The following is a 115,343-nucleotide window of genomic DNA, read 5'->3' as shown; positions in this document are numbered from 1 at the left end:
GATCGACGACGGCCCCGAACAGGCGGCCGCCCTCCTCGCGCCGATCCTCGGCCAGGAGCAGTCCGCGCTCGTCGGGAAACTGCGCCCCGGCAACGCGAACGTGCGCTACGCCAAGCTGGCCGGCCGCCAGACCCCGCAGGTCTGGAAGCAGATCAAGGACCTGAAGTCCGCGCTCGCCACCAAGGCCGAGTCGGACCCCGCCACGGCCAACGTCCTGGCCGGCGTCTTCTCCGTCCCGAGCAGCAAACGGGTGTACCCCAACGGCGAACTGGCCGCCGGGATACTGGGTTGGGTCAACGCCGAGGGCACGGGCGGCGGCGGCATCGAGCAGAAGCTGAACACCACCCTGGCCGGCCAGGACGGCAAGATCCGCTACGCCCAGTCCGGCGGCCGCCAGGTGCCCACCGCCGGCTCCACCGAGACACCGGCCGTGCCCGGCTCCGACGTCGAGCTGACGATCGACCGGGACATCCAGTGGGCCGCGCAGAACGCCATCACCGAGCAGGTGAAGGCCTCCCGGGCCGACCGCGGCTACGTCATCGTCCAGGACACCCGCACCGGCGAGATCCTCGCCCTGGCCAACTCGCCCGGCTTCGACCCCAACGACCTGTCGGACGCGAGCCCCGAGGCCCTCGGCAACGCGGCCCTCCAGGACGCCTTCGAGCCCGGCTCCACCGCCAAGGTCATGTCGATGGCCGCCGTGCTGGAGGAGAACGCCGCCACGCCGCTCACGCACGTCACCGTGCCCAACCGGCTGCACCGCGGCGACCGGCTGTTCCAGGACGACATCGACCACCCCACCTGGTACCTCACGCTCAACGGCGTGCTCGCCAAGTCCAGCAACATCGGCACGATCCTGGCCACCGGCCAGCTCGGCAAGACCCAGGCGCAGGCGAACCGGACCCTCTTCTCCTATCTGCGCAAGTTCGGCATCGGCGGCTACACCGGGCTCGGCTTCCCCGGCGAGACCAAGGGCATCCTCGCGGCCCCCGGCGACTGGTCGACCTCGCAGCAGTACACGATCCCCTTCGGCCAGGGCGTTTCCGTCAACGCACTCCAGGCGGCCTCCGTCTACTCGACGATCGCCAACGGCGGCGTACGCGTCGAACCGAGCCTGGTGCGCGGCACCAAGGGACCCGACGGCCGCTTCACCCCCGCCGAGGCACCCCGCAAGACGCGGGTGGTGAGCCAGAAGACCGCCAAGTCCCTCGCGCAGATGCTGGAGTCGGTGGTGGACGACGAGGAGGGGACCGGCACCAAGGCGCGCATCCCCGGCTACCGCGTCGCGGGCAAGACGGGTACCGCGAACCGCGTGGATCCGGCCACCGGCAAGTACCGCGGCTACACCTCCTCGTTCGCCGGATTCGCACCCGCCGACAACCCCCGGGTGACGGTCTACTGCGCGATCCAGAACGCCACCGAGGGCAGCTACTTCGGCGGCCAGATCTGCGGTCCGATCTTCAAGCAGGTCATGGAGTTCTCCCTGAAGACGCTCCAGATCCCGCCGACCGGGGGGAAGCCCGCGAACCTCCCCGTCTCCTTCGCCCCCTGACCCCGCCACCCCGCTCGCCCGTCCACCCGCCCGCCGCCCGTGTTCAGCGCCGAACCAGCCAGGGAACCAGCCCGTGACCATGATCACTCCCGACCCCGCGGACCAGGCGTCCCCCGCCGCCTCGCTTCGCCCCCGACCGGCCCCGCCCGGTACGCTCACCGCCGTGCCACACGCTGATCAGTCCCCAACCACCCAGAAGGGCGCTTCCGTGACGTACCCGGGACCGCCGCGACCGGTTCACACCGCCGCCACCCCCCTGGCGGAGCTGGCCGGACAGCTGGGTGCCGAGCAGCCGGAGAGCGCCGCCGAGGTCACGGGCATCACCCACGACTCACGCGCCGTCCGCCCCGGCGACCTGTACGCCGCCCTCCCCGGCGCCCGCATGCACGGCGCCGACTTCGCCACCCAGGCCGCGGGCCTCGGCGCGGTCGCCGTGCTGACCGACCCGACCGGCGCCGAGCGCGCCGCCGCCACCGGCCTGCCGGTCCTGGTCGTCGACGACCCGCGCGCACGGATGGGCGAACTGGCGGCCACCGTCTACGGCCACCCCGGCCGCGAGCTGCTCCAGATCGGCATCACCGGCACCTCCGGCAAGACCACCACCGCCTACCTCGTCGAGGGCGGCCTGAAGAAGGTCGGGGAGACCGGTCTCATCGGCACGGTGGAGATGCGCATCGGCGACGAGCGCATCAAGTCCGAGCGCACCACCCCGGAGGCCACCGACCTGCAGGCCCTGTTCGCCGTCATGCGCGAACGCGGCGTCGAGGCGGTCGCGATGGAGGTCTCCAGCCACGCCCTGGTCCTCGGCCGGGTCGACGGCTGCGTCTTCGACATCGCCGTGTTCAACAACCTCAGCCCGGAACACATGGAGTTCCACTCCGGCATGGAGGACTACTTCCAGGCCAAGGCGCAGCTGTTCACCCCGCTGCGCAGCAGGCTCGGGGTGATCAACCTCGACGACGCGTACGGCCGCCGGCTGGCCGGCGAGGCCACCGTCCCCGTCGTCACGTTCTCCGCCGAGGGACACCCCGACGCCGACTGGCGGGCCGTGGACGTCCAGGTCGGCCCGATGGACTCGACGTTCACCGTCCTCGGCCCGCGGGGCGAGCGGATCGCCGCCAGGTCGCCGATCCCCGGCCCCTTCAACGTGGCCAACAGCCTCGGCGCCGTCGTCGCCCTCGCCGCCGCCGGGCTCGACCCGCAGACCGCCGCCGACGGCGTGGCCGCCGTACCGGGCGTGCCGGGCCGGCTGGAGCGGGTGGACGCCGGACAGGACTACCTCGCGGTCGTCGACTACGCGCACAAGACGGACGCCGTGGAGTCGGTGCTCAAGGCGCTGCGCAAGGTCACCGAGGGCCGGCTGCACGTGGTGCTCGGCTGCGGCGGCGACCGCGACACCACCAAGCGGGCCCCGATGGGCGCCGCCGTGGCCCGGCTCGCCGACACCGCCCTGCTGACCTCGGACAACCCCCGCTCCGAGGACCCCCTCGCGATCCTCGCGACCATGCTCCAGGGCGCCGCCTCCGTGCCGGCCCACGAGCGCGGCGAGGTGCAGCTGTTCGAGGACCGGGCCGCCGCGATCGCCGCCGCCGTCGGCCGGGCGCGGCCCGGGGACACCGTGCTGGTCGCGGGCAAGGGCCACGAGCAGGGCCAGGACATCGCCGGTGTGGTCCGTCCCTTCGACGACCGCCAGGTGCTTCGCGAAGCTATCCAGAAGACCCAGGGATGAACTTGTGATCGCCCTCTCCCTCGCCGAGATCGCAGCAGTCGTCGGCGGGCAGACGTACGACATACCGGATCCGTCCGCGCAGGTCACCGGACCCGTCGTCCGGGACTCCCGCGAGGTGGAGCCCGGCAGCCTCTTCGTCGCCTTCGTCGGCGAACGGGCGGACGGCCACGACTACGCGCGGGCGGTCGTCGAGGCGGGCGCGGCGGCCGTACTGGCCTCGCGGCCCGTCGGCGTGCCCGCGATCGTCGTGGACGACGTCCAGGCGGCGCTCGGCGCCCTCGCCCGGCACGTGGTGCACCGGCTCGGCACCACCCTCGTCGCCCTCACCGGCTCGGCCGGCAAGACCAGCACCAAGGACCTCATCGCCCAGGTCCTGCGCCGCAAGGCGCCGACGGTGTTCACGCCCGGCTCGCTCAACAACGAGATCGGGCTGCCGCTGACCGCCCTGTCCGCGACCGAGGAGACCAGGTTCCTCGTCCTGGAGATGGGCGCCCGCGGCATCGGCCACATCCGCTACCTGGCCGGTCTGACACCGCCGAGGATCGGCCTCGTGCTCAACGTCGGCACCGCCCACATCGGTGAGTTCGGCGGCCGCGAGCAGATCGCCCTGGCGAAGGGCGAACTCGTCGAGAGCCTCCCGGCCGCGAGCGAGGGCGGCGTGGCGGTCCTCAACGCCGACGACCCCCTGGTCCGCGCCATGACCTCCCGTACGAAGGCGAAGGTGGTCCTTTTCGGAGAGTCCGACGAAGCGGACGTACGGGCCGAGAACGTGAGACTCACGGACACCGGACAGCCCGCCTTCAGGCTTCACACACCCTCCGGTGCAAGTGATGTGACCATGCGCCTGTACGGTGAGCACCACGTGTCGAACGCGCTCGCCGCGGCCGCCGTCGCCCATGAGCTGGGTATGTCCGCGGAAGAGATCGCCACCGCGCTCTCCGAGGCGGACTCCCTCTCCCGCTGGCGGATGGAGGTCACCGAGCGCCCGGACGGCGTGACGATCGTCAACGACGCCTACAACGCGAACCCCGAGTCCATGCGAGCCGCCCTGCGCGCGCTCGCCGCAATGGGCAGAGCCTCACAGGCGAAGGGGGGCCGTACGTGGGCGGTGCTCGGCAAGATGGCCGAGCTGGGGGACGAGGCGCTCGCCGAGCACGACGCGGTCGGACGGCTCGCCGTCCGGCTCAATGTCGGCAAGCTCGTCGCGGTCGGGGGCAGGGAAGCCTCCTGGCTGCAACTGGGCGCATACAACGAGGGTTCGTGGGGTGAGGAGTCGGTGCACGTGTCCGACGCACAGGCGGCTGTCGACCTGTTGCGCAGCGAGTTGCGCCCGGGGGACGTCGTACTCGTGAAGGCGTCCCGTTCGGTCGGACTGGAGAGTGTCGCGCAGGCGCTGCTCGAGACCGGTGCCGAGGGTGAGGTCGCCGCCCGATGATGAATCAGATCCTGTTCGCGGGCGTCATCGGCCTCTTCCTGACGCTGGTCGGCACCCCGCTGCTGATCAAGCTGCTCGCCCGCAAGGGGTACGGCCAGTACATCCGCGACGACGGCCCGCGCGAGCACGCCAGCAAGCGCGGTACGCCGACCATGGGCGGTATCGCCTTCATCCTGGCGACGGTCGCGGCGTACTTCCTGTCCAAGGTCATCACCGGCAAGCCGCCGACCTACTCCGGTCTGCTGGTGCTCGGCCTGATGTGCGGCATGGGTCTGGTCGGCTTCCTCGACGACTACATCAAGATCGTCAAGCGGCGTTCACTGGGCCTGCGGGCCAAGGCCAAGATGGCCGGCCAGCTGATCGTCGGCATCGCCTTCGCGGTGCTCTCGCTCCAGTTCTCCGACCAGCGCGGCAACACCCCGGCCTCCACGAAGCTGTCGTTCATCACGGACTTCGGCTGGACGATCGGCCCGGTGCTGTTCGTCGTCTGGGCGCTGTTCATGATCCTCGCCATGTCCAACGGCGTGAACCTGACGGACGGCCTGGACGGCCTCGCCACCGGCGCCTCCGTCCTGGTCTTCGGCGCCTACACCTTCATCGGCGTCTGGCAGTTCCAGGAGTCCTGCGCCAACGGCGAGACCCTGACCAACCCCAGTGCCTGCTACGAGGTGCGCGATCCGCTGGACCTCGCGGTCATCGCCTCCGCGCTGATGGGCGCCTGCCTCGGCTTCCTGTGGTGGAACACCTCGCCGGCCAAGATCTTCATGGGCGACACCGGTTCGCTGGCGCTCGGCGGCGTGCTCGCCGGCCTCGCGATCTGCTCCCGCACCGAACTGCTGATCGCCCTCCTGGGCGGCCTGTTCGTGCTGATCACCATGTCGGTGGTCATCCAGGTGGGCTCCTTCAAGCTCACCGGCAAGCGCGTCTTCCGGATGGCGCCGCTCCAGCACCACTTCGAACTCAAGGGCTGGTCCGAGGTCCTGGTGGTGGTCCGTTTCTGGATCATCCAGGGCATCTGCGTGATCGTCGGACTGGGCATCTTCTACGCGGGATGGGCAGCGGACAAGTGACCGACTGGCAGGGGAAGAACGTCACCGTCGCCGGACTCGGCGTCTCCGGCATCCCGGCGGCCAAGGTGCTGCACGGCCTCGGCGCGCACGTCACCGTCGTCAACGACGGCGACGACGCACGCGCGCGCGAGCAGGCCGCGGAGCTGCTGGAGCTGGGCGTCACCGTGCGCCTCGGCGACGGGGCGACCCTGCCCGAGGGCACCGAGCTGATCGTCACCGCGCCCGGCTGGAAGCCGGACAAGCCGCTGTTCACGGCGGCCGCCGCGGCCGGGGTGCCGGTGTGGGGCGACGTCGAACTCGCCTGGCGGCTCAGGGGACCCGACGCGGCCCCCTGGCTCTGCGTCACCGGCACCAACGGCAAGACCACCACCACCCAGATGCTGGCGTCGATCCTGACGGCGGCCGGTCTGCGCACGGCGGCCGTCGGCAACATCGGCGTCTCGCTGCTGGACGCGGTCCTCGGCGAGGAGCGCCACGACGTCCTCGCCGTGGAGCTCTCCAGCTACCAGCTGCACTGGGCGCCCTCCCTGCGCGCCCACTCGGCGACCGTGCTCAACCTGGCCCCGGACCACCTCGACTGGCACGGCTCCATGGAGGCGTACGCCAAGGACAAGGGCCGTGTGTACGAGGGCAATCGGGTCGCCTGCGTCTACAACGCGGCCGACAAGGCCACCGAGGACCTGGTGCGCGAGGCGGACGTCGAGGAGGGCTGCCGGGCCGTCGGCTTCACGCTGGGCACCCCCGGCCCGTCCCAACTCGGCGTCGTGGACGGCATCCTGGTCGACCGCGCCTTCGTCGAGAACCGGCGCGAGAACGCCCAGGAGCTGGCCGAGGTCTCCGACGTCCGCCCGCCGGCCCCGCACAACATCGCCAACGCCCTTGCCGCGGCGGCCCTCGCGCGCGCCTTCGGGGTGCCCGCCACGGCCGTCCGGGACGGGCTGCGGGCCTTCACGCCCGACGCCCACCGGATCGCCCACGTGGCGGACCTGGACGGCGTCGCGTACGTCGACGACTCCAAGGCCACCAACACCCATGCCGCGGAAGCCTCGTTGGCGGCGTACGAGTCGATCGTGTGGATCGCGGGCGGTCTCGCCAAGGGGGCGACCTTCGACGAACTGGTCGTGAGGTCGGCGAAGCGGCTGCGCGCCGTCGTGCTCATCGGCGCCGACCGCGCCCTGATCCGTGAAGCCCTCACGCGACACGCCCCGCAGGTACCGGTCGTCGAGCTCGACCGGACCGACACTGGGGCGATGCTCGCGGCTGTCCAGGAGGCCCGCGGACTCGCCGCCGAGGGCGACACGGTACTGCTCGCCCCCGCCTGTGCCTCCATGGACATGTTCGTCAACTACAACCAGCGCGGTGACGCGTTCGCGGAGGCCGTTCGCGAACTCGGCGCCTGACCCGGCCGCCTGCCGGGCGGACCTTGGGAGGGACGCGTGCGACCGTCGAGGCCGAAGTTCACCGGGGGCCGCGGTGCCCGGTAGCCGTACCGGGCGGCCGCCCGTCCGGCGGGCCGTCCGCGGACCCGCCGCCGGGCCGCCGCGCGACAATCCGGTGCTGCGGCTCCACACGCGTGCCCGCAAGGCCTGGGACCGGCCGCTGACCGCCTACTACCTGATCCTCGGCGGCAGCCTGCTGATCACCGTGCTGGGCCTGGTGATGGTCTACTCGGCCTCGCAGATCACCGCGTTGCAGATGTCGTTGCCGGGCTCGTTCTTCTTCCGCAAGCAGTTCCTCGCCGCCGCCATCGGCGGACTGCTGATGCTGGCCGCCTCCCGCATGCCGGTGAAACTGCACCGGGCCCTGGCCTATCCGATCCTGGCGGGCGCCGTCTTCCTGATGATCCTGGTGCAGGTGCCGGGGATAGGGATGGCGGTCAACGGCAACCAGAACTGGATCTCGCTCGGCGGCTCGTTCCAGATCCAGCCCAGCGAGTTCGGCAAGCTCGCGCTGGTGCTGTGGGGCGCCGACCTGCTCGCCCGCAAGCAGGACAGGACGCTGCTGAGCCAGTGGAAGCACCTGCTGGTGCCGCTCGTGCCGGCCGCGTTCATGCTGCTCGGACTGATCATGCTCGGCGGCGACATGGGGACGGCGATCATCCTCACGGCCATCCTGTTCGGCCTGTTGTGGCTGGCGGGCGCTCCCACCCGCCTCTTCGCGGGGGTGCTCTCGGTCGCCGCCCTGATCGGCGTGATCCTCATCAAGACCAGTCCGAACCGCATGGCCCGGCTGGCCTGCATCGGCGCCACCGAACCGAAGACCGGGGCGGCCGACTGCTGGCAGGCCGTGCACGGGATCTACGCGCTCGCCTCGGGCGGCATCTTCGGTTCCGGGCTCGGTGCGAGTGTGGAGAAATGGGGACAACTCCCCGAGGCGCACACCGACTTCATCTTCGCCGTCACCGGCGAGGAACTGGGTCTGGCGGGGACGCTGTCGGTGCTCGCCCTGTTCGCGGCTCTAGGCTATGCGGGTATCCGCGTGGCCGGACGCACGGAGGACCCCTTCGTCAGGTATGCCGCGGGAGGCGTGACCACCTGGATCACGGCCCAGGCCGTGATCAACATCGGTGCGGTGCTCGGCCTGCTGCCGATCGCCGGTGTCCCCCTCCCGCTGTTCTCCTACGGAGGATCCGCCCTGCTGCCGACCATGTTCGCCATCGGGCTGCTGATCGCCTTCGCACGCGACGAGCCCGCTGCGCGGGCGGCGCTTGCGATGCGGCCCCCCCGCTTTGGTAGAAAGCGGGGAGCCGGGGGTCCCACGGGGCCCCGGAGATGGAACACGATGCGACGGCGTGCCTCGGCGGCGCGTACGTCCGGAGAGCGGTGAATTTCGGTGCATGTCGTACTCGCTGGTGGGGGGACCGCCGGCCACATCGAGCCCGCGCTCGCCCTCGCGGACGCCCTGCGCAGGCAGGACCCCTCGGTGGGGATCACGGCCCTGGGCACGGAGCGCGGTCTGGAGACCACGCTCGTACCCCAGCGGGGTTACGAGCTGGCGCTGATCCCCGCGGTGCCGCTGCCGCGCAAGCCGACCCCGGAGCTGATCACCGTCCCGGGCCGGCTGCGCGGCACGATCAAGGCGGCCGAGCAGATCCTGGAGCGCACCAAGGCCGACGCGGTCGTGGGCTTCGGCGGATACGTGGCCCTGCCCGCCTACCTGGCCGCCAAGCGCCGGGGCGTGCCGATCGTCATCCACGAGGCCAACGCCCGGCCGGGCCTGGCCAACAAGATCGGCTCGCGGTACGCCGCCCGCGTCGCCGTCTCCACGCCCGACAGCAAGCTCCGCGACGCCCGCTACATCGGCATCCCGCTGCGCCGTTCCATCGCCACCCTGGACCGGGCCGCCGTGCGCCCCGAGGCGCGGCACGCCTTCGGGCTCGACCCGAACCTGCCGACGCTGCTCGTCTCCGGCGGTTCGCAGGGTGCCCGCCGCCTCAACGAGGTGGTCCAGCAGGTCGCCCCGTGGCTCCAGCAGGCCGGTATCCAGATCCTGCACGCGGTCGGTCCGAAGAACGAACTGCCGCAGGTCCAGCAGATGCCGGGAATGCCCCCGTACATCCCGGTAGCGTATGTGGACCGGATGGATCTCGCGTACGCCGCGGCCGACATGATGCTCTGCCGCGCGGGCGCCATGACCGTCGCCGAACTCTCCGCCGTCGGGCTCCCCGCCGCCTACGTCCCGCTGCCCATCGGCAACGGCGAACAGCGGCTGAACGCCCAGCCGGTGGTCAAGGCCGGCGGCGGCCTCCTGGTCGACGACGCGGAACTGACCCCGGAATGGATCCGGGAGAACGTCCTGCCGGTGCTGGCCGACCCGCACCGGCTGTACGAGATGTCCCGCGCCGCCGGTGAGTTCGGCCGCCGGGACGCCGACGACCTGCTCGTCGGCATGGTGTACGAGGCGATCGCCGCCGGCCGCGCACACCACTAGGGAACGCATCGGCGGGTGAGCCGAAGGGGCGCGCCGGTGCCGGGAGGTCGGGGACTCCCGGCGTCCGGCACCGGCGCGGTGCCCCGGAGACGAACCGGGCCAGGAAAGGGAGTGCGCGTGGCCGGATCCACCACCGCGGAGCGCGGTGCACGCCGACAGGAGTCGTCCGGCCCGCCCCTCGTCCGGCGGCTCGGCCCGCGCCGACTTCGTACGATCATCATCATCGCGCTCGCGGTCGTCCTCCTCGGCACCGGCGTCGGCTGGCTGCTGTACGGCTCCCAGTGGCTGCGCGTGGAGCGGGTCTCCGTCTCCGGGACGGAGGTCCTGACGCCGGCCGAGGTCCGCGAGGCCGCCGCCGTCCCCGTCGGATCGCCGCTGGTCTCCGTCGACACCGGCGCGATCGAGGCGCGGTTGGGGCAGAGGCTGCGCCGGATCGACTCGGTTGCCGTGACACGTTCCTGGCCCGACGGGATCGAGCTGAAGGTGACCGAGCGCACGCCTGTCCTGCTTGTCCGAAAAGGCCGGGAATTCATCGAAGTGGACGACGGCGGTGTCCGTTTCGCCACCGTTTCCCGGGCGCCGAAGGGGGTTCCGCTGCTGGAAGTGGAACCCTCCCGGTCGAGTTCGGCCGCCGCGAGTCTGCGCCGCTTCGGTGAGGACCGCCTCGTCCGCGAGGCGGTGCGGACCGCCGGCGCCCTGCCGCCCGCGGTCGCCCGGGCCACCCGCGTCGTCAAGGTCCGTTCCTACGACGACATCTCGCTGGAACTGAGCGGCGACCGGACCGTCGCGTGGGGCAGCGCCGAGAGCGGTACGGCGAAGGGCCGTACCATCCTCGCCCTGATGAAAGCGTCCCCGGACGCACGGCACTTCGACGTGAGTGTCCCCACGGCCCCTGCCTCAGAGGGTAGTTGACGCACATCGGCGCAGGCCAGACCCCTGGTTGGGCAGCGACATGGCTGATCACATAGGGTGAAAAGAAAAACGGGAGGTTCGGCGTGTTCGTTGAACGGGCGCCACTTGTCGACTTAGTGTCCTGTTCAGAAGACTTCAAGGAACAGGCACACTGGTAACCCTAAACTTCAGCGTTAGGGTTCGGGTCGGCGAAACGGACCGTCCCATTCGGCATCAGTCGCCGGACCGTGGAACGCAGAGCGTCTCGCGAACCAGCGACACGTAACTCGAGGCGAGAGGCCTTCGACGTGGCAGCACCGCAGAACTACCTCGCAGTCATCAAAGTCATCGGTGTCGGCGGCGGTGGTGTCAATGCCATCAACCGGATGATCGAGGTCGGTCTCAAGGGTGTCGAGTTCATCGCCATCAACACGGACGCCCAGGCGCTGTTGATGAGCGACGCCGACGTGAAACTCGACGTCGGCCGCGAACTCACCCGCGGACTCGGCGCCGGAGCCAACCCGGCCGTCGGCCGCAAGGCCGCCGAGGACCACCGTGAGGAGATCGAGGAGGTCCTCAAGGGGGCCGACATGGTCTTCGTGACGGCCGGTGAAGGCGGCGGCACCGGCACCGGCGGCGCACCCGTCGTGGCCAACATCGCGCGCTCCCTCGGCGCCCTCACCATCGGCGTGGTCACGCGCCCGTTCACCTTCGAGGGACGGCGCCGCGCGAACCAGGCCGAGGACGGCATCGCCGAACTCCGCGAAGAGGTCGACACCCTCATCGTCATCCCCAACGACCGGCTGCTGTCCATCTCGGACCGCCAGGTCTCCGTCCTCGACGCGTTCAAGTCGGCGGACCAGGTCCTGCTCTCCGGTGTCCAGGGCATCACCGACCTCATCACCACGCCGGGTCTGATCAACCTCGACTTCGCCGACGTCAAGTCGGTCATGTCCGAGGCGGGTTCGGCCCTCATGGGCATCGGCTCGGCCCGCGGCGACGACCGCGCGGTGGCCGCCGCCGAGATGGCGATCTCCTCGCCGCTGCTCGAGGCGTCCATCGACGGCGCCCGGGGCGTGCTGCTGTCCATCTCCGGCGGCTCCGACCTCGGCCTGTTCGAGATCAACGAGGCCGCCCAGCTGGTCAGCGAGGCCGCCCACCCCGAGGCCAACATCATCTTCGGCGCCGTCATCGACGACGCGCTCGGCGACGAGGTCCGGGTCACCGTGATCGCGGCCGGCTTCGACGGGGGCCAGCCCCCGGCCCGCCGGGACAACGTCCTCGGCTCGTCCTCGTCGTCGCCGTCCTCGTCCTCGGCGCCGCCCCGCCGCGAGGAGCCCGCTCCGGTACGGCAGCCCGAGAGCCGCCCGACCTTCGGCTCGCTCGGCAGCGTGACCCCGAAGGAGGAGCCGGAGCCGGCGCCCGAGCCGGTGGCCGACCTCCCGGTCGCCCCGCCGGTGCCGCCGTCGCGCAGCTACTCGGACAGCGCGGCCGAGGAACTGGACGTGCCGGACTTCCTGAAGTGATAGGACAGCGCGGACACGCGAGCGGCGCGCACTTCGCCTTCACCGACCGGTGGGGCGGGGTGAGCGCCGCTCCGTACGAGGAGCTCAACCTCGGCGGCGCGGTCGGCGACGACCCCGAGGCCGTACGGGCCAACCGGAAGTCGGCGGCCGAGTCGCTGGGTCTCGAGGCGGACCGGGTCGTGTGGATGAACCAGGTGCACGGCGCGGACGTCGCCGTGGTCGACGTCCCCTGGGGCGGGGGCCCGGTGCCCGAGGTCGACGCGCTCGTCACCCGGCAGCGGGGGCTCGCGCTGGCCGTCCTCACCGCCGACTGCACGCCCGTCCTGCTCGCCGACCCGGTCGCCGGTGTCGTGGCCGCGGCCCACGCCGGCCGGCCCGGGATGGTCGCGGGGATCGTCCCCGCCGCCGTACGGGCCATGGTCGGACTCGGTGCCGAGCCGTCCCGGATCGTCGCCCGCACCGGGCCCGCCGTCTGCGGCCGGTGCTACGAGGTGCCGGAGACGATGCGGGCCGAGGTGGCCGCCGTCGAACCGGCCGCGCACGCCGAGACCGCCTGGGGAACTCCCGCGGTCGACGTGACCGCCGGGGTGCACGCGCAGCTCGGCCGGCTCGGGGTGCACGACCGGGAGCGGTCGCCGGCGTGCACGCGCGAGTCGCAGGACCACTTCTCGTACCGCCGCGATCGCACCACGGGGCGACTCGCGGGATATGTCTGGCTGGACTGAGGGGCATGACGGACCGCAAGGAAGAACTCGCCGGGAACCTGGCGGAGGTGGAACAGCGCATCACGGCCGCGTGCGCGGCGGCCGGGCGCGCGCGGGACGAGGTGACCCTGATCGTGGTCACCAAGACCTACCCGGCCGCCGACGTGCGGACGCTGTCGGAACTCGGCGTGCGGCACGTGGCCGAGAACCGCGACCAGGACGCCGCGCCCAAGGCCGCCGCCTGCTCGGATCTGCCCCTTTCCTGGCACTTCGTGGGGCAGTTGCAGACCAACAAGGTCCGCTCCGTGGTCGGTTACGCGGACGTCGTGCAGTCCGTGGACCGGTCCCGGCTGGTCACCGCCCTGTCGAGGGAGGCCGAGCGCGTCGGACGCGAGGTCGGTTGCCTCGTCCAGGTGGCGCTCGACGCGGGGGAGTCCTCGGCGGGAGGGGCCGCGCGGGGGGAGCGCGGCGGTGTCGCGCCCGACGGGATCGCGGAGTTGGCCGACCTCGTGGCGGACGCTCCGGGGCTCCGGCTCGACGGGCTGATGACGGTCGCACCTCTGACCGGGGAGTACGCCGGACGTCAACGAGCGGCGTTCGACCGGTTGATGGATTTGTCGACCGACCTGCGCCGGACCCATCCTGCTGCGAACATGGTCTCGGCAGGGATGAGCGCGGACCTCGAACACGCCGTGGCGGCCGGAGCGACACATGTGCGCGTCGGCACTGCGGTACTCGGAGTCCGTCCCAGGCTCGGGTAACGTCGCCAGGAAGTCGGACCACAGCAGAAAATATGGTCATTACCGCCGAAAGGCGGCACAAGGGCCACGTGGATCGCGGGACTTGGCAGTCGTCAGCGGATCCACCACAGAGCGGAGGACTCAGAGTATGGCCGGCGCGATGCGCAAGATGGCGGTCTACCTCGGCCTCGTGGAGGACGATGGGTACGACGGCCGGGGTTTCGACCCCGACGACGACTTCGAACCCGAGCTCGACCCTGAGCCCGAGCGCGACCACCGGCGGCACGAGCCGTCACACCAGTCACATGGTGCACATCAGTCCCAAAGGGACGAAGAGGTACGCATCACCCAGCCGCCCGTGGTGCGCGAGCCGGTGGCCAGATCCGTTTCGCCCGGCGCGGAATCCGGGCGTCCGGCGCGGATCGCGCCCGTGGCATCCATCACACAAGAACGTCAGTCCCTGGAGAAGAACGCACCGGTGATCATGCCCAAGGTCGTGTCCGAACGAGAGCCGTACCGGATCACCACGCTTCACCCCCGGACCTACAACGAGGCCCGTACCATCGGGGAACACTTCCGTGAGGGCACCCCGGTGATCATGAATCTGACCGAGATGGACGACACGGACGCGAAGCGACTTGTCGACTTCGCGGCCGGTCTGGTGTTCGGTCTCCACGGCAGCATCGAGCGGGTGACGCAGAAGGTGTTCCTGTTGTCGCCTGCTAACGTCGATGTCACGGCGGAGGACAAGGCCCGCATCGCAGAGGGCGGGTTCTTCAACCAGAGCTGAGACGCACGACCGGAACAGCAGTGACGAGAGAGTACGCAAGCAGGGGAGAGGGAAGCACCGAACATGAGCGTGGTCCTGGATGTCGTCTACATCGCGCTGATGGTCTTCCTCATCGTGCTCATCTTCCGGCTGGTCATGGACTACGTGTTCCAGTTCGCCCGCTCATGGCAGCCCGGCAAGGCGATGGTGGTCGTTCTGGAGGCCACCTACACTGTCACCGATCCACCGCTCAAGCTTCTGCGACGGGTGATCCCGCCGTTGCGTCTCGGGGGTGTGGCACTCGACCTGTCCTTCTTCGTACTGATGATCATCGTCTACATCCTGATCTCGATCGTGAGCCAGGTGTGAGCGATGTGAACTACCGTCTTGCCGAATGCCGACGACTACGTTGAGGTGAAGAGATGCCGTTGACCCCCGAGGACGTGCGGAACAAGCAGTTCACGACCGTCCGCCTCCGAGAAGGCTATGACGAGGACGAGGTCGATGCCTTCCTCGACGAGGTCGAAGCCGAACTGACCCGCCTGCTGCGGGAGAACGAGGACCTGCGCGCCAAGCTGGCCGCTGCCACGCGTGCCGCTGCCCAGAACCAGCAGAACATGCGCAAGCCTCCGGAGCAGCAGGACCAGCAGCAGGGGATGCCCCCGCAGCAGGGAATGCCCCAGCAGGGGATGCCTCCGCAGCAGGGTATGCCCCAGCAGGGGATGCCGCAGGGCATGCGCGGCGGCGCTCCGGTGCCCGCCGGAATATCGGGCCCGCCGCAGCAGCAGATGGGTGGCCCCATGGGTGGTCCGCCCCAGCTGCCGAGCGGTGCCCCGCAGCTGCCCGCCGGCCCCGGCGGCGGTCAGGGTGGTCCCCAGGGTCCCGGCCAGATGGGCCAGGGACAGATGGGTCAGGGGCAGATGGGCCAGGGACAGATGGGTCCCGGTCCGATGGGTCAGGGGCAGATGGGTCCCGGTCCGATGGGTCAGGGCCCCATGGGTCAGGGCCCGATGGGCCAGGGTCCGATGGGTCAGGGCCCCATGGGCGGCCACCCCATGCAGCAGCAGATGGGCGGCCCCATGGGCGGCCCCGGTCAGGGCCCCGGTGGCGACAGCGCCGCCCGTGTCCTCTCGCTGGCCCAGCAGACCGCCGACCAGGCGATCGCCGAGGCCCGTTCCGAAGCCAACAAGATCGTCGGTGAGGCGCGTTCGCGTGCCGAGGGTCTCGAGCGCGACGCCCGTGCCAAGGCGGACGCCCTGGAGCGGGACGCGCAGGAGAAGCACCGCGTCGCCATGGGCTCCCTGGAGTCCGCCCGCGCCACGCTGGAGCGCAAGGTCGAGGACCTGCGTGGCTTCGAGCGCGAGTACCGCACGCGCCTGAAGTCGTACCTCGAGTCCCAGCTGCGTCAGCTGGAGACCCAGGCCGACGACTCCCTCGCCCCGCCGCGCACCCCGGCCGCGGCCTCCCTGCCGCCGTCCCCGGCGCCTTCGATGGCTCCGGCCGGCGCGAGCGCCCCGTCCTACGGCGGCGGCACTCCGGGCATGGGCGGACCGGGCCAGGCCGGCCCGTCCTACAGCGGCCAGCAGCAGATGTCCCCGGCGATGACCCAGCCGATGGCGCCGGTGCGTCCGCAGGGCCCCTCCCCGATGGGGCAGGCTCCCTCGCCGATGCGCGGCTTCCTCATCGACGAGGACGACAACTGACGGCCGTCACCACGCCTTAGGCGTCGGCGGCGTTCAAGGGCGGGGCCCCGGATTCCTTCCGGGGCCCCGCCCTTTTTACGCGTGTTGCGGGGACCGGCCCACCCGTGTCGTCCACCCGTGCCGGGGGGACCGGGCGGCGGCCTCCGGCGACGCCGGGCACGCGAAAGGGCCCGCTCTCCTCGAGGGAGACCGGGCCCTTTCCGGTGCCGTGGGCGTTACGCCTTGCGCAGGCGGAACGTCAGGGTCAGGGCCTCGTCCGTGAACGGGGCGCCGTAGCCGTCGTCCGCCTCGCCCCGGGCGAAGTCGGTGGCGAGGACCTCGTCGGCGATCAGGGCCGAGTGGCCGGTCAGCGCGTCGACGACTTCCGGGTCGGTCGCGGTCCAGCGGAGCGCGATGCGGTCGGCGACGTCGAGACCGCTGTTCTTGCGGGCCTCCTGGATCAGGCGGATCGCGTCCCGGGCCAGGCCGGCACGGCGCAGCTCCTCGGTGATCTCCAGGTCGAGGGCGACCGTCGCGCCCGAGTCGGACGCCACCGACCAGCCCTCGCGGGGCGTCTCCGTGATGATCACCTCGTCCGGGGCGAGGATGACCGTCTCGCCGTCGACCTCCACCGACGCCGTGCCCTCGCGCAGGGCGAGGGAGAGCGCGGCCGCGTCGGCGTTCGCCACGGCCTTGGCCACGTCCTGGACGCGCTTGCCGAACCGCTTGCCCAGGGCGCGGAAGTTGGCCTTGGCGGTGGTGTCGACGAGGCTGCCGCCGACCTCGGCGAGCGACGCGAGGGACTCGACGTTCAGTTCCTCCGTGATCTGCGCGTGCAGCTCGGGGGAGAGGGCGTCGAAGCCCGTGGCCGCGACGAGCGCCCGGCGCAGCGGCTGGCGGGTCTTCACACCCGACTCGGCGCGCGTGGCGCGGCCCAGCTCGACCAGGCGGCGCACCAGGGCCATCTGCCGCGACAGCTCCGGGTCGATCGCGGAGAGGTCCGCCTCCGGCCAGGACGCCAGGTGCACCGACTCGGGGGCGTCGGGGGCGACCGGCACGACCAGGTCCTGCCAGACCCGCTCGGTGATGAACGGGGTCAGCGGGGCCATCAGCTTCGTGACCGTCTCGACGACCTCGTGCAGGGTGCGCAGCGCGGCCTTGTCGCCCTGCCAGAAGCGGCGGCGGGAGCGGCGTACGTACCAGTTGGACAGGTCGTCGACGAACGCCGAGAGGAGCTTGCCGGCGCGCTGGGTGTCGTAGGCCTCCAGGGACCGGGTCACCTGGTCGGTGAGCGCGTGGAGTTCGGACAGCAGCCAGCGGTCGAGGACGGTGCGCTCGGCGGGGGCCGGGTCGGCCCCGGACGGGGCCCAGCCGGAGGTGCGGGCGTACAGGGCCTGGAAGGCGACCGTGTTCCAGTAGGTGAGGAGGGTCTTGCGCACCACCTCCTGGATGGTGCCGTGGCCGACGCGGCGGGCCGCCCAGGGGGAGCCGCCGGCCGCCATGAACCAGCGCACCGCGTCGGCGCCGTGCTGGTCCATGAGCGGGATCGGCTGGAGGATGTTGCCCAGGTGCTTGGACATCTTGCGGCCGTCCTCGGCGAGGATGTGGCCGAGGCAGACGACGTTCTCGTAGGAGGACTTGTCGAAGACCAGGGTGCCGACCGCCATCAGCGTGTAGAACCAGCCGCGGGTCTGGTCGATGGCCTCGCTGATGAACTGCGCGGGGTAGCGGGACTCGAAGAGTTCCTTGTTCTTGTAGGGGTAGCCCCACTGCGCGAACGGCATCGAGCCCGAGTCGTACCAGGCGTCGATGACCTCGGGCACGCGGGTGGCGAGCCGCCCGCAGCCCTCGTGCGGGCAGTCGAAGGTGACCGCGTCGATGTAGGGGCGGTGCGGGTCCAGTTCGGACTGGTCGGTGCCGGTCAGCTCGGTCAGCTGCGCGCGCGAGCCGACGCAGGTGAGGTGACCCTCCTCGCAGCGCCAGATCGGCAGCGGGGTGCCCCAGTAGCGGCTGCGGGAGAGCGCCCAGTCGATGTTGTTGTCCAGCCAGTCGCCGAAGCGGCCGTGCTTGACCGTGTCCGGGAACCAGTTGGTCTTCTCGTTCTCCGCCAGGAGACGGTCCTTGACGGCCGTGGTGCGGATGTACCAGGACGGCTGCGCGTAGTAGAGCAGCGCGGTGTGGCAGCGCCAGCAGTGCGGGTAGCTGTGCTCGTACGGCAGGTGCTTGAAGAGGAGACCGCGCTGCTGGAGGTCCTCGGTGAGCTGTTCGTCCGCCTTCTTGAAGAAGACGCCGCCGACCAGGGGGACGTCCTCCTCGAAGGTGCCGTCCGGGCGGACGGGGTTGACGACGGGCAGGCCGTAGGAGCGGCAGACCTTGAGGTCGTCCTCGCCGAAGGCGGGGGACTGGTGGACCAGACCCGTGCCGTCCTCGGTCGTGACGTACTCGGCGTTGACCACGTACTGCGCGGGCTCGGGGAACTCCACCAGCTCGAACGGGCGCTGGTAGGTCCAGCGCTCCATCTCGGCGCCGGTGAAGGTCTGTCCGGTGCTCTCCCAGCCCTCGCCGAGGGCCTTGGCGAGCAGCGGCTCGGCCACGACGAGCTTCTCCCGGCCGTCGGTGGCGACGACGTAGGTGACCTCGGGGTGCGCGGCGACCGCGGTGTTGGAGACCAGTGTCCAGGGGGTGGTCGTCCAGATCAGCAGCGCGGCCTCACCGGCGAGCGGACCGGAGGTGAGCGGGAAGCGGACGTAGACGGACGGGTCGACGATCGTCTCGTAGCCCTGCGCCAGCTCGTGGTCCGACAGGCCCGTCTCGTCGCGCGGGCACCAGGGGGCCACGCGGTAGTCCTGCACCAGCAGGCCCTTGTCGAAGATCTCCTTCAGCGACCACCACACGGACTCGATGTACTCGGGGTCCATGGTCCGGTAGGCGTCGTCCAGGTCGACCCAGTAGCCCATGCGGTGGGTCAGCTCGGTGAACGCGTCGGTGTGCCGGGTGACGGACGCGCGGCACTTGTCGTTGAACTCCGCGATGCCGTAAGCCTCGATGTCCTGCTTGCCGGTGAAGCCGAGCTCCTTCTCCACCGCCAGCTCCACCGGGAGGCCGTGGCAGTCCCAGCCGGCCTTGCGGCCCACGTGGTAGCCGCGCATGGTGCGGAAGCGGGGGAAGACGTCCTTGAAGACGCGGGCCTCGATGTGGTGGGCCCCCGGCATGCCGTTGGCGGTGGGCGGCCCCTCGTAGAACACCCATTCGGGGCGGCCCTCGGACTGCTCCAGGGACTTGGCGAAGATCTTCTGCTCGCGCCAGAAATCGAGCACGGCGTGCTCGAGGGCGGGCAGGTCGACCTGGGCGGGTACCTGGCGGTACTGCGGCTGCGTGTTCAACGAGCTTCCTCCGGCGGATGTGCTGCCTTCCGTCGGAGGGACGAGAGCCATGTCCACGCCGTGTGCGGCGCGCTCCCGCGGTACCACCCTCCTTGGCCCTCCGGTGCGCCGTACGCTCCGGTGAGCCCTCTCATTGGGGCGCGATGCCGGTTCTACCGGCCCGGGACGGCGGTGTGCGGTGCGCCCGCTGTCCGAGGCTTTCTTCCGGCGGCTCCGGGGTGATCTTCACGTCGCGCTCGCCCCCGGGCTTCCACCGTCCCCGGGTCGCTCTGGGCTGCGTACGCCGCTACTCGTCCCCATCCACGCTTCTCGCTCCGCCCAGTGTACGGCGCCGCGCGGACGGCGTCCGACCGGTTTTCCGGCCCCGCGGGCGGCGGGCCGGAGGCGGTCCTGGATGACCCGAACGGCGAGGTGCGCGGCTCCCGGCTGCCGGACCGCCGACCGGCCGGAATACCTGGCGGGGAGCTGGGCACAACGGTTGCAGGCTTGCCGTGCGACGTGCGCGGGGCGGGCGGATCGGACGACGGGCCCCGTTGCCGCGGGGCTCAAGTCGATTTATCGTCCCAGCACGATTCGCGTGCAAGATCACCAGATGTGTAAGGGGCCGCGGCCATGGTGGCGAAGAAGACCGCCGTACAGCAGTCGGCGTCCGGCAGCTCCACCGGTGCCTCCGGCGGTACGGCCGAGGACGTCGGTGCGAGGAAGAGCACGCGGGGCGGTGGCGCGGCGGGGGCCGCGAAGCCGGCGGGACGGGCCGTGACGCCGGCGACGGCGAGGACGGCGGCCGGGAAGAGGGCCGGCACCTCGCGGGCCCCCGGGACCTCGCGGACGGCCGCGGCGGCCGACGGGGCGGGCGTCCCGGAGGGGACGACCGTCGCGGGGAGCGCGGCCGCCGAGGAGGCGCCGGCCGGAAGGACAGCCGCCGGGAAGGAACCCGGGGGGAGGAAGGCCGCTTCGAAGAGGGCGGCCGCGGGCAGGAAGACCGCCGGGGCCCGGAAGGGCGAGGTCGGTGAGGCGGACGCCGGTACGGAGGGGGCCGGTGGCGGGGGCGGTGCGGCCGGTGCGGGAACCGCCCGCGGGAGCACCCCGGGAAAGAGCAGGGCCAAGAAGGTGGGCGCGGCCTCGGCCGCGGAGCAGACGGGAGCCACGACGGTGGTTGCGAAGAAGACGGAAACGGCCCCGGCGGCGCAGACCGCTGTTCCGAAGGCGCGGTTCGCCGCGGCGGAGCCCGGCGAACTGGCGGTGCGCCCCGGCGAGGACCCCTGGACCCCCGAGGAGGCCGCGGAGGCCCGCGCCGAACTGGACTCCGAGAAGGACCGCCTCCGTGCCGAGCTGGCCTCGTCCGAGGCGGCCCTGGTCGGACTGATGCGGGACTCGGGGGACGGCGCCGGCGACGACCAGGCGGACACCGGGACGAAGAACATCACGCGCGAGCACGAGCTGGCGCTGGCCGCCAACGCGCGCGAGATGCTCGTCCAGACCGAGCACGCCCTGGAGCGGCTGGACGCGGGCACCTACGGCCTGTGCGAGAACTGCGGCAATCCCATCGGCAAGGCCCGCATGCAGGCCTTCCCGCGGGCCACGCTGTGCGTGGAGTGCAAGCAGAAGCAGGAGCGGCGGTACTGATCACCCGGCCGCCGGCGGGCGTGCCGTACCCTCGTCCTCAGTCAGGTACCTAGGTCGAGGGACTCACGTGGCAGAGGCGGAGCGCATCATCGGTACGCCGGACACTCCGGAGGCGGCGGGAGCCGGGCCGGAGCCGTCCGGCGACGACGCCGGGCAGCCGGCGTCGGGCGGGTCCCCCGGTGTGGACGGGGCCGCGGCGCCCGCCGCCGGGCAGGGCCCCCGCGGCAGGCGCCGGGTCGCCGTGCTGTTCACGGTCGCCGCGTTCGCCTACGCCGTCGACCTGGTCAGCAAGATGATCGTGGTCGCGAAGCTGGAGCACCACCAGCCGATCGAGATCGTCGGGGACTGGCTGCGGTTCGAGGCGATCCGCAACGCGGGCGCCGCCTTCGGCTTCGGCGAGGCCTTCACCGTGATCTTCACGGTGATCGCGGCGGCGGTGATCGTGGTCATCGCCCGGCTCGCCCGCAAGCTCCACAGCCTGCCCTGGGCGATCGCGCTCGGCCTGCTGCTCGGCGGTGCGCTCGGCAACCTCACCGACCGGATCTTCCGGGCGCCGGGCGTCTTCGAGGGCGCGGTGGTCGACTTCATCGCGCCGAAGCACTTCGCCGTCTTCAACCTGGCCGACTCGGCGATCGTGTGCGGCGGCATCCTGATCGTCCTGCTGTCCTTCAAGGGCCTCGACCCGGACGGTACCGTCCACAAGGACTGAGCGCGGGTTCGGGGGTGCCGGGCCCGTCCGGCATACTCGACGGGTGAGCACGATTCCCGAGATCCGCACCCTGCCCGTGCCCGACGGCCTGGAGGGCGAGCGTGTCGACGCCGCCATCTCCCGCATGTTCGGCTTCTCCCGTACCAAGGCCGCCGAACTCGCGGCCACGGGGAAGGTCACGGTCGACGGATCGGTGGTCGGCAAGTCCGAGCGGGTGCACGGCGGGGCCTGGCTCGAGGTCGAGATGCCGCAGGCGCCCGCGCCGGTGCAGGTGGTCGCCGAGCCCGTCGAGGGCATGGAGATCGTCCACGACGACGACGACGTGGTCGTGATCGTCAAGCCGGTCGGGGTGGCCGCCCACCCGTCGCCCGGCTGGAGCGGCCCCACCGTCATCGGCGGGCTCGCCGCCGCCGGATACCGCATCTCCACCTCCGGTGCCGCCGAGCGCCAGGGCATCGTGCACCGCCTCGACGTGGGCACCTCCGGCCTGATGGTGGTGGCCAAGTCGGAGCGCGCGTACACCTCGCTGAAGCGCCAGTTCAAGGAGCGCACGGTCGACAAGCGCTACCACGCGCTCGTCCAGGGCCACCCGGACCCCACCAGCGGCACCATCGACGCGCCCATCGGCCGGCACCCCCAGCACGACTACAAGTGGGCGGTCACCGCCGAGGGCAAGCCCTCCGTCACGCACTACGACCTGATCGAGGCATTCCGCGCCGCCTCCCTGCTGGACGTCAAGCTGGAGACCGGCCGCACGCACCAGATCCGCGTCCACATGGCCGCCCACCGCCATCCATGCGTCGGTGACCTGACCTACGGCGCCGACCCGACGCTCGCCAAGCGGCTGAAGCTGACCCGGCAGTGGCTGCACGCGGTCCGGCTGGGCTTCGAGCACCCCGGGGACGGCCGGTGGGCCGAGTTCGCCTGCGTGTACCCGGACGACCTCCAGCAGGCCCTCGACCAGGTCCGCGAGGAGACCTACGGATGAGCGCCCCGCAGGCGTACGTGATCCGCCTCGCCGAGGACCTGGCCGACCGCGAGGCCTGTTTCGCGGTCCGCAAGGAGGTCTTCGTCGGCGAGCAGGGCGTCCCCGAGGACATCGAGTACGACGTCCACGACGCCGGCGCGGTGCACGTGCTGGCGGTCCGGGAGGACGGCGAACCGCTCGGGACCGGGCGGCTGCTGTACGGCGCGCAGGCCGCGGCGAAGACCGGCGGGGACCCGTCGGTCGGGTCGCTGGGGCGGCTCGCCGTCACCGGGCGGGCGCGCGGGCTCGGGGTGGGGGCCGCCCTGGTGCGCGCCATCGAGGACGTGGCACGCGCGCGGGGACTCACGGCCGTGGACCTGCACGCGCAGACCCACGCCCTCGGGTTCTACGAACGGCTGGGGTACCGGGCGTACGGTCCCGAGTTCGAGGATGCGGGGATCCCGCACCGGGCGATGCGGCGGGCGCTCCAGCGGTAGCCCGGGGCGGCGCGGGTGCCGAAAGGGCTGGTGACGGGGGCGGCGTGGCAGGCTTGAGACCTGCCGTGTGACGTCTCAGCCCCCGGAGCACCGACCGTGGATCAGTTGGCCCTGTTGTTCGTCCTGCTGCTCGGGGCCGTGGTGAGCGTCCCGCTGGGAGACCGGTGGGGCCTGCCGGCGCCGGTCCTGATGACCCTGCTCGGGATCGCGCTCGCGGTCGCCGACTTCGTGCCCGACGTGAACGTCCCGCCGGACCTGATCCTCCCGCTGCTGCTGCCGCCCCTGCTCTACGCGGCCGTACGGCGCACCTCCTGGCGGCAGTTCACCGCCAACAAGCGGCCGATCTTCCTGCTCGCCGTGGCGCTGGTGTTCGTCACGATGCTGTGCGTGGCCGCCGTCGCCCACGCGATCGTCCCCGGCCTGCCGATCGCCGCGGCCGTGGCCCTCGGGGCGCTCGTCGCACCGCCGGACCCGGTGGCCGCCACCGCGGTGGCGGGGCAGCTCGGGCTGCCCCGCCGGCTGGTGTCCATCCTGGAGGGCGAGGGGCTCTTCAACGACGTCACCGCCATCGTGCTCTACCACGTGGCCATCGCCGCCGCCGTCAGCGGGACCTTCTCGCCCTGGAAGGCCGGTCTCGACTTCGTGCTGTCCGCCGTCGTCGCGGTCGCGGTCGGGCTGGCGCTCGGCTGGGGGGCGAACCGGCTCATGGACCTGCTCGGGGACGCGACCCTGCAGATCGGTCTCACGCTGCTGGTGCCGTACGCCTCCTACGTGCTCGCGGAGGAGTTCCACGGGTCCGGGGTGCTCGCCGTGCTCACCACCGCGCTGTTCCTCGCCGAGTACGCCACCGATCCCGACGACGTGCTGACGCGTCTGGCCGGGCACACCTTCTGGGACATCGTCGACACCCTGGTGACCGGGGTGGCGTTCGGACTGGTCGGCCTGGAGCTGCACATGGCGATCCGGACGGCGTCCGGACGGTGGGGGGAGATGCTGGGGTGGGCCGCGGCGGTGGCGGCCGTCGTGATCCTCGTCCGGCTGCTGTGGCTGCTGCCGGCGACCTGGCTCACCCAGCGGATGCACGCCAGGCGGGACCACGACGAGGACATCCCGACGACCTGGCGGGAGACCGTCGTGATGTGGTGGTCGGGGATGCGCGGGGTCGCCTCGGTGGCGCTGGCGCTCGCGATCCCGCTGAAGACCGACGAGGGGGCCCCCTTCCCGGACCGGGACGAGATCGTGTTCATCGCCTTCGGCGTCATCATGGTGACGCTCGTCCTCCAGGGGCTGACCCTGCCGTGGCTGGTCAGGAGGCTCGGGGTGCAGGCCGACACCGGCCGGGAGAAGGAGTTCGAGAAGGAACTGGCCGTACGGGCGGCCAAGGCGGCGAAGCGCCGGCTGCGGGAGATCGAGGCCGAGGAGGACCTGCCGGAGGAACTCGCCGAGCAGATGGGCCGGCGCGCCCTCGACATCGGGCTGCGGATCAGCCCCGACCTCGGCGAGGACGAGCGGCGGGAGGCGCACGAGCACCGCGTGCGCCGGCTGAGCCGGGTGCGGCGCATCCAGGGCGAGATGCTGAGCGCGGCCCGGCACGAGGTGGTCGCGGCGCGCAGTGAGCCGGGGGCCGATCCCGAGATCGTGGACCGGGTGCTGCGCCACCTCGACGTACGCAGTCTGCGGTGACGCCCCGCCCGCGACCGTCGGGCGCGGGGACGCCGGCCGGGCGCACGGGGCGTCCCGGCCGGCGTCGGCGGTTCAGCGGTCCATCGGTTCAGTGGTTCGGCGGCTCGTGGTTCAGCGGTCGGCCCGCGGCGACTCGTGGGCCCGGCGCTGGGGCCCTATGGCGTGGGACACCCGCCCGTTGGAGCCGTTGGAGCCGGGAGAGCGCACGATCGCGTCGGCGGTGTTGACGCGGGGCAGCGCGTACGGGTGCTCCTCGGACAGCCAGCGGATCATCCGCTCGCGGACGGTCACGCGGACCGTCCAGATGTCGTCGGCGTCCTTGGCCGTCACCAGCGCCCTCACCTCGATGGTGTTGGGGGTGGTGTCCGTCACGGTCAGGTTGTGGGCGCGGCCGTCCCAGGCCGGGCACTCGCGCAGGATGTCGCGCAGCTTCTCCCGCATCGCGTCCAGCGGCGCCGAGTGGTCGAGGTGCCAGTAGACGATGCCGGTCATCTGCGGGGTGCCGCGCGACCAGTTCTCGAACGGCTTGGACGTGAAGTACGAGACGGGCATGGTGAGCCGGCGCTCGTCCCAGGTCCGCACGGTGAGGAAGGTCAGCGTGATCTCCTCGACCGTGCCCCATTCGCCGTCCACCACCACCGTGTCGCCCATCCGCACCATGTCGCCGAAGGCGATCTGGAAGCCGGCGAACATGTTGCTCAGCGTCGACTGGGCGGCGACACCGGCGACGATGCCGATGATGCCCGCGGAGGCCAGCAGCGAGGCGCCGGCCGCCCGGAACGCCGGGAACGTCAGCAGCATCGCCGCCACCGCGACCACCCCGACCACCGCGGAGACGACCCGCATGATCAGCGACACCTGGGTGCGCACCCGCCGCACCCGGGCCGCGTCGTGGTGCACGCGCGCGTAGCGGCTGTACGAGGTCTCGACGACCGCGGCGGCGATCCGGATCGCCAGCCACGCGGTCGACCCGATCAGCACCAGGGTGAGCGTCTGGCCGATGCCGACGCGGTGGCCCTCCAGCACCTCGGCCTTGTCGAACGATCCTCTCAGCAGGGCGGCGCACAGCACGAGCTGGTACGGGATGCGGCCACGGCGCAGCAGCCCCCACAGGGACGTCTCGGGATGCCGTCGGTCGGCCTTGGACAACAGTCGGTCGGTGGCCCAGCCGATGAACAACGTCAGCACGACCGAACCGCCGACCACGATCAGTGGGCGGAGCAGGTTCTCCATGCCTTCGAACGTAACCGTCCCGGCGGGGTCGTGAACATGCGGGTCCTGTGAAGAGACCCACGTGCGGTGCGACGGAGGCCGCCCCGCGGGGCGTTGTCGGTTCCGGCTGGCACCATGGCCCCATGAACATCATGCTCTTCCATTCGACCTATGGACCGCGCCCCGCGGTGCGCGCGGCGGCGGACCGGCTGCGCGCCGCCGGTCACGAGGTGTGGACCCCCGACCTCTTCGACGGGCGCACGTTCGACACGGTCGAGGAGGGCATGGCCCACAACGAGGGGATCGGCAAGGACGAGCTGCTGAGGAGAGCCGTCCTGGCCGCCGCGCCCTACTCGGAGCGGGGGCTGGTGTACGCCGGGTTCTCGCTGGGCGCGTCGGTCGCGCAGACCCTCGCCCTCGGTGACGACAGAGCGCGCGGTCTGCTGCTCCTGCACGGCACGTCCGACCTCGCGCCGAACGCCTCGGTGGACGGCCTGCCGGTGCAGCTGCACGTGGCCGAGCCGGACCCGTTCGAGACCGACGACTGGCTGAGCGCCTGGTACCTCCAGATGGGCAGGGCGGGCGCCGACGTGGAGATCCACCGGTACGCCGGGGCCGGTCACCTCTACACCGACCCCGACCTGCCCGACTACGACGCGGAGGCCGCCGAGGCCACCTGGCGGGTGGCGCTCGGCTTCCTCGAGAGCCTGTAGACGACGGCTACACGGGGTCGTACGTCCGCTCGACCCTCTGCGTGCCGGTGCGGGTGCGGTAGGAGCGGGACCAGGACGAGGTCGCGTCCGCCCTGGTGCGGCTGGACACCACGTAGTAGTCCATCTGCGCGCGGTCGGCGGTGATGTCCAGGACGCCGTAACCGTGCCGGTCGGTGTCCACCCAGTGGACGTGGCGGTTGGCGGCCCGGATGACCGGCGCGGCGACGGCGGAGACCGTGCCCTCGGGGACCTTCACCAGGTCGTCGAGGTTGTCGGAGGTCACCGAGGTGACCACGAACTCCGTGGCGGCCGAGGCGGACAGCGGGTAGGTCCCGGCGTCCACGGGCACGTCGTTGGCCCACGCCATGTGGATGTCGCCGGTGAGGAAGACGGTGTTGCGGATGGCGTTCGCGCGCAGGTGGGCGAGGAGCTCACGGCGGTCGTCCGTGTAGCCGTCCCACTGGTCGGTGTTGAGGGCGAAGCCCTCCTGCGGCAGGCCGAGCAGCTTGGCGAGCGGCTTGAGCAGGTCGGCGGAGAGGGAACCGACGGCGAACGGCGAGATCATCACCGAGTTGCCGACCAGCCGCCAGGTGGTGTCGGACGCCTTCAGGCCCGCCTTGAGCCAGTCGAGCTGGGCGCGGCCGGTGAGGGTGCGGTCCGGGTCGTCGACGCCGCCGTTGCCGACGGAGACCTGCTGGGAGCGGAAGGAGCGCAGGTCCAGCAGGGACAGGTCGGCGAGCTTGCCGAAGCGCAGCCGGCGGTAGGTGGTGCCCGCCAGCGCCGGGCGGACCGGCATCCACTCGAAGTAGGCCTGCTTGGCGGCCGCCTGACGGGCGGCCCAGTCGCCCTCGGCGCCCTCGGTGTGGTTCTCGGCGCCGCCCGACCAGGTGTCGTTGGCGATCTCGTGGTCGTCCCAGATCGCGATGACGGGCGCCTTGGTGTGCAGGGCCTGCAGATCGGGGTCGGTCTTGTACCTGCCGTGCCGGGTGCGGTAGTCGGCGAGGGTGAGGATCTCGTGCGTGGGCGCGTGCTGCCGTACGACGGTGTCGCGGGTGCCGTACTCGCCGGTGCCGTACTCGTAGATGTAGTCGCCGAGGTGGAGCCAGGCGTCGAGGTCGCCGCGGGCGGCGAGGTGGCGGTAGGAGGAGAAGTACCCGGCCTCCCAGTTGGCGCAGGACACCACGCCGAAGCGCAGGCCCGCCACGGACGCGTCCGCCGCCGGCGCGGTGCGGGTACGCGCCACCGGGGAGTCGGTCCCGCCGGCCGAGAAGCGGAACCAGTAGTCCGTGGCCGGGGCGAGGCCGCGGACGTCGGCCTTGACGGTGTGGTCGGAGGCGGCGGTCGCGGTGAGGGACCCCTTCGCCACGACGTTCGTCAGTGCCTTGTCCCGGGCGACGACCCACTCGACCTCGGTGTCCGGTCCGAGCCCGGAGCCGGGTACGGCCCCGGCGGTCGGCGTCACCCGGGTCCACAGCAGGACGCCGTCGGGCAGCGGGTCGCCGGAGGCGACACCGTGCAGGAAGGCGGGGGCCTCGTCGGCGGCCCGCGCGGGCAGCGCGGCGGCGAGCGGCCCCGCCAGCACGGCGGTGGCGGCGGCCGCCTTGACGACCGTCCGGCGGCGCGGGGTGTGCGTGTCGAGGCGGTCCGACGGGGCGTCGGCACTCTGTGTTGATCTGTATCGACTGGTCACGGGCGATCAGATTACTGACCAGTACGACGAAGAGCGGGCGAACTGGCGAAAGTTCGCCCGCTCTTCGGTTCCGCGACTCCCGGAGGGCCGTCAGGCCACGGCCGTTCAGGCCTTGAGGGCGGCTTCGAGCGCGGTGGTGAAGTCGGCGACCGTCATCGGGGCGTTCTGGCTGCCGGGCGCGGTCAGCGCCTTCCCGTCCATCCGCAGGGTCGGGGTGCCCGACACACCGCTCTCGTCGAACGTCTTGGACATCTCCAGCGCCCACCTGTCGTAGGTGCCGTCCTTCACGGCCTTCTGGAACGCGGCGTTGCCCTTGAGCGCGGAGACCGTGTCGGCCGCCTTGATCAGGTAGCTGTCGTCCTTGAACTTGTCGTCGGACTCCTCGGGGTGCCACTTCGCCGAGTACAGCGCCGTCTTGTACTCCAGGAACGCCTCCGGGCCGACGTCGAGCGCGGCGCCCAGGGCGCTCAGCGCGTTCTTGGAGCCCTCGCCGGTCAGGCTGTTGTCGAGGAAGGTGGCGCCGACGAACTGGAGCTTGAACTTGCCGGCGTCGTAGTCCGACTTCACGGTGGCGCCCACGGTCTGCTCGAACTGGGCGCAGACGGGGCAGCGCGGGTCCTCGTACATCACGAGGGTCTTCTTGGCGGTGCTCTTGCCCATCACGACGGTCGTGCCGTTCTCACCGGTGGTGTTGGCCGGCTTGACCAGCGGCTTGTCCTTGGCCTCCTCCCAGTACGTGGGCTTGTTGTTCTGGACGACCGCGTAACCTATGCCGCCGGCCACCGCCAGCACTCCGACGACCGAGCAGGCCACGACGACCTGCCGCTTGACCTTGGCCCGCTTGGCCTGGCGCTCGCGCTCGAGACGCAGTCGCTCGCGGGCCGCCGTCTTCGCCGCCGCACTGTTGCGCTTGCTCATGGTGGTGTTCTCCAGGTGGGACGCGCACGGGGGTGGTGCGCGGGATACGTGTGGGGACTGTCGTGCTCGGGGGCCGCGCGGGGCGACCGGGCCGGTGGACGGCCCGATGACCGGACCTGCCGGACAGGAACTGCCGGACCGGACCTGCCGGACCGGATCCGCCGGACCGGTACCGGTGGTCGGACCCGGTCCTTCGGTTCCGGTGGTCGGGCCGGGCGGTCGGGCCGAGTGCTCCGGTGTCGCTCAGGCGGCGGCCGGGCGCGGGGGGCCGCGGCGTCCGAGGGAGTGCACGAGGATCCGGTCGCGGCTGGTGGTGAGCGGACGGCGTGCGGGCCGCGGCAGGCGACGGGCGGCCGGGGCGCAGCGGACGGTCACGGCGGCCACGGCCAGCAGCAGCGGCCGGAACGTGGTCGCGGCCGCCGCGCGCAGCAACTGGCCGAGCGCGCGCTCGCCCCGCCGCAGCCAGGCCGCGGCGAGCAGGCCGACGCCGACGTGCGCGCCCAGCAGCAGCCAGGCCGTCGAGGGGTCGGCGTGCGCGAGGAGCCCGCCGACCTGCTCGGGGCCGGCACCGGTCACGCGGGCCAGCGGGGCGCCGACGCCGGTGCCGTCGCCGCACAGGACGTGGAGGCCGACGGAGCGCAGCGGTCCGGTGACCGGGCCGCCCGCCCGGCCGTAGCAGACGTGCTGGCCGGTGGTGAAGACGGTGTCGGCCGCCAGCTCCAGCGGGATCAGCAGGGCGGCGATCCGCCCGAAGCCGCGCTCCCGGCCCGCCAGCGCGTACGCGAGGAGGAACACGGCGACGGCGAGGACGGCCACCGTGTTCAGAGGGAGCGGGACCCGCGACAGCAGCACGTGCGACGCGGTGCTGAGCGTCACGACGAAGGCCGTGAACAGCGCCGCGCGTACGGCTCTGAGGCGGGTCCCGGATATGTCCATAGCGGAGGAGAGTGTGTCACGCGCGCCGGTAAGAGGCCCCTAAAGGGTCGCTGTGAGCGCCCTTTTCGTTATGGAGTTCGTCGTGGGGCCCGTCACAGTCCCGGGATCCGGCCGTTGCGGAACAGGTCGACGAAGATCTGGTGGTCCGCACGCGCGCGTGCGCCGTAGGAGTGCGCGAAGTCGACCAGGACCGGTGCGAAGCCCTCCTCGTCGCCGGCGATCGCCGCGTCGATGGCCCGCTCGGTGGAGAACGGCACCAGCGACTCGCCGGAGGTGTCGTCCGCCGCCGCGTGCATGGTGGCCGTGGCCCGGCCGAGGTCGGCGACGACGCCCGCGATCTCCTCCGGGTCGTCGATGTCGCCCCAGTCCAGGTCCACCGCGTACGGCGAGACCTCGGCGACCAGTTGGCCCGCGCCGTCCAGCTCGGTCCAGCCCAGCCACGGGTCGGCGTGCTGCTGGAGGGCGCGCTGGGAGATCACCGTGCGGTGACCCTCGTGCAGGAAGTAGTCGCGGATCGCGGGGTCGGGGATGTGCCGGGAGACGGCCGGCGTCTGGCCCTGCTTGATGTAGATCACCACATCGTTCTCCAGGGCGTCGCTGTGGCCCTCCAGGAGGATGTTGTACGAGGGCAGGCCCGCCGAGCCGATGCCGATGCCCCGGCGGCCCACGACGTCCTTCACGCGGTAGGAGTCCGGGCGGGCCAGGGAGGTCTCCGGCAGCGTCTCCAGATAGCCGTCGAAGGCGGCGAGGACCTTGTAGCGGGTGGCGGCGTCCAGCTCGATGGAACCGCCGCCCGGCGCGAAGCGGCGCTCGAAGTCGCGGATCTCGGTCATCGAGTCCAGCAGCCCGAACCGGGTCAGGGAACGGGCGACGCGCAGCGCGCCCAGCAGGGGGCCCTCGGCCGTGTCCAGGGTGAAGGGCGGCACCTCGTCCCGCTTGGCGCCCGTCGCCAGGGCGCGGATCCGCTCGCGGTAGGCGCCCGCGTACACCCGCACCAGCTCGGTGATCTGGTCGTCGCTGAACGCCTTCGCGTACCCGATCAGGGCGATCGAGGCGGAGAAGCGCTTCAGGTCCCAGGTGAAGGGGCCCACGTACGCCTCGTCGAAGTCGTTGACGTTGAAGATCAGACGGCCCTGGGAGTCCATGTAGGTGCCGAAGTTCTCCGCGTGCAGGTCGCCGTGGATCCACACGCGCGAGGTGCGCTCGTCCAGGTAGGGCCCGGTGAAGGTGCCGCCGGCGCCGAGCCCGCCGCTCGCCGCGTCCTGGTCGTGGTAGAAGAGGCACGCCGTGCCCCGGTAGAACGCGAACGCCGAGGCCGCCATCTTGCGGAACTTCACGCGGAACGCGGCGGGGTCCGCGGCCAGGAGTTCGCCGAAGGCGGTGTCGAGGACGGCGAGGATCTCCTCGCCGCGAGGCTCTTCGTCGAGCTGCGGAACCGACATCGCGGGGTGCCTCCTGGTGCTCATGCGTACGACAGCGTTTCTGTCGTCTCCAACGGGCGGACGCGTACGAAAGTGCCCACGCCCCCGCTGCGAAGGTACGCGGGGGACCCGCCCGCCCGTCACCCGGTCGCCGCCCTTCGCCGACGTGCTCCGCGCCGCGGTGTCCGCCTCGCCTGTCGGTGCCGAGGCATAGACTTCGATGCTGACCCCGGACCGTCCCCCCGGCCCGTCGTCGATCGTTCACCCGTCGCCCGACCGCCGTCCCGACACGGCGCGTCGCGCCGCAGCGCCCGTCCCCTGGAGGCCATGCCGTGTCGAAGCCGCCGTTCACGCACCTGCACGTCCACACCCAGTACTCGCTGCTGGACGGTGCCGCGCGGCTGAAGGACATGTTCAACGCGTGCAACGAGATGGGCATGACCCACATCGCCATGTCCGACCACGGCAACCTCCACGGGGCGTACGACTTCTTCCACACCGCGAAGAAGGCCGGGGTCACCCCGATCATCGGTATCGAGGCGTACGTCGCCCCCGAGTCGCGCCGCAACAAGCGCAAGATCCAGTGGGGCCAGCCGCACCAGAAGCGCGACGACGTCTCCGGCTCCGGCGGCTACACGCACAAGACCATCTGGGCGGCGAACGCGACCGGCCTGCACAACCTCTTCAAGCTCTCCTCGGACGCGTACGCCGAGGGCTGGCTCCAGAAGTGGCCGCGGATGGACAAGGAGACCATCTCCCAGTGGTCCGAGGGGCTCATCGCCTCCACCGGCTGCCCCTCCGGCGAGCTCCAGACCCGCCTGCGCCTCGGCCAGTACGACGAGGCCCTGAAGGCGGCCTCCGACTACCAGGACATCTTCGGCAAGGACCGCTACTTCCTGGAGCTGATGGACCACGGCATCGAGATCGAGCGCCGGGTCCGCGAGGGCCTGCTGGACATCGGCAAGAAGCTCGGCATCCCGCCGCTGGTCACCAACGACTCGCACTACACCTACGCGCACGAGGCGACCGCCCACGACGCCCTGCTGTGCATCCAGACCGGCAAGAACCTCTCCGACCCCGACCGCTTCCGCTTCGACGGCACCGGCTACTACCTGAAGTCCACCGACGAGATGTACGCCATCGACTCCTCGGACGCCTGGCAGGAGGGCTGCGCCAACACGCTCCTGGTGGCCGAGCAGATCGACACGAGCGGCATGTTCGAGGCGAAGAACCTCATGCCGAAGTTCGACATCCCCGAGGGCTACACGGAGGTCAGCTGGTTCAAGGAGGAGGTCCGCCGCGGCATGGAGCGCCGCTTCCCGGGCGGTGTCCCCGAGGACCGGCAGAAGCAGGTCGAGTACGAGATGGACGTCATCATCCAGATGGGGTTCCCGGGCTACTTCCTCGTCGTCGCCGACTTCATCATGTGGGCCAAGAACAACGGCATCGCGGTCGGCCCCGGCCGAGGCTCCGCGGCCGGCTCGATCGTCGCGTACGCCATGGGCATCACCGACCTCGACCCGATCCCGCACGGCCTGATCTTCGAGCGGTTCCTCAACCCCGAGCGCGTCTCCATGCCGGACGTCGACATCGACTTCGACGAGCGCCGGCGCGTCGAGGTGATCAGGTACGTGACCGAGAAGTACGGCGCCGACAAGGTCGCCATGATCGGCACCTACGGCAAGATCAAGGCCAAGAACGCCATCAAGGACTCCGCGCGCGTACTGGGCTACCCGTACGCGATGGGCGACCGCCTCACCAAGGCGATGCCGGCCGACGTCCTGGGCAAGGGCATCGACCTGAACGGCATCACCGACCCCTCGCACCCCCGCTACAGCGAGGCGGGCGAGATCCGCGCGATGTACGAGAACGAGCCGGACGTGAAGAAGGTCATCGACACCGCCAAGGGCGTCGAGGGCCTGGTCCGGCAGATGGGCGTGCACGCCGCCGGCGTGATCATGTCCAGCGAACCGATCGTCGACCACGCCCCGATCTGGGTGCGGCACACCGACGGCGTGACCATCACCCAGTGGGACTACCCCCAGTGCGAGTCGCTGGGCCTGCTGAAGATGGACTTCCTCGGCCTGCGCAACCTCACGATCATGGACGACGCCATCAAGATGGTGAAGGCCAACAAGGGCATCGACCTGGAGATGCTCGCCCTCCCGCTGGACGACCCCAAGACCTTCGAACTGCTCTGCCGCGGCGACACCCTCGGCGTCTTCCAGTTCGACGGCGGCCCGATGCGCTCGCTGCTCCGCCAGATGCAGCCCGACAACTTCGAGGACATCTCCGCCGTCTCGGCCCTGTACCGGCCCGGTCCGATGGGTATGAACTCGCACATCAACTACGCGGAGCGCAAGAACGGCCGCCAGGAGATCACGCCGATCCACAAGGAGCTGGCGGAGCCCCTCGAGGAGGTCCTGGCCGTCACCTACGGCCTGATCGTCTACCAGGAGCAGGTGCAGAAGGCCGCCCAGATCATCGCCGGGTACTCGCTCGGCGAGGCCGACATCCTCCGCCGCGTGATGGGCAAGAAGAAGCCCGACGAGCTGGCGAAGAACTTCACCATCTTCCAGGCCGGCGCGAAGAAGAACGGCTACAGCGACGAGGCGATCCAGGCCCTGTGGGACGTGCTGGTCCCCTTCGCCGGCTACGCCTTCAACAAGGCCCACTCGGCCGCGTACGGACTGGTCTCGTACTGGACGGCGTACCTGAAGGCCAACTACCCCGCCGAGTACATGGCCGCGCTGCTCACCTCGGTCAAGGACGACAAGGACAAGTCGGCCGTCTACCTCAACGAGTGCCGGCGCATGGGCATCAAGGTGCTCCCGCCCAACGTCAACGAGTCCGAGTCGAACTTCGCCGCCCAGGGCGACGACGTGATCCTCTTCGGCCTCTCCGCCGTGCGCAACGTCGGCACCAACGTCGTCGAGTCGATCATCAAGTCCCGCAAGGCCAAGGGGAAGTACTCCTCCTTCCCCGACTACCTCGACAAGGTCGAGGCGGTGGTCTGCAACAAGCGCACCACGGAATCGCTGATCAAGGCCGGCGCCTTCGACTCCATGGGCCACACCCGCAAGGGCCTCACCGCGCAGTACGAGCCGATGATCGACAACGTGGTCGCGGTCAAGCGCAAGGAGGCCGAGGGCCAGTTCGACCTCTTCGGCGGCATGGGCGAGGAACAGAACGACGAGCCCGGCTTCGGCCTCGACGTCGAGTTCACCACCGACGAGTGGGACAAGACGTACCTGCTCGCGCAGGAGCGCGAGATGCTCGGCCTCTACGTCTCCGACCACCCCCTCTTCGGACTGGAGCACGTGCTGTCCGACAAGGCGGACGCCGGCATCGCCCAGCTCACCGGGGGCGAGCACGCCGACGGCGCGGTCGTGACCATCGGCGGCATCATCTCGGGCCTCCAGCGCAAGATGACCAAGCAGGGCAACGCCTGGGCCATCGCCACCGTCGAGGACCTCGCCGGTTCCATCGAGTGCATGTTCTTCCCCGCGACCTACCAGCTGGTCTCGACCCAACTCGTCGAGGACGCCGTGGTGTTCGTCAAGGGCCGCCTCGACAAGCGGGAGGACGTCCCCCGCCTGGTCGCGATGGAACTCCAGGTGCCGGACCTGTCCAACGCGGGCACCAACGCGCCCGTGATCCTCACCATCCCGGCCGTGAAGGTCACCCCGCCGATGGTCAACCGCCTCGGCGAGATCCTCACCCACCACCGGGGCGACAGCGAGGTCCGCATCAGGCTCCAGGGCCCGACGAAGACGACCGTGCTCCGTCTGGACCGGCACCGGGTCAAGCCCGACCCGGCCCTGTTCGGCGACCTGAAGGTGCTGCTCGGCCCGGCCTGCCTGGCCGGCTGAACCGCGGAACACGCGCAAGGGGCGCACCCGGACCTCCGGGTGCGCCCCTTGCGCGTGTACGAGGGCTCGAGGAGCCGTCACACGGATGCTAGTTGTGGCCGAAGCGCTTGCCGCGTCCCTTGCCACGGGTCAGCTCGCCGGACGTCATCCGCGTCGGGTCCGACTCGTCCTGCGGCTCCAGAGTGGCCTGCGCCGACTGCTGGGCGCGCGCGGACTGCGGCTGCTTGCGGTCACGGTTCTTGTTCTTGGCCATGGAGATCTGCCTCCTGCGGGGGGTCTAGGGGCCAGGGCCGGAATCAGATTCACATAGGCTGACTTGCAGCGCATTTCGGATAATTACCGTGCGTTACAGGGGCCGTCGGCGGGCTCCGCCCCGAAACGCCACGCCGAAGATCGAGTTCCGGCCGTTAACCCCCGTGAGGTCGGGCAGACTCGAAGCAGGCCCGAAGCAAGCCTCCCGGAAAGAGGGTGAGTCGTGTGGACCGCTGCATCGTCCTGGTGGACGCCGGGTATCTGCTGGGGGCCGCCGCCAGTCTCCTCGCCGGAGAACCCTCGCGTTCCCGGATCACCGTCGATCACGCCGCCCTCGTCCAGGGACTGCGCGAACAGGCCGAGTCCGAGACCGAACGGCCCCTGCTGCGCATCTACTGGTTCGACGGCGCCCCCGACCGCGTCCCCCAGCCCGAGCACCGCAGACTGCGGGTGATGCCGCGGGTCACCGTCCGGCTGGGCGCCCTGACCCGCAGCGACGGCCGCTGGGCGCAGAAGGGCGTCGACGCCGCGATGCACGCCGAGCTGACCGAACTGGCCCGCAACCGGGCCTGCTCCGACGTCGTCCTCGTCACCGGCGACGGCGACCTGCTGCCCGGCATGATGGCCGCCAAGGAGCACGGCGTCGCCGTCCACCTGTGGGCCGTCCAGGCCGCCGACGGCGACTACAACCAGTCCGAGGACCTGGTCGCCGAGGCCGACGAGCGGCGCGTCCTGGACCGCACCTGGATCACCAAGGCCGTACGCGCCAAGGACGCCGGCGGGGTCTGCGCGCCGCCGCCCGTGCCGCGTCCCGAGATCGCCGCCATCCTCTCCGCGCCGCTCCCCGAGTCCACCCTGGCGCCCGCCTCCGAGCGGCCCGCGGAGCAGACCGAGCACCCCTCCGCCGACGGCGGCGCCCGCGACAGGATCCCCGCCCCCAAGGGCGTCCCCACCCCCAAGGACCTCGCGGCCCTGCGCACGCCCGGCGACCGGGCCGACCGGCCCCCGGCCACCGCGACCCTGCGCTGGTCCTCCGACAAGGGCTGGGTCGACCGGCCCTCCGCCGCCGAGCCCCCCGAGATCGCGTCGATGCCGACCCTCGCGCAGGTCACCACGGCCGAGCAGCGGTGGGCCGACCGCGAGGAGGACATCACCACCGTCGGCGGCGACCCCTTCGAGGTGGGGCAGGTCTTCGCCCGCCGCTGGACGGGGCGCCTCGGCGACCAGGGCCATCTGCAGAAGCTGTCCGGCATGTACCCGCGCATCCCGCACCGCGTCGACGGCGAACTGCTGCGCTACGCGGCCCGCTTCGGCCTCCTCGCGCACAAGGACGACCAGATCGACGAGCACGACCGTTACGCCATCCGGGCGGGGTTCTGGCGCGAGATCGACGTCCGGACGGCGGCCGAGCACGCGCCCGCGGCGGACTGAGAGCGGACGGGGGCGGACGGGGGCGGACCGAACCGGACACCGCGGACGCCCCCGACGCCGAGCGGAGGCCGCCGACCCCGTAGGCTCGTCCCTTGTGAGTACGCGCGCGGCATCGACCATTCGGCACCGGGACGAGGTCGTGTGTGCCGTGCGCGGACTGACCAAGACCTATCCGGCGGTCCGCGGCCGGCGCGGTGCTCCCGGCACCCCCGAGGTCCGCGCCACCGACGGCGTGCGGCTCGACGTGCGCCGGGGTGAGATCTTCGGCCTGCTCGGGCCCAACGGGGCCGGCAAGACCAGCGTCGTGCGCCAGGTCACCGGGCTGATGCGGCCGGACGGCGGCAGCGTGGAGATCCTCGGCCACGACATCGTGCGCCACCCCGAACGGGCCGCGCGCATCCTCGCCTACCTGGGCCAGGAGTCCACCGCGCTCGACGAACTCACCGTCTCCCTCGCCGCCGAGACCACCGGACGGCTGCGCGGACTCCCCGTGCACGAGGCCCGGCGGGAACGGGACGCCGTGCTCGAGGAGCTGGGCCTCACCCCGATCGCCGGCCGGCCGCTGCGCAAGCTCTCCGGCGGACAGCGACGGCTGGCCTGCTTCGCCACCGCGCTGGTGGGGGAGCGGCCGCTGCTGGTGCTGGACGAGCCCACCACCGGGATGGACCCCGTCGCCCGGCGCGCCGTGTGGTCCGCCGTGGACCGGCGGCGCGCCGAGCGCGGCACCACCGTCCTGCTCGTCACCCACAACGTCATCGAGGCCGAGACCGTCCTCGACCGGGTCGCCGTCCTCGACCGCGGCCGGGTCATCGCCTGCGACACGCCCGCCGGGCTCAAGGAACAGGTCGCCGACGAGGTGCGGGTCGAGCTGGTGTGGCGCGAGCGGGCGCCGCTGGACGTCCCCGAGGTCGCCGCGCTGCGCGAGCGGGTCGTGGAGTCCGGACGCCGCTGGACGCTGCGGCTCCGCCCCGAGGAGGCCCGCACGGTCGTCGCCACCGTCACCGGCGGGGCCGCCTTCGCCGCCCTGGACGACTTCACCCTCGCCACCCCGAGCCTGGAGGACGTCTACCTGGCGCTGGGCGGGGCCGCCCGGCAGGGGTTGGTGAGGGCGTGAGCAGGACCGTCCCCGCGTCCGTATCGAACGGGGCGACCACCGGACCCAAGAGGAGCACCGCGACGTGAGTGTCGTACCCGCAGAGGTTCTGCCGGGCAGCGCCCTGGCCGTGGACGGACAGCCGGCCCGGGAAGCGGCCGAGCTGGCGCCGCGCGCGCGACTGTGGCCGTCGCTCGTGGCCGTGTACCGGGCGCAGCTCTCCCGCGCGCGGGTGGCCCGCATCCCGCTGCTGTTCGTGGCGACCTTCCAGTCGGTCGGCATCCTGATCATGATGCGCGGGGTCGTGGAGGGCGGACGCGAGGCGGAGGCCGTGGTGGCCGGCTCGGCGGTCCTGGTCGTCGCCTTCGTCGCGCTGAACCTGCTGGCGCAGTACTTCGGTCAGCTGCGGTCCACCGGTGGCCTCGACCACTACGCCACGCTCCCGGTGCCGCCCGCGGCCGTCGTGCTGGGCGCCGCGGGCGCGTACGCCTCCTTCACCGTGCCGGGGACGCTGGTGACCGCGGTCTTCGGCGCCGTGCTCTTCGGACTGCCGCTGGCCCACCTGTGGGTCCTGGTGCTCGTCGTCCCGCTGTCCGGCGCCGCGCTGGCCGGGCTCGGCGCGGCCCTCGGCCTGCTCGCCCCGCGCCCCGAGCTGGCCACCGTCCTCGGCCAGCTGGGCATGTCGGCGGCGCTGCTGCTCGGCGTGCTTCCGCCCGACCGGATGCCGGAGGCGGTGCGTCTCGCCCGTGACCTGCTGCCGTCGACGTACGGTGTGGAGGCGCTCGCGCGGACCTTCCGGCCGCACCCCGACTGGGCGTTCGTGCTCGGGGACCTCGCGGTGTGCGCCGTCGTCGGTGTGGTGTCGCTGGCGGTCGCCACCTGGGCGTACCGCAGGGCCGCCGTCCGATGACGCATGGCACGGACGCGCCTGGCACGATGTCAGGGTGACCGCACCGCTGACTCCCCCTCCGCCGCCGCACGAACCGTCCCCGCGCGACGCCCGGCCGTCGCCCGGCGCGCACCCCGGCGCGCGACCCGGTGCGGACGCCCCCTGGGGCGCGGCGCCCCACGACGCCGGACACGGAGACGCCGTACACGGGGACTCCGGACACGGACAGGACGGGCCGGGGATGAAGAAGGAGCTGCGGGAAGCCGCCGTGATCACCGTCGTGGTCGCGCTCGCCGGAGTGGCGCTGGGTCTGCTGTGGCTGTGGCTGGCGCCCCGCGTCCCGCTGGTCGGGGAGGTCGTCGACGACAACTGGGTCGTCTACCTCAAGGACACCGAGGGCGAACAGGCCGTCGGGGTGGACGGGACGTTCGTCCTGCTCGCCGCGGCCTGTGGCGCCGTGAGCGCCGCCGCCGTGTTCGCCTGGCGCCGGCGCGGAGGCGTGCCGCTCGTCGTGGCGCTGGCCCTCGGCGGGCTGCTCGGTTCCCTGCTGGCGTGGCGGCTGGGCGTGTGGCTCGGTCCCGGGCAGGACGTGATCGCGCACGCGCGGGCGGCGGGTGCGGGAGTGACGTTCTCGGCCCCGCTGAAGCTGAGCGCCAAGGGCGCGCTGCTGGCCTGGCCCCTGGCCACCCTCCTGGTGCACCTCGGCCTCACGGCCCTGTTCGGCCCCCGCGACCCCGAGCCCCACGGGCAGGGGGCCCTCCCCAAGGACCCGTATGGGGCCCCGCTGGGGTAGGACGCACGCCGGGCCCCGTACGCGCGCGTACGGGGCCGTGACGTCCGTACGGGGCCCGAGCCGGCGCACGGGATCCGGCGGGCCCGAGCCGGGGCACGGCGTCGTCCGGCGGGCTCGCGCGGCGGTGCGTCGCCGGGGCGGGCCGGACGCGTGGGACGGGGCGTGGTGGGACCGCGGGGTCGGTACGGCATTGCGGCGGTCGTGCCGGGGGCCGGGACCGCGTCGAACCGGCCGCGGTGTCCGCCGTGCCCGTGCCGTTCCCGGCGCGGTGCCTGCCGCTCAGGAGCGGCCCACGGGGGCCAGGACCGCTTCCGTGAGCGCGGCCAGGTCGGCCGGGGCCAGTTCGACCTCCAGGCCCCGGCGGCCCGCCGAGACGCAGACGGTGGCGTGCGCCCGCGCCGAGTCGTCGAGCACCGTGGGGAGCTTCTTGCGCTGGCCCAGCGGGGAGATGCCCCCGCGGACGTACCCGGTGGTGCGTTCGGCGAGGGCCGGGTCCGCCATGGCGGCGCGTTTGCCGCCGACCGCCGCCGCGAGGGCCTTGAGGTCGAGCGAGCCGGCGACCGGGACCACGGCGACCGTCAGGGTGCCGTCCACGTCGGCGACCAGGGTCTTGAAGACCCGGTCGGGGGAGACGCCCATGGCCTCCGCGGCCTCCTCGCCGTAGGACGGGTGGGCCGGGTCGTGGTCGTAGGCGTGGACCGTGAACTCCACGCCCGCCGACGTCAGGGCGACGGTCGCGGGCGTGCCGCCGGACTGCTGCTGCTTCTTCGGCTTCTTCGCCATCAGGGCCTTCCCGTGGGTCAGTTCAGACTCGTCGGCCCGCGGGTCAGATCCGCCGCGGGCAACGAGGGCAGACTACGGAGGATGGCCGTCTCCGCGCGCAGGAGCCCCAGCTCGTCGCGCAGCCGGGAGGCGGTGTCCGGGGCCTGGAGCAGCCGCTGCTTGGCGGGCGTGTCGAGCATCATCGCGGCCGCGACCAGGTACGACACCACGGACGGATCGTCCGGCAGGTCCGCCCCGGTGGACAGCGAACGCTCCCGCGCCCCCGCCAGCCGCTTCTGGTACTGGCGGAAGGCCCGCAGCACGCCCTCCGCGAGCGCGCCCGCCTCGTCGCCCGGCTCCTCCGCCAGCTCCTCCAGCTCGGCCACCAGGTAGGGGCCCGAGGCGTCCACCGACACCAGGCGCACCCGGGTCGTCCCGGTGGCCAGCACCTCGAAGGTGCCGTCGGCGCGCTCCCGGACCGTCGCCGCGTCGGCGACGCACCCGACGGAGTGGAACGCCTTGACCGGGTCGTCGCCGAACCCGGCGGCGGGACCGCGTTCGGGCAGCGCCGTCGGGTCCGGCATGCCCGGGGCGGCCGGTGCCACCTCGTGGCCGTCGCGGACGGCGACGACGGCGAACCTGCGCGCCTCCTCCTCGGGAGTCTTCAGCAGGTCGCGCATCAGGGCGCGATAGCGCTCCTCGAACACGTTGAGCGGCAGCACCAGTCCGGGGAAGAGGACGGTGTTCAGCGGGAAGAGCGGCAGCCGGACGGTGGTCACGGCGCAGAAGCCTAGTGGCCCGTGGGGTACGCGTGTTCCCCGAGCCCGTTGCGCGGACGGTCGGAAGGCTCCTCGGGGGGTTGCGCGCACAGGCTCTCGCGCACCGCCAGGAAGTGTCCCAGCGGGTCGTCGGACAGCCGGCCCCACGGGAACGACGTGGCGTACGGGCCCACCAGACGCAGTTGGGCGAGGGCGTCCGCACGGCGGCCGAGCCGGACCAGGACGTACGTCAGGAGGTTGCGGATCTCGGCCGTCCACGGGTCCGGTCCCGGGAAACGGGCGGAGAGCGCGATCGCCCGGTCGGCGGCCGCGTCGAGGCGTTCGCGGGGCACCTCGGGCCCGCAGCCGTCGGTCAGGTACGCGAAGGCGGCCCGTACCGGCAGCGCCTGCACGAGCGAGCCGGCCGGGGCGTCCTGCGCGGCCCGGTCGGCGAAGTCGAAGCACTCGCGGTGGGAGCCGTGCCAGGACTCGGCCAGATAGCGTTTGGCGGCCACGTGACAGCCGTAGTGGTGCGGGGCGCGGCGGACGGCGGCCGCCCACAGCTCCTCGAAGTACTTGTGCCCGGCGTTCGATCCGCGCGCGTGGTCCAGGGCGATCCGCCACGGAACCGGGTCGCGGTGGTCGCCCTGCGCGGCGGCCGTGATCAGCGGGCTCACCTCGCGCAGCAGCTCGGCGCGGGCGGGCGAACCCCAGGCCCGCTCCACCGCGAGCTGGGCGGCCACCAGCAGGACGTCGGGGTCGTGCGGGGCGGCGGCCCGCCAGTCCTCGAACCACTCCGGGCGGGAGTGCGCGAAGGACGCGAGACGGGTGACGTACCGGTCGCGGTACTCCCACTCGGCCCGCTCCCTGGTGCCGGCCAGCAGCGCGGCGGCCGTCGCGTACGCGCCCCGCCCGGCCGCGACCAGCGCGGGGCCCAGGCGGTCGTCGGGCACGTCGAGGAGCACCTCGTCGTCGGCCGGGAGTCCGGCCGCGGGGTGGGGGGCGGCGGCGGTCCGCGCGCGCCGGGACGCGGACGTCCGGGAGGCGCGGATGAAGGGGGGCAGCAGAGCCATGGTTTTGCCATTGAAAAGCGTTCGGTCGGCTGCGCGCCAGGGGGCGGCGCGAACCTCCGGAAAGTTGTACGCCACCGGGTCAAGGCCGGGTAAAAGGTGGACGTTCCCCGCCCGGAGGACGGCTTCCGGGCACTCCGGCCGCACCGGTCCCCCCCGGTCCCTCCGACCGCCGGAACCGCACCGGTCCCTCAGACCTCTCAGGCCTCTCAAGTCCCTCCGGCCGCCGCGACGGCACCGACGGCACCGGCCGCACCGCCCACCGTCAGCCGCGCCGCAGCGCCCGGGTGACGCCCGCCGCGACTGTCGTGGCCAGCACCCAGCCCAGCAGGATCATCGCCGTCTGCACCCACTGCCAGCCGCCGTACAGCCGCCACTGGCCCGCCTGGCCCAGGTCGATCACGGGCAGCAGCAGGTCGAGGGCGAACAGCGCCGGGCTCCACGGCGGGTGCCCGTCGCGGCTGACCGGCGGATGGTCGGCGTGCGCGAACGCCAGGGAGCTCGCCGCCCACAGCACCGCCATCCACACGGCCGCCCGGCCCGGCCGGTAGCCGTAGGCCACCGTCCAGTCCTGGGCGTACCCCCAGAGCTTCGCGGCCGGCGGCAGCGTCTCGCGGCGCCTGCGCTGCTTGGCGAGCAGCACCTCGCGGGCGTCCTCGTCCTCCCCGCCGGCCCGCAGCACCGACGCCAGCCGCTCGTAGGGCTCCGGGTTGTACTCGGCGGTCGCCGCGGCCACCCAGCCCAGGCGCTCGTCCAGCGGGAACGGCCCCTGCGGCACCAGGTTCTCGTACGCGAAACCGCCCATGTGCAGGCTGCCGGGCCCCGGCCAAGCAGCCGCGCGGTCCACCAGGTTGACCACCCGCGCCCCCGACAGCACCACCTTGCCGCGCTGCGGCCTCTCCCCGAGGAAACGCAGCTCGGGCGTCTGCACCCGGCGCAGCGACAGCTCCTGGTCGTCGGCGAGGACGAACCGGGCCTGCTCCAGGTCGACCGCGTCCCCGAACCGCCCGTCGTCCAGGCGCATCCCGCCGCGGCACTCGAAGCGCTGGACGCGGGTCCCGCGCGCGGGGGTGGTGCCGCTCAGCGCGTGGCCGCCGAGGCCGGCCGGGGTCAGGTAGAGGGAACGCTCGACGGTGAGCTGGGGCGCGTTCAGCGCGAACCGGGTGTACGGATTGGTCAGCCGCGCCCCGCGCAGGCTCAGCGAGACCCCGATCTTGGCGCTGCGCAGCCGCAGCTCGCCGTGCGACTCCAGCATCTCGGCCTGGAGGTCCTGGCCGACGCTCAGGCCGTCGGCGGCGATCGAGCGGCCGGTGCGGTCGCGGTAGACGATCGCCATGTTGAGCATCAGGTCGGTGCCGATCTGCGCGTCGGTGAGCCGCACGCCGTTGTGGAAGCGGCAGCGGGGCAGGTGCAGATCCCCCTCCGTCTGGAGCCGGGCGGCCTCCAGCCGCGGCACCGAGCAGTCCACCATCCGCAGCGTCGTCACCCGCGCCTCGGGCAGCAGCACGTCCCGCTCGAAGCGGCAGCGCTTCATCTCGACGTACGGCTCCACGGTGCCGCCCGCCAGGTCGAGGGTGTCGCTGATCTGCACGCCGACCAGCTTGAGCGAGGACACCCGGCCGGTGAGGGCGGGCGGCCCGTCCAGCAGCAGCCAGGCCACGATCCGCGCCCGCACCGTGCGGGACTCGCCCCAGGGGTGCCCGCCGTGCGGGTCGTCGACGACGGCGTCGCCGCTGCTGAGGTCGTACACGCTGCCGTTGCGGAAGGCCTGCCACATGCCGGCCTCGGCAGCGGTCAGGTCGTCCGGCAGGTCCCCGGTCCGCACACCGGCCCCGTCCGTCACGCGGCTTCGGTCCCGTCCGTCACGATGCCTCGGTCCCTTCGCTCTCGCACACGTTTCGCACAACCGTTCATGCCCGGTGGGTGACGTCCCGAACGCTAACCGTGAGGGGGATCTTCCGTTTCCGGCCACGTTCTGTATCAGCCATTGATACGCGCGGACGGTCCCCGATCCCGGTCTGAGAGAATTGACCGCGTGATCTCCCGAATCGATCTGCGCGGCGACGCCCTCCCCGAGGGACCCGCCCTGCGCGACCTGCTGCCCCGAGCCGACTTCGACGTCTCGGCCGCCCTGGAGAAGGTGCGTCCGATCTGCGAGGCCGTGCACCATCGTGGCGACGCGGCACTGATCGACTTCGCCGAGAAGTTCGACGGCGTCCGGCTCGAGCAGGTCCGGGTCCCGGCCGAGGCGCTCACCCGCGCCCTCGCGGAGCTCGACCCCGCCGTGCGCGCGGCCTTGGAGGAGTCCGTCCGCCGCGCCCGCGCCGTCCACCGCGAGCAGCGCCGCACGGACCACACGACGCAGGTCGTGCCCGGCGGCTCGGTGACCGAGAAGTGGGTCCCCGTCGACCGCGTCGGGCTGTACGCGCCCGGCGGCCGGTCGGTCTACCCGTCCTCCGTGATCATGAACGTGGTCCCGGCCCAGGAGGCCGGCGTCGAGTCGATCGCCCTCGCCTCCCCGGCCCAGGCCGACTTCGGCGGGCTGCCGCACCCGACGATCCTCGCCGCCTGCGCGCTGCTCGGCGTCGACGAGGTCTACGCGGCCGGCGGCGCCACCGCCGTCGCGATGTTCGCCTACGGCACCGAGTCCTGCCCGCCCGCCAACATGGTCACCGGCCCCGGCAACATCTGGGTCGCCGCCGCCAAGCGCTACTTCACCGGCAGGATCGGCATCGACGCCGAGGCCGGCCCGACCGAGATCGCCGTCCTGGCCGACGCCACCGCCGACCCCGCCCACGTCGCCGCCGACCTGATCAGCCAGGCCGAGCACGACCCGCTGGCCGCCGCCGTCCTGGTCACCGACTCCGCCGAGCTGGCGGACGCGGTCGAGCGCGAGCTGGAGCCGCAGATCGCGGCCACCCGGCACGTCGACGACCGGATCGTCCCGGCCCTCAAGGGCCGGCAGTCCGCGATCGTCCTGGTCGACGGCATCGACGAGGGCCTGCGGGTGGTCGACGCCTACGGCGCCGAACACCTGGAGATCCAGACGGCCGACGCCGCCGCGGTCGCCGACCGGGTGCGCAACGCGGGCGCGATCTTCGTCGGACCCTGGGCGCCCGTGTCGCTCGGCGACTACGCGGCCGGGTCCAACCACGTCCTGCCCACCGGCGGCTGCGCCTGCCACTCCTCCGGCCTGTCCGTGCAGTCCTTCCTGCGCGGCATCCACATCGTCGACTACACCCGGGACGCGCTGGCCGACGTCGCGCACCACGTGGTCACGCTGGCGGAGGCGGAGGACCTGCCCGCGCACGGCGCGGCGATCAAGGCACGGTTCGACTGGAAGGTACCCGAGGGCAAGTGACCGGAATGGAAGACCTCCCCGTACGGGACGAGCTGCGCGGCAAGTCCCCCTACGGCGCGCCCCAGCTGGACGTGCCGGTACGGCTGAACACCAACGAGAACCCCTACCCGCTGCCCGAGGCGCTCGTCGAGCGGATCACCGAGCGCGTCCGCGCGGCCGCCCGCGACCTCAACCGCTACCCCGACCGGGACGCCGTCGAGCTGCGCACCCGGCTCGCCGCGTACCTGACGGACACCTGCGGGTACGAGGTCGGACCGGCGAACGTCTGGGCCGCCAACGGCTCCAACGAGGTCATCCAGCAGCTGCTCCAGACCTTCGGCGGACCGGGCCGCACCGCGATCGGTTTCGAGCCGTCGTACTCGATGCACGGCCTCATCGCGCGCGGCACCGGCACCGGCTGGATCTCCGGGCCGCGCAACGAGGACTTCACCATCGACCTCGAGGCCGCCGAGAAGGCCGTCGCGGAGAACCGGCCCGACGTCGTCTTCGTCACCACCCCCAACAACCCCACCGGCACCGCCGTCCCGGCCGCGACCGTCCGCGCGCTGTACGAGGCCGCGCAGGCCGCCAAGCCGTCCATGGTGATCGTGGACGAGGCCTACGTCGAGTTCAGCCACGGCGACTCGCTGCTGCCGCTGCTCGAAGGTCGGCCGAATCTCGTCGTCTCGCGGACGATGTCGAAGGCCTTCGGCGCGGCCGGCCTGCGCCTGGGCTACCTCGCCGCCCACCCGGCCGTCGTGGACGCCGTCCAGCTGGTCCGGCTGCCGTACCACCTGTCGGCCGTCACCCAGGCGACCGCCCTGGCCGCCCTGGAGCACACCGGCACGCTGCTGAAGTACGTCGAGCGGCTCAAGGCGGAGCGGGACCGGCTGGTGGCCGAACTGCTGGCGCTCGGCTACGAGGTGACCGCCTCCGACGCCAACTTCGTGCAGTTCGGCCGCTTCGAGGACGCGCACGCGATGTGGCGGAGGATCCTCGACCGGGGCGTCCTGGTCCGCGACAACGGCGTACCGGGATGGCTGCGGGTCACCGCCGGGACCCCCGAAGAGAACGACGCGTTCCTCGACGCGGTCCGTGAGATCAAGAAGGAGCAGGGATCATGAGCCGTGTCGGACGCGTGGAGCGCACGACCAAGGAGACGTCCGTCCTGGTCGAGATCGACCTCGACGGCACCGGCAAGGTCGATGTGGCGACCGGCGTCGGCTTCTACGACCACATGCTCGACCAGCTCGGCCGGCACGGTCTGTTCGACCTGACCGTGAAGACCGACGGCGACCTGCACATCGACTCCCACCACACCATCGAGGACACCGCCCTCGCGCTCGGCGCCGCCTTCCGGCAGGCGCTCGGCGACAAGGTGGGCATCTACCGCTTCGGCAACTGCACGGTCCCGCTGGACGAGTCCCTCGCCCAGGTGACCGTCGACCTGTCCGGCCGCCCGTACCTCGTGCACACCGAGCCCGAGAACATGGCGCCGATGATCGGCGAGTACGACACCACGATGACCCGGCACATCCTGGAGTCCTTCGTCGCCCAGGCCCAGGTCGCCCTGCACGTGCACGTGCCCTACGGACGCAACGCGCACCACATCGTGGAGTGCCAGTTCAAGGCGCTGGCCCGGGCCCTGCGCTACGCCTCCGAACGCGACCCGCGCGCGGCCGGCATCCTCCCCTCCACGAAGGGCGCGCTGTGACCGGCCTGTCGACCGTCCTGATCGTCGTCGGCCTCTTCCTGGCCGGCGGCATCTACTCCTTCGTCAAGCAGGACATGCCGAGGAGCCTGATCGTGCTGCTCTCCATCGGCGCCGCGATGTGTCTGGTCGCGGGAGTGATGAGGCTGGAGGTGTGGAATTGACCGCCGCATCCAAGAAGGTCGTCGTCTTCGACTACGGCTTCGGCAACGTCCGCTCCGCCGAGCGCGCCCTCGCACGCACCGGGGCCGACGTCGAGATCACGCGTGACTTCGACACGGCGATGAACGCCGACGGGCTGCTGGTGCCGGGCGTCGGCGCCTTCGCCGCCTGCATGAAGGGCCTGCGGGACGCCCGCGGGGACTGGATCATCGGCCGCCGGCTGTCCGGCGGCCGCCCGGTGATGGGCATCTGCGTCGGCATGCAGATCCTGTTCGCCCGCGGCATCGAGCACGGAGTGGAGACCGAGGGCCTCGACGAGTGGCCCGGCGCGGTCGAGCCGCTGCAGGCGGAGATCGTGCCCCACATGGGCTGGAACACCGTGGACGCCCCGGCCGGCTCCGAGCTGTTCGCCGGCCTGGACGCGGACGCGCGCTTCTACTTCGTGCACTCCTACGCCGTCCAGGACTGGTCCTTCGACGAGCACAACCCCACCATGCGGGCGCCCAGGGTGACCTGGTCGACGCACGGCAAGCCGTTCGTGGCAGCCGTGGAGAACGGCCCGCTGTGGGCCACCCAGTTCCACCCCGAGAAGTCCGGCGACGCCGGAGCCCAGCTCCTCACCAACTGGATCGGAACCCTGTGAGCAAGCTCGAACTCCTCCCCGCCGTCGACGTCCGCGACGGCCAGGCCGTCCGGCTCGTGCACGGCGAGTCGGGGACGGAAACTTCTTACGGTTCGCCCCTGGAGGCCGCCCTCGCCTGGCAGCGCTCGGGCGCCGAGTGGCTGCACCTGGTCGACCTGGACGCCGCGTTCGGCACCGGCGACAACCGCGCGCTGATCGCCGAGGTCGCGGGCGCCATGGACATCAAGGTGGAGCTGTCCGGCGGCATCCGCGACGACGACACCCTCGCCGCCGCCCTCGCCACCGGCTGCACCCGCGTCAACCTGGGCACGGCCGCCCTGGAGACCCCCGAGTGGGTCGCCGAGGTCATCGCCGAGCACGGCGACAAGATCGCCGTCGGTCTCGACGTCCGCGGCACCACGCTGCGCGGCCGCGGCTGGACCCGTGACGGCGGCGACCTCTACGAGACGCTGGCCCGCCTGGACAAGGAGGGCTGCGCGCGGTACGTCGTCACCGACATCGCCAAGGACGGCACCCTCCAGGGACCCAACCTGGAGCTGCTGAGGAACGTCTGCGCGGCGACCGACCGCCCGGTCGTGGCCTCCGGCGGCGTGTCCTCCCTCGACGACCTGCGGGCCATCGCCGAGCTGGTGCCCCTCGGTGTCGAGGGCTCCATCGTCGGGAAGGCCCTGTACGCGAAGGCGTTCACCCTGGAAGAGGCCCTGGAGGCCGTGTCGTCATGACGTCCGAACCCGTACGGCGCGTGCAGAGCGGAAATCCCTGGGAAGACACTCTCGGCTTCGCACGCGCGGTGGCGGCGGGCGACATGGTGCTGGTGGCGGGCACCACGGCCTTCAAAGGCCGGGTGCTGTACGGGGAGGGCGACCCGTACGAGCAGGCCAGGGTGGCCTTCGCCGGCGCCCTCGAAGCGATCGCCGAGTTCGGGCTGGGACCCGAGTCGGTGGTCAGGACCCGGATGCACCTGGCGCATCCACGGGACGTCGACGCGGTGGGCCGGGCCCACAAGGAGCTGTTCGACGCCGTGCGCCCGGCCGCGACCCTGCTGGTCGTGGAGGGTTTCATCGACCCGCGCGTCCTGGTCTCAGTGGAACTCGAAGCATTCAGAGGAGCCGTGAAGTCATGACCCTGGCGGTCCGAGTCATCCCCTGCCTGGACGTGGACGGCGGCCGGGTCGTCAAGGGCGTCAACTTCCAGAACCTGCGCGACGCGGGCGACCCCGTCGAGATGGCCAAGGTGTACGACGCCGAAGGCGCCGACGAACTGACGTTCCTGGACATCACCGCCTCCTCGGGCGATCGCGAGACCACCTACGACGTGGTCCGGCGCACGGCCGAGCAGGTCTTCATCCCGCTCACCGTCGGCGGCGGGGTGCGCACCCCCGAGGACGTCGACAAGCTGCTGCGGGCCGGCGCCGACAAGGTCGGCGTCAACACGGCGGCGATCGCCCGCCCGGAGCTGATCGAGGAGATCGCCGAGCGCTTCGGCAGCCAGGTCCTGGTGCTCTCCGTGGACGCCCGCCGCACCGCGTCGGGCTCCTTCGAGGTCACCACCCACGGCGGCCGCCGCGGCACCGGCATCGACGCCGTCGAATGGGCCCACCGCGCCGCCGAACTGGGCGCCGGCGAGATCCTGCTCAACTCGATGGACGCCGACGGCACCAAGGACGGCTACGACCTGGAGATGATCGCCGCCGTCCGCAAGCACGTCTCGGTCCCGGTCATCGCCTCCGGCGGCGCCGGGAAGCTCTCCGACTTCTCCCCGGCCGTCGGGGCGGGCGCGGACGCGGTCCTGGCCGCCTCCGTCTTCCACTTCGGCGACCTGCGCATCGGCGAGGTCAAGCAGGCACTGCGAGCGGCGGGCCACCCGGTCCGCTGAGGCGTCCCGGGGGGGGGGGGGGGGGGGGGGGCGCGGGGGGGGCGGGGGCGCGCGCGCCCCCCCCCCCGGCCCGCCGCCCCGGCGCCCCCTGTGCACCCGCTGTCCCAGCGGCGGGCGCCCGCGCCGGCGCCCCCCGCCCCCGCCCCCCCCCCGGCGGGGCCCCCCCCCCCCCCCCCCGCCGCCCCCGCCCCCCCCCCCCGACCCGGGCACGCGAGGCCGGACTACCGCCTGGTCTGCGCCAGTTGGACGTAGTTGCCGACCGTGTCGTCCAGGACCGCCGTGATCATCGTGCCCCGCGCGCGGGGCTCCTGCGGGAAGTGCACCCCGAGGCCGCTCAGCCGCTCGAACTCCGCCCGCATGTCGTCCACGGAGAACACGATGCAGGGCAGTTCGGCCTCCCGCAGCGCCGCGCGGTACAGCGCCGCGATCGGGTTGTGGCCGGGCTCCAGCAGCAGCTGGAGGTCCGGCTGGGCGCCCTCGGCCGCGCCCACGGTGACGAACAGCGCGCCGTCGCCCAGGTCCAGGCGGACGCGCGTCTCGAAGCCGAGGACGCCGGTGTAGAAGGCATGGGCCCTGGCGACGTCGTCGACGTACACGCTGGTCACGGCCACCTTGATCACTGCGGCGCGCTCTCAGATGCCGAGCTGCTTGCCGCCGTGCAGTGCGGTGACGGCGGCCTCGTCACCGGCCAGGTCGACCTTCGCGGCGTCCTGCCGGCCGTACAGGAACAGCAGCAGCTCCGAGGGCTCGCCGGTCGCGGTGACGACCGGGGTGCCGCGGTTGGCGACCGCCGTACGGCCGTCCGGGCGGCGCAGCACCAGGCCGGTCGGTGCACCGCGGCCCATCAGCCGGGCGGTGCGCTCCAGACGGGTCCACAGGGCGTCCTGGAAGACCGGGTCCAGGACGCGGGGCGTCCAGTCGGGCCGGGCACGGCGGACGTCCTCGCCGTGGACGTAGAACTCCACGGTGTTCGACGCCTCGTCGAGCTGCTTGAGCTGGAAGGGGGAGAACCGCGGCGGGCCGGTACGGATCAGCTGGACCAGCTCCTCGTACGGCTTGGCGGCGAACTCCTCCATCGTCCTGTCCAGCCGGGACGCGAGCTGCTTGACGACGAGGCCGCCGGCCGCGTCGAGCCGGCGCTCGCGCACCACCACGTGCGCGGCCAGGTCGCGGGTCCGCCAGCCCTCGCAGAGGGTCGGCGCCTCGGGCCCCGCCGTCTCCAAGAGCTCGGCGAGAAGGAGTCGTTCACGCTTGGCGAAAGTCGACATGCGGTCAGCCTACGACCGGCCGGCGGGTCCGCCCAGTGGACGTCGGCGCGGCGGCGTCCCCGCCTCGCGGCACAATGGCCCCATGAGCAGCACGCCCGCCCGTCGCCCGGCCACCGCCCCCGACCGGGGCGCCCCGCACCGCGGTTCCCCCTCCGGCGGCCTCGCCCCGGACATCGCCGCGCGCCTCAAGCGCAGCCCCGACGGCCTCGTACCGGCCATCGCCCAGCAGTACGACACCGGAGAGGTGCTCATGCTCGGCTGGATGGACGACGAGGCGCTGCACCGCACCCTGACGACCGGCCGGTGCACGTACTGGTCGCGCAGCCGCCGCGAGTACTGGGTCAAGGGCGACACCTCCGGCCACTTCCAGTGGGTCAAGGCGGTCGCGCTGGACTGCGACGCCGACACCCTGCTGGTCAAGGTCGACCAGGTGGGTGCCGCCTGCCACACCGGCGCCCGCACCTGCTTCGACACCGACGTGCTCCTCGCGGACGACGGGAGCGCCGGTTCCGGTCCCGCCGCCCCCGGTCAGTAAGGTCAGCCGTCATGGATCTCGAGACGTTCCGCAAGCTGGCCACCGACCGCCGCGTCGTCCCGGTCACCCGCAAGCTCCTCGCGGACGGCGACACCCCGGTCGCGCTCTACCGCAAGCTGGCCGCCGAGCGCCCCGGCACCTTCCTGCTGGAGTCCGCGGAGAACGGCCGTTCCTGGTCCCGGTACTCGTTCGTCGGCGTGCGCTCGGCGGCCACGCTCACCGCGCGCGACGGACAGGCCCACTGGCTCGGCACCCCGCCCGTCGGCGTCCCCGTCGACGGCGACCCGCTGGCCGCCCTGCGCGCCACCGTCGAGACCCTGCACACACCCCACCAGGAGGGCCTGCCGCCCTTCACCGGCGGCATGGTCGGCTACCTGGGCTACGACATCGTCCGCCGACTGGAGAAGATCGGCCCCGGCGAGCGCGACGACCTCCGGCTGCCCGAGCTGACCATGCTCCTCACCAGCGACCTCGCCGTGATGGACCACTGGGAGGGCTCCGTCCTGCTGATCGCCAACGCGATCAACCACAACGACCTCGACACGGGCGTGGACGAGGCCCACGCGGACGCCGTCGCCCGCCTCGACGCCATGGAGGCGGATCTCTCGCGCGCGGTCGCCCAGCCGCCCGCCGTCCTGCCCCCCTCCGAACTGCCCGAGTACACCGCCCGCTGGGGCGGCCCCGACTTCCAGCGGGCCGTCGAGGACGTCAAGGAGCGCATCCGCGCGGGCGAGGCCTTCCAGGTCGTCCCCTCCCAGCGCTTCGAGATGCCGTGCACGGCGAGCGCGCTGGACGTCTACCGGGTCCTGCGGGCCACCAACCCCTCGCCGTACATGTACCTGTTCCGCTTCGACGGCTTCGACGTCGTGGGCTCCTCCCCGGAGGCGCTGGTCAAGGTCGAGGACGGGCGGGCCATGGTGCACCCCATCGCCGGCACCCGGCACCGCGGGGCGACCCCGCAGGAGGACCAGGCGCTCGCCGACGAGCTGCTGGCCGACCCCAAGGAGCGCGCCGAGCACCTGATGCTCGTCGACCTGGGCCGCAACGACCTGGGCCGGGTCTGCGAACCCGGCTCCGTCGAGGTCGTCGACTTCATGTCGGTCGAGCGCTACTCCCACGTCATGCACATCGTCTCGACGGTCACGGGCCGGGTCGCGGCGGGCCGCACCGCCTTCGACGTCCTCACCGCCTGCTTCCCCGCCGGCACCCTCTCCGGAGCCCCCAAGCCCCGCGCCATGCAGATCATCGACGAACTGGAACCCTCCCGCCGCGGCCTGTACGGCGGCTGCGTCGGCTACCTGGACTTCGCCGGCGACTCCGACACCGCCATCGCCATCCGCACCGCCCTGCTGCGCGACGGCACCGCCCACGTCCAGGCCGGCGCCGGCGTCGTCGCCGACTCCGACCCGGTCGCCGAGGACCAGGAGTGCCGCAACAAGGCGGCGGCCGTGCTCCGCGCGGTCCACACCGCCAACCGGCTGGCCGGGCAGGGGCGCGCGGCGCGCACGGGAAGCGGAGCGGGAGCGGAGTAGGACGAGTGTCACGTGTGCCCCGGGTGACGGTTCGCCCGGGGTTCAGGCGATAGTGGAGCACGTGACTGCTGCTCCCCACCCCCGTTCCGAAGCCGCCGCTTCCGCCCGGTCCGGCCGCCGGAGCCTCGCGCTCGCCCTGATGTGCGGTGCCCTGGGCGCGGCCCTGGTCCTGCTCGCGACCCGGCAGCGCTGGTCGCAGGGCACGGCGACGGTGGCCGGCGGCGCCTTCCCCCTGACCGCCAGGGGCAGCGACGTCACGGGCGTCCCCGCGGCGCTCGCCATAGTGGGCCTCGCCGCGCTCGTCGCCGTCTTCGCCGTCCGCAGGGCGGGCCGCCTCGCCGTCTCCGCCCTCCTCGCGCTCTCCGGCGCCGGCATCGTCGTCGCCGCGCTGCTCGGCGCCTCCGACAGCTCCGCGCTCGACGACGAGGCCGCCAAGGTCTCCGGGGACACCTCCGCTGCCGTCGCCTCCCTGACGCACACGGCCTGGCCGTACGCCGCCGCGGCGGGCGGCGCCCTGATCCTCCTGGCGGGTCTGCTCGCCCTGCGCCACGGCCGCCTGTGGCCGGCCATGTCGGGCCGCTACGAGCGCGACGGCACCCCCCGGGCCCGGCGCAGGGCCCCGGCCGTCGACCCGGACCGCCCCGAGGACATCTGGAAGGCCCTGGACCGCGGCGAGGACCCCACGGGCGCGGACCCGGCCTGACCCCCCGGAGTCCGGTTCCCCGATGTGGCGAACCAGACTCGATCGGAAGCCACCCCCGCACCCGGCACGCGTGCGCGTACGGGACAATGGGAGACGAGCCCCCGGGCTCGGACACGTACGACCCGTACGCCACATAGACAGCAACGAGGAGCAAGTCATGGCGGGCAGCAGCCACGGACACACCCCGGCCGCCTGGACCGGTGTCACCATCGCCTTCATCGGTTTCTGCGTCGCGGGCGCGTTCATGGTGATGGCCGAGCCGCTCGGTTTCTGGGCCGGCATGGTCATCGTGGCCCTCGGCGGTGTCGTCGGCGCCGCCATGAGCGCCATGGGCCTCGGCATGCCGAAGGACGCCCACCCGGTGCACCAGGTCACGCCGGCGCGCGAGCCGGCCGGCGCCGAGGGCTGACACCCGCGAACGACCTCGCACGAGGGGCGGCCGGTGCCCAGCCGGCCGCCCCTCACGCGCGCGCGGACCCGCCGCGGGGCACAATGCGAGGCGTGGACGCAGACAGCCGCGGTGCGCCGCCGCCCGTTCCCGCGACCGTCCCGGCCCGGCTCGCGGTGCCCGCCGGGATCCTCGCGGCCGTCGTGGGCGCCTTCGCGTACGTGGCCGCCGTCGACCCCAACGAGCCGGGCCACTACCCGGTCTGCCCGCTGCTGCGGGTCACGGGCCTGTACTGCCCGGGCTGCGGCGGCCTGCGCAGCGCCCACGCCTTCGCGCACGGCGACCTGGTGACCGCGCTGCACGCCAACGCCATGGCCGTGGCCGGCTACGCGGTCTTCGCGGTGCTGTGGACCGTGTGGGTGGTCCGCGCGGTGCGGGGCCGCCCGGTCCGCGTCGATCCCGGACCGGTCCTGACGTGGACACTCGGCGTGTCACTGCTGGTCTTCACGGTCGTCCGGAACCTGCCCTCCGGCGGCCTGCTGCTTCCCTGACCGCCGGCGGACGTCCGGCACGGGGCACCCGCGCCCGCGCCGTGCGAAGCTGGTCCGAGGACGGGGGGAGGCGCCGCCCTCCACCGGATGCGGGGCCACCGCCCTCCTCCGGATACCATCGAAGTGACCATCGATTACCTCTGGTCGCTGGAACCGCAACCGTCTGGAAGGGGGCCGCTCGCGTGAGTGTGCTCGACGAGATCATCGACGGAGTCCGTGCCGACCTCGCGGAGCGGCAGGCGCGCGTCAGCCTCGACGAGCTCAAGGAGCGCGCGGCCAAGGCCCCCGCGGCCAAGGACGGGGTCGCCGCGCTCAAGGGCGAAGGCGTCAAGGTGATCTGCGAGGTCAAGCGCTCCAGCCCCTCCAAGGGCGCGCTGGCCGCGATCGCCGACCCGGCGGGCCTCGCCGCCGACTACGAGGCGGGCGGCGCCGCCGTCATCTCCGTCCTGACCGAGGAGCGCCGCTTCGGCGGCTCGCTCGCCGACCTCGAAGCGGTCCGCGCGCGCGTCGACATCCCGGTGCTGCGCAAGGACTTCATCGTCACGTCGTACCAGCTGTGGGAGGCCCGCGCGTACGGCGCCGACCTCGCCCTGCTGATCGTCGCCGCCCTCGACCAGCCGGCCCTGGAGTCGCTGATCGAGCGCGCCGTCTCCATCGGCCTCACCCCGCTCGTGGAGGTGCACGACGAGGACGAGGTCGAGCGCGCGGTGGACGCGGGTGCCAAGCTGATCGGCGTCAACGCCCGCAACCTCAAGACCCTCGAGGTCGACCGGGGCACGTTCGAGCGGGTCGCCCCCGAGATCCCGGACCACCTCGTCAAGATCGCCGAGTCCGGCGTCCGGGGCCCGCACGACCTGATCGCCTACGCCAACGCCGGCGCCGACGCGGTCCTGGTCGGCGAGTCCCTCGTCACCGGCCGCGACCCGAGGACGGCGGTCGCCGACCTCGTCGCGGCGGGCGAGCACCCCGCCCTGCGCCACGGCCGCGGCTGACCCCGCTAGGCTTGCCACGATGATCCCGCCCCTCGCCCCCGCGGCCACGGACCGGTACGCCCGCCTCGCGCGCGGCTGCCGCCCCCGTGGCTGTCGCGCGCCCGCCCGCAGGGTGCACGGCCGCAGGGTGCGGTACGTCATCGGCGACGAGCCGGGCCAGGTGAACGGACGCCGATGGCAGCGCGCCCCCGAGGGGCGCAGCGCAGTGTCCACCCGCGCGGTTCCGCCGCCCGGGTGCGCCCGGCCGCACCCGGCCTGAGGCCGCCGGACCAGCTCCGCCCCACGGCGATCGGTTCCCTTCCCACTCACCGTGAGGTTTCCGCATGCCCAGCGAGTTCTTCATTCCCGACCCCGAGGGTCAGGTCCCCACCGCCGAAGGCTACTTCGGCGCCTTCGGCGGCAAGTTCATCCCGGAGGCCCTGGTCGCCGCCGTGGACGAGGTCGCCGTCGAGTACGACAAGGCCAGGCACGACCCCGAGTTCGCCCGCGAACTGGACGACCTGCTCGCCCACTACACCGGCCGGCCCAGCTCCCTCACCGAGGTGCCGCGGTTCGCCGAACACGCCGGCGGCGCCCGGGTGTTCCTCAAGCGCGAGGACCTCAACCACACCGGCTCCCACAAGATCAACAACGTGCTCGGCCAGGCCCTGCTCACCAAGCGGATGGGCAAGACGCGCGTCATCGCGGAGACCGGCGCCGGCCAGCACGGCGTCGCCACCGCCACCGCCTGCGCGCTCTTCGGCCTGGAGTGCACCGTCTACATGGGCGAGATCGACACGCAGCGCCAGGCCCTGAACGTGGCCCGGATGCGCATGCTCGGCGCCGAGGTCGTCGCCGTGAAGTCCGGCAGCCGCACGCTGAAGGACGCCATCAACGAGGCCTTCCGCGACTGGGTCGCCAACGTCGACCGCACCCACTACCTGTTCGGCACGGTCGCCGGGCCCCACCCCTTCCCGGCGATGGTCCGCGACTTCCACCGCGTCATCGGCGTCGAGGCCCGCCGCCAGATCCTGGAGCGCGCCGGCCGCCTGCCCGACGCGGCCGTCGCCTGCGTCGGCGGCGGGTCCAACGCCATCGGCCTCTTCCACGCCTTCATCCCGGACCCGCAGGTGCGCCTCGTCGGCTGCGAGCCGGCCGGGCGCGGCGTCGAGACCGGCGAGCACGCCGCCACCCTCACCGCGGGCGAGCCCGGCATCCTGCACGGCTCCCGCTCCTACGTCCTCCAGGACGACGAGGGCCAGATCACCGAGCCGTACTCGATCTCGGCCGGCCTGGACTACCCGGGGATCGGCCCCGAGCACTCCTACCTCAAGGACAGCGGCCGCGGTGAGTACCGCGCGGTCACCGACGACGCGGCCATGCAGGCGCTGCGCCTGCTGTCGCGCACCGAGGGCATCATCCCGGCCATCGAGAGCGCGCACGCGCTGGCCGGCGCCCTGGAGATCGGCAGGGAGCTGGGCGAGGACGGTCTGATCGTCGTCAACCTCTCCGGCCGGGGCGACAAGGACATGGACACGGCCGCCCGCTACTTCGGGCTGTACGACACCGACGCCGAGGTCGCCGCCGACGCGGCCGACACCGCCGAGATCGAGGGGGACGCCAAGTGAGCGGGAACGTCCAGCTGCTGTCCGACACCCTCGCCGCCGCCGGGGCCGAGGGCCGCGCCGCGCTCATCGCCTACCTGCCGGCCGGGTTCCCGACGGTCGACGGCGGCATCGAGGCGGTCAAGGCCGCTCTGGACGGCGGCGCCGACGTCGTCGAGGTGGGGCTGCCGCACAGCGACCCCGTCCTCGACGGCCCGGTCATCCAGACCGCCGACGACATCGCCCTGCGCGGCGGCGTGCGGATCGCGGACGTCCTGCGCACGGTCCGCGAGGCCCACGCGGCCACCGGCAAGCCGGTCCTCGTCATGACGTACTGGAACCCCGTCGACCGCTACGGCGTCGAGCGCTTCACGGCCGAGCTCGCCGAGGCGGGCGGCGCCGGGTGCATCCTGCCCGACCTGCCCGTGCAGGAGTCGGCGCTGTGGAGGGAGCACGCCGACAAGCACGGCCTGGCGACGGTCTTCGTCGTGGCGCCGAGCAGCCGGGACGAGCGGCTGGCCACGATCACCGGCGCCGGCAGCGGATTCGTCTACGCCGCCTCGCTGATGGGGGTCACCGGCACCCGCGAGTCGGTGGGCACGCAGGCCCGGGACCTGGTCGAGCGCACCCGCGCGACCGGCACCGCGCTGCCCGTCTGCGTGGGCCTCGGGGTCTCCGACCCCCGCCAGGCCGCCGAGGTCGCCGCCTTCGCCGACGGCGTGATCGTCGGCTCGGCCTTCGTCAAGCGGATGCTCGACGCCCCGGACGAGGCGGCCGGTGTCGAGGCCGTGCGCGAACTCGCGGGCGAGCTGGCCCGGGGCGTGCGCGGCCAGGTCTAGGACCGACCGCGCCCGACCGCGCCCGGCCGCACGTGCGGCCGGGCATGCGTGCGGCCGTGTGGAGCACGTCGGGCACGAGAGGTCCGGTCACACGAACGGGTGGACCTGGGACCGGGGAGGCGCTCAGCGCCTCCCCGGTTCGTTTCCGGGGTGTGAGCGAGAAGAATCGTGACAGGAAGCGCACCGCCCGGGAGCGGCTGGCGGTCGAGCGGGACAGACAGAAGGCGGCGGAGCGGCGGCGGCGCGCGTTGATCGTCACCGCGAGCGTCGTCTGCGTACTGGGCCTGGCCGCGGTCATCGGCATCGTCGCGGCGAACGCCGGCAAGGACGACGGCGGCGACAGCGCGGGCCCGGTCGTGGCGCCCTCGGGCGCGCAGGGCAAGGACGCCCTCGCGATCCCGGTCGGGAAGGAGGGCGCGGGGTCCACGCTCACCGTGTGGGAAGACTTCCGCTGCCCGGCCTGCAAGTCCTTCGAGGACACCTACCGTTCGACGATCCACGAGCTGACCGGCGCCGGGAAGCTGAAGGTGGAGTACCACCTGGCCACCATCATCGACGGCAACATGGGCGGCAGCGGGTCGCGCGCCGCGGCCAACGCCGCGGCCTGCGCGCAGGACGCCGGCAAGTTCTCCGCCTACCACGACGTGCTCTACGTCGACCAGCCAGAGGAGACCGACGACGCCTTCGCCGACGAGGACAGGCTCCTCGAACTCGCCGGCAAGGTCGACGGCCTCGACACCCCCGCCTTCCGTACCTGCGTGGAGAAGGGCACGCACGACAGCTGGGTCGAGAAGTCCAACCAGGCCTTCCGCACCGGCGGTTTCACCGGCACCCCGACCGTCCTGCTCGACGGCAGGAACATCTACCAGGACCGGACGATGACGCCGGCCAAGCTGAAGGAGATGGTGGAGAAGGCCGACCAGGGGTGAGCCTCGCCCACCTCCCCGTTATGGAGCCGTAGCCGGGCTGCCCGCCGTGGGCCCGGCCCGGCACGGTAGCGTCGACCCTGCCATGGAACTTGCCTACATTCCCAGCCCGTCGCGCGGAGTGATCCACCTCGGCCCCATTCCGCTGCGCGGCTATGCCTTCTGCATCATCATCGGTGTCTTCGTCGCCGTCTGGCTCGGCAACAAGCGCTGGATCGCCCGGGGCGGGCGGGCCGGCACGGTGGCCGACATCGCCGTCTGGGCCGTGCCCTTCGGTCTGATCGGCGGCCGGCTCTACCACGTGATCACGGACTACGAGCTGTACTTCAGCGAGGGCCGCGACTGGGTGGACGCCTTCAAGATCTGGGAGGGCGGCCTCGGCATCTGGGGCGCGATCGCGCTCGGCGCGGTGGGCGCCTGGATCGGCTGCCGCCGACGGGGCATCCCGCTTCCCGCGTACGCCGACGCCATCGCGCCGGGCATCGCCCTCGCGCAGGCGATCGGCCGCTGGGGCAACTGGTTCAACCAGGAGCTGTACGGCAAGGAGACCGACCTGCCGTGGGCCCTGGACATCACGTCCTCCGTGGACGGCGGGGTGCCGGGTCACTACCACCCGACGTTCCTGTACGAGTCGCTGTGGTGCGTCGGCGTCGCCCTCCTCGTCATCTGGGCCGACCGCCGCTTCAAGCTGGGGCACGGACGGGCGTTCGCCCTGTACGTCGCCGCGTACTGCGCCGGTCGCTTCTGGATCGAGTACATGCGCGTCGACGACGCCCACCACATCCTCGGTCTGCGGCTGAACAACTGGACCGCGCTCGTGGTGTTCCTGCTGGCCGTGGCGTACCTCGTGATCTCGGCCAGGAAGCGGCCGGGACGGGAGGCCGTGGTGGAACCGGGTGCTGACGGCCCCGCAGACGGTGAGACCGGCTCCGACGGCGACACCGGCTCCGACGCGGATGCCGGCACCGGCACCGACGGCGCAGCCGCGGCCGGGGAGAAGCCCGGGTTCGCGCGGGACGGCGACGACGGCAAGGCGGAGGCGAAGGCCGACGGCGAGCCCGGCGACGCCGGCAAGGACGGCGAACCCGGAAAGGCGGAGGCGGGGGAGCGGGCGAAGGACGCCGCCGAGTCCGGCCCGGCGGGCAGGAAGAGCTGACGGCGACGTTCCACGACGACGAGGGCGCCCGGGATCTCCGGGCGCCCTCGTCGTGTGCGACGGCTCAGGTGCGGCGGGCCAGCGACAGCGTCCGCCGGGCCGTCGCCACCACCGCCGCGTCGACGAACCGGCCGTCCGGCAGGGCCTGGGCGCCCGGCTCGGCCGCGGCCGCCTTCACGATCGTCTCCGCCTCCTCGATCTCCCGCTGCGTGGGCAGGTAGGCCCGTTCGATGATCGGGAGCTGGCGGGGATGGATCGCCGACCGGCCCAGGAAGCCCAGGCCGCGCCCGTGCGCGCAGGAGGACGCCAGGCCCTCCAGGTCGCGGATGTCGGGGTGGACCGACTGCGGCGGCGGGGCCAGTCCCGCCGCCCGCGCGGCGACGATCACCCGGGAGCGGGACCAGTCGAGACCCGCGTCCGCCCGCACGCCGAGGTCGGCCCGCAGGTCGGACTCGCCCAGGGAGATGCCGCGCAGGTCGGGGTGGGCGGCGGCGATGGCGTAGGCGTGCTCGACGCCGAGGGCCGTCTCCAGGAGGGCGTGCAGCGGACGCGGGCCGTGCTCCGCGACCCGGTCGGCGATCCGGGTGATCTGGGCGGGTGAGGTCACCTTGGGCAGGCGGAGGCCGTGGACGCCGGGGAGCGGCGCCACCGCCCGCAGGTCGGGGGCGGCGAGGGGGCCGTCCACGGCGTTGACCCGGACGTGGACGGGGACCGGCGGCTCCTCGGAGAGCAGCTCGGCGGTGGCCCGGCGGGCGTACTCCTTGCGGTCGGGGGCGACCGCGTCCTCCAGGTCGATCACGACGACGTCCGCCCCGCAGCGCAGGGCCTTGGCGACGATGTGCGGGCGGTCGCCGGGGACGTACAGCCAGGTGAGCGGGAAGGTCACAGGGCGCCCTCCGTCCGCAGGGCCGCGAGCTCGGCCGGGGTGAGGCCCAGTTCGGTGAGGACGGCGTCGGTGTCCGCGCCGTGCGGGCGCCCGGCCCAGCGGATCGCGCCGGGGGTGGAGGAGAGGCGGAAGAGGACGTTCTGCATGCGGATCGGGCCCAGTTCGGGATCGTCGACCGTGGTGACGGTGTCGAGGGCCTGGTACTGCGGGTCGGTCAGCACGTCCCGCACGTCCTGGACGGGGGCGACGGCCGCCTCCGCCTTCTCGAAGGCGGCGAGGACGTCGACGCGGGCGCGGGCGGCGATCCAGGTGCCGACCGCCGTGTCGAGGACGTCGGCGTGGGCGGCCCGTCCGGCGCCCGTCGTGAACCAGGGCTCGTCGATCAGGTCGGGGCGGCCGACCAGCCGCATCACCCGCTCCGCCACCGACTGGGCCGACGTGGACACGGCGACCCAGGTCCCGTCGGCCGTGCGGTAGGTGTTGCGCGGGGCGTTGTTCGCGGAGCGGTTCCCGGTGCGCTCCTGGACGTATCCGAGCTGGTCGTACCAGAGGGGCTGCGGGCCGAGCACGGTCAGGATCGGTTCGATGATCGCCATGTCGACGACCTGGCCCTCGCCCGTGCGGTCGCGGGCGGCGAGGGCCGTCATGACGGCGTACGCCGTGGTGAGCGCCGCGATGGAGTCGGCGAGGCCGAACGGCGGCAGGGTCGGGGGCGCGTCGGGCTCGCCGGTGAGGGAGGCGAAGCCGCTCATCGCCTCGGCCAGGGTGCCGAAACCGGGACGGTGGGCGTACGGGCCGAACTGGCCGAAGCCGGTGACGCGGGTGAGGACCAGCCGGGGGTTGACCGCCGACAGCTCCTCCCAGCCGAGGTCCCACTTCTCCAGGGTGCCGGGGCGGAAGTTCTCGATGATCACGTCGGCGCCGGCGGCGAGGCGGAGCAGGGTGGCGCGGCCGCCGGGCCGGGACAGGTCCAGGGTGATGGCGCGCTTGTTGCGGCCGAGGATCTTCCACCACAGGCCGACGCCGTTCTTGGAGGGGCCGTGGCCCCGGGACGGGTCGGGTTTCGACGGGTGCTCGACCTTGACGACCTCCGCGCCGAAGTCACCGAGCATGGTGGCGGCGAGGGGGCCGGCGAAGAGGGTGGCCAGGTCGAGGACGCGCAGACCGGCGAGGGGCGCGCGGCCCGTCCCGGCCGCGGTGCGGGGGTCGTCCGGCCCGCTCATGAGGTGTGCCGCTTCTCGATCTCGCAGCGGTACGGCATCGACGCGGAGGCGCCCGGCCGCTGGACCGACAGCGCCGCCGCGGCGGCGGCCCAGGCCAGGGCCTCCCGGACGGGACGGTCCTCGCCGAGCGCCACCACGAGGGCGCCTACGAAGGTGTCGCCCGCGCCGGTGGTGTCCACGGCGCTCACCCGCGGGGCGGGGACGGTCACGGGTTCGGCGCCGCGGGCCGCGTACAGACTGCCGGCCGCGCCGAGGGTGACCACGACCTGCGGGACGGTGTCGAGGAGGGCGAGGGCCGCCTCGCGCGGGTCGGTGCGGCCGGTGAGCGCGGCGGCCTCGTGCTCGTTGGGCACCAGCAGGTCGGTCGTGGCGAGGAGTTCGGGCGGCAGGGGCTGGACGGGGGCGGGGGTGAGGACGGTCCGCACGCCGTGGGCGCGGGCCGCGCGGGCGCCGGCGACGACCGCCGCGAGCGGGATCTCCAGCTGGAGCAGCAGCGTGTCGGCGGAGGCGATGAGGACCTCGTCGCCGGGGACGAGGTGGTCGACGGTGCCGTTCGCGCCGGGCACGACGACGATCGCGTTGCCGCCCTCGTCGTCCACCACGATGTGCGCGGTGCCGGAGGGGGACTCCACCGTGCGCAGATGGTCGGTGTTCACCCCCGACGACTCCAGGGCGGAGCGCAGCCGGGCGCCGAAGGCGTCGTTGCCGACCGCGCCGATGATCGAGACGATGCCGCCCGCGTGGGCGGCGGCGACGGCCTGGTTGGCGCCCTTGCCGCCGGGGGTCGTGCGGAACTCCCGTCCCGTCACGGTCTCCCCGCGCTGCGGGGCCTTCTCGACGTGGGCGACGAGGTCCATGTTCGTGCTGCCGAGCACGACGATGTCGGTCATGGGCGTGCAGCCTCCCGGTGGGTGAGGTGGGCGAGGGTGTCGAATCCGGTGCCGTCGAAGTCGGCGACGGAGGTGGCCAGGCGGTTCTTGAGCGGGGCCGTCCAGCGGTCGGGGAGGGCGGCCGGGTCACCGGCGAGCAGCGCGGCGACGCCGCCGGCGGTGGCGCCGTCGGAGTCGGTGTCCAGGCCGCCGGCGACGGCACGGCAGACGGAGCCGGTGAAGTCGCCGTCGGCGTGGGTGAGGGCGGCCGCGATCAGGGCGGTGTTGGGGACGGCGTGGACCCAGTGGTGGGTCGTGCCGTACGCGGTGTGGAGTTCGTCCACGACCGTGTCGAAGTCGGCGTGCTCGCGGGCGAGTCCGACGGCGTGCGTGACGGCCCGGAACAGGCGCGAGCGGGGCGGGACCACGGTGAGACCGGTGCGCAGGCAGGCGTGGACGTCGTGCCCGCCCGCCGCGGCGGCGGCGACGGTGGCCGCCGTGAACATCGCCGCGTAGACGCCGTTCGCGGTGTGGGTGAGGGTGGCGTCGCGGTGCGCCTGCCCGGCGGCGGCGGCCGGGTCCCCGGGATTGGTCCAGCCGTGGACGTCGGCGCGGATCAGCGCGCCGATCCACTCGCGGAAGGGGTTGCGGTGGCGGGCGGTGAGCGGGGGTTCGACGCCGCACAGGAGGTTGCGGTAGGCGACGCGTTCGGCCGTGAAGGTGCGCCCGGCGGGGAGTTCGTCCAGCCACAGGCGCGCCACGTCGGCGGTGGTGAAGGTCCTGCCGTGACGCCGGAGCAGGAGCAGGTTGAGCAGGGGGTAGTTGAGGTCGTCGTCCTCGGGCATGCCGTCGATGTTCTCGGCGAGGGAGGTGGGCGCCGAGCGGCGGTTCCAGGGGTGCGCCTCCAGCAGGTCCGACGGGACGCCCCGGGCCGTGAAGTAGTCGTTCAGGGGCCAGTTGCCGGTGGCGCGGGCCAGGGCGCGGACGGCGTCGAGGGGGAGCTTCTCCACGGGCTTGCCCAGGAGGCAGCCCACCGCGCGGCCGAGCCAGGCGGCTTCCAGGCCGGCCGGGCCGGGGACCGGGCCGCGCCCGCCCGCGGGACCGGCGGGCCACGCCGGACAGGCGGCCCTGATGTCCGCGAGGTCCGTCGGTTCGTCCTCCGTCAGGGCGCTCGGCAGGTCCGCCAGCTCGTCCAGCAGGTCCTCCGCCAGCAGGCGCAGGTAGCGCGACGCGCGCCGGGGGGACGCGCCGGCCCGCTCCGGGGCCTCCCACCCGCCCGCCGCCCGCCAGCGGGCCGCGACCGCCGAGGGCTCGCGGCCGTCCTGGGCGGCCTGCCGCAGTTCGTGGCCGACGAGGTCCTCGGGCTGCACCCAGGTCAGGCGGAGCATCACCGGCCCCCGAGGGCGGCGAACGCCCGCTCGTGCGCCCGGCGGCGGCGGACGTCCTTGTCGAAGACCTCCCGGGCGACCTCGGCGAGGGCGGCCGCCGGCGACCACAGGTCCAGGCGGCTGGCCTCCGCGACCCGCTTCGACCACGCGTCGGGCACGGGGGAACCGAGGGCTCCGGTCACCGCGCCGGCCATCGTCGCGATCGAGTCGCAGTCACGGCCGTAGTTCACCGAACCCAGCACGGCGTGGCGGTAGTCGCCGCCGGCCACGACCACCATGCCCAGGGCGACGGGGAGTTCCTCGACGGCGTGCACGCGGGAGGGGCGGCGGGCGGCCAGGGAGGGCTGCCGGTAGTCGGGGCCGACGGTGTCGTACGGCGCCACCGCCTGCCGGAGCGGGACCAGCGCCGACTCGAAGTCCCGGTGACGGGAGGCCACTTCGCAGACCCGCTCGATGGCGTCCCGGGTGCCGTCCTTGGCCAGGGACAGGCACGCCGTCACCACCGAGTCGGGCGTCGCGCCGGGCACGCAGGCCGCGGCCACCGCCGCCGCCAGGACGCCCGCCGCCTCACGGCCGTACGACGACTGGTGGGCGCCCGCCAGGTCGATCGCCTCGGCGTAGGCGGCCGCCGGGTCGGTCGCGTTGACCAGCCCCACGGGCGCCGCGTACATCGCCGCACCGCAGTTGACGATGTTGCCGACGCCCGCCTCGCGCGGGTCGACGTGACCGTAGTGGATCCTGGCGACCAGCCACTTCTCCGCCAGGAAGACGCGTTGCAGGGGGAGCGCCTCGGCCTCCAGCTCCGGGATCCAGCGCGGGGTCGTCATCAGGTCGGGGACCAGGTGGGTAGCGAGCGCGTACGCGTCCAGGTGGTCGCGGACCGTGGTGTAGACCCGGACCAGCGCGTGGGTCATCAAGGTGTCGTCGGTGACGTGGCCGTCACCCTTGTGGTACGGCGCGACGGGGCGGGCCGTACGCCATTCGGCGCCGTTCCAGGGGCCGACGACGCCGTGCACGCGGCCGCCGTGGCGCTGGAGGATCTGGTCGGGGGAGTACCCCTCCACCGGGCCGCCCAGGGCGTCGCCGACGGCCGCGCCGACGAGGGCGCCCGTGACGCGTTCCTCCAGCGTCCCGCCCTCCGGGGCCCGCCCCGCCGGGGTCCGCCGCCGCGGGTCTCCCTCCGACCCGCCGCCGTTTTCTGCTGTTTCGGGTGTCATGAGGCGAATCATCCTCCTGGCGGGGCCGGTGGTGCGGTTTCCAGCAGTCCGGCGAGTTCCACCAGGTCGGTGCCGGTGAGGCGGGGCAGGGCGCAGCCGGGGAGGGTGCGGCAGGCGGCGCGCCAGGTCGCCGGGATCGACGCGGCCCCGCCCAGCGCCCCGGTCAGCGCGCCCGCGAGCGCGGGGGCGGAGTCCGCGACCCGCGACAGGCAGGCCGCCGCCGGGACGGCCTCCGCGATCCGCCCGTCCGACGCGAGGGCCAGGGCGAGGGCGACCGGGACGGTCTCGGCGGCGGCGACGCCGTAGCTGTAGACGTGGTCGACGATCTGGTGCTCCAACGGCGGCACCAGGGCGAACGCGCTCTCCGCGGCCCGGGCGAGGGCGAGCGCGTGCCGGGCGTTGCGGCCGATCTCGGTGTCCTCGGGGAGTTCGGCGAGCGCCGCGGACACGCAGGCCCCGGTGTCCGCGCCGGCCAGCGCCAGGGAGAGGGCCGCCGCCATCGCGCGGGCGCCGTGCACGCCGTCGCCGTCCTGCGTGTAGCGGGCGTCGAACTCGGCCAGCTCGGCGGCGAGCCGGGGGTCGCCGGGGTGGGCCACCGCGAGCACGCAGGCGCGGACGCAGGCGGCGTCGTCGAAGTAGTGCGGATTGTCGTGGCCGGTGGCGGGCGGGCGCAGACCGGTGGCCAGGTTGCCGAGGCCCGCCCGGACCGAGATGCGGGCACGCAGGGGGAGCACGGCCGACTCCACCTCGGGCGCGCGGTCCGCCGCCGCCGCGACCTCACCGGCGAGGGTGTTCCAGGTGAGGTCGATGGCGGCGCGCACGCGGCGCCGGCGGCTGAGGTCGCCGAGCACGGTGTCGTCGCCCGCCCGCAGGACCGCCTCCGCGGTGAACACCGCCCACTCGGCGTCGTCGGACGGGCCCAGGCGGAGGGGTTCGGGGGACTGGTTCAGGGCGACGGGGACGGGGAGCGTCGTCGTCGCGTTCTGCTCGGCGAAGGTGTCCAGTTCGCGGGTGAGGCGGCGGGTCCACTCCGGCATGCGGGCGGCGCGGTGGCGGGCGGCGGGCCAGCCGGCGGCGTCGCCGGCGGCGAGGCCGAGGAGGAGGCCCTCGGTCCGGCGCGGGCCCGGCCCGGCACCGGCCGCGCTCCCGGCCGGGGCGCGGCTCCCGCCCGTACCGCCCGTACCGCCCGTACCGCCCGTGCGGCCCGTACGGGCATCGCCGTCGGGCGCGGCCGGCTCCGGCGGGGGGTTCCCGACGGCACCGGCCGCGGGTCCGCCCGGCTCCGCCGTGGTCGCGGCACCCCTGGTGCCCGCGGTGTTCGCGGTGCCGGTGTCGGCATCGACGTCGCCGCCGGCTCGGTCTCCGTCGTCGCCGTCGGTGGTCGCGGGTTCCGTCGGCTCCGCCGTGACGGTGAGGCCGGTGGTGTCCACCGGATCCGTCGGGGGCGTGGGCGGTTCCGCCGTGGTCGCGGCGCCCGCGGTGGCGTCACCGGGCGGCGCCGGGGCCATCGGGCCGCCCGCCGCGCCCTCGTCCCACGGTCCCGGCGGCCTCATGAGGTCGCCGCCCGGGTCAGGAGGTCGGCCACGTCCAGGACGTGGTGGCCCGAGACCGACGGCAGGCAGCTGCCGCGGGCCGGGCCGATGGCGGCCGCCCAGTCCGGGGGGATCGCCGAGACGCCCTGGCCGGCGCCGGCCAGGGCGCCCGCCACCGCTGCCGTCGTGTCGGCGTCGCGGCCCATGTTGACGGCCGTCAGGACGGCCCGGGCGAAGTCGCCGTCGGCCGCCGCGTACGCGCCGAAGGCCAGGGCGACCGCCTCGGGGGCCAGGTCGGTCCAGGGGTAGCCGCCGATGACGACGGCGGAGCGGACGGCGCGTTCGCCGCGGTGGGCGACCGCGACCGCGCGGCGCAGGGAGCGGGCCGTCCAGGAGTCGTCGGGGACCACGGCCAGGGCGGCGGCGACCACGGCGACCGGCGGCGCTCCCGCCATCGCGGCCGCGACGCCCGCCGCGACCGCCCGGCCGCCGTGGATGCCCTCGCCGTCGTGGCTGACCGAGCCGTCGACGGCGACCAGGCGGGCGGCCTCGGCCGGGCGGCCCGCGGCGAACACGCCGAAGGGGGCCGCGCGCATCGCGAGGCCGTCGCTCCAGGCGTGCCGGTGCTGGGCGGAGACGGGGGCGGCCAGGCCCCGGCGGAGGTTCTCCAGGGTGCCGCGTTCGCTGAAGCCCGCTCCGCGGAAGGGGCCCTCGTGACGGCCGGTGATCCACCGGTGCCAGGCCGCCTCCACGTGGGCGGGGGTCAGCGCGGAGCCGTGCCGGGCCAGCAGGAGGCCCGAGAAGATCGCGTACTCGGTGTCGTCGGTGCCGGCCGGATGGTCGGTGACGTAGCCGGTGACCCGGCCCCAGCGGGCGCGGATCTCGGACGGCCTGAGGTTCTCGGCCGGTGCGCCGAGGGCGTCCCCCACGGCCAGGCCGAGCAGCGCGCCGCGGGCCCGGTCACGCAGGGCGGTGGCGTCCCCCGGCGCCGGGACCGGGGGCATGCAGGCGATCGATGCCATACGGGGCCCTTTCTCCGGGGGCCGCGCACGGGTGCGGAGCCCTTTGCGGATGTGTCCCACCGTCGGCGGTTGACCTGAGCCTCCCGAGCCGTCATGTCACCCGGTCGACATCTGTGCATGACCTTGATCGAATGAGCGAACGACGGTAAAGCCGCAGGTTAGTGGAGCCTTTCCTTGCTGGCGGGGCGGGAAGCGTGGGCGTAGTCTGAGCGTTGTCAAAATATGGAATGAGTCCAAAGAGGGCTGTCCGGAGGTACGCCGGGCGGCGCGGAGACGTACGTCTGGAGATCGGCATGGCTCTCATCGAGACCGAGGCGGCGCTGCACGAGGCGCACCGGGACAACCACACCCACCGGGACGTGAACGGCGGCTGGCTGCGGCCGGCCGTCTTCGGCGCGATGGACGGCCTCGTCTCCAACCTCGCCCTGATGACCGGTGTCGCCGGCGGGGCGGTCGAGCGCCAGACCATCGTGCTGACCGGGCTCGCGGGCCTCGCCGCCGGCGCCTTCTCCATGGCCGCCGGCGAGTACACCTCCGTCGCCTCGCAGCGCGAACTCGTCGAGGCCGAGCTCGACGTCGAACGGCGCGAGCTGAGGAAGCACCCGAAGGACGAGGAGGCCGAGCTGGCCGCGCTCTACGAGTCCCGCGGCGTCGACCCCGACCTCGCCCGGCAGGTCGCCTCGCAGCTCTCGCGCGACCCCGAGCAGGCCCTGGAGATACACGCCCGCGAGGAACTGGGCATCGACCCTTCCGACCTGCCCTCGCCGCTGATCGCCGCCGTCTCCAGCTTCGGCGCCTTCGCGCTGGGCGCCCTGCTGCCCGTCCTGCCCTACCTGCTGGGCGCGACCGTGCTCTGGCCGGCCGTCCTGCTCGCGCTGCTCGGGCTCTTCCTGTGCGGCGCGGTGGTGGCCCGGGTGACCGCGCGGACCTGGTGGTACAGCGGGCTGCGGCAGCTCGCCCTCGGCGGCGCGGCGGCCGGTGTGACGTACGCCCTGGGCAGTTTCTTCGGGACGGCCGTAGGATAGACGGGCCGGTATTTATGCGACGGGACGCATAAATAGCCGTTACTCACTGGTTTCGCGCGCGTGACCACCGGGCATGAGCCGTAAGCGCTGCGGGCAACGACGCCCGCGGTGCATCCGCGGAGTGGGCTACGACGCCCCCTCCGCCCCCTGGACCGATGGACACCCGTCCGACCGATGGTGTCCGGTCAAGTCCCCCCACACACTTTCAGCCGCTCCCGCGGCACCCCGCCGCCACCCCCGGCGTCCGCATGTTGGAACGGAGTATCCGGTTCCCGAGAACCGCTCCATCATGTAACCTGCACGAAATTTTGCACTTACGCAGAGGGCCAACGTCGTCCCTTCGCCAGCAGACATGCCACTTGAGACGACGACGGGAGAGCCGATGCGTACGCCGCGCCAGCCGTCCCAGCATTCCGCGAATGGCCAGAACTGGTCCTTCATGGATGCTCGCCCTGCTGCGCAGGGTATGTACGACCCCCGCAACGAGCACGACGCCTGCGGCGTCGGCTTCGTGGCCAACCTCACCGGCGAGGCGAGCCACACGCTGGTCGAGCAGGCGCTGACCGTTCTGCGCAACCTCGAGCACCGTGGCGCCACCGGTTCCGAGCCCGACTCCGGCGACGGCGCGGGCATCCTCACCCAGGTCCCCGACGCGTTCCTGCGCGAGGTCGCCGGGTTCGAGCTGCCCGAGGCCGGCGGTTACGCCGTCGGCATCGCCTTCCTGCCGCAGGACGGTCTGCAGGACGCCGTCTCGCGCATCGAGACGATCGCCGCCGAAGAGGGCCTCACCGTCCTCGGCTGGCGCGAGGTCCCGGTCGCCCCCGAGCTCCTCGGCGCCACCGCCCGCTCGACGATGCCCGCCTTCCGTCAGGTGTTCGTGGGCGACGGCGGCTCGAAGGGCATCGACCTCGACCGCCGCGCCTTCGTGCTGCGCAAGCGCGCCGAGCGCGAGGCCGGCGTCTACTTCCCCTCGCTGTCCGCGCGGACCATCGTCTACAAGGGCATGCTGACCACCGGCCAGCTCGAGCCCTTCTTCCCGGACCTGTCCGACCGCCGCTTCGCCTCGGCCGTGTCGCTCGTCCACTCGCGCTTCTCGACGAACACCTTCCCGTCGTGGCCGCTCGCACACCCGTACCGCTTCGTCGCGCACAACGGTGAGATCAACACCGTCAAGGGCAACCGCAACTGGATGGCGGCCCGCGAGTCCCAGCTGGTCTCCGACCTCTTCGGGGACCAGGAGCGCATCGACCGCGTCTTCCCCATCTGTACGCCGGACGCCTCCGACTCGGCGTCCTTCGACGAGGTGCTCGAGCTGCTCCACCTCGGTGGCCGCTCGCTGCCGCACTCCGTGCTGATGATGATCCCGGAGGCGTGGGAGAACCACGACTCCATGGACCCGGCCCGCCGGGCCTTCTACCAGTTCCACTCCAACCTGATGGAGCCCTGGGACGGTCCCGCCTGCGTCACCTTCACCGACGGCGTCCAGGTCGGCGCGGTCCTCGACCGCAACGGTCTGCGCCCCGGCCGCTACTGGGTCACCGACGACGGCCTCGTCGTCCTCGGCTCCGAGGTCGGCGTCCTCGACATCGACCCGGCGAAGGTCGTCCGCAAGGGCCGCCTCCAGCCCGGCCGGATGTTCCTCGTCGACACCGCCGAGCACCGCATCATCGAGGACGACGAGATCAAGGCCCGCCTCGCCGCCGAGAACCCCTACGCGGAGTGGCTCGAAGCCGGTGAGATCGAGCTGGGCGACCTGCCCGAGCGCGAGCACATCGTGCACACGCACGCCTCGGTCACCCGCCGCCAGCAGACCTTCGGCTACACCGAGGAGGAGCTGCGCATCCTGCTCGCGCCGATGGCCAAGTCGGCCGCCGAGCCGATCGGCTCCATGGGCACCGACTCGCCCATCGCCGCGCTGTCCTCGCGCCCGCGGCTGCTCTTCGACTACTTCACCCAGCTGTTCGCACAGGTCACCAACCCGCCGCTGGACGCGATCCGCGAGGAACTGGTCACCTCCCTGCGCTCCTCGCTCGGCCCGCAGGGCAACCTGCTCGACCCGAGCGCCGCGTCCTGCCGCTCCGTCGTGCTGCCCTTCCCGGTGATCGACAACGACGAGCTGGCCAAGCTCATCCACATCAACGCCGACGGCGACATGCCCGGCTTCAAGGCCGCCACCCTCTCCGGCCTGTACCGGGTGCACGGCGGCGGGGACGCGCTGGCCGCGCGGATCGAGGAGATCTGCGCCGAGACCGACGAGGCCATCGCCAACGGCGCCCGCCTCATCGTGCTCTCCGACCGCCACTCCGACGCCGAGCACGCGCCGATCCCGTCGCTGCTGCTCACCGCGGCCGTCCACCACCACCTCATCCGCACCAAGCAGCGCACCCAGGTGGGCCTGCTGGTCGAGGCCGGCGACGTCCGCGAGGTGCACCACGTCGCCCTGCTGATCGGCTTCGGCGCCGCCGCCGTCAACCCCTACCTGGCGATGGAGTCCGTCGAGGACCTGCTGCGCGCCGGCACCTTCCTGAACGGCATGGAGCCCGAGCAGGCGATCCGCAACCTGATCTACGCCCTCGGCAAGGGCGTCCTGAAGGTCATGTCCAAGATGGGCATCTCCACCGTCGCCTCCTACCGCGGCGCCCAGGTGTTCGAGGCCGTCGGTCTCGACGACGCCTTCGTCGCGAAGTACTTCAACGGCACCGCCACCAAGATCGGCGGCGTCGGCATCGACGTCGTCGCCAAGGAGGTCGCCGCCCGCCACGCCAAGGCCTACCCGGCCAGCGGCATCGCGCCGGCCCACCGCGCGCTGGAGATAGGCGGCGAGTACCAGTGGCGCCGCGAGGGCGAACCGCACCTGTTCGACCCGGAGACGGTCTTCCGCCTCCAGCACTCCACCCGCGCGGGCCGCTACGACATCTTCAAGAAGTACACGGACCGCGTGAACGAGCAGTCCGAGCGCCTCATGACGCTGCGCGGCCTGTTCGGCTTCAGCTCGGGCCGGCAGCCGATCCCCCTCGACGAGGTCGAGTCGGTCGACGAGATCGTCAAGCGCTTCTCCACCGGCGCCATGTCGTACGGCTCCATCTCCCAGGAGGCGCACGAGACCCTCGCCATCGCCATGAACCAGCTGGGCGGCAAGTCCAACACCGGTGAGGGCGGCGAGGACCCGGAGCGCCTGTACGACCCGGCGCGCCGCTCGTCGATCAAGCAGGTCGCCTCCGGCCGCTTCGGCGTCACCTCCGAGTACCTGGTCAACGCGGACGACATCCAGATCAAGATGGCCCAGGGCGCCAAGCCCGGCGAGGGCGGCCAGCTGCCCGGCCACAAGGTCTACCCGTGGGTCGCCAAGACGCGTCACTCGACGCCGGGCGTCGGCCTGATCTCCCCGCCGCCGCACCACGACATCTACTCCATCGAGGACCTGGCCCAGCTGATCCACGACCTCAAGAACGCCAACCCGCAGGCCCGCATCCACGTGAAGCTGGTCTCCGAGGTCGGCGTCGGCACGGTCGCCGCCGGTGTCTCCAAGGCCCACGCGGACGTCGTCCTCATCTCCGGCCACGACGGCGGCACGGGCGCGTCCCCGCTGACCTCCCTGAAGCACGCGGGCGGTCCCTGGGAGCTCGGCCTCGCCGAGACCCAGCAGACCCTGCTGCTCAACGGCCTGCGCGACCGCATCGTCGTGCAGACCGACGGCCAGCTGAAGACCGGCCGCGACGTGGTCATCGCCGCGCTGCTCGGCGCCGAGGAGTTCGGTTTCGCCACCGCGCCGCTCGTCGTCTCCGGCTGCGTCATGATGCGCGTCTGCCACCTGGACACCTGCCCCGTCGGCATCGCCACCCAGAACCCGGTGCTGCGCGACCGGTTCAACGGCAAGGCCGAGTACGTGGTGAACTTCTTCCGGTTCATCGCGCAGGAGGTCCGCGAACTGCTGGCCGAGCTCGGCTTCCGCTCGATCGAGGAGGCCGTCGGCCACGCCGAGGTCCTCGACGTCGAGCGCGCCGTCGACCACTGGAAGGCCCAGGGCCTGAACCTGGAGCCGCTGTTCCACGTGCCGGCGCTGCCCGAGGGCGCCTCCCTCCACCAGGTCGTCGCACAGGACCACGGCCTGGAGAAGGCGCTCGACAACGAGCTGATCAAGCTCGCCGCCGACGCGCTGGCCGCGGACTCCCAGGCCGACGCCCACCCGGTGCGCGCCCAGGTCGCGATCCGCAACATCAACCGCACGGTCGGCACCATGCTCGGCCACGAGGTGACGAAGAAGTTCGGCGGCGCGGGCCTGCCCGACGACACCATCGACATCACCTTCACCGGCTCGGCCGGCCAGTCCTTCGGCGCCTTCCTCCCGCGCGGCGTCACACTGCGCCTGGAGGGCGACGCCAACGACTACGTCGGCAAGGGCCTCTCCGGCGGCCGGGTCGTCGTCCGCCCCGACCGGGGCGCCGACCACCTCGCCGAGTACTCGACGATCGCGGGCAACACCATCGCCTACGGCGCGACCGGCGGCGAGCTGTTCCTGCGCGGCCGCACGGGCGAGCGGTTCTGCGTCCGCAACTCCGGCGCGACGGTCGTCTCCGAGGGCGTGGGCGACCACGGCTGCGAGTACATGACCGGCGGTCACGCGGTCGTCCTCGGCGAGACGGGCCGCAACTTCGCGGCCGGCATGTCCGGCGGCGTCGCCTACGTGATCGACCTGAACCGCGACCACGTCAACGCCGGCAACCTCGGCGCGGTCGGGACGCTCGACGACACCGACAAGGCGTGGCTGCACGACGTGGTGCGCCGCCACGCCGAGGAGACCGGATCGACGGTCGCCGAGAAGCTGCTCGCCGACTGGGACGCGTCCGTGGAGCGCTTCAGCAAGATCATCCCCAGCACGTACAAGGCAGTGCTCGCCGCCAAGGACGCCGCCGAGCGAGCCGGTCTCTCCGAGACCGAGATCACCGAGAAGATGATGGAGGCGGCGACCAATGGCTGATCCCAAGGGCTTTCTCAACCACGGCCGCGAGGTCGCCAGGTCGCGTCCGGTCCAGGAGCGCGTCAAGGACTGGAACGAGGTCTACGTCCCCGGCTCGCTGCTGCCGATCATCGGCAAGCAGGCCGGCCGGTGCATGGACTGCGGCATCCCGTTCTGCCACAACGGCTGCCCGCTGGGGAACCTGATCCCCGAGTGGAACGACTTCGCCTACCGCGAGGACTGGTCGGCGGCCTCCGAGCGCCTGCACGCCACGAACAACTTCCCGGAGTTCACGGGCCGGCTGTGCCCCGCCCCGTGCGAGTCGGCGTGCGTGCTCGGCATCAACCAGCCGCCGGTCACCATCAAGAACGTCGAGGTCTCGATCATCGACAAGGCGTGGGAGACCGGTGACGTCGCCCCGCAGATCCCCGAGCGGCTGTCCGGCAAGACGGTCGCGGTCATCGGCTCGGGCCCGGCGGGCCTGGCCGCCGCCCAGCAGCTGACCCGGGCCGGCCACACCGTCGCCGTCTACGAGCGCGCGGACCGCGTCGGAGGCCTCCTGCGGTACGGCATCCCCGAGTTCAAGATGGAGAAGCGGCACATCAACCGCCGCATCGAGCAGATGCGCGCGGAGGGCACCCGCTTCCGCACGGGCGTCGAGATCGGCCGCGACCTCAAGGCCACCGACCTGAAGAAGCGCTACGACGCGATCGTCATCGCCGCCGGCGCCACGACCGCCCGCGACCTGCCGGTCCCCGGCCGCGAGCTCAAGGGCGTGTACCAGGCCATGGAGTACCTGCCGCTGGCCAACAAGGTGCAGGAGGGCGACTTCGTGGCACCCCCGGTCTCGGCCGAGGGCAAGCACGTCGTGGTCATCGGCGGCGGCGACACCGGCGCCGACTGCGTGGGCACCGCCCACCGCCAGGGCGCGGCCTCGGTCACGCAGCTGGAGATCATGCCCCGCCCGAACGAGGAGCGGAACCCGGTCGCCCAGCCGTGGCCGACGTTCCCGATGCTCTACAAGGTCACCAGCGCGCACGAGGAGGGCGGCGAGCGGGTCTACTCCGTCTCCACCACCCACTTCGAGGGCGACGAGGACGGCAACGTCCAGTGGCTGCACCTCACCGAGGTCGAGTTCGTCGAGGGCAGGCTGACCCAGAAGCCGGGCACGGAGCGCAAGATCCCCGCCCAGCTGGTCACCCTCGCCATGGGCTTCACCGGCACCGACCGCGAGAACGGCCTGGTGGAACAGTTCGGCCTGGAGCTGGACGAGCGCGGCAACATCGCCCGCGACGCCGACTTCCGCACCAACGTGCCGGGCGTGTACGTCGCCGGTGACGCCGGCCGCGGCCAGTCCCTCATCGTGTGGGCGATCGCGGAGGGCCGCTCGGCCGCCCGCGGCGTCGACCGCTTCCTGACCGGCGCCAGCGACCTGCCGGCCCCGATCCGGCCGACCGACCGGTCCCTGACGGTCTGACCGGCCGGTCCCGACGGCCCGGCGGACCGCCCGGCGGAGCGCCCCGCGCCCCGTCCGGCGGACCGTCCGCCGGACCGTCCGACGGGTCGCCCGACGGCCCGTCACCAAGCGTCCCGTACAACGGCGTACGGGCGGGATGTCCGGGGGCACCGCCCCCGCACACCCCCCGAGACGGCGCCTGCCCCCCTGTCCCCGACCGGACGACCGGGCAGGCGCCGCCGCACGTCCGGCTGTGGGAGGGTGTGGCCCATGGTCGCGATCAGTCTCAGCAAGGTCCAGGAGACGGCGCCCGCGCTGGTCAGCCTGTACAAGAGCGCCGGGGTGTCCCTCACGAAGCACGGCCTGGACGGGCAGCGCGCCGCCGTCTACCTGGTCGTGGACTACTCGGGGTCGATGAAGCCGTACTACGGCGACGGCAGCGTGCAGGCGCTCGCCGACCGGGTGCTGGGACTCTCGGCGCACCTCGACGACGACGGACGGGTACCGGTGGTGTTCTTCTCCACCGACGTGGACGCCGTCACCGACATCGCGCTCGCCGACCACCAGGGGCGGGTGGCGCGGATCGCGGCCGGTCTCGGGCACATGGGCAGGACCAGCTACCACCTGGCGATGGACGCCGTCATCGACCACTACCTCGACAGCGGTTCCCGCGAGCCCGCCCTCGTCGTCTTCCAGACCGACGGCGGCCCGATCAACAAGCTCGCCGCCGAACGCTACCTGTGCAAGGCCTCCACGCTGCCGATGTTCTGGCAGTTCATCGGCTTCGGCGACAAGGACAGCAAGCAGTTCGACTTCCTGCGCAGGCTCGACGAACTGCCCGTGCCGCAGAAACGGGTCGTCGACAACGCCGGCTTCTTCCACGCGGGCGCCGATCCGCGCCGGGTCCCGGACGCGGACCTGTACGACCGCCTGGTCGGCGAGTTCCCCCAGTGGCTGGAGGCGGCACGGGCGCGGGGGATCGTGGGCCCCGGCCGCTGAGCCGGGCGGCGCCCGGGCCGCCCGCACGGCACTTCCCCGGGGTCGGGCGCCCCGGGCGGCGCGCGGTGCGCGGGCACCGGTGGGCCACGGCGACAGGCCGTGCTCCGCGGCGCGCACGGCCGGGCCGCGCACGGCCGGGCGGACGTCCCTGCGGACGCCTCGGGCTCAGGTGTCGCACTCCAGCACCGTCCGGCACAACCCGCACCGCGCCCGCACCCGCCCCCGCACCGGGACCCTGATCCGCTGAAGACAGGTGGGGCAGGGGAACGTCACCCGCAGCGGCCCCCGCCCGTCCGGCGCGAAGGCGTACGCAACGGCCGGCGGGGCGACCGGCACCGGGGAGCCCTGCGCCTGCCGCCGGTCACGCGCGTAGCGCCACCGCCCCACCCGTCCCGCGGCCGTCAACGGCGGCTGCCGTTCGTCGAGGCGGGCCCGCTCCCGCCCCGTGACGTACGCGGTGTACGCCTGCGGACTGGTGAACCACGTCGACGGGTCCTCCCCGAAGACCAGCGCCCGCTTGGCCAGCACGTACCCGAACTCCTCCGGCGTCAGGTACCCCAGCTTCTGCGAGGAGGAGGCGTCCTCCCGGTAGGCGTCGAGCAGCAGCCACCCCGCCCCCAGATAGGCGGTGGCCGTGTCCGTGAGGATCTCGTTGTCACGCGTGCCGGGGAACGCCAGGTCCACGCGGTGCAGGAAGACGTGCATGATCTCGTGCGCCAGGGCCGCGCCGATGTCCCGCCGATGGGTGCGGAAACGGTCGTTCAGCTCGATGAAGTACTCGGGCCCCGCCGTCAGTTCGACGTGGGCCGCGTGCCGCATCTCCCGGAAGCCGACGATCATCCGGGCGTCCGGCAGACGGAAGTGCCGCACCAGCTCCCGCGCCACCCGCTGCGCCCCGAGATGCAGGTCGTCGGTGTCGCAGAACGCCACGTCCACGGGGGCCACGCTGACCGGGAACCGGTGCACGGTGTCGTACGACAGCCGCCGGTACAGCGCGGTGACGGCGTCCCGCACCGTGTCCAGGTGGGGATAGCCGTGCTCGACCGGTCCGCCGTTCGCCACGCCCGCACCCCCAAGACGCCGTCCACCCGCTTCCACTGTACGAGCGACCGCCGGAAGCGGCCCCGGCGAGAACCGGAGACGGCCGGGGGGAGGCCGGGGGAGCCGTGGGGCGTGCGCCGGGCGGGCGACCCGACGGCGGGGATCCCGCGACCGCGGGCCCCGGAGGGCGACGCACCAGGACGCACTAGGGTGAACGCCCATGACCACCAGCAACACCGGAACCGGTGACGTCGACCCCGCCGTCCACGAGGAACTCGCCCGGCTGCGCGACAGCATCGACAACATCGACGCGGCCGTCATCCACATGCTCGCCGAGCGCTTCAAGGCCACGCAGCAGGTCGGCCACCTCAAGGCCCGCCACCAGCTGCCGCCCGCCGACCCGGCCCGCGAGGCCCGCCAGATCGCCCGGCTGCGCGCCCTCGCCGAGAGCGCCAAGCTCGACCCGGCGTTCGCCGAGAAACTTCTCAACTTCATCATCGCCGAGGTGATCCGCCACCACGAGCGCATCGCCGAGGACGCCGTCAACGGCGCCTGACCTCCACGGACGGCCCCGCGCACGGCCGCCGGGCCCCCCGTACGGCCGCCCTTGCGTCCGGCCCCCGTACGGCCGCGGCCTCGCCGCGGCGTGTGCCGCGCGCCCCGGGCGGGCACCGGGCGTCGTCCGGCGGGTACCGGGCGTCGGTACCGGGGCGCAAGCCGGTGGCCGGTCGTCCCGCGGGAGGGACGCCGCCCGTGCCGCCGGATGCCGGGACCCCGGTCGCGGACGACCACCGGACGCGTTGCGCGCGCCGGCGGACGTCCTGGCCCCACCGGGCCACCGGACAGCCGCCACCAGCGGCGACGAGGCACTCGAACGGGTGCCGCGGGGCCCGGGCCCGCCTCCTCGCGCTCGACGCGCGCCCGCCCGGCGACAGGGGCCCGGACGTGATCCGCCACCTCCCCGACGCCCACCGGCGCCACGTCGCCCTCCAGGGGGACACCCGCGACGGGGACACCCGCGACACCGAAGCCCGTCCGACGAGCCCGCCGACTCCCCCGGCGACGCGGGCCCGCTCCGGCCACGCGGGCCCGCCCGTCGTCCGGGCCCGGCCCCGCGCGCCGGCACCGGAGTCCCGCCCTCCCGGCGCCCGCGCGAACGGGGGACAAACGGCGCGTACCGATCCGCCCCTGTGCCTGGCCTGCGGCATCGGGCAGCATGGCCTGCATGTCCGTACTCACGCGCGACGAAGCGCAGACCCGTGCCCAGCTCCTCGACGTCCACCGCTACACCATCGACCTGGACCTGACCACCGGTGAGGAGACCTTCGAGTCCCGCACCGTGATCAGGTTCTCCGCGCGCACGGGCGCCGACACCTTCGTCGAGCTGAAGCCGGCCGAACTGCGCTCCGTCGTCCTCGACGGCGAGACCCTCGACCCGCAGACCCTGGACGACAACCGGCTGCCCCTGAAGAACCTCGCCGCCGGCGAGCACGAACTGCGGATCGCCGCGAGCATGCGCTACTCCCGCACCGGCGAGGGCATGCACCGCTTCACCGATCCCGCCGACGGCGAGACCTACGTCTACACGCAGATGTTCATGGACGACGTCCAGCGCGTCTTCGCCGCCTTCGACCAGCCCGACCTCAAGGCCGTCTTCGACCTGTCGGTCACGGCCCCCACGGGCTGGACCGTCCTCGCCAACGGCGTCACCGAGCACCTCGGCGAGGGCCGCTGGCGGGCCGCCGCCACCCCGCCCGTCTCCACCTACCTCGTCGCCGTCGCCGCCGGCCCCTGGCACTCCGTGCGCACCGAGCACCGCGGCCTGCCCTTCGGCATCCACTGCCGCCGCTCCCTCGCGCCCCACCTCGACGCCGACGCCGACGAGATCCTCGACGTCACGCGCGCCTGCTTCGACCGCTACCACGAGAAGTTCACCGAGCCCTACCCCTTCGACTCCTACGACCAGGCGTTCGTCCCCGAGTTCAACGCCGGCGCCATGGAGAACCCCGGCCTCGTCACCTTCCGCGACGAGTTCGTCTACCGCTCCGCCGTCACCGACACCGAGCGCCAGACCCGCGCCATGGTCATCGCCCACGAGATGGCCCACATGTGGTTCGGCGACCTCGTCACCCTCAGATGGTGGGACGACATCTGGCTGAACGAGTCCTTCGCCGAGTACATGGGCTACCAGACCACCGCCGAGGCCACCCGCTTCACCGACACCTGGACCGAGTTCGGCGTCGTCCGCAAGGCCTGGGGCTACGACGCCGACCAGCGCCCCTCCACCCACCCCGTCGCCCCCGAGGACGTCGCCGACACCGCCTCCGCACTCCTCAACTTCGACGGCATCTCCTACGCCAAGGGCGCCTCCGCGCTGCGCCAGCTGGTGACCTGGCTCGGCGAGGAGGACTTCCTGGCCGGCATCAACACCCACTTCACGCGGCACAAGTTCGCCAACGCCACCCTCGCCGACTTCATCGACTCCCTCGCCTCCGCCACCGAGCGCGACGTCCACGCCTGGGCCGACGCCTGGCTGCGCACCACCGGAGTCGACACCCTCACCCCCACCGTCACCACCGACGCCGGCACCTGCGCCCTCTCCGTCGAACACGCCGGCAGCCGCCCGCACCGCATCGCCGTGGGCCTGTACGACCAGGACCTCTCCGACGACGAGGGCCGCCTCACCCTGCGCGAACGCCTCGACGTCGACATCCCGCAGAGCGCGCCCCGGCCCGTCGGCAAGCCCCCCGCGCTGCTCCTGCTCAACGACGGCGACCTCACCTACACCAAGATCCGCTTCGACGCCGCGTCCGCCGAGTCCATCGGCACGAGCCTGTCCCGGCTGCCCGACCCGCTGACCCGCGCCGTCGTCTGGAACGCCCTGCGCGACGCGGTCCGCGACGGCCAACTCGCCCCCGGCTCCTACCTGGAGACCGCCCGCATCCACCTCCCGCGCGAGACCGACCTGGCCCTCGCCCAGGGCGTCCTCGCCTTCGCCTCCACCCAGATCGCCGACCGCTACCTCACCTCCGAGGAGCGCCCCGCGGCCCTGGCGACCCTGTCCTCCCTGTGCCGCGACCTCATCCGCCGCACCGAGGACGGCGACCACCCCGGCCTGCGCCTGATCGCCGTACGCCACTTCATCGACGTCGCCGCCCACCCGGACACCATCGCCGCCTGGCTCGCCGAGGGCACGGTCCCCGGCGGACCCGAGCTCGACCCCGACCTGCGCTGGCGCGTCCTCGCCCGGCTCGCCGTCCTCGGCGCCACCGACGAGGCCGCCATCGCCGCCGAACAGGAACGCGACCCGTCCGCCAACGGCCGCGAAGGCGCCGCCCGGTGCCGCGCCGCCCTGCCCGACGAGGAGACCAAGAGCGCCGCCTGGGCCGCGATGTTCGACGGCGACGACCTGTCCAACTACCTCTTCACCGCCACCGCCCAGGGCTTCTGGCAGCCCGAACAGGCCGACCTCGTACGGCACTACGTGCCCCGCTTCTACGACGCCGCGGTCGCCGTGGCGGCCCGCCGCGGCCCCGCCATCGCGGAGGCCGCCGGCCGCTGGGCCTTCCCCGCGCACGCCGTCGACGCCGAGAACCTGACCCTGGGCGAGACCTGCCTGCGCGAGGCGGACCCGACCCCGGCCCTGCGCCGCAAGCTCGCGGACCAACTGGACGACCTGCGACGCGCCCTGCGGGTCAGGCAGGGCACCACGGCGTAGCCCCGCCGGGCCGGCCGCGGAACGAGGCGCCCGGACCGGGGGCGGGGGCGGGTCAGGGGCGGCAGCCCCGGCCCCCGCCCCCGCCCCGGTCCGCGCGGCCTCCCACTTTCGGTTCGAAAACCCCCGCAGCCGGGACACCTCGCCGTAACCACCGACAAAATGGGACTCCCCGCCTCCGGAGGAGCCCATGCGCACGCCGCCCCTCGCCTCAGGCCCCGAAGGCCCGGCCGCGCTCGGGCCGTTGCTCGCCACCGTCCTCGACGCGCTGGACGTCGGCGCCCGCGCCCGCGGCGGCCCCCTGCCCGCCGGCGGCCCCGCCGCGGTGGCCGCCCGGATGCGCGCGGCAGCCGGCGACATCCTGCCGCGGCGGGGCGACCCGGCCGCCCTGCACACCCTGGTCCGCGCCCTGGCCGAAGGCTCCGCCGACCCCGCCCACCCCCTGTGCGCCGCGCACCTGCACTGCCCGCCCCTCGCCGTCGCGGCCGCCGCCGACCTCGCCGCCTCCGTCCTCAACCCCTCCCTGGACTCCTGGGACCAGGCACCGGCCGCCTCGGAACTGGAGGCGCTGGTGACCCGCGCGCTCGCCGCCGAGACGGGCCTGGCGGACGCCCTCGTCACCACCGGCGGCACCGAGTCCAACCACCTCGCCCTCCTCCTGGCCCGCGAGCGGCTCGGCCCCGGCCTGCGCCTCGTCCACGGCGCCAACGCCCACCACTCGCTGCCCCGCGCCGCCTGGCTCCTCGGCCTGCCCGAACCGGTCGCCGTCCCCGCCCCCGCCGGCACCCTCGACCCCGTCGCCCTCGACGACGCCCTCACCCGCCTGCCCGGCCCCCTGCTCGTCGCGGCCACCGCCGGCACCACCGACGCCGGACTCATCGACCCCCTCCCCGACATCGCCGCCCGCTGCTCCGCCCACGGCGTCCGCCTGCACGTCGACGCCGCCTACGGAGGCGGCCTCCTCTTCAGCGACCGCCACCGCGCCCGCCTCACCGGCCTCGACGCCGCCCACACCGTCACCCTCGACCTGCACAAACTCGGCTGGCAGCCGGCCGCCGCCGCACTCCTCGCCGTCCGCGACACCGACGACCTCACCGCCCTGAACCAGCGCGCCGACTACCTCAACGCCGATGACGACACCGACGCCGGCCTCCCCGACCTCCTCGGCCGCTCACTGCGCACCACCCGTCGCCCCGACATCCTCAAGACCGCCGTCACCCTCGCGACCCTCGGCCGCACCGGCCTCGGCGCCCTCGTCGACGAGGTCTGCGCCCGCGCCCAGGACCTCGCCGCCCTGATCGCCGCCGACCCCGCCCTCGAGCTGTACGACACCCCCACCCTCAGCACCGTCCTCTTCCGCCCCGCCGCCGCCGACGACGAGACGGTGGCCCGCATCCGACGGCGACTGCTCACCGAAGGCCGCGCCGTCCTGGGCCGGGCCCGCCTCGACGGCCGGCTCTGGCTCAAGGCCACCCTCCTCAACCCCCGCACCCGGCCCGACGACCTGGCCGCCCTCCTGGAACTGGTGGAAGGAAACACCCCCGCATGAACGCCCCCGCCCACCCGGTCCCCGACGGCCCCCGCGACCTCGTCGGCATCGGCATCGGCCCCGGCAACCTCTCCCTCGCCGCCCTCGCCCAGCCCCTCGCCGAACTCGACGCCGTCTTCTACGAACAGCGCCCCGCCTTCGCCTGGCACCCCGGCCTCCTCATCGACGGAGCCCGCGTCCAGGTGCCCTTCCTCGCCGACCTCGTCACCCTCGTCGACCCCACCAGCCCCTGGACCTTCCTCAACTACCTGAAGACCCGCGAACGCCTCTTCCCCTTCTACTTCGCCGAGCGCTTCCACACCCACCGCGCCGAGTACGACGCCTACTGCCGCTGGGTCGCCGACGGCCTGCCCGCACTCCACTTCGGCCACCGGGTCCACACCGTCCGCTGGAAGCCGGAACACGACCTGTTCGAGGTCGACTTCACCCGAACCGGCCCCGACGGCGAAGCCGGGACCCCCGGCCGCACCCACACCAGGAACGTCGTCGTCGGCATCGGCACCGAACCCCACGTCCCCGCCACCCTGCGCCCCCTCACCGACGCCCCCGACGTCCCCGTCCTGCACGCCTGCGACTACCTCGACCACCGGACCGGACTCCTCGCCGCCGGCCACGTCACCGTCGTCGGCTCCGGACAGTCCGGCGCGGAGGTCTTCCTCGACCTCCTGCGCCACCGCCCCCCGGGCCGCGAACGCCTGCACTGGATCGGCCGCACCGAAGCGTTCGCCCCCATGGAGTACTCCAGACTCGGCCTCGAACACTTCACCCCCGACCACACCCGCTACTTCCACGCCCTGCCCGAACCGGCCCGCGACCACCTCGTCGACGCCCAGTGGCAACTCCACAAGGGCATCGACGCCGACACCCTCGCCGCCATCCACGAGGAGCTGTACCGCCGCACCCTCCACGGCGGCTGGCCCGACGCCGTCCTCACCCCCGGCGTCCACGTCCGCACCGCCGGCCGCACCGCCACCACCAGGATCGAACTCCACCTCGAACACGTCCGGCAGAACACCCGCAGCCGGCTCGTCACCGACGCCGTCGTCCTCGCCACCGGCCACCGCGAACGCCCCCTGGACCACCTCCTCGCCCCCCTCGACCCCCACCTGCGCCGCGACGGCGCCGGACGCCCCCACATCGACGAGCACTTCCGCCTCGTCCTCGACCCGGCTGTGACCGGCCCCGACCGCCACGTCTACGTGCAGAACGCCGAACGCCACACCCACGGCGTCGGCGCCCCCGACCTCGGCCTCACCGCCTGGCGCAGCGCCACCGTCCTCAACACCCTCACCGGCAAGGAGAACCACCCCCTCCCGAGCCGTACCGCCTTCACCACCTTCGGCCTCGACCCCCGGCCCCCCGTCCCCCCGTCCCCCCGGCCCGCCACCCCCGCCCCGCTCCCCGAAAGCCGATGAGCCGGCGACCACGACGAAGGGACGGCGGGAGCCGGACCCCCACCGTCCCCCACACCCCGCGGGACAAGCCCCACAGGACGAACCTCACAGGACAAGCCCCACCGGCCAGGCCCTAGAAGACGGGCACACCGTCACGCGTCAGCTTCCAGTCCGCCGACGCGAAGTCCTTCGGGTCCAGCACACCCTTCGCCGTCACCCACTCCGCGATCCGCGTCCGGATCTCCGTCGACTCCGCCCACAGCTCCCGCGCCGACGCCACGTGCGGGAACGCGCCACCGCCGTTGGCCCGGTAGTTGTTCACCGCCAGCACGAACTGCCGGTCGTCCTCCAGCGCCGCCCCGCCGTACGCCAGGTTCCTGATCCGCGACCCGGCCGGCTGCGCGATGTCGATGTCGTACGACAGCCCCGACACGTAGTCGTAGTTGTAGTCCGGACGGCCACCGGCGTTCGTCAGCTTCTCCACGTCCACGGCCGCGCCCGCCGCCGTCCGCACGAAGTACTCCGCCGAGTACTCCAGGTACGCGCGCACCTGGGCACCCGTCATCAACTTCGCGACCAGCGTGTTGTCGTACACGTACAGACTCGACAGGTCCCGGATCGTCACGTCGCCGGCCGGGATCTCCGAGGTCCGCGAGAACGGCGACGCCTGCGCGATCACCGGCAGGGACGCGTACGACGTGCCCGCCAGCGCCGCCTTCACCACGTCCTCCTGCACCTTGGTGATCAGGTCGATGATCGGGGCGTCCTTGTACCGCGCCTCGACCGTGGTCAGCGTGTCCGTCGCGGTCCCGACGACCTGGTTGACGTACGCGACGACCTCAGCGTGCTCGTCCGACAGCAGCCGGGTGATCCGCGGGTCGTCGGCGACCGTGTTGGAGTTCAGCACCGACGCCGCCACCGACTCCACGCTCCACCGGCCCCGGGCGAAGACCAGCTCCACGTCGAACCGCGACAGCCGCTCCGCGTAGGCCAGCGGCTCCGACAGCACGACCGTCCTCCCGGTCTTCTCGTTCACGACCTTCAGCTCCGGGATCTCCACGTGCGCGTGCCCCACCAGGATCGCGTCGATCCCCGGCACCCGCTGCGCCACCAGCGCCGCCGAGTTCTCCACGTACGGCAGCTGGTCACCGTACGACGAGGTGCCCGAGGAACCCGAGTGCGCCGACACCACGACCACGTCCGCGCCCATCGACCGCAGCTTCGGCACCCACTTCGCCGCCTGCTCCTCCAGACCCGGGAAGGTCAGCTTCCCCTGCACGTACGCCTTGTCCCAGATCGCGATGCCCGGGTTGGTCAGACCCAGCACCGCCACCTTCACCGGCGGCGCGCCCTTCACCCGGAAGGTCTTCATGAAGTAGGGCGGGAACGCCGGCTTCAACGTCTTCGCGTCCAGCGCGTTCGCCCCGAGCAGCGGGAAGTCGCACTGCTCCTCGAACTTGCGGAGCGTCTCGATGCCGTAGTTGAACTCGTGGTTGCCGAGCGCCACCGCGTCGTACCCGATCGCGTTCATCGCCTGCGCCATCGGGTGCACCGGCCCGCCCTCGGCGGTGATCGGGTCCACCTTGGCGTAGTAGTACGTCAGCGGCGTGCCCTGGATCGTGTCGCCCGCGTCCAGCAGCAGCGTGTTCTCCCGGCCCCTCTCCTTGCGGATCGCGTTCACCAGGGTCGAGACGCGCGCCAGGCCCTGCGCGTTGCCCTGGGCGTCGGAGTACTCCGCGTCCTTGAAGTAGTCCCAGTTGAAGACGTGCCCGTGCAGGTCCGTCGTGCCCAGCACGGTCAGCGAGTACCGCCTGGCGGGCTTGGCCGGCTTCTTGTGCTCCGCCGCCTGCGCCGCCGGCGCCGCGACCGCACCCGCGATCGCCACCCCCGCCCCGGTCGCGGCGGACTTCTTCAGGAACTTCCGGCGGTTCAACGGCATGCTCTGCTCCTCGGACGACGACCGATTGACGCGCGTAGACAGATGCGCGTGGACAAGGGACACGCACAGCCGAACGCGCGTAGATTCTGACCCGGCCATGGCAAACGGGAACAGACCCCCCAGGTTTCGATCTGGTGACCCCGACCACACGGCCCCCTCCCGCAACCAGGCAAGGACTGCCAGAGTGGGACGTATGGCCACGCCCCCCGCCCACGGCACCCCCGACGCCCCCCTCCTCCTCGTCCACGGCGAGGCCACCCTCGAAGCCGACCCCGACCTCGCCCGCCTCGACGTCACCGTCACCGCCCGCGCCCGGGACCGCCGCACCACCCTCGACGACCTCACCCGCCGCAACACCGAGGTCCTCGACCTGATCAGGTCCTACGGCGACGCCGTCGCCGACGTCTCGACCGGCACCGTCTCCCTCACCCCCGAACTCTCCCCCCACGGCCGAGGCGAACGGATCCGCGGCCACCACGGCCGCGTCCACGTCACCGCCACCCTCACCGGCCTCACCGCCCTCGGCGAACTCACCACCCGCCTCGCCGACCTCGACCTCACCCGCGTCGACGGACCCTGGTGGGAACTGCGCCCCGACTCACCCGTCCACCGCGAGGCCCGCCGACAGGCCGTACACGACGCCGTACGCCGCGCGACCGAGTACGCCGAAGCCCTGGGGACCTCCGTGGCCGCCCTCACCGAGCTCACCGACGTCGGCGGCGAGCCGACGGGCGGACGCCCCCCGGGCGCCCTCGAACGCCACGCCTTCCGCCGGGCCGCCACCGAGGACGCACCCCCCGAACCCCTCGACCTCGAACCCGGGCGGATGACGGTAAGAGCCGAGGTGAGAGCACGCTTCACCATGGTCCCCCCGCACCTGTGAATTCACTCGTTCGAGGAATTCGGACGACCGCCCGGATGCTCGGAGGAGCGGCCGGGTGCACAATTCAGCACCCACCAACAACCCTTCACACAAAGGACGTTGAGCGGCCATGTCCGACGAATTCCCTACCGCCCGGTAAGACTTAGGCTCGACTCATGCGCCGAGCCAAAATCGTCTGCACACTGGGCCCCGCCACCGACACCTACGACCGGATCAAATCCCTGGTCGAAGCCGGAATGGACGTCGCCCGCCTCAACCTCAGCCACGGCGACCACGCCGAGCACGAGGAGCGCTACCGCCACGTCCGCAAGGCCTCCGACGAGACCGGCCGCAGCGTCGGCACCCTGGCCGACCTCCAGGGCCCCAAGATCCGCCTCGGCCACTTCGCGGAAGGCCCCGTCCTCCTCGAACGCGGCGACACCTTCACCATCACCGTCGAGGAAGGCGTGGCGGGCGACCGCCACACCTGCGGCACCACCTACGCCGGCCTCGCCGAGGACGCCTCCCCCGGCGAGCGCGTCCTCGTCGACGACGGCAAGGTGTGCCTGGAGGTCACCGCGATCGACGGCCCGCGCATCCACACCCGCGTCGTCGAGGGCGGCGTCGTCTCCGACCACAAGGGCCTCAACCTCCCCGGCGTCGCGACCTCGGTCCCCGCCCTGTCCAAGAAGGACGAGCAGGACCTGCGCTGGGCCCTGCGCACCGGCCTCGACATCGTCGCCCTCTCCTTCGTCCGCAGCGGACGGGACATCCTCGACGTCCACCGCATCATGGACGAGGAAGGCCGCCGACTGCCCGTCATCGCCAAGATCGAGAAACCACAGGCCGTCGAGAACATCGACGACATCGTCGCCGCCTTCGACGGCATCATGGTGGCCCGCGGCGACCTCGGCGTCGAGATGCCCCTGGAACAAGTCCCCATCGTCCAGAAACGCGCCGTCAAACTCGCCAGGCGCAACGCCAAACCCGTCATCGTCGCCACCCAGATGCTCGACTCGATGATCGACAACTCCCGCCCCACCCGCGCCGAAGCCTCCGACGTCGCCAACGCCGTCATCGACGGCACCGACGCCGTCATGCTCTCCGGCGAGACCAGCGTCGGCACCTACGCCGTCCAGACCGTCCGCACCATGGCCAAGATCCTCGAAGCCGCCCAGGAGGACATCCTCGCCGCCGGCCTCCCACCCCTCACCGAACGCAACAAACCCCGCACCCAGGGCGGCGCCGTCGCCAGAGCCGCCGCCGAGATCGGCGACTTCCTGGACGCGAAGTTCCTCGTCGCCTTCACCCAGTCCGGCGACACCGCCCGCCGCCTCTCCCGCTACCGCTCCCCGATCCCCCTCCTCGCCTTCACCCCCGAACCCGCCACCCGCTCCCGGCTCAACCTCACCTGGGGCGTCGAGACCTTCCTCGTCCCACCCGTCGGCACCACCGACGCCATGGTCGACCAGGTCGACGAACTGCTCCTGCGCCTCGGCCGCTGCGAGAAGGGCGACGTGGTGGTGATCACGGCGGGCTCCCCGCCGGGGGTGTCCGGCTCGACGAACCTGGTCCGCGTCCACCACGTGGGGGAGGACGACCGGCCCGAGTAGAGGGGGCGGGCGGGTCAGTGCTTGGGGCCCACGTGGGTGTCCATGAGGGCTGTGGAGGTCTTCTTGGCGATGGAGACGTTTCTGGGGTTCGCCATCTTCCACTCGACGCCCACATGGTCCAGCGCATCGGTGAAGAGACGGATGATGTCGCCCGACAGGTTGCTGAAGAAGTAGCGAGGGTATTCGTAGCGCTTGCGTTCGCCGCCTACCGCGCGGATCGTCCAGTTGGTGATGCGGCATCCGTCGGAGTGGATGAGACCGCGGATGAACTCCCACGGGTGGGCGACGACGATGGCCTGCTGCCAGGGTTCGAGGGTGATGCGACGCTCGTGCTTCTTGCCGGGGCCGTGCTGGGGGAAGAGGCAGGGCCAGTGCTTGCTGGACCCGGTGACCGCGACGCAGCCTTGTTTCTTGACGCGGCACACGCTGTTGTCGGGGCGCACGGAGCGTATGGCGGCTTCGCACTCGTCGATCACTCCGGGCCACGCGTTGTCCAGCACGATACGCATGAAGTAGACCCCGCGCCGATGGAGGTTGATGCAACCGTCGCCGAGGTAGAGACCCAGCAGGTAGGAGTAGGCCGCGGGCGCCTCAGGCGGGACGGGGACCTTCTGGCAGCGAGGACAGGGGCCGCCGGTGCGGCGAATCGGCTCCAGGCGTTCTTGCCACGAGCGGATGGCGAACCGGGAGACTCCGAGTTCCTTGCTCACGGAATTCAGGCTGCGCCCTCGGGCCACCAGCGTCAGCGCCCGCTTGCGCGTACTCACGTCGTACATGTGCCCACTCTGTGAGCGTGATCGCGACGACACGCAGCAAAAAGCGGATGTTCACGAGAACGGGAACATCCGCTTTCCAAGGTCAACCTTGGAATTGAAGGAAAAGTGCCCCGGGTGGGATTCGAACCCACGCTGTCGGTGGTTTGAGCACCGTGTCTCTCCCGCTGGACTACCGGGGCTTCCTCTAAAACAAAGGCGGGCACCGACCCGCCGTGACCCCACCTTACCGCAGCTGGGTAGGCTCTTGTCAGCAGTGCCCTGCCTGAACAAGGAGCCCCCGTGACCGCCCCCGAGTCGCCCCAGCCCGTAGACGCGCCCGACGACGACAAGTCGCACGTGCCTCCGCTGACGACCCGTGTCGTCATCGCCGAGGACGAGGCGCTGATCCGCCTCGACCTCAAAGAGATGCTGGAGGAGGAGGGCTACACCGTCGTCGGCGAGGCCGGTGACGGCGAGCAGGCGATCGAGCTCGCCCGTGAGCACAAGCCCGACCTGGTCATCCTCGATGTGAAGATGCCGAAGCTGGACGGCATCTCCGCCGCGGAGAAGATCGCCGAGGAGCGCATCGCGCCGGTGCTGATGCTGACCGCGTTCTCGCAGCGCGACCTGGTGGAGCGGGCGCGGGACGCGGGGGCGATGGCGTACCTGGTGAAGCCGTTCAGCAAGAGCGACGTGGTTCCGGCGATCGAGATGGCCGTCTCGCGGTTCACGGAGTTGCGTGAGCTGGAGAACGAGGTCGCGGACCTCACCCTGCGTCTGGAGACCCGCAAGCTGGTCGACCGGGCGAAGTCGGTCCTGCAGACGGAGTACGGGCTGACCGAGCCGGCGGCGTTCCGGTGGATCCAGAAGACGTCGATGGACCGGCGGATGTCGATGCAGCAGGTGGCGGAGGCCGTCATCCAGGATGCCGACGAGAAGAAGGCGTCGAAGGGCTGACGTCTCGGTACGCGCGGACGAAGAGGCCCGTGCCCCCGGTTCGATCCGGGGGCACGGGCCTCTTCGTGTGCGGGGTCGGTTCAGTCCTCGCCGAGGTAGGCCTTGCGGACGGATTCGTCGTGCAGGAGGTCCCGGCCGGTGCCGGAGAGGACGATCTTGCCGATCTCCATGACGTGGCCGTGGTCGGCGAGCGAGAGGGCGGCCTGGGCGTTCTGCTCGATGAGCAGGATGGTCATGCCCTGGGCCTTGAGCTCGACGATGGTCGCCATGATCTTCTGCATCATGATGGGGGAGAGGCCCATGGAGGGCTCGTCCAGCATGAGCAGCTTGGGCTGGGACATGAGGGCGCGGCCCATGGCGAGCATCTGCTGTTCGCCGCCGGAGAGGGTGCCGGCGGCCTGCTTGCGGCGTTCTCCCAGGATGGGGAAGAGGTCGTAGGCGCGCTGGATGTCCTTCTCGATGCCTGCCTTGTCGTTGCGCAGGAAGGCGCCGAGGCGGAGGTTGTCCTCGATGGTCATGCGCGGGAAGATGTGCCGCCCCTCGGGGGAGTGGGCGAGTCCGAGCGAGACGATGTCGTGGGCGGGGATCTTCTTCAGTGACCTGCCGTTGAACCTGATCTGGCCGCCGACGGGCTTGAGCAGGCCGGAGAGGGTGCGCAGGGTGGTGGTCTTGCCGGCGCCGTTGGTGCCGATGAGGGTGACGACCTCGCCGGCGTCGACCTTGAAGGAGATGCCCTTGACGGCTTCGATCTTGCCGTAGGCGACGCGGAGGTCCTCGACTTCGAGCAGTGCGGTCATCGGTCGTTCTCCTTGCCGGGCGCGGCGTCCGTCGTGGTCTCGGCGTGCGCTTCGGCGGCTTCGACCTCGGCGATCTCCTCGGCGCCGGGTGCGTCTTCGTAGGGTTCGCCGAGGTAGGCGGCGACGACGCGTTCGTCGCCCTGGACGGTGGCGCTGTCGCCTTCGACGAGCTTCTCGCCCTGGACGAGTACGGCGACGCGGTCGCAGAGGTTGAAGATGAAGCGCATGTCGTGCTCGATGACGAGGACGGCGATGCCCTTGTCGCGGATGGCGAAGACCAGTTCTTCGGTGGCTCGCGTCTCCTGGGGGTTCATGCCGGCGGTGGGCTCGTCGAGGAGGAGCAGGCCGGGTTCGCTGGCCAGGGCTCGCGCGATCTCCAGCTTGCGCTGTTCGCCGTAGGGCAGGTTGCGTGCGAGGTGGTCGGCCTTCTTCTCCAGGCCGATGAACTCCAGGAGTTCCATGGCGCGTTCGCGGGAGGCGGCTTCGGCTTTGTGGAAGCCGGGGAGGCGCAGGACGGCGGACCAGAAGCCTTCCTTGGTGCGGGTGTGGCGGCCGACGAGGACGTTTTCGAGGACCGTCATGTTGGAGAAGAGGCGGATGTTCTGGAAGGTGCGGGCGATGCCTGCGGCGGTGACCTTGAAGGATTTGGGCGGCAGGACGGTGCCCTTGTAGCGGACTTCGCCCTCGGTGGGGATGTAGAGGCCGGTGAGGCAGTTGAAGAAGGTGGTCTTGCCGGCGCCGTTGGGGCCGATGAGGCCGACGATTTCTCCGGCGTTGACGTGCAGGTCGACGTTGCGGACGGCGGTGAGGCCGCCGAAGCGCATGGTGACGCCGCGGGCTTCGAGGACTTTTTCGCCGGTGGGGGCGACCGTGGTGGTGGTGTCGGTGGTCATGGTGGTCAGGCCCCTGCCTTCGTCAGGACGGTGGGAGCTTCCGCGTCCTCGTGGAACTCGAGCTGACGCCGGCGGTTGGGGATGAGGCCTTCGGGGCGGAAGCGCATCAGGAGGATGAGTGCGAGGCCGAAGGCGAAGAGCTGGTAGTCGCCGAGGAACTGGAGCTTGTTGGGGATGAGGAAGAGCAGTGCCGCGCCGATGAGGGGTCCGCTGATGGTGCCCATGCCGCCGAGGACGACGGCGGCGAGGAGGAAGGCGGAGTTGGGCGGGATGGGGCCGGCGAACAGGTACTGCTCGGGTGTCACGGTGTAGGTGACGTGGGCCTGGACGGTGCCGGCGAGTCCGGCGAGCGAGGCGCCGACGGCGAAGGCGATCAGCTTGACGCGGAAGCCGTTGATGCCCATGGCGAGGGCTGCGGTCTCGTCCTCGCGGATGGCGACCCAGGCGCGTCCGATGCGGGAGTCGCCGCTGCGTCGGAAGACCAGGACGACGACGGCGGTGATGAGGAGCATCAGGAAGAAGTAGTTGGCGAACCGGCCGATGGTGAAGCCGGCGACGGCGTGCTCGGTTCCGAAGTCGAACCCGAGGATGTTGAGGTTCGGGATGGAGGAGATGCCGTTGGAGCCGTTGGTGATGTCGGGGCCGGAGGTGCCGTCGAGGTTGTTGGCGGTGATGCGGAAGATCTCGCCGAAGCCGAGGGTGACGATGGCGAGGTAGTCGCCGCGCAGTCGCAGGGTCGGGGCGCCGATGAGGACGCCGAAGATCAGGGAGGCGGCGGCGCCGACGAGGACGGCGGCCCAGAAGGGGAAGTGGACGTCGAAGGGGGAGCTGGGGGAGCCGGAGACCATGGCGGCGGCGTAGGCGCCGACACCGAGGAAGGCGACGTATCCGAGGTCGAGGAGGCCGGCGAGGCCGACGACGATGTTGAGGCCGAGGGCGACGGTGCCGAAGATCAGGATGTAGACGCCGACGGTGGCGTACTGGTCGTCGGTCTGGGTGAAGGGGAACATCGCGGCGGCGACGAAGGCGCCGCAGATGGTGATGTTCTGGTGCCGGGCGGTGATCTGGGAGGCCTGGTTGACGAGGCCGGCCTTGTTGAGGGCGGCGAAGCCGAAGCCGGCGGTGATCAGGAAGCCGATGAAGAGTTCGTCGTACTCGGTGCCGATGCCGTAGGTGAAGACGGTGAGGCCGAGGCCGAGGACGGCGACGATGATGAGGATCTCGGCGTAGGAGGGCAGGGTGCCGAGGGGGCGGGCGGTGCCGCCGGCGAAGGCGGCCTTGGTGGTGTCCCGGGCGCCGCGCAGGCGGTGGCGGAAGAGTTCCCAGCCGGTGTCGTCGGGGTCGTGGGGCTCGGGTTCGGGGCGCTCGAAGGGCAGGGCGAGGGCGCCGAGGAGGGCGATCAGGGTGGCGAGGGCGGCGATGTAGCCGCCGGGCTCCAGGTTGACGACGCCGCCGAGGTCGACGGTGATCGCGACGACGGTGTACCAGACGGTGGCGAAGGCGGCGAGGGCGGCGAACTTGATGGCGCCGTCGGCGCCGGCCGGGGTGAGCCAGCCGAGGCCCTTCACTCCGTAGGAGGACAGGCCGAGGAGGGTGGTGAGGGCGCCGCCGATGAGGGCGAGGACCTGCAGGCCGCCGGGGTAGCCGTAGACGGTGAGGTCGCCGGGGAAGGCGGCCGTCCAGGTCCAGGCGAGGAAGGCGGAGACGACGGTGAGGGCGCCGCCGCCGGTGGCGAGGGCGCGGCCGAGGTGCTCCGGGATGCCGATGAGGCCGGTGGCGGGTGCGGCGGCGGGGGTGCTGGGGGTGCCGGGTGCGGTGGTCTGTGTGGTCATCGGTGTCACGCCCTGTCCGCGACGCGTTCGCCGAGCAGGCCCTGTGGCCTGAACAGCAGTACGAGGATGAGAAGTACGAAGGCCCAGACGTCGGCCCAGGACTGGCTGCCGAACTGGTCCATGCCGGGGATGTCGGCGATGTAGGCGGTGGCCAGGGTTTCGGCGATGCCGAGGACGATGCCGCCGATCATGGCGCCGTAGATGTTGCCGATGCCGCCGAGGACCGCCGCGGTGAAGGCCTTGAGGCCGAGGATGAAGCCCATGCGGTAGTCGATCTGGCCGTACTTGAGGCCGTAGGCGACGCCGCCGACGGCGGCGAAGACGGCGCCGAGGGCGAAGGCGATCACGATGATGCGGTCGGTGTTGACGCCCATCAGTTTGGCGGTGTCCGGGTCCTGCGCGGTGGCCTGCATGCCGCGGCCGGTGCGGGTCTTCATGACGAAGTAGGCGAGGACGGCCATGCTGACGGGGGCGGCGGCGAGGAGGAAGATGTCGCCGGTCTGGATGGTGACGTCACCGATGTGGAAGGGGCCGCCCTCGATCTGGGGGAAGGTGCGGGCCGACTTCGCTTCCGGGTACCAGGCCCAGACCGCCTGCTGCAGGGCCAGGGAGAGGCCGATGGCGGTGATGAGGGGGGCGAGGCGGGGTGCGCCGCGCAGGGGGCGGTAGGCGAACCGTTCCGCTCCGATGGCGACGAGGGCGGCGACCAGCATGGCGCCGATGAGCATGAGCGGCAGGGCTATCCACATGGTCGTGCCGTTGGGCAGTATCCAGAGGTAGACGGAGAGAGCCCCGAAGGCGCCCGTCATGAAGATCTCGCCGTGGGCGAAGTTGATGAGCTGGACGATGCCGTAGACCATCGTGTAGCCAATGGCGACCAGCCCGTACATGGATCCCAGTAGCAGGCCGTTGACCAGCTGCTGCGGCAGTTCGTTCACCGCATGTCCTCCGAGACGTTCGGATGATTTCGACGGATGTGTCCGGATGTGGGTCCGCGCGGGGCGCCAGTGGAACAGCGCCCCGCGCGGCTCGGTGATGCGGGTGGGTCAGCCGGTGTAGGTGCCGGCCTTCACCGACTTCCAGGCACCGTTCTCGACGGCGTAGACGGTGAGCTGCTTGTTGGTGGCGTCGCCGAACTCGTCGAAGGAGACCTTGCCGGTCACACCGTCGAAGGAGACGTTCTGCATGGCGGCGGTGACCTTGGCGCGGGCGTCGTCCGGGAGCTTGCCGTCGTTGTCGTCGACGACCTTCTTCACGGCCTCGATGATCGCCCAGGCCGAGTCGTAGGAGTAGCCGCCGTAGGCGGAGTACTCCTCCTTGTAGCCCTCGGTCTTGTAGTTGGCCACGAACTCCTTGGCGGAGGGCAGTTCCTCGACCGGGGCACCGACGGAGGTGGCAAGGTCGCCGTTGGCTCCGGCGCCGGCGAGGCTGAGGAAGTTGTCGTCCTTGATGCCGTCGCCGCCGATCAGCGGAATCTTGGCTCCGGCGGCCTTGATCTGCTTGCTGAGCGGGCCGGCCTGGGGGTACTCGCCGCCGTAGTAGACGACGTCGGCGCCGGAGTTCTTGACCTTCGTGGCGATGGCCGAGAAGTCCTTGCTGTCCGGGTTGATGTGCTCGGTGCCCGCGATCGTGCCGCCGAGCTTCTGGAACTCCTTGGTGAAGGTGGCGGCCAGGCCGGCGCCGTAGGTCTTCTTGTCGTCGATGACGAAGACCTTCTTCTTCTTGGCGTCGTTGAAGACGTACTGGGCGGCGAACGGGCCCTGGATGGCGTCCGTGGTCGCGGTGCGGAAGTACGACTTGTACTGGCGGGCCTTCTCGTTCTGCCAGTTCGCGCCCTGCGTCAGGCTGGGGCCGGTGTTCGCCGGGGAGACCTCGACCAGCTTGGCGTCGTCGAAGACCTTCTGCATCGACTCGGCGACGGAGGAGTTCAGCGGGCCGACCACGCCGAGGACGTCCTTGTTCGCGACGAACTTGGTGGCGTTCTGCTGGCCGGCCGAGGGCTGCGCCTGGTCGTCGAGGGCTTCGATCTTGAAGGTGACGCCGTCGACGTACTTCTTCTTGTTGGCGGTCTTGGCGGCGAGGTCGGCCGAGTTCTTGATGCCCAGGCCCATGGCAGACAGGTCGCCGGTCAGCGGGGCGTCGACGCCGATGGTGACGGTGATGCCGCCGCCGCTGTCGGAGCCCTTGTCATCGCTGTCGCGCGAGCCGCAGGCAGTGAGGGTCAGTGCTCCCGCGGACAGCGCAGCGGTGATGGCGATGAGCGAACGTTGACGCACGTTCCAGTCCTTTCCCTGGGCGGCCCTCCCCCCTGGAAGAGGCCGAGTCGAGCGCGGGGGCCGAAGGGGTATTCCAGCTGCGCGGTGACTGGCCGTGACTCTAAACGGGTGAAGGTGACGCGGAGGAGGCTCTGGCCCATGCTGTGACTCTCTTGTTATGACACGAGGTAATGCAGAGCGGTACTCAGAGGGTGGAACCGTGGAATTCAGGCCGATTCGCCCTGTCCACATGTTGAGAACCCGCAGGACGCGCCCTGCCGCCTTCAGGCGTCTCAGGCGTTTTGGTGATTACCCGGATTCGTTGCTGCAGGCGACTTGTAGGGCCTGGGAGAGGTCCTGCGCATAGCGGGGGCCGAGGATGAAACTGTGGTCCTGTATTGCGCGCGCATTACGCAGAGTTACGTCCAGGAAAGGCAGTCCGGCATCCACCGGCACATTTCCGCAATCCGTCACATGCATCGTGATGACGATCTTGCGTGCCGAACCCGCCTTTGTGCGGAAAGGTGATCGCGGTGCCGACGTCAGGAAGATCCCCGCGTACGGCTGCGCCAGCCGCGTCGTCGTGACCGGCGGTCCCGAGGCCACGCTGAGCAGCACCTCCAGCGCGAACGTCCGCGGCCGGGTGCCCGGCGGCACCGCGAGCGGCCCCAGGTACGCGACCTCCACGACCTGGGACGGGAACGGCGGTGCCGGGGCGGCCCGTTGACGTTCCGGCGGTCTGGTCGCCCACAGCAGGACGCCGCCGGCCAGGAGGGCGAGGGCCGTCAGTGCCCCGAGTGCGGCGCGGCGGTGACGCCCGGAGAGCCGGGAGAACCCGGGGAGCCCGGGAAGCGGGGCCGGCCGCGGGCGCGAAGCCCCGGTGACGTCCTCGGCCTCCCGTTCGCGCGTGCCCTCGCCCGGCTCGACGGGGCCGATCCCGCCGCTCACCGCCACGGCCCCCCGCCCGGAGTGCCCGAGCGGTACCGGGCGGCACAGCCCTCACGTGACCGACGGTCGATCAACTCGTCCGCGGAGCGCGCGCCTTCGCGCTTCCTCTCGGCGCGCGCGGCGTCCACGACCGACCGCAGGATCTCGTACTGGCCGCCCGAGAGCCCCATCGACTGGTAGTCCCCGTAGCCGCCGCCGTCCAGGACCTCGCGCGACCAGTGGGCGACGACGCGGGCGCACAGCGCCTCGGGGGGAGTCGTGGCGGGCGCCGGGGTGCGCCGCGCCCCGGCGGCGCCGGGACCGGCGCAGGCCGTCGCCGCCACGCCTGCCCCCAGGATCACCGCGAGGACCACCCCAAGGCCGCGTGCCGCGGCACCCCGCCGGGGCGTCCGGGGCCGCCGCGCCGGTGCGGACCGTGGGGCCGGTGCCGTTCGCCGTGCCGCGGGTGATCGTGCCGTCCCCGCCCGCCGTGCCGTTCCCGCCCGCCGTGCCGTTCCCGGCCGTCGCGCCGCTCCCGGCCGAAGGGGCCCTCCCGTTGCCATCCCCCGACGCTAGGCCGCGGAGGCGGCGGCGGGCAACGGGGCGGCAGGGCCGGGCGGTGGGCCGGGGGAGGAGAGGGCCGGTGCCGTCAGCCGGCGGCGGGTGCGGGCGCGGCGTCGCCGGGGTTCAGGTCCCGCAGCAGACACGTCAGCCGCGCCGTGCACACCCGCTTGCCCGCCTCGTCGCTGATCACGATCTCGTACGTCGCCGTGGACCGGCCCCGGTGCACCGGCGTGGCCACGCCGGTGACCAGGCCGGAGCGGACGCCGCGGTGGTGGGTGCAGTTGAGGTCGACCCCGACGGCGATCTTGGAGCTGCCGCCGTGCAGCATGGCGCCGACCGAACCGAGGGTCTCCGCCAGCACCGCGGAGGCACCGCCGTGCAGCAGTCCGTACGGCTGGGTGTTGCCCTCGACCGGCATCGTGGCGACGACCCGCTCGGCGGACGCCTCGACGATCTGCACGCCCATGCGGGTGCCCAGGTGCCCGGCGGAGAACAGGGCGCCCAGGTCGACGCCGAGCGCCGCGTACTCGTCGACGACCTCCTGCGGGAACTTCACGTGCTGCTGCTCGCCCATCGGGACCTGCTCCGTTCGTCGTGACCCGTGTCGTGACCGGTACGGGGACCGTGTCGGCTGAGCAAACGCTCAGTCGGTCGCCGATTGTTCCAGACGGACGACGACGGACTTGCTGGCCGGGGTGTTGCTGGTGTCCGCGGTGGCGTCCAGCGGCACCAGGACGTTGGTCTCCGGGTAGTACGCCGCCGCGCAGCCCCGCGCGGTCGGGTAGGACACCACCCGGAAGCCGGGCGCCCGCCGCTCCACGCCGTCCCGCCACTCGCTCACCAGGTCCACGTAGGAGCCGTCGGCGAGGCCGAGCGTCCCGATGTCCTCGGGGTTGACCAGGACGACCCGGCGGCCGTTCACGATGCCCCGGTAACGGTCGTCGAGCCCGTAGACGGTGGTGTTGTACTGGTCGTGCGAGCGCAGCGTCTGCAGCAGGAGGCGGCCGGCGGGCAGTTCGGGGAACTCCACCGGCGCGGCCGTGAAGTTGGCCTTGCCGGTGGCGGTGGGGAAGCGGCGTTCGTCGCGCGGGGCGTGCGGCAGCGCGAAGCCGCCGGGGCGGGCGACGCGCGCGTTGAAGTCCTCGAAACCGGGGACCACGCGCGCGATGCGGTCCCGGATCGCGGCGTAGTCCTTCTCGAACTCCTCCCACGGCACCCGGCTGTCCTCGCCCAGCACCCGGCGCGCCAGCCGGCACACGATGGCCGGTTCGGACAGCAGCCGCGCGCTCGCCGGCGCCAGCCGGCCGCGGGAGGCGTGCACCATGCCCATGGAGTCCTCGACGGTCACGAACTGCTCGCCGCCGTCCTGCACGTCGCGCTCGGTGCGCCCGAGCGTCGGCAGGATCAGGGCGCGCGCGCCCGTGACGACGTGCGAACGGTTGAGCTTCGTCGACACGTGCACCGTCAGCCGGGCCCGCCGCATCGCCGCCTCGGTGACCTCCGTGTCGGGCGAGGCGGACACGAAGTTGCCGCCCATGGCGAAGAAGAGCTTCGCCTCGCCGTCCCGCAGCGCCCGGATGGCCCGTACGACGTCGAAGCCGTGCTCGCGCGGCGGCGCGAAGCCGAACTCCCGCTCCAGGGCGTCCAGGAAGGCCGGGGCCGGGCGCTCGAAGATGCCCATGGTGCGGTCGCCCTGCACGTTCGAATGGCCGCGCACCGGACACACCCCCGCGCCCGGACGGCCGATGTTGCCGCGCAGCAGCAGGAAGTTGACCACCTCGCGGATGGTCGGCACGGAGTGCTTGTGCTGGGTGAGTCCCATCGCCCAGCACACGATGACGCGCTCGGAGGCCAGCACCATGCGCAGGACCTCCTCGATCTCCGCGCGCGTGAGGCCCGTCGCGGCGAGCGTCGTGTCCCAGTCGGCGTCGCGGGCGGCCGCGGCGAACTCCTCGTAGCCGTGGGTGTGCTCGGCGACGAAACGCTCGTCGACCGCGCCCTCGGTCTCGAGGATCAGCTTGTTGAGGAGGCGGAACAGGGCCTGGTCGCCGCCGAGGCGGATCTGGAGGAACAGATCGGTCAGGGCGGCGCCCTTGAGCATGCCCCGGGCGGTCTGCGGGTTCTTGAAGCGCTCCAGGCCGGCCTCGGGCAGCGGGTTCACGCTCACGATCCGCGCGCCGCCCGCCTTGGCCTTCTCCAGGGCGGTGAGCATGCGCGGATGGTTGGTGCCCGGATTCTGGCCGGCGACGATGATCAGATCGGCCTGGTACAGGTCCTCCAGCAGGACGCTGCCCTTGCCGACGCCGATCGTCTCCGTGAGGGCCGAACCGGACGACTCGTGGCACATGTTGGAGCAGTCGGGAAGGTTGTTGGTGCCCCACTCGCGCGCGAACAGCTGGTAGAGGAACGCGGCCTCGTTGCTGGTGCGTCCCGAGGTGTAGAACACGGCCTCGTCGGGGGAGGCCAGGGCCGCCGTCTCCTCGGCCACGATGTCGAAGGCCCGCTCCCAGGAGACCGGCTCGTAGTGCTCGCCGCCCTCGGGCAGGTACATCGGGTGCGTGAGCCGGCCCTGCTGGCCCAGCCAGTAGCCGCTGCGCTCCGCGAGGTCCGCGACCGGGTGCGCGGCGAAGAACTCCGGGGTGACCCGGCGCAGGGTGGCCTCCTCCGCGACCGCCTTCGCGCCGTTCTCGCAGAACTCCGCCGCGTGCCGGTGGTCCGGCTCCGGCCAGGCACAGCCCGGGCAGTCGAAGCCGTCCTTCTGGTTGACGCGCAGCAGCGTCAGCGCGGTCCGCCGTACCCCCATCTGCTGCTGGGCCATCCGCAGGGTGTGCCCGACGGCCGGCAGCCCCGCCGCCGCGTGCTGCGGCTCGGCGACCCGCGGCGCGTCCTGGACCGGGTCGGCCTTGGGCGGCTTCGTTGCCATCGCGGCGCTCCTTCACTGACACGGGCACTGACACGGGTGAACTCTCCCGCCGATCCTTGCACGCGGCACCGACGGGGCGGACGTGCGGGCGGGCCGGCGGGAGCGAGGGTCGGCGGGAGCGAGGGGCGCAGGACCGGCGGGGACGCGGGGAGGAGGGCCGTGGCCGTGGCCGGGGCGCGGCGGCGCCCCGGGCGGCCGACGCCGCACAGGGGCCCCGGTGTCGGTGGGGCGTGGCAGGATCGGGGGCGTGGCAGAAACAGCATCGAAGAAGACCGAGAAGACCTCCGGCGCCGGCCGGCCCCGCCTGATGCTCATGGACGGGCACTCGCTGGCCTACCGCGCGTTCTTCGCGCTGCCCGCGGAGAACTTCACCACCGCGACCGGCCAGCCGACGAACGCGATCTACGGCTTCGCGTCGATGCTGGCGAACACCCTGCGTGACGAGGCGCCGACGCATTTCGCGGTGGCGTTCGACGTCTCCCGCAGGACCTGGCGCTCCGAGGAGTTCACCGAGTACAAGGCCAACCGTTCCAAGACCCCGGACGAGTTCAAGGGCCAGGTCGAACTGATCGGCGAGCTGCTCGACGCGATGCACGTCTCCCGGTTCGCGGTCGACGGCTTCGAGGCCGACGACGTGATCGCCACGCTGGCCACGCAGGCCGAGGCCGAGGGCTTCGACGTGCTGATCGTCACCGGCGACCGCGACTCCTTCCAGCTCGTCAGCGAGCACACCACGGTGCTGTACCCCACCAAGGGCGTCTCCGAGCTGACCCGCTTCACCCCGGAGAAGGTCGTCGAGAAGTACGGGCTGACGCCCGCCCAGTACCCCGACTTCGCGGCCCTGCGCGGCGACCCGTCCGACAACCTCCCGGGCATCCCGGGCGTCGGCGAGAAGACCGCCGCGAAATGGATCAACCAGTTCGGTTCGTTCGCCGAGCTGGTCGAGCGCGTCGACGAGGTCAAGGGCAAGGCCGGGCAGAACCTCCGCGACCACCTGGAGGCCGTCAAGCTCAACCGTCGCCTGACGGAGATGGTCCGCACCGTCGAGCTGCCCGGTACCGTCCTCGACCTCGAGCGCGCCCCGTACGACCGCACGGCCCTCGCGATGATCCTGGACACCCTGGAGATCCGGAACCCGTCGCTGCGCGAACGGCTGCTCGCCGTCGACCCGGGCACCGGGGAGGCCGAGGCGAGCCCGGCCGTCGCGCCCGGCGTGGCGCTGGACGGCACGGTGCTCGGCACGGGCGAGCTGACCGCCTGGCTCACCGAGCACGGCGCCGAGCCCCTCGGCGTGGCCACCGTCGACACCTGGGGCCTGGGCACCGGGGCGGTCGCGGAGGTCGCGCTCGCCGCGGCGGACGGACCCGCCGCCTGGTTCGACCCGGCCGAGCTGGACGAGACCGACGAGAACACCTGGGCCGCCTGGCTGGCGGCCGGGGACCGCCCCAAGGTCCTGCACAACGCCAAGGGCGCCATGCGCGTCTTCGCCGAGCACGGCTGGAGCGTCGCCGGCGTCTCCATGGACACCGCCCTGGCCGCCTACCTGGTCAAGCCGGGCCGCCGCTCCTTCGACCTGGACGCGCTGTCGCTGGAGTACCTGGGCCGGGAACTGGCCCCGCCCGCCGCGGCCGACGGCCAGCTCGCCTTCGGCGCGGACGAGGGCGCCGAGGCCGAGGCGCTGATGGTGCAGGCCCGCGCGATCCTCGACCTCGGCGAGGCCTTCCGCGGCCGGCTGGAGGAGGTCGGTGCGGCCGATCTCCTCCAGGACATGGAACTGCCCACCTCCGCCCTTCTCGCCCGCCTGGAGCGGCACGGCATCGCCGCCGACCGCGCGCACCTGGAGGCCATGGAGCAGATGTTCGCGGGCGCCGTCCAGCAGGCGGTGAAGGAGGCGCACGCCGCGGCCGGGCACGAGTTCAACCTCGGCTCGCCCAAGCAGCTCCAGGAGGTCCTCTTCGGGGAGCTGGGGCTGCCGAGGACGAAGAAGACGAAGACCGGTTACACCACGGACGCCGACGCCCTGGCCTGGCTCGCCGCCCAGACGGACAACGAACTCCCGGTGATCATGCTCCGCCACCGTGAGCAGGCCAAGCTCCGCGTCACCGTCGAGGGCCTGATCAAGACGATCGCCGCCGACGGCCGCATCCACACCACCTTCAACCAGACGGTCGCCGCCACCGGCCGCCTGTCGTCCACGGAACCGAACCTCCAGAACATCCCGGTCCGCACGGACGAGGGCCGGGCGATCCGGCGCGGGTTCGTCGTCGGCGAGGGCTTCGAGTCCCTGATGACGGCCGACTACAGCCAGATCGAACTGCGGGTGATGGCCCACCTCTCCGAGGACGAGGGCCTCATCGAGGCGTTCACCTCCGGCGAGGACCTGCACACCACGGCCGCCTCCCAGGTCTTCGGGGTCGAGCGGGACGCCGTGGACGCGGAGATGCGCCGCAAGATCAAGGCGATGTCGTACGGCCTGGCCTACGGCCTGTCGGCGTTCGGGCTGTCCCAGCAGCTGAACATCGACGCGGGGGAGGCCCGTGCCCTGATGGACGCCTACTTCGAGCGCTTCGGCGGCGTGCGGGACTACCTGCGCCGGGCGGTCGAGGAGGCGCGGGCGACGGGCTACACGGCGACGCTCTTCGGGCGCCGCCGCTACCTCCCCGACCTCAACAGCGACAACCGCCAGCGCCGCGAGGCGGCCGAGCGCATGGCCCTCAACGCGCCGATCCAGGGCACGGCGGCGGACATCGTCAAGATCGCCATGCTGAAGGTGGACGCGGCCCTGCGCGAGGCGGAGCTGCGGTCCCGCATGCTCCTCCAGGTCCACGACGAGATCGTCCTGGAGATCGCCCCCGGCGAGCGGCCGGCCGTGGAGGAACTGGTCCGCCGGGAGATGGCCGGCGCGGTCCACCTCAGAGCCCCCCTGGACGTCTCGGTGGGCGCGGGCCCCGACTGGGAGTCGGCGGCCCACTGAGGCGTGTCGCGAAAGCGGCGTCGTCCGCCCGAGGAGCGGGCCCGGCGGCGTCCGGCGCGTGCGATCGCCGGGCGGAGGATCTCCCGATACCGGGTGTGTCGGGAGATCCCGACAGTGCGGCTGGGGATGCCCCTCCGGGGGAGTGCGTGCCAGGCGTCGCCGGGCCGGAGCACCCCCTCCGGGGGACTTCCGCGACATCCCCGGCACCGGAGGGAGGGGCCCATCCGTGGCGGTGGGGTCCCTCCTCGTTCCCTCCGCTTCCGGGCGCTCGTCCGCCCGCGGCTCTCCTGCGCCCCGCTCGCCCCCGGAGGGCCCTCACCCGCGTGGCCCCCGAGAAGGCGCCCTCGGGGGCGGTGGGCCGCCAGGATGCGGCCATGGGTATACGCATGCTTCACCGCCGGAGGGCCTCCGCACGCCTTCACACCACGGCCGCCGCCGGGAAAGGGCGGGCCGGCCCCGACGCGACGTCCTCGGGGCGGCCGTTGCCCGCCCTCGCGCCCGACGCCGCGACCCCCCGCCTGCCCGGGACCCCTCTCCAGCCGCTGCGCGAGGCGGCCGTACGTCTTCGGCGCCGGGGACTCACCCGGCTCGCCGGCCCGGGGGGACTCCGGCGCCTCGGGACCGGGACGGCCCGCGGCTGCCTGGCCCTCGGCCTCACCGCCCTGCGCCGGCTCTCCGGGCCGCGCGCGGGGCGCCGCCTCACGGTCTTCGTCGTGAGCGCGGCACCCGGGGCCGACCGCTGCGGCGGGCGCTGATCCAGGCCGGCGGGCCCTCACCGCCGCTCACCCGACGCCCACCTCGTCCCTCTCCCGCGCGGGCCGCCCCGCGCCGCGCCGCCACCGCACCCCCGCGGCGTACAGCACGACGCCCAGCAGCAGTCCCGCCCCCGCCCCGAAACACAGGGTCGGGATCAGCTCGTAGGGTTTGCTGTCCGGTCCCCACCGGTCCCACCAGCGCAGCGCCCGGCGGACGGCCGCCGTCAGGGCGCAGCCGCCGATCACGGCCGCCGCCCACCAGCGGTCGCGCGCCGACAGCACCGGCACCCCGAGCGGCTCGGCCGCCGGGGCCCGGCGCAGCGCGCGCACCACGAACGCGGCGACCACGACCGCCGCGACGGCCGAACCGCCGTACTGGAGGTACCAGTACAGCGGCGAGCCCGCGACCGTCTCGCCGAGGACCGGGAACACCCGCATGCCCCACCGGTCGAGGTGGGTGAAGGCGTCCCAGACGACGTGCGTCAGCGCGCCGAGGACCGCGGAGACGTACCACCGCACCACCGTCGACGGCCGGACACGCGCGCGCGCCGCCCCACAGCGCGTCAGGACGGCGGTACGGCCCTGCCGCGCCCGTGGCAGCAGCGCCACGAGCGGCTCGCGCACCAGCAGCCACAACCCCACCAGCGCCCAGGCCAGGAGCACGTCGACGGTGAGGACACCGGGGAAGGAGTGCGTGACGTCGCCGAACTCCATCGCCCCGGACCGGACACTGGCCGCGTAGTAGGTCGTGTCGGGAGCGAACGACCCCGCGACGAGGACGGCGGGCACCAGGCGCCCGCGGCCGGTGCCGTCGGCGCGCACGGCGGGCAGCACCGCCGTCGCGTGACTCAGCGTGAACGGCAACGAGGCTCCCCGGTACGGGTGTTGCCGGGCCCACCGGCCCGGACGTGACGACCCGGTCAGTATGCGGGACGCCCTGCGTGCCCCACGGGACATGGAGGGGCGGTGAACACTGGGTTCGAACGGGTGCCGGTCGCAAAGAAGTTGTCGTAGGGTCGCCTGGGCCGCCGTCGTGCGAAGGGCGGTCGAACAACCGAACAGATCAGCGCAAACCACCCGCGACCGCAACCTTCGCGGCCGGTGGACCGTCCTCCGGGGGACGAGTGAGGCAAGGCGTCCCACGGGACGGGCGAGACGGACGAGAGCGGGCGCTCGAGTGTCCACGGGAGGGGTTCACTTCATGTCGGCGCATTTCGGCAGCAGACTGCGCAAGGGTGCGGTCAACACCACCGTGGCCGCGTTGGCGGTCGCGGCCCTGGCCGCCTCCCAGGCACCCGACGTCACGGCGGGCGACGGGGGCGGACGGGCCACCGCGGACGCCTCGTCCCCCGACAACGGCTCCGCCGCCGGCACCGACGAGAGCGCCACCGGCAACTCGCCGTACTACACGGACCTGCCGCCGCTGAAGAGCCCCGCCCCGGCGCCCAGCCAGAGCACCGGCACCACCCCGGCCGGCACCGGCGGGACCGAGGCCGGCGTCCCCGCGACCGTCCTGGACGCCTACAAGAAGGCCGCGTCGGCCCTCGCCGAGTCCCGGCCCGGCTGCAACATGCCCTGGGAACTCCTCGCCGCCATCGGCAAGGTGGAGTCCGGTCACGCCCGCGGCGGCAACGTCGACGCCGACGGCACCACCCGCTCGGCGATCCTCGGCCCGGTCCTCGACGGCAACGGCTTCGCCGACATCAGCGACACCGACGACGGCGCCTTCGACGGCGACACCAGGCACGACCGCGCCGTCGGCCCGATGCAGTTCATCCCCTCCACCTGGGCGTGGGCCGGCCGCGACGGCAACGGCGACGGCCGCAAGGACCCCAACAACGTGTACGACGCCGCGCTCGCCGCCGGCCACTACCTGTGCCGCTTCAGCTGGGACATGTCCACCGACGACGGCCTGCGCAGCGCGATCCTGAGCTACAACAACTCGACCGACTACTACAACACCGTCGTGTCGTGGCTGGAGTACTACCGCAAGGGCACGTACGAGGTCCCGGACGGCACCGGCACCCTGCCGGACAACCGCAGCGACGAGACCGGCGGCGGCACGACCACCTCGCCGTCCCCGACCCCGCCCGGGACGACTCCGCCGGGGACGACCCCGCCCGCCACGCCCCCCGCCACCGAGCCCCCGGTGACCACGCCGCCCCCGGCGACCACACCGCCGGCCACCCCGCCCTCCGCGACCGACACGGTGCACCACCTGGAGGACGCGGGCACGGCACGGCTCACCGCCATGGCGGGCGACGCGTTCGGCGACCGGATCAGCACCCGCACCGAGACCAAGGCCGGCGCGGCCGTCGCCAAGGTCCGGGTCCGCTTCACGATCGTCGGCGACACGGACGCCGTCTTCACGGGGGGCGAGCGCCTCGCCACGGTCCTCACCGACAGCCGGGGCGTCGCCACGGCGCCCGCCCTGCGGGCGGGGGAGAAGACCGGCACCTTCACCGTCCGCGCCACCGTCGTGGGCCGTACGATCGCCGCCGCGACCTACTCGGCCACGGTCACCGCGCGGGCCGCCGACGCCCTGGCCCGCACCGGCTCGACCGCCCTGACCTGCGTCGCGGGCGGCGAGTTCGCCGACCGGGTCGAGGTGAAGGCGACCTACAAGGGCGCCGTGGCGGACAAGGTCGCCGCCACCGCCACGCTCGTGAAGGCGGCCGACGACCCGGTCGCGAACGACGAGGGCCCCTACTTCAAGGACGCCGCCGGCGACCCCGTCCGCACCCTGACGGACCTCCGCACGGACGCGAACGGCCTGCTGACGCTCCCGAAGCTGTACGCGGACGAGGCCGCCGGCACCTACCTGCTGCGCGTCACCACCGAGGGCGGCGCCACCCTCACGGTCGAACTGACCGTCACGGCGGCACCGTCGCCCACGCCGAACCCGTCGGACACCCCCTCGGAAAACCCCTCGGAGACCCCCTCCGAGAGCACCTCCCCGAGCCCCTCCGGGTCGACGGCCACCGGCTGAGGACCTGTCCCGCGCCTTTCGACGGCGCCCCGCTCCACGCGAGCGGGGCGCCGTCGCCGTACGTGACCCGCGCTCGTCCCGCCCGCCGTCGCGGTGCCGGACCCGGCGGACCGCCAGGTCCGCCGCCCGGGCGTCACGCACCGACGCCACGCCCGGGGGTCACGCCCCGCACCACGCCCCGCACCACGCGTCGGCGACCGCGACGAGGGCGCGGCGTCCGCCGGCCGCGTGAGGACGCCCGACGCCGAACCGGTCACCGTCCCAGTCGCGCGTTGGTGTGCCGGGTGGGCTCGGCACCGGCCGGGTCCTCCGGCCACGGATGCCGGGGATAGCGGCCCCGCAACTCCGCCCGCACACCCCGGTAGCCGTCCTTCCAGAAGGAGGCGAGGTCGGCGGTCACGGCCGCGGGCCGCCCGGCGGGGGAGAGCAGGTGCACCAGCAGCGGCACCCCCGCCACGCGCGGTGTCTCCTGGAGCCCGAACATCTCCTGCAGCTTCACCGCCAGCACCGGCTGCCCGGGCTCGGTGTAGTCGATCCGGATCGCGGACCCGCTCGGCACCGTGATCCGCTCCGGCGCCAGCTCGTCCAGCCGTGCCGCCTCCCCGGACGCCCAGGGCAGCAGCCGGGCGAGCGCCGCCCCGGCGTCGATCCGCGCCAGATCGCCCCGGCGCCCGGCCCGGCCCAGCTCGGGCTCCAGCCATTCGTCCACGCGCGCGTGCAGCGCCGTGTCGGAGACGTCCGGCCACGGCTCCCCGAGACGCGCCCGGAGGAACGCCAGGCGCTGCCGCAGCACCAGCGCCTGCGCCGACCACCGCAGCAGCCCCCACCCCTCCTGCCGCACCCCTTCGAGCAGTGCCTCCCGCACGAGCCCGGCGGCGGCCTCCCGCAGCGGCCGCGCCACCAGCTCCACGGCCCCGAGCCGCTCGACCCGCCGGGCCACGACGTCCCCCTCCGCCCAGCGGACCTCCTCGCGCACGTCGAGCAGGGCGCCCGCCGCGAACCGGGCGACCTCCTCGTCGACCACCGCCGCGAGCTGCACCCGCGCGTGCCCCTTGCCGACGGGCCGGTCGGCGACGGCGACCGCGATCCACGGCGCACCGCGCAGCCCCGACCCGGCACGCACCTCGGCCCGCGTCCCGGACACCATCAGGTACGAGCCGCCGTCCGCCCTGGCGACCCGCTCGGGAAAGGCGAGCGCGGCCACGACACCGACCCGGCCGTCCTCACGGGCCGACGCCGACGGCGCTCCCGCGCCCCCCTCCGCCCCGGCGGTTCCCTCCGCCCGGGCGCCCGCCTCCGCCGGAGTGGCCGGCTCCGTCGCCGCACCCCCTTCCGCCGGACCGGCGAACTCCGCCGCCACGGCCCGCAACCGCCGTACCTCCGCACGCCAGCGCCCCGCGTACGCGTCACCCCCGCGCCGGGCCGCACGCAGCGCCCCCGCGAGATCGTCGCCGTACTCCCGCGGAGCCTCCTCGCTCAGCAGGGCGACCACCTCCGCGGCCCGCTCCGCCCCCACCAGCGCGGCCCCGTCGAGCAGCGCCCGCCCCAGCCGCGGATGCAGCCCCGCCCGCGTCAGCCGTACGCCGCGCTCCGTGGCCCGGCCCGCGGCGTCCACCGCCCCGACCGCCCGCAGCAGCCGGCCCGCCGCCGCCATCGCCCCGCCCGGCGGCGGATCGAGCAGCGCGAGCCCGGACGCCCCGGGATCGCCCCAGCAGGCCGCCTGGAGCGCGAACGCCGTCAGATCGGCCACCTTGATCTCCGGCGCCGGGAAGCGCGGCAGGCGGGCGTTCTCCGCCTCCGTCCAGCAGCGGTAGACGACGCCCGGCGCCTCGCGCCCGGCCCGCCCGGCCCGCTGCCGTCCCGCCGCGACGGACGCCCGCACCGTCGCCAGCGCGCTCAGCCCGCGCGCGTGGTCCACCCGCGGCTCGCGCGCCAGGCCCGAGTCCACCACCACCCGCACGCCCGGCACCGTCAGCGACGACTCGGCGACGGACGTGGCCAGCACCACCCGACGCCGCCGCCCGGGAGCCAGCACCGCGTCCTGCACCGCGGCGGGCGCCCGCCCGTGCACCTGGAGCACGTCCACCCCGTCCAGACCCGCGAGCCGTCCCGCGACCCGGGCGATCTCACCGACCCCCGGCAGGAAGCACAGGACGTCACCCGGCCGCTCGGCCAGCGCCCGCCGCACCACCGACGCCACGTGCGCGAGCAGCGCGGGGTCCACCGACATGCCGTGCGGCGGCCGTACCGGCCGGGCCGGCGGCGCCCACACCACCTCGACGCCGTACGACGAGCCGTGGGCCTCGACCACCGGCGCGCCCCCCAGCAGCCGGGACCAGCCCTCCGTGTCGGTCGTCGCCGACGCGGCGACCAGCCCCAGCTCGGGACGGAGCGTCTCGCGCACGTCCCACAGGAAGGCGGCCGCCGTGTCCGCGTCCAGATGCCGCTCGTGACACTCGTCCAGCACCACCACGTCGACCCCGGTCAGCTCCTGGTCGCGCTGGAGACGCTGGAGCAGCACCCCGGTGGTGACGACCTCCACGCGCGTGTGCCGCCCGACGGCGCGCTCGCCGCGCACGGTGAACCCCACGCTCCCGCCGGTCCGCTCACCGAGCAGCCACGCCATCCGCCGGGCCGCCGCGCGCGCCGCGATCCGCCGCGGCTCCGCCACGACCACCCGCCGGGCCGGCCCCCCGCCGACCAGCCCGGCCAGCGCGAGCGGCACCAGCGTCGTCTTCCCGGTGCCGGGCGGTGCCGCCAGCACGGCGGTCCCCCGCCCGGCCAGGGCGTCGTGCAGGGCGGGCAGGGCGGCCCGCACGGGCAGCGCGTCCAGGGCGTCGTCACGGATCACGCCCCCAGTGTCGTACGCCCGGGGAAACGCCCCGCACACGCGTGTGAAGCGCCCCGGCCCGCGCGTGCAGGGAGGGCCGGGGCGCGGGCTAGTCCCGCTCGCAGACGAAGATCGCCGTGCCCGGGATCAGACCGCCGCGCAGCGGGGACCAGCCGCCCCACTCCGCGGTGTTCCAGGCCGGCCACTCCGGCTCGACCAGGTCCACCAGCCGGAAGCCGCCCGCGACCACGTCACGGACCCGGTCGCCGACCGTCCGGTGGTGCTCGACGTACACCGCCCGGCCCTCGTCGTCCTGCTCGACGTAGGGCGTGCGGTCGAAGTACGACGAGGAGACGGACAGGCCCTCGGGGCCCGGCTCGTCGGGAAAGGCCCAGCGGATCGGATGCGTCACCGAGAAGACGAAGCGCCCGCCCGGCCGCAGCACCCGGCGGACCTCCTTCAGGACCAGTACCGGGTCGGCGACGAAGGGCAGCGCCCCGTACGCGGAGCAGGCCAGGTCGAAGGAGCCGTCCGCGAACGGCAGGACGGCCGCGTCGGCGCACACCAGCGGGAACGCCGCGCCGATCCGCAGCGCGTGCTGGAGCTGGCGGTGGGAGACGTCCAGGGCGACCGGACGGGCCCCCTGGGCGGCCAGCCAGCGCGCGCACTGGGCCGCGCCGGCGCCGATCTCCAGGACCGTCCTCCCCTTCAGGTCCTCCGGCGGGCCGAGCAGCTCGGCCTCCACCTCGTCCAGGCCCTCGGGACCCCACACGAAGCGGTCGTCACCGAGGAACGTGCCGTGCTCGATCTGGTACTCGTCCGCGTTGCGGTCCCACCAGCCGCGATTGGCGCGCGCGCTCTCCGCGACGCCGGCCTCGCGGCGGGTGGCTTCCGGCTCGAACGCCGGTCCGGACATCGGCTCGGACGATACGGGCTCTTGGATGATCGGCTCCCTCGTCGTACTCTTCCGACCAACCCGACTCGGGAGGCGCCCTCACGGTGTCGCCGGGAGGACTTCCTGCGGCCTGCGTGGCCTCGGAAGAGAGGTTGTGTGCCGGGATTGCGGCGATCCGCCCCGGGTGTGCGCCTTCGCGCATTGACCCTGCCCGGCTGTCCCCGTATGCTACAAGTTGCGCTGCGGGCCTGCGCGCCTCAGACGTAGCAGGTCGTGCTCGCATCTGTATGTATGTCCCCTCGGTTGTCGAGGCGCCATCGTCGTTTCGGTGGACGCTTCCTTGGCTGTCCGGCCTTCTGCAGAGCGAAACGGGCTCCCGGCGCAAGCAGTACCTACGACTCTCTGTCCGTACCGGAGCCCTTTCCCACATGACGAGCAGCACCGAGACCACCGCCACCACCCCGCAGGTTGCGGTCAACGACATCGGTAACGAGGAAGCCTTCCTCGCCGCGATCGACGAGACGATCAAGTACTTCAACGACGGCGACATCGTCGACGGCGTCATCGTGAAGGTCGACCGGGACGAGGTCCTGCTCGACATCGGTTACAAGACCGAAGGTGTCATCCCGAGCCGCGAGCTCTCGATCAAGCACGACGTCGACCCGAACGACGTGGTCGCCGTCGGCGACGAGATCGAGGCCCTCGTCCTCCAGAAGGAGGACAAGGAAGGCCGCCTGATCCTCTCGAAGAAGCGCGCCCAGTACGAGCGCGCCTGGGGCACCATCGAGAAGATCAAGGAAGAGGACGGCATCGTCACCGGTACCGTCATCGAGGTCGTCAAGGGTGGTCTCATCCTCGACATCGGCCTCCGTGGCTTCCTGCCGGCTTCCCTCGTCGAGATGCGCCGTGTCCGCGACCTCCAGCCCTACGTGGGCAAGGAGCTCGAGGCCAAGATCATCGAGCTGGACAAGAACCGCAACAACGTGGTCCTGTCCCGCCGCGCCTGGCTGGAGCAGACCCAGTCCGAGGTCCGCCAGACGTTCCTCACCACCCTGCAGAAGGGTCAGGTCCGCTCCGGCGTCGTGTCCTCGATCGTCAACTTCGGTGCCTTCGTGGACCTGGGTGGCGTCGATGGTCTCGTGCACGTCTCCGAGCTCTCCTGGAAGCACATCGACCACCCCTCCGAGGTTGTCGAGGTCGGCCAGGAAGTCACCGTCGAGGTCCTCGACGTGGACATGGACCGCGAGCGCGTCTCCCTGTCGCTGAAGGCGACCCAGGAAGACCCGTGGCAGCAGTTCGCCCGCACCCACCAGATCGGCCAGGTCGTGCCCGGCAAGGTCACGAAGCTGGTGCCGTTCGGTGCGTTCGTCCGCGTGGACGAGGGCATCGAGGGTCTGGTCCACATCTCCGAGCTGGCCGAGCGCCACGTGGAGATCCCGGAGCAGGTCGTCCAGGTCAACGACGAGATCTTCGTCAAGGTCATCGACATCGACCTCGAGCGTCGCCGCATCAGCCTCTCGCTGAAGCAGGCCAACGAGGCCTTCGGCGCCGACCCGGCCTCGGTCGAGTTCGACCCGACGCTCTACGGCATGGCCGCGTCCTACGACGACCAGGGCAACTACATCTACCCCGAGGGCTTCGACCCCGAGACCAACGACTGGCTCGAGGGCTACGAGACCCAGCGCGAGGCGTGGGAGCACCAGTACGCCGAGGCGCAGACCCGCTTCGAGCAGCACCAGCAGCAGGTCATCAAGTCCCGCGAGGCCGACGCCGCCGCTGCCGCCGAGGGCGGCGAGGCTGCCGCTCCGGCCGCGTCCGGTGGCGGTGGCGGTGGTTCGTACTCCTCCGAGGGTGCGGACACCTCCGGTGCCCTCGCTTCGGACGAGGCGCTCGCCGCGCTCCGCGAGAAGCTGGCCGGTGGGCAGAGCTGACGCCCGCTGAGCAATAGCTCATGACTGAGGGCCCGTACCTTTCGAGGTGCGGGCCCTCAGTGCTGTTCCCGGACGGGGGCCGCCGACCTTCCGGCGAGGCGCCCGCGAGGAAACGCACGGGACATCCGAGGAGCTGACAGGCCGTAACCCGGCGGTGCGAGACTCTCCCGGACATCCGTCGCTGCCGCCAGTACTGCCGGTGCCGCGGGTGCCGCGGGTGCCGGCGGTGCCGGCGGTGCGGGCGGGGCGGGCGGTCGAGGCGGCCGTCCCGGCGCGAGGCCCGTGTTCCGGTCCGCCCACCCCGCGCCCTGACCTGCCCCGCCCGCACGCCACCGGTCCGTGACTCCTCCCGCGCGCCCGCTTCCCGGCCCGGTCGTCCCGCGCGGGCCGCACGACGCCGTGCGGTCAGGGGCGCGGTCGACGCCGCGTGATCAGGGTGCACGGTTCGGGAATGCCCCTGCCCCCAGGGACGTTGTGCAGTACGAACACGAGGAGGAGCGGTCCAAGTGCTTGATCCGCAGGGTTTGTACGCATGGGAGCCGAAGGGGCTGGCCGTCGTCGACATGGCGCTCGCCCAGGAGTCGGCCGGACTTGTCATGCTCTACCACTTCGACGGATACATCGACGCGGGGGAGACCGGTGACCAGATCGTCGACCGGCTTCTCGACTCGCTGCCCCACCAGGTCGTCGCCCGCTTCGACCACGACCGCCTGGTGGACTACCGCGCCCGCCGCCCGCTGCTGACCTTCCAGCGCGACCGGTGGACGCACTACGAGGAGCCGGGCATCGAGGTCAGGCTCGTCCAGGACGCCACCGGCGCGCCCTTCCTGCTGCTGTCCGGCCCGGAGCCGGACGTCGAGTGGGAGCGCTTCGCCGCGGCCGTGAAGCAGATCGTGGAGCGCCTCGGCGTCCGTCTGTCGGTGAACTTCCACGGCATCCCCATGGGTGTGCCGCACACCCGCCCGGTGGGCCTCACTCCGCACGGCAACCGCACCGACCTCGTCCCCGGTCAGCGCAGCCCCTTCGAGGAGGCCCAGGTCCCCGGCAGCGCCGAGGCCCTCGTCGAGTACCGCCTCATGGAGGCCGGGCACGACATCCTGGGTGTCGCCGCGCACGTCCCGCACTACATCGCGCGCTCCGCCTACCCGGACGCCGCCCTGACCGTCCTGGAAGCCATCACGGCCGCCACCGGACTCGTCCTGCCGAGCATCGCGCACGCCCTTCGCACCGACGCGCACCGCACGCAGACCGAGATCGACCGCCAGATCCAGGAGGGCGACGAGGAGCTGACAGCCCTCGTCCAGGGCCTGGAGCACCAGTACGACGCCGCCGCGGGCGCCGAGACCCGCGGCAACATGCTCGCCGAGCCGGTCGACATCCCGTCCGCCGACGAGATCGGGCGAGAGTTCGAGAAGTTCCTGGCCGAGCGGGAGGGCGAGGGCTGAGCGCCCTTCCGGGGCTGCCGCGTCCGG

At 72.6% G+C, this 115,343-nt stretch carries 94 protein-coding genes, 1 tRNA gene and 1 pseudogene (1 of these 96 only partly in view); 59 read left to right on the top strand and 37 right to left on the bottom strand.

Annotated elements, in window-relative coordinates:
- The 14 genes from ACZ5FU_RS24250 to ACZ5FU_RS24185 form a co-directional block, all read left to right on the top strand.
- Positions 1–1,552, top strand: the 3' portion of a protein-coding gene (locus ACZ5FU_RS24250) for a peptidoglycan D,D-transpeptidase FtsI family protein (RefSeq protein WP_468837246.1). The gene continues 416 nt to the left of window position 1, outside the view; 1,552 of the gene's 1,968 nt are visible here — the last part of the coding sequence; its start codon lies beyond the left edge, outside the window; it ends in the stop codon at positions 1,550–1,552.
- A gap of 208 nt (positions 1,553–1,760) precedes the next feature.
- Positions 1,761–3,281, top strand: a complete 1,521-nt coding sequence (locus ACZ5FU_RS24245; RefSeq protein ID WP_468837249.1) for a UDP-N-acetylmuramoyl-L-alanyl-D-glutamate--2,6-diaminopimelate ligase — start codon at positions 1,761–1,763, stop codon at positions 3,279–3,281.
- Between the two features lie 4 nt (positions 3,282–3,285).
- Entirely contained in the window at positions 3,286–4,716 is a 1,431-nt protein-coding gene (locus ACZ5FU_RS24240; RefSeq protein WP_451530082.1) for a UDP-N-acetylmuramoyl-tripeptide--D-alanyl-D-alanine ligase, read from the top strand.
- Positions 4,713–5,786: a phospho-N-acetylmuramoyl-pentapeptide-transferase gene (mraY, locus tag ACZ5FU_RS24235; protein WP_451530081.1), complete on the top strand. Its 1,074-nt coding sequence runs from the start codon at positions 4,713–4,715 to the stop codon at positions 5,784–5,786. Before ACZ5FU_RS24240 ends, mraY begins: the two co-directional genes overlap by 4 nt.
- The gene (gene murD, locus ACZ5FU_RS24230) at positions 5,768–7,186 is read left to right on the top strand and encodes a UDP-N-acetylmuramoyl-L-alanine--D-glutamate ligase (RefSeq protein WP_451530080.1); all 1,419 of its coding nucleotides are present in this window, start codon (positions 5,768–5,770) and stop codon (positions 7,184–7,186) included. The genes mraY and murD overlap by 19 nt, the downstream gene beginning before the upstream one ends.
- Positions 7,187–7,259: 73 nt before the next feature.
- Positions 7,260–8,612: a putative lipid II flippase FtsW gene (gene ftsW, locus ACZ5FU_RS24225; RefSeq protein ID WP_451530079.1), complete on the top strand. Its 1,353-nt coding sequence runs from the start codon at positions 7,260–7,262 to the stop codon at positions 8,610–8,612.
- 6 nt (positions 8,613–8,618) lie between these two features.
- On the top strand, positions 8,619–9,716 hold the full coding sequence (murG, locus tag ACZ5FU_RS24220; protein WP_451530078.1) for an undecaprenyldiphospho-muramoylpentapeptide beta-N-acetylglucosaminyltransferase: 1,098 nt from the start codon (positions 8,619–8,621) through the stop codon (positions 9,714–9,716).
- 117 nt (positions 9,717–9,833) lie between these two features.
- Positions 9,834–10,628, top strand: a complete 795-nt coding sequence (locus tag ACZ5FU_RS24215; protein WP_451777239.1) for a cell division protein FtsQ/DivIB — start codon at positions 9,834–9,836, stop codon at positions 10,626–10,628.
- Positions 10,629–10,915: 287 nt separating this feature from the next.
- Positions 10,916–12,133, top strand: a complete 1,218-nt coding sequence (gene ftsZ / locus ACZ5FU_RS24210; RefSeq protein ID WP_451530076.1) for a cell division protein FtsZ — start codon at positions 10,916–10,918, stop codon at positions 12,131–12,133.
- A complete protein-coding gene (gene pgeF, locus ACZ5FU_RS24205; protein WP_451530075.1) occupies positions 12,130–12,858 on the top strand; it encodes a peptidoglycan editing factor PgeF in 729 nt (242 codons plus the stop codon). The genes ftsZ and pgeF overlap by 4 nt, the downstream gene beginning before the upstream one ends.
- A 5-nt stretch (positions 12,859–12,863) precedes the next feature.
- Positions 12,864–13,598, top strand: coding sequence for a YggS family pyridoxal phosphate-dependent enzyme (locus tag ACZ5FU_RS24200; RefSeq protein ID WP_451530074.1), 735 nt, complete (start codon positions 12,864–12,866; stop codon positions 13,596–13,598).
- A 127-nt stretch (positions 13,599–13,725) separates the two neighbouring features.
- Positions 13,726–14,367, top strand: a complete 642-nt coding sequence (locus ACZ5FU_RS24195) for a cell division protein SepF (RefSeq protein WP_451530073.1) — start codon at positions 13,726–13,728, stop codon at positions 14,365–14,367.
- 63 nt (positions 14,368–14,430) lie between these two features.
- The gene (locus ACZ5FU_RS24190; protein WP_451530072.1) at positions 14,431–14,715 is read left to right on the top strand and encodes a YggT family protein; all 285 of its coding nucleotides are present in this window, start codon (positions 14,431–14,433) and stop codon (positions 14,713–14,715) included.
- Positions 14,716–14,768: 53 nt separating this feature from the next.
- Positions 14,769–16,049 carry a DivIVA domain-containing protein gene (locus tag ACZ5FU_RS24185; protein ID WP_451530071.1) on the top strand — a complete coding sequence of 427 codons (1,281 nt, stop codon included), beginning with the start codon at positions 14,769–14,771 and terminating at the stop codon, positions 16,047–16,049.
- Between the two features lie 215 nt (positions 16,050–16,264).
- Here ACZ5FU_RS24185 and ileS read toward each other — a convergent pair whose 3' ends face one another.
- Positions 16,265–19,462 (bottom strand): isoleucine--tRNA ligase, encoded by a 3,198-nt coding sequence (ileS, locus tag ACZ5FU_RS24180; protein WP_469046570.1) that lies wholly within the window; start codon positions 19,460–19,462, stop codon positions 16,265–16,267.
- A gap of 494 nt (positions 19,463–19,956) precedes the next feature.
- Entirely contained in the window at positions 19,957–20,559 is a 603-nt protein-coding gene (locus ACZ5FU_RS24175; RefSeq protein ID WP_451530069.1) for a hypothetical protein, read from the bottom strand.
- 4 nt (positions 20,560–20,563) lie between these two features.
- Here ACZ5FU_RS24175 and ACZ5FU_RS24170 point away from each other — a divergent pair, with 4 nt between their 5' ends.
- From ACZ5FU_RS24170 to ACZ5FU_RS24150, 5 genes are all read left to right on the top strand, one after another.
- Positions 20,564–21,037, top strand: coding sequence for a TraR/DksA family transcriptional regulator (locus ACZ5FU_RS24170; protein WP_451530068.1), 474 nt, complete (start codon positions 20,564–20,566; stop codon positions 21,035–21,037).
- Between the two features lie 67 nt (positions 21,038–21,104).
- The gene (gene lspA / locus ACZ5FU_RS24165) at positions 21,105–21,746 is read left to right on the top strand and encodes a signal peptidase II (RefSeq protein ID WP_468646462.1); all 642 of its coding nucleotides are present in this window, start codon (positions 21,105–21,107) and stop codon (positions 21,744–21,746) included.
- 43 nt (positions 21,747–21,789) lie between these two features.
- Entirely contained in the window at positions 21,790–22,734 is a 945-nt protein-coding gene (locus ACZ5FU_RS24160) for an RluA family pseudouridine synthase (protein ID WP_451530066.1), read from the top strand.
- Complete coding sequence (locus ACZ5FU_RS24155) at positions 22,731–23,210, top strand: GNAT family N-acetyltransferase (protein ID WP_468837261.1); 480 nt, start codon at positions 22,731–22,733, stop codon at positions 23,208–23,210. Before ACZ5FU_RS24160 ends, ACZ5FU_RS24155 begins: the two co-directional genes overlap by 4 nt.
- 96 nt (positions 23,211–23,306) lie before the next feature.
- The gene (locus tag ACZ5FU_RS24150; protein ID WP_468837264.1) at positions 23,307–24,893 is read left to right on the top strand and encodes a Na+/H+ antiporter; all 1,587 of its coding nucleotides are present in this window, start codon (positions 23,307–23,309) and stop codon (positions 24,891–24,893) included.
- 111 nt (positions 24,894–25,004) lie between these two features.
- Here the strand turns inward: ACZ5FU_RS24150 and ACZ5FU_RS24145 are convergent, their stop codons facing one another.
- The gene (locus ACZ5FU_RS24145; protein WP_451530063.1) at positions 25,005–26,126 is read right to left on the bottom strand and encodes a mechanosensitive ion channel family protein; all 1,122 of its coding nucleotides are present in this window, start codon (positions 26,124–26,126) and stop codon (positions 25,005–25,007) included.
- A 122-nt stretch (positions 26,127–26,248) separates the two neighbouring features.
- On the opposite strand from ACZ5FU_RS24145, the gene ACZ5FU_RS24140 reads away from it, so the two are divergent.
- The gene (locus tag ACZ5FU_RS24140; RefSeq protein WP_451777233.1) at positions 26,249–26,818 is read left to right on the top strand and encodes a dienelactone hydrolase family protein; all 570 of its coding nucleotides are present in this window, start codon (positions 26,249–26,251) and stop codon (positions 26,816–26,818) included.
- A gap of 7 nt (positions 26,819–26,825) precedes the next feature.
- On the opposite strand, the gene ACZ5FU_RS24135 is transcribed toward ACZ5FU_RS24140, so the two are convergent.
- The 4 genes from ACZ5FU_RS24135 to ACZ5FU_RS24120 form a co-directional block, all read right to left on the bottom strand.
- The gene (locus ACZ5FU_RS24135; RefSeq protein WP_468837268.1) at positions 26,826–28,508 is read right to left on the bottom strand and encodes an alkaline phosphatase D family protein; all 1,683 of its coding nucleotides are present in this window, start codon (positions 28,506–28,508) and stop codon (positions 26,826–26,828) included.
- Between the two features lie 105 nt (positions 28,509–28,613).
- Positions 28,614–29,426, bottom strand: a complete 813-nt coding sequence (locus ACZ5FU_RS24130; protein WP_451530060.1) for a thioredoxin domain-containing protein — start codon at positions 29,424–29,426, stop codon at positions 28,614–28,616.
- A 243-nt stretch (positions 29,427–29,669) separates the two neighbouring features.
- Positions 29,670–30,362, bottom strand: coding sequence for a hypothetical protein (locus ACZ5FU_RS24125; protein ID WP_451530059.1), 693 nt, complete (start codon positions 30,360–30,362; stop codon positions 29,670–29,672).
- A gap of 92 nt (positions 30,363–30,454) precedes the next feature.
- Positions 30,455–31,804 (bottom strand): DUF2252 domain-containing protein, encoded by a 1,350-nt coding sequence (locus tag ACZ5FU_RS24120; protein ID WP_451530093.1) that lies wholly within the window; start codon positions 31,802–31,804, stop codon positions 30,455–30,457.
- 311 nt (positions 31,805–32,115) lie between these two features.
- Here ACZ5FU_RS24120 and dnaE point away from each other — a divergent pair, with 311 nt between their 5' ends.
- Positions 32,116–35,655: a DNA polymerase III subunit alpha gene (gene dnaE / locus ACZ5FU_RS24115; protein WP_451530058.1), complete on the top strand. Its 3,540-nt coding sequence runs from the start codon at positions 32,116–32,118 to the stop codon at positions 35,653–35,655.
- Positions 35,656–35,743: 88 nt separating this feature from the next.
- Here dnaE and ACZ5FU_RS24110 read toward each other — a convergent pair whose 3' ends face one another.
- Positions 35,744–35,908: a hypothetical protein gene (locus ACZ5FU_RS24110; protein ID WP_451530057.1), complete on the bottom strand. Its 165-nt coding sequence runs from the start codon at positions 35,906–35,908 to the stop codon at positions 35,744–35,746.
- 224 nt (positions 35,909–36,132) lie between these two features.
- On the opposite strand from ACZ5FU_RS24110, the gene ACZ5FU_RS24105 reads away from it, so the two are divergent.
- The 4 genes from ACZ5FU_RS24105 to ACZ5FU_RS24090 all read left to right on the top strand — a co-directional run bounded on the left by ACZ5FU_RS24105 (position 36,133) and on the right by ACZ5FU_RS24090 (position 40,113).
- Entirely contained in the window at positions 36,133–37,338 is a 1,206-nt protein-coding gene (locus ACZ5FU_RS24105; RefSeq protein ID WP_451530056.1) for an NYN domain-containing protein, read from the top strand.
- Positions 37,339–37,477: 139 nt separating this feature from the next.
- A complete protein-coding gene (locus ACZ5FU_RS24100; protein WP_451530092.1) occupies positions 37,478–38,452 on the top strand; it encodes an ABC transporter ATP-binding protein in 975 nt (324 codons plus the stop codon).
- Positions 38,453–38,516: 64 nt separating this feature from the next.
- The gene (locus ACZ5FU_RS24095) at positions 38,517–39,341 is read left to right on the top strand and encodes an ABC transporter permease (protein ID WP_451530055.1); all 825 of its coding nucleotides are present in this window, start codon (positions 38,517–38,519) and stop codon (positions 39,339–39,341) included.
- A gap of 34 nt (positions 39,342–39,375) precedes the next feature.
- Positions 39,376–40,113 carry a hypothetical protein gene (locus ACZ5FU_RS24090; protein WP_469046569.1) on the top strand — a complete coding sequence of 246 codons (738 nt, stop codon included), beginning with the start codon at positions 39,376–39,378 and terminating at the stop codon, positions 40,111–40,113.
- 279 nt (positions 40,114–40,392) lie between these two features.
- Here the strand turns inward: ACZ5FU_RS24090 and ybaK are convergent, their stop codons facing one another.
- The 4 genes from ybaK to ACZ5FU_RS24070 form a co-directional block, all read right to left on the bottom strand.
- On the bottom strand, positions 40,393–40,896 hold the full coding sequence (ybaK, locus tag ACZ5FU_RS24085; protein WP_451530053.1) for a Cys-tRNA(Pro) deacylase: 504 nt from the start codon (positions 40,894–40,896) through the stop codon (positions 40,393–40,395).
- 17 nt (positions 40,897–40,913) lie between these two features.
- Positions 40,914–41,654, bottom strand: coding sequence for an LON peptidase substrate-binding domain-containing protein (locus tag ACZ5FU_RS24080; protein ID WP_451530052.1), 741 nt, complete (start codon positions 41,652–41,654; stop codon positions 40,914–40,916).
- 11 nt (positions 41,655–41,665) lie between these two features.
- Positions 41,666–42,706, bottom strand: coding sequence for a hypothetical protein (locus ACZ5FU_RS24075; protein ID WP_451777225.1), 1,041 nt, complete (start codon positions 42,704–42,706; stop codon positions 41,666–41,668).
- A 262-nt stretch (positions 42,707–42,968) separates the two neighbouring features.
- Entirely contained in the window at positions 42,969–44,546 is a 1,578-nt protein-coding gene (locus ACZ5FU_RS24070) for an oxidoreductase (protein ID WP_451530050.1), read from the bottom strand.
- Between the two features lie 192 nt (positions 44,547–44,738).
- On the opposite strand from ACZ5FU_RS24070, the gene hisD reads away from it, so the two are divergent.
- The 8 genes from hisD to hisF are packed head-to-tail and all read left to right on the top strand — an operon-like array spanning position 44,739 to position 50,434.
- Positions 44,739–46,064, top strand: coding sequence for a histidinol dehydrogenase (hisD, locus tag ACZ5FU_RS24065; protein ID WP_451530049.1), 1,326 nt, complete (start codon positions 44,739–44,741; stop codon positions 46,062–46,064).
- A 5-nt stretch (positions 46,065–46,069) separates the two neighbouring features.
- Positions 46,070–47,167, top strand: a complete 1,098-nt coding sequence (locus ACZ5FU_RS24060) for a histidinol-phosphate transaminase (RefSeq protein WP_451530091.1) — start codon at positions 46,070–46,072, stop codon at positions 47,165–47,167.
- Positions 47,164–47,757: an imidazoleglycerol-phosphate dehydratase HisB gene (gene hisB, locus ACZ5FU_RS24055; protein WP_451530048.1), complete on the top strand. Its 594-nt coding sequence runs from the start codon at positions 47,164–47,166 to the stop codon at positions 47,755–47,757. Before ACZ5FU_RS24060 ends, hisB begins: the two co-directional genes overlap by 4 nt.
- Complete coding sequence (locus tag ACZ5FU_RS24050; RefSeq protein ID WP_451530047.1) at positions 47,754–47,918, top strand: hypothetical protein; 165 nt, start codon at positions 47,754–47,756, stop codon at positions 47,916–47,918. Before hisB ends, ACZ5FU_RS24050 begins: the two co-directional genes overlap by 4 nt.
- Complete coding sequence (gene hisH / locus ACZ5FU_RS24045; RefSeq protein WP_451530046.1) at positions 47,909–48,559, top strand: imidazole glycerol phosphate synthase subunit HisH; 651 nt, start codon at positions 47,909–47,911, stop codon at positions 48,557–48,559. Before ACZ5FU_RS24050 ends, hisH begins: the two co-directional genes overlap by 10 nt.
- Entirely contained in the window at positions 48,556–49,281 is a 726-nt protein-coding gene (gene priA / locus ACZ5FU_RS24040; RefSeq protein WP_451530045.1) for a bifunctional 1-(5-phosphoribosyl)-5-((5-phosphoribosylamino)methylideneamino)imidazole-4-carboxamide isomerase/phosphoribosylanthranilate isomerase PriA, read from the top strand. Before hisH ends, priA begins: the two co-directional genes overlap by 4 nt.
- Positions 49,278–49,682 (top strand): RidA family protein, encoded by a 405-nt coding sequence (locus ACZ5FU_RS24035; protein WP_451530044.1) that lies wholly within the window; start codon positions 49,278–49,280, stop codon positions 49,680–49,682. The genes priA and ACZ5FU_RS24035 overlap by 4 nt, the downstream gene beginning before the upstream one ends.
- On the top strand, positions 49,679–50,434 hold the full coding sequence (gene hisF / locus ACZ5FU_RS24030; RefSeq protein ID WP_451777217.1) for an imidazole glycerol phosphate synthase subunit HisF: 756 nt from the start codon (positions 49,679–49,681) through the stop codon (positions 50,432–50,434). The genes ACZ5FU_RS24035 and hisF overlap by 4 nt, the downstream gene beginning before the upstream one ends.
- Positions 50,435–50,655: 221 nt before the next feature.
- On the opposite strand, the gene ACZ5FU_RS24025 is transcribed toward hisF, so the two are convergent.
- Together ACZ5FU_RS24025 and ACZ5FU_RS24020 are read right to left on the bottom strand one after the other, a co-directional pair.
- Positions 50,656–51,054, bottom strand: coding sequence for a VOC family protein (locus ACZ5FU_RS24025; protein WP_451528829.1), 399 nt, complete (start codon positions 51,052–51,054; stop codon positions 50,656–50,658).
- A gap of 12 nt (positions 51,055–51,066) precedes the next feature.
- Positions 51,067–51,702, bottom strand: a complete 636-nt coding sequence (locus ACZ5FU_RS24020; RefSeq protein ID WP_451528830.1) for a TIGR03085 family metal-binding protein — start codon at positions 51,700–51,702, stop codon at positions 51,067–51,069.
- 82 nt (positions 51,703–51,784) lie between these two features.
- Between ACZ5FU_RS24020 and hisI the strand changes: the two genes are divergently transcribed.
- The 11 genes and pseudogenes from hisI to lgt all read left to right on the top strand — a co-directional run.
- Positions 51,785–52,237 (top strand): phosphoribosyl-AMP cyclohydrolase, encoded by a 453-nt coding sequence (gene hisI / locus ACZ5FU_RS24015; RefSeq protein WP_451528831.1) that lies wholly within the window; start codon positions 51,785–51,787, stop codon positions 52,235–52,237.
- A gap of 11 nt (positions 52,238–52,248) precedes the next feature.
- Positions 52,249–53,769, top strand: coding sequence for an anthranilate synthase component I (locus tag ACZ5FU_RS24010; protein ID WP_469046568.1), 1,521 nt, complete (start codon positions 52,249–52,251; stop codon positions 53,767–53,769).
- Positions 53,770–53,821: 52 nt separating this feature from the next.
- Entirely contained in the window at positions 53,822–54,472 is a 651-nt protein-coding gene (locus tag ACZ5FU_RS24005; RefSeq protein WP_451528833.1) for a TIGR02234 family membrane protein, read from the top strand.
- 157 nt (positions 54,473–54,629) lie between these two features.
- Complete coding sequence (locus ACZ5FU_RS24000; protein WP_451528834.1) at positions 54,630–54,881, top strand: HGxxPAAW family protein; 252 nt, start codon at positions 54,630–54,632, stop codon at positions 54,879–54,881.
- A gap of 83 nt (positions 54,882–54,964) precedes the next feature.
- Positions 54,965–55,411 (top strand): DUF2752 domain-containing protein, encoded by a 447-nt coding sequence (locus tag ACZ5FU_RS23995; RefSeq protein ID WP_451528835.1) that lies wholly within the window; start codon positions 54,965–54,967, stop codon positions 55,409–55,411.
- A 182-nt stretch (positions 55,412–55,593) separates the two neighbouring features.
- The gene (gene trpC / locus ACZ5FU_RS23990) at positions 55,594–56,403 is read left to right on the top strand and encodes an indole-3-glycerol phosphate synthase TrpC (RefSeq protein WP_451528836.1); all 810 of its coding nucleotides are present in this window, start codon (positions 55,594–55,596) and stop codon (positions 56,401–56,403) included.
- A 19-nt stretch (positions 56,404–56,422) separates the two neighbouring features.
- Positions 56,423–56,662 (top strand): tryptophan biosynthesis modulator TrpM, encoded by a 240-nt coding sequence (gene trpM, locus ACZ5FU_RS23985; RefSeq protein WP_451528837.1) that lies wholly within the window; start codon positions 56,423–56,425, stop codon positions 56,660–56,662.
- A 64-nt stretch (positions 56,663–56,726) separates the two neighbouring features.
- The gene (gene trpB / locus ACZ5FU_RS23980; RefSeq protein ID WP_468838768.1) at positions 56,727–58,010 is read left to right on the top strand and encodes a tryptophan synthase subunit beta; all 1,284 of its coding nucleotides are present in this window, start codon (positions 56,727–56,729) and stop codon (positions 58,008–58,010) included.
- The gene (gene trpA, locus ACZ5FU_RS23975) at positions 58,007–58,825 is read left to right on the top strand and encodes a tryptophan synthase subunit alpha (RefSeq protein WP_451777210.1); all 819 of its coding nucleotides are present in this window, start codon (positions 58,007–58,009) and stop codon (positions 58,823–58,825) included. Before trpB ends, trpA begins: the two co-directional genes overlap by 4 nt.
- A 152-nt stretch (positions 58,826–58,977) precedes the next feature.
- Entirely contained in the window at positions 58,978–59,754 is a 777-nt protein-coding gene (locus ACZ5FU_RS23970; protein ID WP_451528840.1) for a DsbA family protein, read from the top strand.
- Between the two features lie 82 nt (positions 59,755–59,836).
- Positions 59,837–60,710, top strand: a pseudogene (gene lgt, locus ACZ5FU_RS23965) (prolipoprotein diacylglyceryl transferase); the annotation flags it as partial.
- Positions 60,711–60,971: 261 nt separating this feature from the next.
- On the opposite strand, the gene ACZ5FU_RS23960 reads toward lgt, so the two are convergent.
- From ACZ5FU_RS23960 to ACZ5FU_RS23930, 7 genes are read right to left on the bottom strand one after another with little or no spacing between them, the layout of a single operon-like run.
- A complete protein-coding gene (locus ACZ5FU_RS23960; protein WP_451528842.1) occupies positions 60,972–61,793 on the bottom strand; it encodes an HpcH/HpaI aldolase/citrate lyase family protein in 822 nt (273 codons plus the stop codon).
- On the bottom strand, positions 61,790–63,016 hold the full coding sequence (locus ACZ5FU_RS23955; RefSeq protein WP_451528843.1) for a CaiB/BaiF CoA transferase family protein: 1,227 nt from the start codon (positions 63,014–63,016) through the stop codon (positions 61,790–61,792). Before ACZ5FU_RS23955 ends, ACZ5FU_RS23960 begins: the two co-directional genes overlap by 4 nt.
- Positions 63,013–63,906, bottom strand: coding sequence for a ribokinase (gene rbsK / locus ACZ5FU_RS23950; protein ID WP_451528844.1), 894 nt, complete (start codon positions 63,904–63,906; stop codon positions 63,013–63,015). Before rbsK ends, ACZ5FU_RS23955 begins: the two co-directional genes overlap by 4 nt.
- Positions 63,903–65,273: an ADP-ribosylglycohydrolase family protein gene (locus ACZ5FU_RS23945; RefSeq protein ID WP_451528845.1), complete on the bottom strand. Its 1,371-nt coding sequence runs from the start codon at positions 65,271–65,273 to the stop codon at positions 63,903–63,905. Before ACZ5FU_RS23945 ends, rbsK begins: the two co-directional genes overlap by 4 nt.
- Positions 65,273–66,490 (bottom strand): ADP-ribosylglycohydrolase family protein, encoded by a 1,218-nt coding sequence (locus ACZ5FU_RS23940; RefSeq protein ID WP_469046567.1) that lies wholly within the window; start codon positions 66,488–66,490, stop codon positions 65,273–65,275. The genes ACZ5FU_RS23945 and ACZ5FU_RS23940 overlap by 1 nt, the downstream gene beginning before the upstream one ends.
- 8 nt (positions 66,491–66,498) lie before the next feature.
- Entirely contained in the window at positions 66,499–68,043 is a 1,545-nt protein-coding gene (locus ACZ5FU_RS23935) for an ADP-ribosylglycohydrolase family protein (RefSeq protein ID WP_469046566.1), read from the bottom strand.
- Complete coding sequence (locus ACZ5FU_RS23930) at positions 68,040–69,044, bottom strand: ADP-ribosylglycohydrolase family protein (RefSeq protein WP_451528848.1); 1,005 nt, start codon at positions 69,042–69,044, stop codon at positions 68,040–68,042. The genes ACZ5FU_RS23935 and ACZ5FU_RS23930 overlap by 4 nt, the downstream gene beginning before the upstream one ends.
- Positions 69,045–69,337: 293 nt before the next feature.
- On the opposite strand from ACZ5FU_RS23930, the gene ACZ5FU_RS23925 reads away from it, so the two are divergent.
- The 4 genes from ACZ5FU_RS23925 (at position 69,338) to ACZ5FU_RS23910 (ending at position 77,481) form a co-directional block, all read left to right on the top strand.
- Positions 69,338–70,069, top strand: a complete 732-nt coding sequence (locus tag ACZ5FU_RS23925) for a VIT1/CCC1 transporter family protein (protein WP_451528849.1) — start codon at positions 69,338–69,340, stop codon at positions 70,067–70,069.
- Positions 70,070–70,451: 382 nt separating this feature from the next.
- Positions 70,452–75,047 carry a glutamate synthase large subunit gene (gene gltB, locus ACZ5FU_RS23920; RefSeq protein WP_451528850.1) on the top strand — a complete coding sequence of 1,532 codons (4,596 nt, stop codon included), beginning with the start codon at positions 70,452–70,454 and terminating at the stop codon, positions 75,045–75,047.
- Positions 75,040–76,503: a glutamate synthase subunit beta gene (locus ACZ5FU_RS23915; RefSeq protein WP_451528851.1), complete on the top strand. Its 1,464-nt coding sequence runs from the start codon at positions 75,040–75,042 to the stop codon at positions 76,501–76,503. Before gltB ends, ACZ5FU_RS23915 begins: the two co-directional genes overlap by 8 nt.
- A 249-nt stretch (positions 76,504–76,752) precedes the next feature.
- Entirely contained in the window at positions 76,753–77,481 is a 729-nt protein-coding gene (locus ACZ5FU_RS23910) for a vWA domain-containing protein (RefSeq protein ID WP_451528852.1), read from the top strand.
- Positions 77,482–77,646: 165 nt separating this feature from the next.
- Here ACZ5FU_RS23910 and ACZ5FU_RS23905 read toward each other — a convergent pair whose 3' ends face one another.
- Positions 77,647–78,543, bottom strand: coding sequence for a hypothetical protein (locus ACZ5FU_RS23905; RefSeq protein ID WP_451528853.1), 897 nt, complete (start codon positions 78,541–78,543; stop codon positions 77,647–77,649).
- 199 nt (positions 78,544–78,742) lie between these two features.
- Between ACZ5FU_RS23905 and ACZ5FU_RS23900 the strand changes: the two genes are divergently transcribed.
- From ACZ5FU_RS23900 to ACZ5FU_RS23885, 4 genes are all read left to right on the top strand, one after another.
- Positions 78,743–79,078, top strand: a complete 336-nt coding sequence (locus tag ACZ5FU_RS23900) for a chorismate mutase (RefSeq protein ID WP_451528854.1) — start codon at positions 78,743–78,745, stop codon at positions 79,076–79,078.
- Between the two features lie 669 nt (positions 79,079–79,747).
- The gene (gene pepN / locus ACZ5FU_RS23895) at positions 79,748–82,240 is read left to right on the top strand and encodes an aminopeptidase N (protein WP_451777195.1); all 2,493 of its coding nucleotides are present in this window, start codon (positions 79,748–79,750) and stop codon (positions 82,238–82,240) included.
- Between the two features lie 187 nt (positions 82,241–82,427).
- A complete protein-coding gene (locus ACZ5FU_RS23890; protein ID WP_469046564.1) occupies positions 82,428–83,786 on the top strand; it encodes a pyridoxal phosphate-dependent decarboxylase family protein in 1,359 nt (452 codons plus the stop codon).
- Positions 83,783–85,201, top strand: coding sequence for a lysine N(6)-hydroxylase/L-ornithine N(5)-oxygenase family protein (locus ACZ5FU_RS23885; RefSeq protein ID WP_469046562.1), 1,419 nt, complete (start codon positions 83,783–83,785; stop codon positions 85,199–85,201). The genes ACZ5FU_RS23890 and ACZ5FU_RS23885 overlap by 4 nt, the downstream gene beginning before the upstream one ends.
- A gap of 112 nt (positions 85,202–85,313) precedes the next feature.
- Here the strand turns inward: ACZ5FU_RS23885 and ACZ5FU_RS23880 are convergent, their stop codons facing one another.
- Complete coding sequence (locus ACZ5FU_RS23880) at positions 85,314–87,119, bottom strand: bifunctional metallophosphatase/5'-nucleotidase (protein ID WP_451528858.1); 1,806 nt, start codon at positions 87,117–87,119, stop codon at positions 85,314–85,316.
- Between the two features lie 193 nt (positions 87,120–87,312).
- Between ACZ5FU_RS23880 and ACZ5FU_RS23875 the strand changes: the two genes are divergently transcribed.
- Positions 87,313–88,002 carry an SIMPL domain-containing protein gene (locus tag ACZ5FU_RS23875; RefSeq protein WP_451528859.1) on the top strand — a complete coding sequence of 230 codons (690 nt, stop codon included), beginning with the start codon at positions 87,313–87,315 and terminating at the stop codon, positions 88,000–88,002.
- Positions 88,003–88,157: 155 nt separating this feature from the next.
- Positions 88,158–89,594, top strand: a complete 1,437-nt coding sequence (gene pyk, locus ACZ5FU_RS23870; protein WP_451528860.1) for a pyruvate kinase — start codon at positions 88,158–88,160, stop codon at positions 89,592–89,594.
- 14 nt (positions 89,595–89,608) lie between these two features.
- Here the strand turns inward: pyk and ACZ5FU_RS23865 are convergent, their stop codons facing one another.
- Positions 89,609–90,370 carry a helix-turn-helix domain-containing protein gene (locus ACZ5FU_RS23865; protein ID WP_451528861.1) on the bottom strand — a complete coding sequence of 254 codons (762 nt, stop codon included), beginning with the start codon at positions 90,368–90,370 and terminating at the stop codon, positions 89,609–89,611.
- Between the two features lie 106 nt (positions 90,371–90,476).
- A tRNA-Leu gene (locus ACZ5FU_RS23860) sits at positions 90,477–90,549 on the bottom strand.
- Positions 90,550–90,649: 100 nt separating this feature from the next.
- Here ACZ5FU_RS23860 and ACZ5FU_RS23855 point away from each other — a divergent pair.
- Positions 90,650–91,306 carry an ANTAR domain-containing response regulator gene (locus ACZ5FU_RS23855; protein ID WP_451528862.1) on the top strand — a complete coding sequence of 219 codons (657 nt, stop codon included), beginning with the start codon at positions 90,650–90,652 and terminating at the stop codon, positions 91,304–91,306.
- 80 nt (positions 91,307–91,386) lie between these two features.
- Here ACZ5FU_RS23855 and ACZ5FU_RS23850 read toward each other — a convergent pair whose 3' ends face one another.
- The 9 genes from ACZ5FU_RS23850 to ACZ5FU_RS23810 form a co-directional block, all read right to left on the bottom strand.
- Positions 91,387–92,103 carry an ABC transporter ATP-binding protein gene (locus ACZ5FU_RS23850; protein ID WP_451528863.1) on the bottom strand — a complete coding sequence of 239 codons (717 nt, stop codon included), beginning with the start codon at positions 92,101–92,103 and terminating at the stop codon, positions 91,387–91,389.
- On the bottom strand, positions 92,100–92,996 hold the full coding sequence (locus tag ACZ5FU_RS23845; RefSeq protein ID WP_451528864.1) for an ABC transporter ATP-binding protein: 897 nt from the start codon (positions 92,994–92,996) through the stop codon (positions 92,100–92,102). The genes ACZ5FU_RS23850 and ACZ5FU_RS23845 overlap by 4 nt, the downstream gene beginning before the upstream one ends.
- Before the next feature lie 5 nt (positions 92,997–93,001).
- Positions 93,002–94,828, bottom strand: a complete 1,827-nt coding sequence (locus ACZ5FU_RS23840; protein ID WP_469046561.1) for a branched-chain amino acid ABC transporter permease — start codon at positions 94,826–94,828, stop codon at positions 93,002–93,004.
- 5 nt (positions 94,829–94,833) lie between these two features.
- Positions 94,834–95,766, bottom strand: coding sequence for a branched-chain amino acid ABC transporter permease (locus ACZ5FU_RS23835; protein ID WP_451528866.1), 933 nt, complete (start codon positions 95,764–95,766; stop codon positions 94,834–94,836).
- A 108-nt stretch (positions 95,767–95,874) separates the two neighbouring features.
- A complete protein-coding gene (locus ACZ5FU_RS23830; RefSeq protein ID WP_451528867.1) occupies positions 95,875–97,104 on the bottom strand; it encodes a branched-chain amino acid ABC transporter substrate-binding protein in 1,230 nt (409 codons plus the stop codon).
- A 288-nt stretch (positions 97,105–97,392) separates the two neighbouring features.
- Complete coding sequence (locus ACZ5FU_RS23825; protein WP_469046560.1) at positions 97,393–98,031, bottom strand: Tat pathway signal sequence domain protein; 639 nt, start codon at positions 98,029–98,031, stop codon at positions 97,393–97,395.
- The gene (locus ACZ5FU_RS23820) at positions 98,028–98,372 is read right to left on the bottom strand and encodes a hypothetical protein (RefSeq protein WP_469046559.1); all 345 of its coding nucleotides are present in this window, start codon (positions 98,370–98,372) and stop codon (positions 98,028–98,030) included. The genes ACZ5FU_RS23825 and ACZ5FU_RS23820 overlap by 4 nt, the downstream gene beginning before the upstream one ends.
- Positions 98,373–98,659: 287 nt before the next feature.
- Entirely contained in the window at positions 98,660–99,148 is a 489-nt protein-coding gene (locus tag ACZ5FU_RS23815; protein ID WP_451528870.1) for a PaaI family thioesterase, read from the bottom strand.
- A gap of 69 nt (positions 99,149–99,217) precedes the next feature.
- A complete protein-coding gene (locus tag ACZ5FU_RS23810) occupies positions 99,218–101,497 on the bottom strand; it encodes an FdhF/YdeP family oxidoreductase (protein ID WP_468645948.1) in 2,280 nt (759 codons plus the stop codon).
- Between the two features lie 247 nt (positions 101,498–101,744).
- Here ACZ5FU_RS23810 and polA point away from each other — a divergent pair, with 247 nt between their 5' ends.
- Positions 101,745–104,471 carry a DNA polymerase I gene (gene polA / locus ACZ5FU_RS23805; protein ID WP_451777177.1) on the top strand — a complete coding sequence of 909 codons (2,727 nt, stop codon included), beginning with the start codon at positions 101,745–101,747 and terminating at the stop codon, positions 104,469–104,471.
- A gap of 782 nt (positions 104,472–105,253) precedes the next feature.
- Here polA and ACZ5FU_RS23800 read toward each other — a convergent pair.
- A complete protein-coding gene (locus ACZ5FU_RS23800) occupies positions 105,254–106,090 on the bottom strand; it encodes a DUF4184 family protein (RefSeq protein ID WP_451777175.1) in 837 nt (278 codons plus the stop codon).
- A 337-nt stretch (positions 106,091–106,427) separates the two neighbouring features.
- Here ACZ5FU_RS23800 and ACZ5FU_RS23795 point away from each other — a divergent pair, with 337 nt between their 5' ends.
- The gene (locus ACZ5FU_RS23795) at positions 106,428–108,215 is read left to right on the top strand and encodes a lytic transglycosylase domain-containing protein (RefSeq protein WP_469046557.1); all 1,788 of its coding nucleotides are present in this window, start codon (positions 106,428–106,430) and stop codon (positions 108,213–108,215) included.
- A gap of 253 nt (positions 108,216–108,468) precedes the next feature.
- Here the strand turns inward: ACZ5FU_RS23795 and hrpB are convergent, their stop codons facing one another.
- Together hrpB and ACZ5FU_RS23785 are read right to left on the bottom strand one after the other, a co-directional pair.
- A complete protein-coding gene (gene hrpB / locus ACZ5FU_RS23790) occupies positions 108,469–111,066 on the bottom strand; it encodes an ATP-dependent helicase HrpB (protein ID WP_469046555.1) in 2,598 nt (865 codons plus the stop codon).
- Between the two features lie 88 nt (positions 111,067–111,154).
- Positions 111,155–111,961 (bottom strand): class I SAM-dependent methyltransferase, encoded by an 807-nt coding sequence (locus ACZ5FU_RS23785; protein ID WP_451528876.1) that lies wholly within the window; start codon positions 111,959–111,961, stop codon positions 111,155–111,157.
- A 407-nt stretch (positions 111,962–112,368) separates the two neighbouring features.
- Between ACZ5FU_RS23785 and rpsA the strand changes: the two genes are divergently transcribed.
- Both rpsA and ACZ5FU_RS23775 read left to right on the top strand, forming a co-directional pair.
- Positions 112,369–113,871 (top strand): 30S ribosomal protein S1, encoded by a 1,503-nt coding sequence (rpsA, locus tag ACZ5FU_RS23780; protein ID WP_451528877.1) that lies wholly within the window; start codon positions 112,369–112,371, stop codon positions 113,869–113,871.
- 506 nt (positions 113,872–114,377) lie between these two features.
- The gene (locus tag ACZ5FU_RS23775) at positions 114,378–115,316 is read left to right on the top strand and encodes a PAC2 family protein (RefSeq protein WP_451528878.1); all 939 of its coding nucleotides are present in this window, start codon (positions 114,378–114,380) and stop codon (positions 115,314–115,316) included.
- The last annotated feature ends 27 nt before the right edge of the window (positions 115,317–115,343 follow it).

This window comes from Streptomyces sp. NPDC031554 (assembly GCF_055580685.1).
Note: the sequence above shows the minus strand (reverse complement) of the source record. Positions and strands in the feature narration are given on the sequence as shown.

Excerpts from the sequence above, each read along its gene's own strand:
- mraY (WP_451530081.1), top strand. The coding sequence starts at position 4,713 with ATGATGAATCAGATCCTGTTCGCGGGCGTCATCGGCCTCTTCCTGACG.
- murD (WP_451530080.1), top strand. The coding sequence starts at position 5,768 with ATGGGCAGCGGACAAGTGACCGACTGGCAGGGGAAGAACGTCACCGTC.
- ACZ5FU_RS24200 (WP_451530074.1), top strand. The coding sequence starts at position 12,864 with ATGACGGACCGCAAGGAAGAACTCGCCGGGAACCTGGCGGAGGTGGAA.
- ACZ5FU_RS24195 (WP_451530073.1), top strand. The coding sequence starts at position 13,726 with ATGGCCGGCGCGATGCGCAAGATGGCGGTCTACCTCGGCCTCGTGGAG.
- ACZ5FU_RS24190 (WP_451530072.1), top strand. The coding sequence starts at position 14,431 with ATGAGCGTGGTCCTGGATGTCGTCTACATCGCGCTGATGGTCTTCCTC.
- ACZ5FU_RS24185 (WP_451530071.1), top strand. The coding sequence starts at position 14,769 with ATGCCGTTGACCCCCGAGGACGTGCGGAACAAGCAGTTCACGACCGTC.
- ileS (WP_469046570.1), bottom strand. The coding sequence starts at position 19,462 with ATGGCTCTCGTCCCTCCGACGGAAGGCAGCACATCCGCCGGAGGAAGC.
- ACZ5FU_RS24155 (WP_468837261.1), top strand. The coding sequence starts at position 22,731 with ATGAGCGCCCCGCAGGCGTACGTGATCCGCCTCGCCGAGGACCTGGCC.
- ACZ5FU_RS24145 (WP_451530063.1), bottom strand. The coding sequence starts at position 26,126 with ATGGAGAACCTGCTCCGCCCACTGATCGTGGTCGGCGGTTCGGTCGTG.
- ACZ5FU_RS24140 (WP_451777233.1), top strand. The coding sequence starts at position 26,249 with ATGAACATCATGCTCTTCCATTCGACCTATGGACCGCGCCCCGCGGTG.
- ACZ5FU_RS24130 (WP_451530060.1), bottom strand. The coding sequence starts at position 29,426 with ATGAGCAAGCGCAACAGTGCGGCGGCGAAGACGGCGGCCCGCGAGCGA.
- ACZ5FU_RS24125 (WP_451530059.1), bottom strand. The coding sequence starts at position 30,362 with ATGGACATATCCGGGACCCGCCTCAGAGCCGTACGCGCGGCGCTGTTC.
- ACZ5FU_RS24120 (WP_451530093.1), bottom strand. The coding sequence starts at position 31,804 with ATGTCGGTTCCGCAGCTCGACGAAGAGCCTCGCGGCGAGGAGATCCTC.
- ACZ5FU_RS24110 (WP_451530057.1), bottom strand. The coding sequence starts at position 35,908 with ATGGCCAAGAACAAGAACCGTGACCGCAAGCAGCCGCAGTCCGCGCGC.
- ybaK (WP_451530053.1), bottom strand. The coding sequence starts at position 40,896 with ATGGCGAAGAAGCCGAAGAAGCAGCAGCAGTCCGGCGGCACGCCCGCG.
- ACZ5FU_RS24075 (WP_451777225.1), bottom strand. The coding sequence starts at position 42,706 with ATGGCTCTGCTGCCCCCCTTCATCCGCGCCTCCCGGACGTCCGCGTCC.
- ACZ5FU_RS24060 (WP_451530091.1), top strand. The coding sequence starts at position 46,070 with ATGGAAGACCTCCCCGTACGGGACGAGCTGCGCGGCAAGTCCCCCTAC.
- hisB (WP_451530048.1), top strand. The coding sequence starts at position 47,164 with ATGAGCCGTGTCGGACGCGTGGAGCGCACGACCAAGGAGACGTCCGTC.
- ACZ5FU_RS24035 (WP_451530044.1), top strand. The coding sequence starts at position 49,278 with ATGACGTCCGAACCCGTACGGCGCGTGCAGAGCGGAAATCCCTGGGAA.
- hisF (WP_451777217.1), top strand. The coding sequence starts at position 49,679 with ATGACCCTGGCGGTCCGAGTCATCCCCTGCCTGGACGTGGACGGCGGC.
- ACZ5FU_RS24020 (WP_451528830.1), bottom strand. The coding sequence starts at position 51,702 with ATGTCGACTTTCGCCAAGCGTGAACGACTCCTTCTCGCCGAGCTCTTG.
- hisI (WP_451528831.1), top strand. The coding sequence starts at position 51,785 with ATGAGCAGCACGCCCGCCCGTCGCCCGGCCACCGCCCCCGACCGGGGC.
- ACZ5FU_RS24010 (WP_469046568.1), top strand. The coding sequence starts at position 52,249 with ATGGATCTCGAGACGTTCCGCAAGCTGGCCACCGACCGCCGCGTCGTC.
- ACZ5FU_RS24000 (WP_451528834.1), top strand. The coding sequence starts at position 54,630 with ATGGCGGGCAGCAGCCACGGACACACCCCGGCCGCCTGGACCGGTGTC.
- ACZ5FU_RS23995 (WP_451528835.1), top strand. The coding sequence starts at position 54,965 with ATGCGAGGCGTGGACGCAGACAGCCGCGGTGCGCCGCCGCCCGTTCCC.
- trpM (WP_451528837.1), top strand. The coding sequence starts at position 56,423 with ATGATCCCGCCCCTCGCCCCCGCGGCCACGGACCGGTACGCCCGCCTC.
- trpB (WP_468838768.1), top strand. The coding sequence starts at position 56,727 with ATGCCCAGCGAGTTCTTCATTCCCGACCCCGAGGGTCAGGTCCCCACC.
- ACZ5FU_RS23955 (WP_451528843.1), bottom strand. The coding sequence starts at position 63,016 with ATGAGCGGGCCGGACGACCCCCGCACCGCGGCCGGGACGGGCCGCGCG.
- rbsK (WP_451528844.1), bottom strand. The coding sequence starts at position 63,906 with ATGACCGACATCGTCGTGCTCGGCAGCACGAACATGGACCTCGTCGCC.
- ACZ5FU_RS23945 (WP_451528845.1), bottom strand. The coding sequence starts at position 65,273 with ATGCTCCGCCTGACCTGGGTGCAGCCCGAGGACCTCGTCGGCCACGAA.
- ACZ5FU_RS23940 (WP_469046567.1), bottom strand. The coding sequence starts at position 66,490 with ATGACACCCGAAACAGCAGAAAACGGCGGCGGGTCGGAGGGAGACCCG.
- ACZ5FU_RS23935 (WP_469046566.1), bottom strand. The coding sequence starts at position 68,043 with ATGAGGCCGCCGGGACCGTGGGACGAGGGCGCGGCGGGCGGCCCGATG.
- ACZ5FU_RS23930 (WP_451528848.1), bottom strand. The coding sequence starts at position 69,044 with ATGGCATCGATCGCCTGCATGCCCCCGGTCCCGGCGCCGGGGGACGCC.
- ACZ5FU_RS23925 (WP_451528849.1), top strand. The coding sequence starts at position 69,338 with ATGGCTCTCATCGAGACCGAGGCGGCGCTGCACGAGGCGCACCGGGAC.
- gltB (WP_451528850.1), top strand. The coding sequence starts at position 70,452 with ATGCGTACGCCGCGCCAGCCGTCCCAGCATTCCGCGAATGGCCAGAAC.
- ACZ5FU_RS23915 (WP_451528851.1), top strand. The coding sequence starts at position 75,040 with ATGGCTGATCCCAAGGGCTTTCTCAACCACGGCCGCGAGGTCGCCAGG.
- ACZ5FU_RS23910 (WP_451528852.1), top strand. The coding sequence starts at position 76,753 with ATGGTCGCGATCAGTCTCAGCAAGGTCCAGGAGACGGCGCCCGCGCTG.
- ACZ5FU_RS23900 (WP_451528854.1), top strand. The coding sequence starts at position 78,743 with ATGACCACCAGCAACACCGGAACCGGTGACGTCGACCCCGCCGTCCAC.
- pepN (WP_451777195.1), top strand. The coding sequence starts at position 79,748 with ATGTCCGTACTCACGCGCGACGAAGCGCAGACCCGTGCCCAGCTCCTC.
- ACZ5FU_RS23890 (WP_469046564.1), top strand. The coding sequence starts at position 82,428 with ATGCGCACGCCGCCCCTCGCCTCAGGCCCCGAAGGCCCGGCCGCGCTC.
- ACZ5FU_RS23885 (WP_469046562.1), top strand. The coding sequence starts at position 83,783 with ATGAACGCCCCCGCCCACCCGGTCCCCGACGGCCCCCGCGACCTCGTC.
- ACZ5FU_RS23880 (WP_451528858.1), bottom strand. The coding sequence starts at position 87,119 with ATGCCGTTGAACCGCCGGAAGTTCCTGAAGAAGTCCGCCGCGACCGGG.
- ACZ5FU_RS23875 (WP_451528859.1), top strand. The coding sequence starts at position 87,313 with ATGGCCACGCCCCCCGCCCACGGCACCCCCGACGCCCCCCTCCTCCTC.
- pyk (WP_451528860.1), top strand. The coding sequence starts at position 88,158 with ATGCGCCGAGCCAAAATCGTCTGCACACTGGGCCCCGCCACCGACACC.
- ACZ5FU_RS23865 (WP_451528861.1), bottom strand. The coding sequence starts at position 90,370 with ATGTACGACGTGAGTACGCGCAAGCGGGCGCTGACGCTGGTGGCCCGA.
- ACZ5FU_RS23850 (WP_451528863.1), bottom strand. The coding sequence starts at position 92,103 with ATGACCGCACTGCTCGAAGTCGAGGACCTCCGCGTCGCCTACGGCAAG.
- ACZ5FU_RS23845 (WP_451528864.1), bottom strand. The coding sequence starts at position 92,996 with ATGACCACCGACACCACCACCACGGTCGCCCCCACCGGCGAAAAAGTC.
- ACZ5FU_RS23840 (WP_469046561.1), bottom strand. The coding sequence starts at position 94,828 with ATGACCACACAGACCACCGCACCCGGCACCCCCAGCACCCCCGCCGCC.
- ACZ5FU_RS23815 (WP_451528870.1), bottom strand. The coding sequence starts at position 99,148 with ATGGGCGAGCAGCAGCACGTGAAGTTCCCGCAGGAGGTCGTCGACGAG.
- ACZ5FU_RS23810 (WP_468645948.1), bottom strand. The coding sequence starts at position 101,497 with ATGGCAACGAAGCCGCCCAAGGCCGACCCGGTCCAGGACGCGCCGCGG.
- ACZ5FU_RS23795 (WP_469046557.1), top strand. The coding sequence starts at position 106,428 with ATGTCGGCGCATTTCGGCAGCAGACTGCGCAAGGGTGCGGTCAACACC.
- ACZ5FU_RS23785 (WP_451528876.1), bottom strand. The coding sequence starts at position 111,961 with ATGTCCGGACCGGCGTTCGAGCCGGAAGCCACCCGCCGCGAGGCCGGC.
- rpsA (WP_451528877.1), top strand. The coding sequence starts at position 112,369 with ATGACGAGCAGCACCGAGACCACCGCCACCACCCCGCAGGTTGCGGTC.